Source organism: Polyangiaceae bacterium (assembly GCA_020633235.1).
Lineage (GTDB): Bacteria > Myxococcota_A > Polyangia > Polyangiales > Polyangiaceae > JACKEA01.
This window is the reverse complement of record JACKEA010000002.1, coordinates 516,388-631,730: the sequence shown is the minus strand read 5'-3', so window position 1 is coordinate 631,730 and position 115,343 is coordinate 516,388. Positions and strand designations below refer to the sequence as shown.

At 68.8% G+C, this 115,343-nt stretch carries 90 protein-coding genes (2 of these 90 only partly in view); 50 read left to right on the top strand and 40 right to left on the bottom strand.

What is annotated here, in order from left to right; all coding sequences use genetic code 11:
• The 3 genes from H6717_13295 to H6717_13285 all read right to left on the bottom strand — a co-directional run.
• On the bottom strand, positions 1–2,987 hold the 5' portion of the coding sequence (locus H6717_13295) for a translocation/assembly module TamB domain-containing protein (protein MCB9577992.1). 1,594 nt of this gene lie to the left of the window's left edge; the window shows 2,987 of its 4,581 coding nt (coding positions 1–2,987); its start codon is at positions 2,985–2,987; its stop codon lies off the left edge, out of view.
• 38 nt (positions 2,988–3,025) lie between these two features.
• Entirely contained in the window at positions 3,026–5,089 is a 2,064-nt protein-coding gene (locus tag H6717_13290; protein MCB9577991.1) for a BamA/TamA family outer membrane protein, read from the bottom strand.
• Positions 5,090–5,182: 93 nt separating this feature from the next.
• Positions 5,183–5,881: a hypothetical protein gene (locus H6717_13285; protein MCB9577990.1), complete on the bottom strand. Its 699-nt coding sequence runs from the start codon at positions 5,879–5,881 to the stop codon at positions 5,183–5,185.
• A gap of 175 nt (positions 5,882–6,056) precedes the next feature.
• Between H6717_13285 and H6717_13280 the strand changes: the two genes are divergently transcribed.
• The 3 genes from H6717_13280 to H6717_13270 all read left to right on the top strand — a co-directional run bounded on the left by H6717_13280 (position 6,057) and on the right by H6717_13270 (position 8,801).
• Positions 6,057–6,749: a metallophosphoesterase gene (locus H6717_13280; protein MCB9577989.1), complete on the top strand. Its 693-nt coding sequence runs from the start codon at positions 6,057–6,059 to the stop codon at positions 6,747–6,749.
• Positions 6,733–7,353, top strand: coding sequence for a hypothetical protein (locus H6717_13275; GenBank protein MCB9577988.1), 621 nt, complete (start codon positions 6,733–6,735; stop codon positions 7,351–7,353). Before H6717_13280 ends, H6717_13275 begins: the two co-directional genes overlap by 17 nt.
• A gap of 470 nt (positions 7,354–7,823) precedes the next feature.
• Entirely contained in the window at positions 7,824–8,801 is a 978-nt protein-coding gene (locus tag H6717_13270) for a diguanylate cyclase (protein MCB9577987.1), read from the top strand.
• 1,426 nt (positions 8,802–10,227) lie between these two features.
• On the opposite strand, the gene H6717_13265 is transcribed toward H6717_13270, so the two are convergent.
• On the bottom strand, positions 10,228–11,517 hold the full coding sequence (locus tag H6717_13265; protein MCB9577986.1) for a hypothetical protein: 1,290 nt from the start codon (positions 11,515–11,517) through the stop codon (positions 10,228–10,230).
• A gap of 48 nt (positions 11,518–11,565) precedes the next feature.
• Here H6717_13265 and H6717_13260 point away from each other — a divergent pair, with 48 nt between their 5' ends.
• From H6717_13260 to H6717_13250, 3 genes are read left to right on the top strand one after another with little or no spacing between them, the layout of a single operon-like run.
• On the top strand, positions 11,566–12,303 hold the full coding sequence (locus H6717_13260; protein ID MCB9577985.1) for a 16S rRNA (uracil(1498)-N(3))-methyltransferase: 738 nt from the start codon (positions 11,566–11,568) through the stop codon (positions 12,301–12,303).
• 53 nt (positions 12,304–12,356) lie between these two features.
• Complete coding sequence (locus tag H6717_13255) at positions 12,357–14,411, top strand: hypothetical protein (protein ID MCB9577984.1); 2,055 nt, start codon at positions 12,357–12,359, stop codon at positions 14,409–14,411.
• A gap of 2 nt (positions 14,412–14,413) precedes the next feature.
• Positions 14,414–14,824, top strand: a complete 411-nt coding sequence (locus tag H6717_13250; protein ID MCB9577983.1) for a cobalamin B12-binding domain-containing protein — start codon at positions 14,414–14,416, stop codon at positions 14,822–14,824.
• A 65-nt stretch (positions 14,825–14,889) separates the two neighbouring features.
• On the opposite strand, the gene H6717_13245 is transcribed toward H6717_13250, so the two are convergent.
• Complete coding sequence (locus tag H6717_13245) at positions 14,890–15,099, bottom strand: hypothetical protein (protein MCB9577982.1); 210 nt, start codon at positions 15,097–15,099, stop codon at positions 14,890–14,892.
• Between the two features lie 363 nt (positions 15,100–15,462).
• Between H6717_13245 and mraZ the strand changes: the two genes are divergently transcribed.
• The 14 genes from mraZ to ftsZ all read left to right on the top strand — a co-directional run bounded on the left by mraZ (position 15,463) and on the right by ftsZ (position 32,046).
• Entirely contained in the window at positions 15,463–15,912 is a 450-nt protein-coding gene (mraZ, locus tag H6717_13240; GenBank protein MCB9577981.1) for a division/cell wall cluster transcriptional repressor MraZ, read from the top strand.
• Positions 15,909–16,829 (top strand): 16S rRNA (cytosine(1402)-N(4))-methyltransferase RsmH, encoded by a 921-nt coding sequence (rsmH, locus tag H6717_13235; protein MCB9577980.1) that lies wholly within the window; start codon positions 15,909–15,911, stop codon positions 16,827–16,829. The genes mraZ and rsmH overlap by 4 nt, the downstream gene beginning before the upstream one ends.
• Positions 16,826–17,161 (top strand): hypothetical protein, encoded by a 336-nt coding sequence (locus tag H6717_13230; protein MCB9577979.1) that lies wholly within the window; start codon positions 16,826–16,828, stop codon positions 17,159–17,161. The genes rsmH and H6717_13230 overlap by 4 nt, the downstream gene beginning before the upstream one ends.
• The gene (locus tag H6717_13225) at positions 17,158–19,236 is read left to right on the top strand and encodes a PASTA domain-containing protein (protein ID MCB9577978.1); all 2,079 of its coding nucleotides are present in this window, start codon (positions 17,158–17,160) and stop codon (positions 19,234–19,236) included. The genes H6717_13230 and H6717_13225 overlap by 4 nt, the downstream gene beginning before the upstream one ends.
• An 8-nt stretch (positions 19,237–19,244) precedes the next feature.
• Positions 19,245–20,735, top strand: coding sequence for a UDP-N-acetylmuramoyl-L-alanyl-D-glutamate--2,6-diaminopimelate ligase (locus H6717_13220; protein ID MCB9577977.1), 1,491 nt, complete (start codon positions 19,245–19,247; stop codon positions 20,733–20,735).
• Positions 20,735–22,162 carry a UDP-N-acetylmuramoyl-tripeptide--D-alanyl-D-alanine ligase gene (locus tag H6717_13215; GenBank protein MCB9577976.1) on the top strand — a complete coding sequence of 476 codons (1,428 nt, stop codon included), beginning with the start codon at positions 20,735–20,737 and terminating at the stop codon, positions 22,160–22,162. The genes H6717_13220 and H6717_13215 overlap by 1 nt, the downstream gene beginning before the upstream one ends.
• Positions 22,159–23,289, top strand: coding sequence for a phospho-N-acetylmuramoyl-pentapeptide-transferase (locus H6717_13210; protein MCB9577975.1), 1,131 nt, complete (start codon positions 22,159–22,161; stop codon positions 23,287–23,289). The genes H6717_13215 and H6717_13210 overlap by 4 nt, the downstream gene beginning before the upstream one ends.
• A gap of 20 nt (positions 23,290–23,309) precedes the next feature.
• Positions 23,310–24,590: a UDP-N-acetylmuramoyl-L-alanine--D-glutamate ligase gene (gene murD, locus H6717_13205; GenBank protein ID MCB9577974.1), complete on the top strand. Its 1,281-nt coding sequence runs from the start codon at positions 23,310–23,312 to the stop codon at positions 24,588–24,590.
• Positions 24,587–25,858 (top strand): putative lipid II flippase FtsW, encoded by a 1,272-nt coding sequence (gene ftsW / locus H6717_13200; GenBank protein ID MCB9577973.1) that lies wholly within the window; start codon positions 24,587–24,589, stop codon positions 25,856–25,858. The genes murD and ftsW overlap by 4 nt, the downstream gene beginning before the upstream one ends.
• Positions 25,855–27,003: an undecaprenyldiphospho-muramoylpentapeptide beta-N-acetylglucosaminyltransferase gene (gene murG, locus H6717_13195; protein MCB9577972.1), complete on the top strand. Its 1,149-nt coding sequence runs from the start codon at positions 25,855–25,857 to the stop codon at positions 27,001–27,003. The genes ftsW and murG overlap by 4 nt, the downstream gene beginning before the upstream one ends.
• On the top strand, positions 27,003–28,385 hold the full coding sequence (locus tag H6717_13190; GenBank protein MCB9577971.1) for a UDP-N-acetylmuramate--L-alanine ligase: 1,383 nt from the start codon (positions 27,003–27,005) through the stop codon (positions 28,383–28,385). Before murG ends, H6717_13190 begins: the two co-directional genes overlap by 1 nt.
• Positions 28,382–29,242: an FtsQ-type POTRA domain-containing protein gene (locus H6717_13185; GenBank protein MCB9577970.1), complete on the top strand. Its 861-nt coding sequence runs from the start codon at positions 28,382–28,384 to the stop codon at positions 29,240–29,242. The genes H6717_13190 and H6717_13185 overlap by 4 nt, the downstream gene beginning before the upstream one ends.
• A 115-nt stretch (positions 29,243–29,357) precedes the next feature.
• Complete coding sequence (ftsA, locus tag H6717_13180) at positions 29,358–30,626, top strand: cell division protein FtsA (protein MCB9577969.1); 1,269 nt, start codon at positions 29,358–29,360, stop codon at positions 30,624–30,626.
• A 142-nt stretch (positions 30,627–30,768) separates the two neighbouring features.
• Positions 30,769–32,046: a cell division protein FtsZ gene (gene ftsZ / locus H6717_13175; GenBank protein MCB9577968.1), complete on the top strand. Its 1,278-nt coding sequence runs from the start codon at positions 30,769–30,771 to the stop codon at positions 32,044–32,046.
• 216 nt (positions 32,047–32,262) lie between these two features.
• On the opposite strand, the gene H6717_13170 is transcribed toward ftsZ, so the two are convergent.
• A complete protein-coding gene (locus H6717_13170; protein ID MCB9577967.1) occupies positions 32,263–32,625 on the bottom strand; it encodes a VOC family protein in 363 nt (120 codons plus the stop codon).
• Between the two features lie 76 nt (positions 32,626–32,701).
• Positions 32,702–33,154 (bottom strand): CBS domain-containing protein, encoded by a 453-nt coding sequence (locus H6717_13165; GenBank protein MCB9577966.1) that lies wholly within the window; start codon positions 33,152–33,154, stop codon positions 32,702–32,704.
• Positions 33,155–33,473: 319 nt separating this feature from the next.
• Here H6717_13165 and H6717_13160 point away from each other — a divergent pair, with 319 nt between their 5' ends.
• Entirely contained in the window at positions 33,474–34,256 is a 783-nt protein-coding gene (locus H6717_13160; protein ID MCB9577965.1) for a phosphatase PAP2 family protein, read from the top strand.
• 67 nt (positions 34,257–34,323) lie between these two features.
• On the opposite strand, the gene H6717_13155 is transcribed toward H6717_13160, so the two are convergent.
• A complete protein-coding gene (locus H6717_13155; GenBank protein ID MCB9577964.1) occupies positions 34,324–34,695 on the bottom strand; it encodes a hypothetical protein in 372 nt (123 codons plus the stop codon).
• A gap of 45 nt (positions 34,696–34,740) precedes the next feature.
• Positions 34,741–36,495, bottom strand: coding sequence for an aminotransferase class V-fold PLP-dependent enzyme (locus H6717_13150; protein ID MCB9577963.1), 1,755 nt, complete (start codon positions 36,493–36,495; stop codon positions 34,741–34,743).
• A 169-nt stretch (positions 36,496–36,664) separates the two neighbouring features.
• Here H6717_13150 and H6717_13145 point away from each other — a divergent pair, with 169 nt between their 5' ends.
• Complete coding sequence (locus H6717_13145; GenBank protein MCB9577962.1) at positions 36,665–37,474, top strand: hypothetical protein; 810 nt, start codon at positions 36,665–36,667, stop codon at positions 37,472–37,474.
• Positions 37,467–38,030: a hypothetical protein gene (locus H6717_13140; GenBank protein ID MCB9577961.1), complete on the top strand. Its 564-nt coding sequence runs from the start codon at positions 37,467–37,469 to the stop codon at positions 38,028–38,030. The genes H6717_13145 and H6717_13140 overlap by 8 nt, the downstream gene beginning before the upstream one ends.
• Here the strand turns inward: H6717_13140 and H6717_13135 are convergent.
• Together H6717_13135 and H6717_13130 are read right to left on the bottom strand one after the other, a co-directional pair.
• Entirely contained in the window at positions 38,027–38,923 is an 897-nt protein-coding gene (locus H6717_13135; protein ID MCB9577960.1) for a DNA-3-methyladenine glycosylase 2 family protein, read from the bottom strand. The genes H6717_13140 and H6717_13135 overlap by 4 nt on opposite strands.
• A gap of 1 nt (position 38,924) precedes the next feature.
• A complete protein-coding gene (locus H6717_13130; protein MCB9577959.1) occupies positions 38,925–39,935 on the bottom strand; it encodes a hypothetical protein in 1,011 nt (336 codons plus the stop codon).
• A 163-nt stretch (positions 39,936–40,098) separates the two neighbouring features.
• Between H6717_13130 and H6717_13125 the strand changes: the two genes are divergently transcribed.
• Both H6717_13125 and H6717_13120 read left to right on the top strand, forming a co-directional pair.
• The gene (locus H6717_13125) at positions 40,099–40,974 is read left to right on the top strand and encodes a polyphosphate kinase 2 family protein (GenBank protein MCB9577958.1); all 876 of its coding nucleotides are present in this window, start codon (positions 40,099–40,101) and stop codon (positions 40,972–40,974) included.
• Positions 40,975–41,047: 73 nt separating this feature from the next.
• Positions 41,048–41,929, top strand: coding sequence for an autotransporter domain-containing protein (locus H6717_13120; GenBank protein ID MCB9577957.1), 882 nt, complete (start codon positions 41,048–41,050; stop codon positions 41,927–41,929).
• 43 nt (positions 41,930–41,972) lie between these two features.
• On the opposite strand, the gene ggt is transcribed toward H6717_13120, so the two are convergent.
• Entirely contained in the window at positions 41,973–43,763 is a 1,791-nt protein-coding gene (ggt, locus tag H6717_13115; protein ID MCB9577956.1) for a gamma-glutamyltransferase, read from the bottom strand.
• Positions 43,751–44,566 (bottom strand): DUF4013 domain-containing protein, encoded by an 816-nt coding sequence (locus H6717_13110; GenBank protein MCB9577955.1) that lies wholly within the window; start codon positions 44,564–44,566, stop codon positions 43,751–43,753. The genes ggt and H6717_13110 overlap by 13 nt, the downstream gene beginning before the upstream one ends.
• A gap of 83 nt (positions 44,567–44,649) precedes the next feature.
• On the opposite strand from H6717_13110, the gene moaB reads away from it, so the two are divergent.
• Entirely contained in the window at positions 44,650–45,171 is a 522-nt protein-coding gene (gene moaB, locus H6717_13105) for a molybdenum cofactor biosynthesis protein B (GenBank protein ID MCB9577954.1), read from the top strand.
• Positions 45,172–46,367: 1,196 nt separating this feature from the next.
• Positions 46,368–46,688, top strand: coding sequence for a four helix bundle protein (locus H6717_13100; GenBank protein MCB9577953.1), 321 nt, complete (start codon positions 46,368–46,370; stop codon positions 46,686–46,688).
• A gap of 341 nt (positions 46,689–47,029) precedes the next feature.
• On the opposite strand, the gene H6717_13095 is transcribed toward H6717_13100, so the two are convergent.
• Positions 47,030–48,004 (bottom strand): glycosyltransferase family 4 protein, encoded by a 975-nt coding sequence (locus tag H6717_13095; GenBank protein ID MCB9577952.1) that lies wholly within the window; start codon positions 48,002–48,004, stop codon positions 47,030–47,032.
• The gene (locus H6717_13090) at positions 48,001–48,354 is read right to left on the bottom strand and encodes a DUF971 domain-containing protein (GenBank protein ID MCB9577951.1); all 354 of its coding nucleotides are present in this window, start codon (positions 48,352–48,354) and stop codon (positions 48,001–48,003) included. Before H6717_13090 ends, H6717_13095 begins: the two co-directional genes overlap by 4 nt.
• A gap of 99 nt (positions 48,355–48,453) precedes the next feature.
• Between H6717_13090 and rpsU the strand changes: the two genes are divergently transcribed.
• Genes rpsU through H6717_13075 form a run of 3 tightly spaced genes read left to right on the top strand, consistent with a single transcriptional unit; the run spans position 48,454 to position 51,214 of the window.
• A complete protein-coding gene (rpsU, locus tag H6717_13085) occupies positions 48,454–48,684 on the top strand; it encodes a 30S ribosomal protein S21 (protein MCB9577950.1) in 231 nt (76 codons plus the stop codon).
• A complete protein-coding gene (locus tag H6717_13080) occupies positions 48,681–49,868 on the top strand; it encodes an aminotransferase class I/II-fold pyridoxal phosphate-dependent enzyme (protein ID MCB9577949.1) in 1,188 nt (395 codons plus the stop codon). The genes rpsU and H6717_13080 overlap by 4 nt, the downstream gene beginning before the upstream one ends.
• A gap of 41 nt (positions 49,869–49,909) precedes the next feature.
• Positions 49,910–51,214 carry a hypothetical protein gene (locus H6717_13075; GenBank protein MCB9577948.1) on the top strand — a complete coding sequence of 435 codons (1,305 nt, stop codon included), beginning with the start codon at positions 49,910–49,912 and terminating at the stop codon, positions 51,212–51,214.
• A gap of 7 nt (positions 51,215–51,221) precedes the next feature.
• Here the strand turns inward: H6717_13075 and H6717_13070 are convergent, their stop codons facing one another.
• A complete protein-coding gene (locus H6717_13070) occupies positions 51,222–52,508 on the bottom strand; it encodes a VWA domain-containing protein (protein MCB9577947.1) in 1,287 nt (428 codons plus the stop codon).
• A 105-nt stretch (positions 52,509–52,613) separates the two neighbouring features.
• Here H6717_13070 and H6717_13065 point away from each other — a divergent pair, with 105 nt between their 5' ends.
• Positions 52,614–53,021, top strand: a complete 408-nt coding sequence (locus tag H6717_13065) for an acyl-CoA thioesterase (protein ID MCB9577946.1) — start codon at positions 52,614–52,616, stop codon at positions 53,019–53,021.
• Positions 53,022–53,066: 45 nt separating this feature from the next.
• Here the strand turns inward: H6717_13065 and H6717_13060 are convergent, their stop codons facing one another.
• Complete coding sequence (locus tag H6717_13060; GenBank protein MCB9577945.1) at positions 53,067–53,780, bottom strand: hypothetical protein; 714 nt, start codon at positions 53,778–53,780, stop codon at positions 53,067–53,069.
• On the opposite strand from H6717_13060, the gene H6717_13055 reads away from it, so the two are divergent.
• Together H6717_13055 and pbpC are read left to right on the top strand one after the other, a co-directional pair.
• Positions 53,779–59,622, top strand: a complete 5,844-nt coding sequence (locus H6717_13055; protein MCB9577944.1) for an Ig-like domain-containing protein — start codon at positions 53,779–53,781, stop codon at positions 59,620–59,622. The two genes, H6717_13060 and H6717_13055, sit on opposite strands and share 2 nt — an antisense overlap.
• A complete protein-coding gene (gene pbpC / locus H6717_13050) occupies positions 59,619–62,018 on the top strand; it encodes a penicillin-binding protein 1C (GenBank protein MCB9577943.1) in 2,400 nt (799 codons plus the stop codon). Before H6717_13055 ends, pbpC begins: the two co-directional genes overlap by 4 nt.
• Positions 62,019–62,112: 94 nt before the next feature.
• Here the strand turns inward: pbpC and H6717_13045 are convergent, their stop codons facing one another.
• The 3 genes from H6717_13045 to H6717_13035 all read right to left on the bottom strand — a co-directional run bounded on the left by H6717_13045 (position 62,113) and on the right by H6717_13035 (position 72,909).
• Positions 62,113–67,530 carry a hypothetical protein gene (locus H6717_13045; GenBank protein MCB9577942.1) on the bottom strand — a complete coding sequence of 1,806 codons (5,418 nt, stop codon included), beginning with the start codon at positions 67,528–67,530 and terminating at the stop codon, positions 62,113–62,115.
• The gene (locus H6717_13040; protein MCB9577941.1) at positions 67,527–72,275 is read right to left on the bottom strand and encodes a hypothetical protein; all 4,749 of its coding nucleotides are present in this window, start codon (positions 72,273–72,275) and stop codon (positions 67,527–67,529) included. Before H6717_13040 ends, H6717_13045 begins: the two co-directional genes overlap by 4 nt.
• A 79-nt stretch (positions 72,276–72,354) precedes the next feature.
• Positions 72,355–72,909, bottom strand: coding sequence for a peptidylprolyl isomerase (locus H6717_13035; GenBank protein MCB9577940.1), 555 nt, complete (start codon positions 72,907–72,909; stop codon positions 72,355–72,357).
• Between the two features lie 89 nt (positions 72,910–72,998).
• Between H6717_13035 and H6717_13030 the strand changes: the two genes are divergently transcribed.
• From H6717_13030 to H6717_13000, 7 genes are all read left to right on the top strand, one after another.
• Positions 72,999–76,775 (top strand): zinc-ribbon domain-containing protein, encoded by a 3,777-nt coding sequence (locus H6717_13030; GenBank protein MCB9577939.1) that lies wholly within the window; start codon positions 72,999–73,001, stop codon positions 76,773–76,775.
• Between the two features lie 4 nt (positions 76,776–76,779).
• A complete protein-coding gene (locus H6717_13025) occupies positions 76,780–77,775 on the top strand; it encodes a GTP-binding protein (GenBank protein ID MCB9577938.1) in 996 nt (331 codons plus the stop codon).
• Between the two features lie 19 nt (positions 77,776–77,794).
• Positions 77,795–78,787, top strand: coding sequence for a substrate-binding domain-containing protein (locus H6717_13020; GenBank protein MCB9577937.1), 993 nt, complete (start codon positions 77,795–77,797; stop codon positions 78,785–78,787).
• Between the two features lie 4 nt (positions 78,788–78,791).
• Positions 78,792–80,273 carry a sugar ABC transporter ATP-binding protein gene (locus H6717_13015; protein ID MCB9577936.1) on the top strand — a complete coding sequence of 494 codons (1,482 nt, stop codon included), beginning with the start codon at positions 78,792–78,794 and terminating at the stop codon, positions 80,271–80,273.
• Positions 80,270–81,214 carry an ABC transporter permease gene (locus H6717_13010; GenBank protein ID MCB9577935.1) on the top strand — a complete coding sequence of 315 codons (945 nt, stop codon included), beginning with the start codon at positions 80,270–80,272 and terminating at the stop codon, positions 81,212–81,214. The genes H6717_13015 and H6717_13010 overlap by 4 nt, the downstream gene beginning before the upstream one ends.
• 83 nt (positions 81,215–81,297) lie before the next feature.
• Entirely contained in the window at positions 81,298–81,738 is a 441-nt protein-coding gene (locus H6717_13005) for a hypothetical protein (protein ID MCB9577934.1), read from the top strand.
• Complete coding sequence (locus H6717_13000) at positions 81,735–82,343, top strand: hypothetical protein (GenBank protein ID MCB9577933.1); 609 nt, start codon at positions 81,735–81,737, stop codon at positions 82,341–82,343. The genes H6717_13005 and H6717_13000 overlap by 4 nt, the downstream gene beginning before the upstream one ends.
• A gap of 161 nt (positions 82,344–82,504) precedes the next feature.
• Here H6717_13000 and H6717_12995 read toward each other — a convergent pair whose 3' ends face one another.
• Together H6717_12995 and aac(3)-IV are read right to left on the bottom strand one after the other, a co-directional pair.
• Entirely contained in the window at positions 82,505–84,394 is a 1,890-nt protein-coding gene (locus H6717_12995) for a hypothetical protein (protein MCB9577932.1), read from the bottom strand.
• Between the two features lie 2 nt (positions 84,395–84,396).
• Entirely contained in the window at positions 84,397–85,155 is a 759-nt protein-coding gene (gene aac(3)-IV, locus H6717_12990) for an AAC(3)-VI family aminoglycoside N-acetyltransferase (GenBank protein ID MCB9577931.1), read from the bottom strand.
• 36 nt (positions 85,156–85,191) lie between these two features.
• On the opposite strand from aac(3)-IV, the gene H6717_12985 reads away from it, so the two are divergent.
• Entirely contained in the window at positions 85,192–85,755 is a 564-nt protein-coding gene (locus H6717_12985) for a hypothetical protein (protein ID MCB9577930.1), read from the top strand.
• Between the two features lie 4 nt (positions 85,756–85,759).
• Here the strand turns inward: H6717_12985 and H6717_12980 are convergent, their stop codons facing one another.
• The 5 genes from H6717_12980 to H6717_12960 all read right to left on the bottom strand — a co-directional run bounded on the left by H6717_12980 (position 85,760) and on the right by H6717_12960 (position 91,879).
• On the bottom strand, positions 85,760–87,388 hold the full coding sequence (locus tag H6717_12980; protein MCB9577929.1) for an FGGY-family carbohydrate kinase: 1,629 nt from the start codon (positions 87,386–87,388) through the stop codon (positions 85,760–85,762).
• A complete protein-coding gene (locus tag H6717_12975) occupies positions 87,385–88,902 on the bottom strand; it encodes a fucose isomerase (protein ID MCB9577928.1) in 1,518 nt (505 codons plus the stop codon). Before H6717_12975 ends, H6717_12980 begins: the two co-directional genes overlap by 4 nt.
• Positions 88,899–89,867: a substrate-binding domain-containing protein gene (locus H6717_12970; protein MCB9577927.1), complete on the bottom strand. Its 969-nt coding sequence runs from the start codon at positions 89,865–89,867 to the stop codon at positions 88,899–88,901. The genes H6717_12975 and H6717_12970 overlap by 4 nt, the downstream gene beginning before the upstream one ends.
• Before the next feature lie 684 nt (positions 89,868–90,551).
• Positions 90,552–91,730: a hypothetical protein gene (locus tag H6717_12965; GenBank protein ID MCB9577926.1), complete on the bottom strand. Its 1,179-nt coding sequence runs from the start codon at positions 91,728–91,730 to the stop codon at positions 90,552–90,554.
• The gene (locus tag H6717_12960) at positions 91,727–91,879 is read right to left on the bottom strand and encodes a hypothetical protein (protein MCB9577925.1); all 153 of its coding nucleotides are present in this window, start codon (positions 91,877–91,879) and stop codon (positions 91,727–91,729) included. Before H6717_12960 ends, H6717_12965 begins: the two co-directional genes overlap by 4 nt.
• 203 nt (positions 91,880–92,082) lie before the next feature.
• Between H6717_12960 and H6717_12955 the strand changes: the two genes are divergently transcribed.
• Positions 92,083–93,048 (top strand): hypothetical protein, encoded by a 966-nt coding sequence (locus H6717_12955; GenBank protein ID MCB9577924.1) that lies wholly within the window; start codon positions 92,083–92,085, stop codon positions 93,046–93,048.
• A 1-nt stretch (position 93,049) separates the two neighbouring features.
• On the opposite strand, the gene H6717_12950 is transcribed toward H6717_12955, so the two are convergent.
• From H6717_12950 to dnaG, 6 genes are all read right to left on the bottom strand, one after another.
• Positions 93,050–94,036 carry an ABC transporter permease gene (locus H6717_12950; protein MCB9577923.1) on the bottom strand — a complete coding sequence of 329 codons (987 nt, stop codon included), beginning with the start codon at positions 94,034–94,036 and terminating at the stop codon, positions 93,050–93,052.
• Positions 94,033–95,505: a sugar ABC transporter ATP-binding protein gene (locus H6717_12945; protein MCB9577922.1), complete on the bottom strand. Its 1,473-nt coding sequence runs from the start codon at positions 95,503–95,505 to the stop codon at positions 94,033–94,035. Before H6717_12945 ends, H6717_12950 begins: the two co-directional genes overlap by 4 nt.
• 17 nt (positions 95,506–95,522) lie before the next feature.
• Positions 95,523–96,335: a mechanosensitive ion channel family protein gene (locus H6717_12940; protein ID MCB9577921.1), complete on the bottom strand. Its 813-nt coding sequence runs from the start codon at positions 96,333–96,335 to the stop codon at positions 95,523–95,525.
• A gap of 132 nt (positions 96,336–96,467) precedes the next feature.
• Positions 96,468–97,844: a cytochrome P450 gene (locus tag H6717_12935; GenBank protein MCB9577920.1), complete on the bottom strand. Its 1,377-nt coding sequence runs from the start codon at positions 97,842–97,844 to the stop codon at positions 96,468–96,470.
• 65 nt (positions 97,845–97,909) lie between these two features.
• Positions 97,910–99,916: an RNA polymerase sigma factor RpoD gene (rpoD, locus tag H6717_12930; protein ID MCB9577919.1), complete on the bottom strand. Its 2,007-nt coding sequence runs from the start codon at positions 99,914–99,916 to the stop codon at positions 97,910–97,912.
• A 110-nt stretch (positions 99,917–100,026) separates the two neighbouring features.
• Positions 100,027–101,931 carry a DNA primase gene (dnaG, locus tag H6717_12925; protein MCB9577918.1) on the bottom strand — a complete coding sequence of 635 codons (1,905 nt, stop codon included), beginning with the start codon at positions 101,929–101,931 and terminating at the stop codon, positions 100,027–100,029.
• A 193-nt stretch (positions 101,932–102,124) separates the two neighbouring features.
• Here dnaG and H6717_12920 point away from each other — a divergent pair, with 193 nt between their 5' ends.
• Entirely contained in the window at positions 102,125–103,411 is a 1,287-nt protein-coding gene (locus tag H6717_12920) for an alpha/beta hydrolase (protein ID MCB9577917.1), read from the top strand.
• Positions 103,412–103,418: 7 nt separating this feature from the next.
• On the opposite strand, the gene H6717_12915 is transcribed toward H6717_12920, so the two are convergent.
• Together H6717_12915 and H6717_12910 are read right to left on the bottom strand one after the other, a co-directional pair.
• Positions 103,419–104,027: a DUF924 domain-containing protein gene (locus H6717_12915; GenBank protein MCB9577916.1), complete on the bottom strand. Its 609-nt coding sequence runs from the start codon at positions 104,025–104,027 to the stop codon at positions 103,419–103,421.
• 43 nt (positions 104,028–104,070) lie between these two features.
• Positions 104,071–104,727 (bottom strand): DUF1361 domain-containing protein, encoded by a 657-nt coding sequence (locus H6717_12910; GenBank protein MCB9577915.1) that lies wholly within the window; start codon positions 104,725–104,727, stop codon positions 104,071–104,073.
• Positions 104,728–104,978: 251 nt separating this feature from the next.
• On the opposite strand from H6717_12910, the gene H6717_12905 reads away from it, so the two are divergent.
• Complete coding sequence (locus H6717_12905; protein MCB9577914.1) at positions 104,979–106,172, top strand: hypothetical protein; 1,194 nt, start codon at positions 104,979–104,981, stop codon at positions 106,170–106,172.
• Between the two features lies 1 nt (position 106,173).
• On the opposite strand, the gene H6717_12900 is transcribed toward H6717_12905, so the two are convergent.
• Positions 106,174–106,461 carry a hypothetical protein gene (locus H6717_12900; protein MCB9577913.1) on the bottom strand — a complete coding sequence of 96 codons (288 nt, stop codon included), beginning with the start codon at positions 106,459–106,461 and terminating at the stop codon, positions 106,174–106,176.
• Between the two features lie 48 nt (positions 106,462–106,509).
• Positions 106,510–106,917: a hypothetical protein gene (locus tag H6717_12895; protein ID MCB9577912.1), complete on the bottom strand. Its 408-nt coding sequence runs from the start codon at positions 106,915–106,917 to the stop codon at positions 106,510–106,512.
• 165 nt (positions 106,918–107,082) lie between these two features.
• On the opposite strand from H6717_12895, the gene H6717_12890 reads away from it, so the two are divergent.
• Genes H6717_12890 through H6717_12880 form a run of 3 tightly spaced genes read left to right on the top strand, consistent with a single transcriptional unit; the run spans position 107,083 to position 108,743 of the window.
• On the top strand, positions 107,083–107,991 hold the full coding sequence (locus H6717_12890) for a carboxypeptidase regulatory-like domain-containing protein (GenBank protein ID MCB9577911.1): 909 nt from the start codon (positions 107,083–107,085) through the stop codon (positions 107,989–107,991).
• On the top strand, positions 107,988–108,431 hold the full coding sequence (locus H6717_12885; GenBank protein ID MCB9577910.1) for a hypothetical protein: 444 nt from the start codon (positions 107,988–107,990) through the stop codon (positions 108,429–108,431). The genes H6717_12890 and H6717_12885 overlap by 4 nt, the downstream gene beginning before the upstream one ends.
• Positions 108,432–108,458: 27 nt before the next feature.
• Positions 108,459–108,743, top strand: coding sequence for a hypothetical protein (locus H6717_12880; protein ID MCB9577909.1), 285 nt, complete (start codon positions 108,459–108,461; stop codon positions 108,741–108,743).
• Between the two features lie 85 nt (positions 108,744–108,828).
• Here H6717_12880 and H6717_12875 read toward each other — a convergent pair whose 3' ends face one another.
• The gene (locus H6717_12875; GenBank protein ID MCB9577908.1) at positions 108,829–109,599 is read right to left on the bottom strand and encodes a carbohydrate-binding family 9-like protein; all 771 of its coding nucleotides are present in this window, start codon (positions 109,597–109,599) and stop codon (positions 108,829–108,831) included.
• A 141-nt stretch (positions 109,600–109,740) separates the two neighbouring features.
• On the opposite strand from H6717_12875, the gene H6717_12870 reads away from it, so the two are divergent.
• The 3 genes from H6717_12870 to H6717_12860 all read left to right on the top strand — a co-directional run bounded on the left by H6717_12870 (position 109,741) and on the right by H6717_12860 (position 113,676).
• Positions 109,741–111,999 (top strand): isopeptide-forming domain-containing fimbrial protein, encoded by a 2,259-nt coding sequence (locus tag H6717_12870; protein MCB9577907.1) that lies wholly within the window; start codon positions 109,741–109,743, stop codon positions 111,997–111,999.
• Between the two features lie 120 nt (positions 112,000–112,119).
• Positions 112,120–112,518, top strand: a complete 399-nt coding sequence (locus tag H6717_12865; protein MCB9577906.1) for a DUF814 domain-containing protein — start codon at positions 112,120–112,122, stop codon at positions 112,516–112,518.
• A 9-nt stretch (positions 112,519–112,527) separates the two neighbouring features.
• On the top strand, positions 112,528–113,676 hold the full coding sequence (locus tag H6717_12860; protein MCB9577905.1) for a hypothetical protein: 1,149 nt from the start codon (positions 112,528–112,530) through the stop codon (positions 113,674–113,676).
• On the opposite strand, the gene H6717_12855 is transcribed toward H6717_12860, so the two are convergent.
• Positions 113,666–115,207, bottom strand: coding sequence for a M81 family metallopeptidase (locus H6717_12855; GenBank protein ID MCB9577904.1), 1,542 nt, complete (start codon positions 115,205–115,207; stop codon positions 113,666–113,668). The genes H6717_12860 and H6717_12855 overlap by 11 nt on opposite strands.
• Positions 115,204–115,343, bottom strand: partial view of a TetR/AcrR family transcriptional regulator gene (locus H6717_12850; GenBank protein MCB9577903.1) — the 3' portion only. Its footprint extends 460 nt past the window's final position; 140 of the gene's 600 nt are visible here — the last part of the coding sequence; its start codon lies off the right edge, out of view; its stop codon occupies positions 115,204–115,206. Before H6717_12850 ends, H6717_12855 begins: the two co-directional genes overlap by 4 nt.

Sequence of the window (115,343 nt, the reverse complement as noted above, 5' to 3'; positions counted from 1 at the left end):
CGCTGAATGGCGAGGGTGCCGGTGAGGGTGCCGCCGACGTGGCTGTCGGCCAACGGCGGGATCACGCCCAGCGGCGTGCGCTCGAAGATGAGCTGCGCGCCACCGTTCCAGGAGCCGCTGCCCCACGGCGCTTCGCCCTTGGTCAGGAGCCAGGCGACGCGCGAACGACCTTGGCTGAGCTCCGCGGTGCCGGCGAAGCGGCCGCTCTTGGGCTCGTACTGTCCGGTGCCGTGGATGCTGACGGGCAGCGCCAGGCGACTCGAGGTGCTGGACAGGTCCGTGAGGTCCACGGTGGTGCCCAGGCGAGGATCGAGGGGTGTGCCGTTGAAGGAAATCTTGCCGCCCACGGTCCCCGAAACGCCCTTGGGCCGGATGAACTCCGGCAGCGCGGCGAGGGAGCGGTCCGGCACGCTGAGCACGGCGACGATGGGTGTGCTCTTCAAGAAATCGAGGATCTTCTTCGGCGCCTTGATGATGGCGGGCAGATCCAGGTGCACGCTACCGGAGGCCATGGCCAACTGCCCGCCCTCGTCGGTCGCGATCAGCGTGGCGCTGGAGTCTCCCGTTTCTCCCAGGATGCCGGTGCTGGCCTGCAGATCGATGCCTTCGATCTTGATCGGCTCACCTTCGCCGGGCTCTCCCGGAGACACGGTGACGGCCAGGTCCTTGGTGCCGGCCAGCGCGCCCACGTTGGGGATGGCGTCGGGCTCGCTGCGCTCCACCCGCAAGCGGCCGAAGGCCTTGCCGCGGACTTCTTCCACGTGGGCTTCGGGCGGTAGCAGGTAGGTGAGCAACGCGAGATCGATCTCGTTCATCTGGATCTCGCCCAGGCCGGTGATCTCGCGCCAGCTCTTCTCGTCCACGGCGTGGCCGCCGAGCTCCGCCTCCCAGGCGGCACCGAAGGCGCCGATGTCCTGGACCAGCGCCGAGGCCGAACCCTGGAAGTGGCGGTCGTCGAGATCCGCGTTCACGCGCAGCGAGATCCCGCTCAGGGAGGCGATGGATCCGTTGCCCAACGCCAGCATCACGCGGCCGCGGGACTCGCGCTTGGTGGCGACCACGTCGGCGTCCACCACCAGCTTGCCGCCGAGGGTGCCCCGCGGCAGGCCGAGGGCACGGGCGATGCGATCCAGATCCAGCCCTTCGCCCTTGGCTTTCACCTCCACGTGGTCCGGACGTACCAGCACCGAGCCACTCAGGTTGCCGCCGGCACCGGCCAGCTTGAGGTCCTGGATGAACACCTCCTGCTTGCCGAGATCCAGCCGGGCGATCTTGCCGCTGAGCGCCGCGCCTTCGCGCTCGACCTCCAGCTTCAGGTTGTCGACCCGCGGCGACTTCTTGCCCACGTCCACCGTGGCGGAGGCGTTGACGTTGGGGCCGTAGCTGTCGGTGAGCTCGGCGGTGACCTTGGGGCGGAGCACGTTGCCGTGGGCCGTGGCCTTCACGCGATCGAAGGACAAACCGCTGGCGGCCAGCCGCGACCCACTGAGCCGTGCATCGATGCTGAGCTTGTCGGGCTGGGTGAGGGGGCCCTTGGCGTGGCCGCTGACCTGGCCTTTGCCCAAGTGCACGTCCTGTACGTCGAGGCCGCTGACGTCCGCGGTGAGGCTGGCGTCCAGCTGGTTCTTCTCGATGCGCGCCTTGACGCGCATGTCCACCGTGCCGCGGGCGCCGGTGAGCTCGCGCACCCGTGGTGCCTTCTGCAGGGCGAAGGTCCGGGCGTGGGCGTCCACGTCCACCGCGCCGTCGGGGTGCACCGTGAAGTCCACCTTGAGGGGCATGCCCTCTTCGTGGGCGGTGGCTTTGCCCTCGAAGCCCTTTTCGTTGAAGGTGCCGTTCACGTCCACCGCCGGCACGTCGTAGCCGGCGATGTGCGTGGCGGCGGTGGTACCGTTCACGTCCACCACCACTTGGCCCTTCTTGTTCCAGACGGAGATCGCCGAGTCGACGTCCACCTTGGTCTTCGGCAGGTTGGGCCACAGCGCGCGCAGATCCACGCTGCGGCCTTCCACGTCCAGGTTCACGCCGACGTTGCCGGACAAGCGCAGCGGCCCGCTGGCGGCGATGCGGGTATCGCCGATCTCGAAGCGGGAGCTGGTCTGCAGGTTGGGCAGCGCGCCGGAGGCCTCCACGTGCGCGGTGACCGGCTGCTTGAGGGGGTAGTCCACCCACAGGCCGCGGACGTCCTCGGGGTTCGCCCGCGGCAGGTCCAGCGTCGCCGAGATCTCGTCGCCCTTCACGTACAGGAACGCGCCCGCGCTGAGGTTGCCGAAGAATCCGTCGAAGGAGGTCCACACCGCACCCGGCGCGCGGATGTGGATGTCACCCGTACCGGTGGCGTCCGTCCCGCCCAGGCCGCGCACCACCATGCCGTAGCGCTTCACGTCGATGGCGGCGCCCTTGGGCGTTCCGAGCACCGAGCCGCGCACGTTGGAGAGCTGCACCTCCATGGTGGGCAGCTCCGCCACGCGTCCGCGGGCGTACACGCGGCCGATCTCCACCTCCGGCAGCCAGGCTCGGATGTAACGACTGGGGCCGCTGGGGGTGCTGGGCGCCGTCGGCGCGGAGGGGACCGGCGTGAACGCCGCGGCGATGGTGGGGATGCCGGTCTTGGCGTCGGGGATCACGAACACCTCGGCGCGCTCCGCGCGCACGTGGCGCACCACCAGGGTGACCTTGCTCTCGCCGAACAAGTACTTGTCCGCGAGCTCGATGGCGTCGACCTTGATCTTGAGATCGCTCAGCACCAGCACCGTGGCGCCGTTCGGGTCCTGTACTCGCAGATCCGTGGCGATCACGCCGTACGGGCTCAGGTGCTCCACGCCGCCCACGGTGATGGTGCCGGAGAACGCCGACGATAGCTCGCGCGTGAGCAGGGCGGCGGTGAGGCGGCGCGCCGCCGGTGTGTTGGCGTGCAGTACGCCGCCGGCGACCAGCGCGGCGAGGAGAACTGCGGTCAGGCCCAACGCCTGGGAGAGACGAATCACCCAGGCGAGCGTGCTTCGGACCCAACCGCGGGCGGCCATCAGAAGGCTTCCCCCAAAGCGATGTGGATGGCCATGGGCAACCCGAACACGGTCCCCGGATCGCCTTCCTGGCGCTGGATGTCGAGCTCACCGATCTGCTGCAATGCAGGCACGCGGTAACCGATGTCGAGGCGAACGGGGCCCACGGGAGTGAGATAGCGCACGCCTGGACCGACTGACACGTGGGGCACCGTGAAACGAATTTGTCCCACATTTCGTGTGACGTCGCTGGCGTCGACAAAAGTCGCCCCCGTGAAGTCCCCAGCGATGGGGAAACGCACTTCCAGGGAGGCTTCCCACAGCGTGAGCCCGCCCAGCGGCCGGATGCAGGCGCTCGGAAGATCGTCCACCGTGACGGGGGTGCCGTCGCTCTTGAGGCGGTCCAGGGAGCAATCTTGCCCCGTTGGCACCAAGAAGCCGACGGGCCCGTGGGGACCCACACCGCGGAACGGGTAGCCGCGGTTGGAGTTCGGTCCGCCGGAGTAGAAAGCGCGGAACAGGAGCTTGTGCTGATCGCGGATGACCGCCGGCGCCGTCGGGTCCTGCCGCGCCGCGGGGTTCGACGGATCCAGCGTCTCGCCGTAGTTCGAAGGGAACAAGAACCCCGTCGTCATGCGCGTGGCCAGCACGACCTTCTTGTTGCGGGTCAGGGCCTTGTACAGCCGCACCTCCGGCCGAACGCGCACGTCCGACACCGTGCCGCCGAACACGAAGCCCGCGACCTGCAGCGAGTTGGAGACGTACACGCCGTTGTGCGGCGTGATGCGATCGTCACGAAAGTCCAGGATCGCGAACAGCTCCGGGAAGCTCACGCGCACGACGTCGAGGCCGTCGGGCTTGTCTCCCTGGTAGGTGAAGGGGAAGTTCGCCTGCCAGTTGTAGGAGGGCGTCACGAACAAGTGATGGGAGAAGAACGCGCGCTCCACGCCGACGGAGGTCTTGACCTCGTTGTAGCCGATGATGCGCTCCTTCTCGGGATCCGCGCCGTCCGGCAGCGGATACAAGAGGGGATAGATGCTGTAGTCCCCCGCCACGAAGCCGGTGGTGCGTCCTTCGAGGAAAGAGGGTTGCCGAAGCTCGGCGTGAATGCGGTTCTCCGGCAAGAGCCGGGTGGGCGCGTCGAAGCGGCCGATGCGCGTCGGGAAATAGGTGACGCCGGGACGTGCGTCGATGGAGAAGCGGCGCATGTCGCCCAGGAAGTTCCGGTGCTCCCAGCCGACGCGCAGGTGGTTCGACAGGCGCAGCACGTCGAAGCGGGCGCCGCCGCCCAGCCGCACGGTGCGCAGCGCGCTCTCCCGCACCACCACCCGCACCGGCACCACGTGGCTCTCCGGGCGCGACTTGTCTTCACGGATCTCCACGCTGGAGAACACGCCCAGGCTCATCAAGGCTTCCTGTGCGTCCACCAGCTCCTGCCGGGAGTAACGGCGCCCCTCGCGGATGTCCAAGTTCGCGATCACCGGGCGCTGGGGGATGCTCTCTAGCCCCACGATGTCCACTTTGCCGTAGCGGGCTTCCTCGCCGGGATCCACGTGGAACGAGACCTGTGCACTGTGCGTGGCCAGGTTCACCTTGGCGTGATGAGTGACCTTGGCGAAGGCGTAGCCCGCGTCCCCCAGGGTGTTCACGATGGCTTTGGACGTGCGCTCGAAGGCGGCTTCGTCGAAGCGTTCCCCCGCGCGCATGGTGACGGCTTTCAGCACCTGCGCGCCGATCTCCACCGGCAGCTTCTCGGCGCCGTTGACGTCCACCACGCCCTGGATCAGCACCGGCTCTCCCTGGAACACCCGGATCTGCACCTTCACGTGGTGCTCGTCGACGCGGATGATTCGCGCGGCCGTGACTTTCGCCTCGTAGTAGCCGCGGGCGCGGTAGTAGCGCTCCACGCGCTCGAGGTCGCGCGCCAGCACGTTCTCGTCGAACACCTGGTAGTCGAAGAAGACGCCGTCCCAGATGCCGAGAAAGCGCGACGAGTCGGCGGTCGCCAGACCGTCGAGCAGCTCGTCTTCGTCCACGTCCGTCGCGCCCTCCAGCTCGACGTCGGAGATCACGTCGCGCCGCACCGGGTACGCCTCTTTGAGGCATCCCGTTGCGAAGAGCGCCAGGCTAGCTAGCGCGAACGCGTGGAAAGCGCGGCGACCACGCACCGCGCTCCGTCACTTCTTCATGCCCGGAAGCGTTGCCGGCTCGGCAGGCTTTTCGAGGTAGTTGATCTCGTCGTAGGTCAGAAGACCCATGATGGGGTCGGCTTCCGTGCCGGTGGAAGACTTCACGAAGGTGGTGGAGTAGTCGCCCTTCACCGTCACCTTGGCGCCCTTTACTGGCAGTGGATTCGGGATCTTCACTGCCCAGAAGGTGTCCATGTGCGGCTCGGCGTCCTCCTTCTTGTCGTACTCTTCGATGGCGTCGTAGATCTGCGCGAAGTTCGAGGCCCAACCCATCACCTTGATGCAGTCGCTCTCGGGGGCATCCTTGGTGTCGCCAATCCAGAACGCAGGCACCGGGGGGTTGCAGCCTTCGGGGTCCGCCTTGCCGCCCTTGTGAACGGCGCACTCGGGGGCGTCTCCCAGGTTGGTCTTGGTGATGTAGCCGGTGATGGAGAGCTTCTTGCCGGCCACTTCCTTGTGCCGCACCCGGCTCCGGAGCGAGTAGCTGGCGCCCCACACGGTGTAGGCGTCGCCCGCCTTCAGGGGCTTCTGGGGCACGTTGGGAACCGGGGGCAGGTTCGCCTTCACGCCGCTGGGGCTGGGCTTCGGCTCGTACTTGACCTCTTCCTCACCGCAGCCGGTCGCACCCAGGCACAGCAGGGCAGCCAGCGTGGAAGCACAGATGGGGCGGGCGCACTTGGGCAGCATTCGGAGCCTCCTCGATTCCAATGGTTCTGGACGGGTATCATGGCCCCTCTAGCGGCCGCAAGACCGCTTTAACGCTGGGCTTTCCGTCGCGTCCCCGGGATTTTTCCGCTGCTCTCGGAGCCGGCCCGGGGTTCGCCGAATTGACACGTGGTTTCGCGGTGTTACAAACCTGCGCGTGGCGCGCACCGTGATCGTTGGAGATATCCACGGCTGCGCCCCCGAGCTCGATTCGCTGCTCGATCGGCTGGCCTTCAGCGACGGGGATCGGCTGGTGGCGGTGGGGGACTTGGTGGCGCGGGGGCCGGACACCTCCGCGGTGCTTGCCACCCTGCGGCGCGTGGGGGCGCGCAGCGTGGTGGGCAACCACGATCAGCGCCTGCTGGACGCACGGGCCGCCCGGGCCCAGGGCGAGCGTGGGCCTCGGCTGTCCCCCGCCCATGAGCGGGTGATGGCGCGCCTCTCGGAGCAAGACTGGGAGGACCTCGCCGCCTTGCCGCTGTCCCTGGAGTTACCGGAGCACGACGCCGCGGTGGTCCACGCTGGGCTCGTGCCAGGGATTCCTCTCGAGCAACAGGATCCGTGGGTGCTGCTCCACGTACGCACTCTTCGTCCCGACGGCACCCCGAGCGATCGCCGGGATGCGCAGCTGTGGGGAGAGGTGTACGCGGGTCCGACCCACGTGGCCTTCGGACACAACGCCATCGACGGCCTGCAGCTGCACCCCTACGCCACGGGCCTCGATACGGGTTGCGTGTACGGCGGCAAGCTCTCCGCGCTGGTGCTCGATGCGGGCGAGCCGGTGCCGCCCGCCGCGAAGCGCCACATCGTGAGCGTCGACGCGCGCAAAGAGTATGTCCCCCTCAAGTGAGCTGCGCATGCTGTCGCACCCCGTGCCCGTCCCCGCGGGAGCCATCGAGAAGGGACGCTGCGTGGAACCGGGTTTCTTCGAGGTGAGCTTTCGCTGCGAGCAGCAGAGCATCGAGGAGCTCCGCGCCACGTATGCCGCGTGGGTGACGATGGACGGTTGGCAGGAGCGCCGTGGGTCGAGCCAAGGCGCTGCCGGCTGGTCCCTGTTCGTGCACAAGCAGGGGACCGAGCTGACCATTCACGGTTACGTGTCACCGAAGCCTCACGACCCACCGCCCATGCTGTACCTGTGTGCCGAGCGCGAGAGCGAGCTGCCGCCATCGGATCCCTCGCAGCCGGTGAGCGCGTTCGGCGTGGTGGTGCCGCTGCCGCCGCGCCTCGCTCCGGGCCGCGTGCGCGCGACGCCGGATCGCCAAGAGCACGACTTCGCGATCGCCGACGTCGGCGGCGTGCGCGAGCACTTCGTCACCTGGGCTCCGCGCGCAGGCTTCGCCCTCGTGGACGAGATCGACAGCGACGGCGCGACCACGCTGCTGTTTCGCGGCGGGGAACGCGACGTGAAGGTGAGCTTCGGTCGGACGCTGAGCGTCGTGATCACGCGCTGAAGCACGGGCCGCGGTGATACGCCGAGCGTCGAGATCACGCGCTGAAGCTCGAGCCGCGGTGATACGCCGAGCGTCGTGATCACGCGCTGAAGCACGAGCCGCGGTGATACGCCGAGCGTCGAGATCACGCGCTGAAGCACGAGCCGCGGTGATACGCCGAGCGTCGAGATCACGCGCTGAAGCTCGGGCCGCGGTGATACGCCGAGCGACGTGATCACGCGCTGAAGCTCGGGCTTCATGGGCTTGTCGGGACGCCGCGGAAACGCCGCTTCGCGCGGTTCCGCGCTGTACCGACACCCATGCTCATGCTGTGAGCGGGACACCCACACGGGCACTTCGTCGCGAACCTGCGTTCGTGCTCATTTGCGCAGGCCGCGCGCTGGCGCTGGGCGCTGACGCAAGGGATGCGGCGGAGCCATGCGAAATGCCCAGCCTGAGCGGGCACGCGCCTTGCTGCTCACGGTGACGTGATGGTTCCCAAGCGCCCCGACGACCGCGCCGCCAGCGGCGGAGAGCGGGGGCTTCGCCGCACGACGACCATCCGCATCCATTCACCTCCGCGACCGGTGGCGACGGTCGATGACGATCTCGTTCCGCGCTCCGATGTTCCGCTGCGTGACCGCTACTTGCTGACGGTGCTCGCCGGAGCGCAGCTGGGCGAGGTCCACCGCGTGGTGCCCGAAGGCGTCGTGCTCGGGCGCAGCGACACTTCGGACCTGCCGCTGTCGGATCCCGGTCTTTCGTGGTCCCACGCCAAAGTCACGCAACGCGAGGACGGCATCTACATCGAGGATCTGGGCAGCACCAACGGGACCTACGTCCGGGGCGAGCGCATCACCGAGCCCACGCGGCTCGCGGATGGCGACCGCATTCGTCTCGGCGGGCAGACGATGCTGAAGCTCACCCTCGCCGACGAGCTGGAGGAGCGCGCCGCACATCGGCTGTACGAGTCCGTGGTGCGGGATCCGCTCACCGGAGTGCACAATCGGCGCTACTTCGAGGAGCGCCTGGAGGCGGAGGTCGCCTTCGCGCTGCGCCACGGCAGCTCCCTCGCCGTGCTGTTCGTGGACGTGGATCACTTCAAGCAGGTGAACGACAAGTTCGGGCACAACGTGGGGGACGCCGTGTTGCGCATCCTCGCGATGTCCATCGAGCGCGTGCTGCGGCCCGGCGACTTGTTGGCGCGCTTCGGCGGCGAGGAGTTCGTGATCGTGGCGCGCAGCATCGGCACCCGCAACGGCGAGATCCTGGCGGAGCGCATTCGGCGCACCATCGCCGACCTCACGCTGCCGCTCGACGGAGAGCTCACCCTCACCGTGAGCATTGGCGTCGCCGCCATCGACGCGGGTCGCGGCGCGCGGGACGGCGCCGCTCTGATCGCCGCTGCGGACGCCGCGATGTATCGGGCGAAGGAGCACGGACGGAACCGCACGTCCGTGGCGCCCTGAGCGGCGCGCGTGCCCGGCGTCCGTCCGTCCGCCCGACCGTGGCGCCCTGAGCGGCGCGGCTCTGAGCGGCGCGGCTCTGAGCGCCGCTGCGGACGCCGCAATGTATCGGGCGAAGGAGCACGGACGGAACCGCCCGTCCGTGGCGCCCCGAGCGGCGCGCGTGCCCGGGGTCCGTCCGGCGTCCGTCCGTCCGACCATCGTTCCGCCCGTCCGCTCGTCCGCCCGTCCGCCGACGCTGCGGCCGTCGGCTCGCGGTCGCAAAAAATTCGTTCGGAGCCGAACGGATTTCCGCGCGGGCGATCGCCCTCGCGCGCTCCGAGGAAGTCGTTCGGCCCCGAACGGATTTTCGCGCGGGCGATCCCCGTGTCGCGCTCCGAGGAAATTGTTCGGAACCGAACGGTCATCTGCACGCTGCGTCGTCGTGTCGCGCTCTCCGGTCCCGCTCCGAGGAAATCGTTCGGAACTGAACGGTCATCTGCACGCTGCGGTCGTCGCGTCGCGGTCGCAGGAAATCGTTCGGAACCGAACGGATTTTCGCGCGGGCGAACCCCCTGTCGCGCTCCGAGGAAATCGTTCGGAACCGAACGGTCATCTGCACGCTTGCGGTCGTCGCGTCGCGGTCGCAGGAAATCGTTCGGAACCGAACGGATTTCCGCGCGGGCGATTCCCCCGTCGCGCTTCGCAAGATCGTTCGGAGTCGAACGGATTTTGGCGCGGGCGAACCCCCTGTCGCGCTTCGCAAGATCGTTCGGAGTCGAACGGATTTTGGCGCGGGCGATCCCCGTGTCGCGCGCCGAGAAGATCGTTCGGAACCGCGCTCCGAAAAAGTCGTTCGGAATCGAACGGATTTCCGCGCGGGCGAACCCCCTGTCGCGCTTCGCAAGATCGTTCGGAGTCGAACGGATTTTGGCGCGGGCGATCCGCTGTTGCCGGTCGGGACCAACCGCCCATCGTCTCGCACGAGTGGGAAGCCTCCATGCCGATCGAAGCCAGGGCTCGGTGGCTCTGGCGGTGAACGAACAGTAGCGCCGAGAGCCGGTGTCTTGGCAACGGCCTGCAAGCACCCTGTCGCGGGCCGCCGCGGAACCTCGGGTCGCGGAATTCGGACGGGCATCGCGCCGCACCAACAAAAGAACACTCGGCAACCGATGCGTGAGGAGCCCCGGGAAACGGAAGGGCTGCTTCTCGTTCGTCATCTGGGCGAGGAGACGGAAGGGAAACGGAAGGGCTGCGTCTCGCTCGTCCTCTGCGCGAGGAGACGGAAGGGCTGCGTCTCGTTCGTCATCTGGGCGAGGAGACGGAAGGGAAACGGAAGGGCTGCGTCTCGTTCGTCATCTGGGCGAGGAGACGGAAGGGCTGCGTCTCGTTCGTCATCTGGGCGAGGAGACGGAAGGGAAACGGAAGGGCTGCTTCTCAAACGGCAGAGCTACTTTTCGTTCGTCATCCAGCGCAGGCCGCGTAGGGCGTGGCAGCCGTCGCCGACCAGGTCGAGAGCGCTCTGCTTCCGCTGCCGGCGGATGGCGTCGAGGCGTTGGAATACGCCGCCCTGATCCAGCTCGGCGACGACGGTGACGACGTCCCCGGCGGCTTGGCCGAGGGTGGTGAGGATGCGCTTGCCGCCTTCGGTGTCGGCGTTCACCAGGCCGAGGCGTCGGGCGAGGGCGAAGGTCTCCACCAGGTGACCGAAGAACTTGAGCTCCTGGATGCGGAGGATCAGGCCTTGTTCGGGGTGCTTTTGCAGCAGGTCTTTTAGGGCGGCGCGTTCGGCTTCGTAGCGGAACAGGAGCACGCCCAGCTGCGCCTGCACGCGGTGGGTGTCGAGGTAGGTGTGGGCGCGGAGCACGGCTTGTACCAGGTGCAACCCGCCGCAGCTGTGGCCGTAGATGCCGGTCTTTTCCGTCTTGGCCTTGCGCAGCGGAGAGCCCGGCGCGAAGGCATGTTCCGCGTCTCCGGCGTACTCCACGCACACGCGTTGATCCTTCTCGAGCCGATCGAGAGCGGCGCGGGCCAGCCGTGCGGTGAAGGAAGCGCCGGCGTCGCCCTGTTGGTCGGGTGCGAGCACGGAAGCGCCGGCGTCGCCCTGCTGGTCGGGTGCGAGCACGGAGGCGCCAGCGTCGCCCTGCTGCTCGTCGGCGAGCACGAGAGCGCCGAGCAGCCACGCGGCTTGATGCCACTGAGCGTCGGTTTCGGGGAGCGTCGCGCTCGCGCGCAGATCCGCCAGCAAGCGAGCGAGGGTGACGGTCTTGCCGTCGGAGGTGCGCAGCTCGCGATCGAGGGGCACGCCGACCTCGAGCAGCGTCTTCACCTGAAGCGCGCGGTGCGGCTCCACCAATTGGTCGCCCTTCTTCGCGGGGAAGCCGTAGTGCCCGTCCGTGAGCTCGGCGTAGCTCGCGATCACGTCTACGGCTTTCTGGCCGTCGGTGGTCTCGAAGTCCTTTCCGAAGGCCACCAGACCGTGGGCCAAGCCCCAGGGGTTTTGCGGATCTCCGGCGGGCGTCTTCAGCGCACGGGAGAGCGTTGCGATGGTGCGTTCGATCTCGGCGGGGGTTGCAGCGCGGGGCGGCGCCGGCTTCGCGCTCACGCTCGCGCTCACGCTCACGCTCGCGCTGGGCGCTGGGGTGGGCGCCGGGCTGCGATCCCGCGTGGCCTCGATGTAGACGCCGGCGGCAGCGGCGCTGACGAGGAGGGCCGTGAGTCCCTTGTTGCGATCGTTCACCGATGCGTCTGCTACCACCACCCCGAGGACGTGTTAAGAGCCGAGGCCGTGGCCCGAGTGATCCGCGTCGCGGTGGAAGATCTCGCCGAGGGCGAGCGCACGTTGCCGGAAGCGGCGTCGCGCTACCTGGTGCGCGTGCACCGCGTCGGCGAGGGGGCGCCCTTCGTCGCCTTCGATCCCTCGGCACGGGTCGAGGCGGATGCCACGGTGCTCGACGCCCACAAGCAGCGGGTACGCTGCAGGGTAGGCCCGCTGCGTCCGGCGAGCGCCCTCGCCTCAGCGAAGGTCACGCTCTTGTGGGGGCTCGGCAAGGGCGACAAGATCGATCACGTGATTCGCGACGCGACCGCCCTCGGCGTGGAGCGGCTCGTGGTGGTCAGCACCGAGCGCAGCGTGCCGCGGCTCGGCGAGCGGGCGCGGGAGCGGAGCGACCGCTGGCAGCAGATCGCGCTGGATGCGGCGCGGCAGTCCGGGCGCGGTGACGTGCCGGAGCTGTCGCCACCGGCGGCGCTGGAGCAGGCCCTGGCGGAGACGGGCGCGCCGCGGCGCATCGTGCTGGTGCCCGAGGCGGAGCTGGCGCTGGCGCAAGCGCTCGCCGACTGGCACCCCGGTGAGCCCCTCGCGGCGCTGATCGGTCCCGAGGGTGGCCTCACCCAAGAGGAGATCGAGCAAGCGGTGGCGGCGGGCTTCGTTCCCGTTCGCTTCGGCCCCTTCGTGCTTCGCACCGAAACCGCCGCGACGGCGCTCTTGGGGGCGCTACTCGCCTTCGCGGAGCCTCGACGCTAGCGGCGCGACCGGCCTTGCCGGCGCTCGGCCCAGTAGTGGTAGGCTCGCGCCCCATGCGACGCAGGATCGGCATTTTCGTCGGGCTCTTCGCCGCGAGCCTGTCGCTCACTGCTCACGCGGCGTTGACGGACTCCGAAAAGGCGCAGATCGCCGGCTTCGTGCGGGACGCGGAAGTGGCGGATGCGGGGCGCGTGCGCGCCCTGGTGGCGCGACCGGATCTGAGCGAAGCGGAAGCTGCCGCGCCGCTGGTTTCGGCTTACGGCCCCGTGGAGTTCGACGCCCGGCGCGCGAAGTTCACCCGCGAGCTGTTGTTCGGCGCGGGGTCGGATGCCGCGCGTTCCACGCTGGCGCCCGCGGTCACCCGCGCGCTCCTCGGTCGTGCCAACGCCCGCATCCGCGCGCTCCCCGCGGGGGACAATCCGGGCTGGAGCAGCGGCGCCGTGCAGGCGGCGGAGGAGCTGGTGCGCTTGCACGCCTTCGTTGCCGACGCCATCGCGAACGCCGGCAAGCCGCCGGCAGATGGACACGACGCCAGCGCCGGCATTCGCGACGACGCGCTGAAGAGCGCTGCCGAGGCGTACCACGCGCATCTGGACGCCCACGCCACCTGGCTGAAGCCCAGCGCTGCGGCGACCGGCGCTTGGGTGCGCGTTCGCGCGCAGGTGGAGCTCACCACCGCGGCGCTCGCGCGGGGCGTGATTCCGCGTCACGAGGTGAGCGCGTGGCTCGGCTTCGACGACGCACGCCGCGCGCTGTTCGAGCGCCACGGTGTGCTGGTGGAGGACGGCGGCGCGCCGGCCGGCGCGGAGCTGTCGCTTCTTTTGTCGTGGCTCGATGGCCAGCCCCTCGCCGCCAAAGATCTGGATCTGTTGCTCGTGGCCAAGGCGCCCAGCGCGGGCCTGGAAGCACGCGGGCAGGTGGCGCGGGCGGGCGTGATGCTCGGCAGCGGAGCTGCCGAGGACGCGCTGTGGCCAAAGGACGTGGAGCCCGCCAAGCCCGACGCCGCCGCCGCGGAGCTCGCTTACGCCGTGGCTTGGCAGGCGACCCGCGCGGCCTTCGCCAAGAACCCCGCGCTCCGGAGTCTCGCGCAGAAGGTGGCGGCTCGCGCCGCGCGCGCGGGAGCCGACGGATACCTGTCGCGGGATCTCGTGGACAGCGTGCTGCGCCCCGTGGGAGCGGAGCTGCCCGGCGCCCAGGGGGCGAGCGCGGAGCAGCTGACGGCTCACGCAGTGCGTCTTCTTCTTGTCGATGCGGCGCGGGCCACGAGCGTTGCCCTGGTGCGGTCCGTTCGCGGCCATGACGAGCCCCTGGCGGCCCTCACCGTCGCGCTGAGCGTCCTTGCCACCCGTGACGGCAAGGTGGAGTCCCTAGCGCTGGGTCAGACCCAGGCGAACGGCAAGGTGGAGCCGCTGTCGCTCTCGGGCGTGACCGTGAGCGGCGGCGTCGTGACCGGCTTCGAGCTGAACAAGTCCAAGATCGCCATCGAGCTCGCGACCGACGGACGCGTCGTCAAGGTCACGCGAGACGGCAAGCCGCCGACGCTTTCGTCGATCCCGATGGCGCGACTGGTGCCGGAAACCGCCGACGCCTTCACCGTGCGCGGCGTGCGCTTCGAGAAGCTGAGCGGCGCGCCCCGCGGGCTCTCGGTGGACGACGGCCGCTTGCTGCTGGCGGCGGCGGAGAAATCCGGCGGCTTCGACGCCGTGGCCGGTGGCAAGGACGTGAAGGACGCGAGCATTCGCGCGAAGCTCACTTTGAGCGGCGCGGGCGGCGGGCTTTTGGTGCGGGCACAGCCGGGCAGCGCCAGCTATGACGCCATCGCGCTGCTGCTCTCGGCGGAGCCGCGGCAGGCGCTGCTGGTGCTGGTGGACGGCAAGGGCCGCGCCATCGAGCTTTCGCCCGCCGTCGAGCTCGCCAAGAAGGGCGCGGAGCACGCCGTCAGCCTCGCGGTGCGCGGTCAGGCCGTCACGGCGACGGTGGACGGAAAGAAGATCACGGCGAAGCTCGAGCGCGCCGCGGGGACCGGCAAGGTCGGCCTGGCGGTGCGCGCGGGCGGCCGCATCGAGGCCCGGGACATCTCGAGCCCCAGCCTCACGCGAGGTAAGTGAACATGAGCGGAGACAGGCGCGTACGCATCTTGGTGGCCAAGCCCGGTTTGGACGGACACGACCGCGGCGCGAAGGTGGTGGCGCGCGCCCTGCGCGACGCGGGCTTCGAGGTCGTGTACACGGGGCTGCACCAGACGCCGGAGATGATCGCGTCGGCGGCGATCCAGGAAGACGTGGACGCCGTCGGGCTGTCGATCATGAGCGGCGCCCACAACACGCTATTCCCCGCCGTCATCGAGGCGCTGCGCGCGAAGGGCGCGGACGACATCGACGTGTTCGGCGGCGGCATCGTTCCCGAGAGCGACATCGAGCGGCTGCAGGCCGCCGGCGTGCGCAAGGTGTTCCGCCCGGGAACGACCCTCGCGGAGATCGTCGAGTGGGTGAACGCGAACGTGACGCCCCGCGCGTTGTGAGCTCGTAGCCGAGCGCGCCGTCCGCAGCGCGGGGTTCCGCGGCGGACCGACATGCTTCGGAAAGATCAGGCGGCGCGGCGTAGGGCGCGATCCCGGATCGGGATGGTGCCCAGGGCCTGCGCTACGGCCACGGGGTCCGGCTGGGCGGCGCTGCCGAGGGGCGTGGAGTCGACGATCTCTGGCGCAGTGCGTCGAGCGGCCGGCTGCAGCCTCACGGTACCCACGAACAACAGGACGGAGATGGCGGCGGGGAACAGAGCGAGGAGGAGGAGCATCGTGACGTCCATGTCCGGGAGGCTTCGCAACCTACGTGCCGTGCCGGAACCGGCAGGACTCTAGGAAAGACCGAGGCTTTTGGACAAGCCCTGTGTCCTTTCGAACGCCGGCCGTGGGGCGTGAGACACACCTCCGGAGGCTACCGGCCTATTGGCCGAATGTGGGCGACCTGTGGATAAGGTGTTGCACGAAATGCTGAACGCCTGCCCATGTGGGCAAATGAGCGCACTTAGGTGCGCGGAATTACAACGAAAGCAGCTGGCCGACTTGTTGACAGGAAGGCCGCCGGCCCTCTAGGTTCGCGGACAGTCAGTGGGAAAAGGTGGGGCAGAGTGTCGGCTCTGCCCAAACGGTGGCAGAAGATGTTTCGCGGGCAGTTCGTGCACTCGATCGACGCCAAAGGGCGCGTCAGCCTGCCCGCGCGCTTTCGCGACACGCTCATCGGCGACGGCGACGCGCGCTTGGTGCTCACGCCGGCGCTGTTCGAGCCGTGCTTGCACCTCTACCCCATGCGCGCCTGGGAGGAGCTCGAGCAAAAGATCAGCGAGCTACCGAGCTTCGATCAGAACGTCGTTCGCTTTCGTCGCCTGTACGTCTCCGCGGCGATCGAGTGCGAGCTCGACAAGGCGGGACGCGTGCTCGTACCGCCCACACTTCGCGACAAGGCCGCGCTCGCCAAGGACGTGTTGTGGGCGGGCATGGGTCGCACCGTCGAGCTGTGGTCGAAGGAACGCTGGGATGCGGAGCTGTCCATGAGCCCCGAGCAAGAGCAAGCGTTCAAGCAGGCCGTCATGGAGCAGATCAGGATATGACCATCGTGGCAGCGTCCTTCGAAGAGCACCCCAGCTACGAGCACGTGACGGTGATGCCGCACGAGGTGCTGACGGCGCTGGCGCCGGAGCGCGGCGGTGTGTACCTCGATCTCACGGCGGGAGGCGGCGGTCATTCTGCGGTGATCCTGGCGGCGAGCGCGACGGCGCGGGTCGTCGCCTTCGATCGGGATCCGGCAGCCGTGCAGGCCGCCACGGAACGCCTCGCGGAGTTCGGCGAGCGCGCCCTGGTGGTGCACGGCTCTTTCTCGGACGTGGAGAGCTGGCTCGCCCACGCGGACCTGGGTCCCGTGCGCGGGCTGCTCGCGGATCTCGGCGTGAGCTCGCACCAGCTGACGGACGCGAGCCGCGGCATGAGCTTCCGCGGCGAGGGACCCCTCGACATGCGCATGAACCCGACGGCTGGGGAGACCGCCCTCGAGCTGGTCGAGCGCTTGAACGCCGACGACCTGGCGGACGTAATCTACCAGTACGGCGAAGAGCGTCGTTCGCGACGCATCGCTCGCTGCATCAAACAGGCGGCGGACGCGGGCGAGCTGTCGAGCACGCTCGACCTGCGGCGCGCGGTGGTTCGCGCGGTGGGGCCGCGGCGCGTCGGCGGCATCGATCCCGCGACGCGAACGTTCCAAGCACTGAGGATCGCCGTGAACGACGAGCTGGCACAGCTCGAGGGGCTGCTCGCCTTGGCGCCGCGGGTGCTTTCGCCGGGCGGCGTCGCCGTGTTCATCAGCTTCCATTCGCTCGAAGATCGAATGGTCAAGCGAGCGTTTCGCGATCGGGAGGTCTGGCAGCGGCTGAGCACCAAGCCGCAGGTGGCGAGCGACGAAGAGCAGGCGCAAAACCCCCGCTCTCGCAGCGCCAAGCTCCGGGCTGCACGCCGGGTGGAGGAAGCGTCGTGAGGGACAAGAACCCGTTCCTGCTGCTCTGGACCCTGGCGGTGCTCGCCGCCACGTCGGCCTTCGTGCTGTATCTGGGCCTGAGGGTGCGTTCCGTGGAGCTCGGCTACGATCTCGGGCGGGCGCACGCCCGCGTGGCTCGCCTGCGTGAGGTGAAACGCGTGATGGAGCTGGAGCTCGCCAGCCACAAGACCCCAGAGCGCGTGGACCTGGTGGCCCGCACGCTGCTCGGCATGAGCGAGCCGACACCGGACCGGATCCTGCCCGCGGGGCAGGCGCCGACGGTGGAGCCGACGGAGAACGAGGATCCCAACGCGCCGGAGCCGAACCCGTGAGAAGCCTGGAGACACCGCGCGGGCGCTACATCCGGCTGCGCATGGGCATCTTGTGCGGGCTGCTCGCCTTCGGCCTGGGCCTGGTGGTGAGCGCCGGCTGGGACCTGATGGTGAAGGACGGCCCGGCCTGGCGTGAGCTGGCGGAAAAGCAGCGGCAGCGCCGCCTGCACGTGGTGCCGAAGCGCGGCACCATCTACGACCGCAACGGCAGCGCCTTGGCGGTGAGCGTGGAGGTGCCCAGCGTGAGCCTCGACTCCGTCGAGCTCTTGCGCGGCGTGGCGCCGCAGAAGATCCCGGTCGTCGCTCGCGATGCGGCCAACCGCATCGCCAAGGCTTTGAGCTTGGACCCCGCGGTGGTGGAGCGAAAGATCCTGGCCAAGCGCCGCTTCTCCTGGCTCAAGCGTCGAATCACCGCCGAAGAAGCCGAGGCCATCCGCCGCATGTCGTCCAGCAAGGTGATGGGCGACGATCGCGTTCGCGGCTTGATGGTGGAGGGCGAGGGCAAGCGCTACTACCCGCGGCGCGAGATCGCCGGCCCCTTGCTCGGCTTCGTGGCCCCGGACGGTGAAGGCAAGGACGGCTTCGAATACAGCATGAACACGGAGCTGAAGGGCCACGTGGAGCAGCTCCGCGGCCTGCGTGACCGCTCCGGTCGCCTGTTGTTCTCGGACGGAGTCCAAGACGAACAAGCTCTCGCCGGTCACAACATTCACCTGACCATCGATCAGGGGATCCAGTACACCGCGGAGCGCGAGCTGGCGCAGGCGGCGCGCACCTTCGAGGCCGACGGCGGTTCGGTGATCGTGGTGGACCCCTACACCGGCGAGATCCTCGCGATGGCCAGCTGGCCCGGCTACAACCCCAACGACTACGGCGAGAGCGAGCCCGCCGAGCGGCGCGACCGCGGTCTCTCCGACGCGTTCGAGCCCGGCTCCACCATGAAGATCTTCACGCTGTCCGCGGGCATGGCCTCGGGCGCGATCCAACCGGACCAGAAGCTCTACTGCGAGAAGGGGCAGATGGCGGTCGACAACGTCGTGATCCGCGACACGCACCCTGCCGGCTGGATGACGATCGCCCAAATCCTCGCGGTGTCTTCCAACATCTGCGCCGCCAAGGTGGGCTTGGCGATGGGCGGCAACAAGCTGTACGACGCGCTCTTGCGTTTCGGCTTCGGTCAGGAGCCGAATCTGCCCTTGCCGGGTGAGTCTTCGGGCACGCTGCGTCCTCGCGGGCGCCCTTGGGTGCAGGTGGAGACGGCGGCGGCGTCCTTCGGTCAGGGCATCAGCGTGACCAACGTGCAGCTCGCCATGGCCGCGGCGGCGCTCGCCAACGGCGGCGAGCTGATGGAGCCCATCATCGTCAAGAAGGTGACCACCGCCACCGGCGAGGTCGTGCGGGAAGCCGCACCGCGGGTTCGGCGTCGCGTGGTTCCGCGGCGGGTGGCCAGCGCCCTCGCCGAGATGATGATCGGCGTGACGGAGGGCGAGGGCACGGGCACCGAAGCCGCCATCGACGGCTACCAGGTGGCCGGCAAGACGGCGACGGCGCAAAAGATCGATCCAGCGACGGGCCGTTACTCCCTGGACCGCTACGTCGCGTCCTTCGTGGGCTTCGTTCCCGCGAAGAAGCCGGTGGTGGCCATCAGCGTGATGGTGGACGAGCCGATGGTGGAGCACGCCGGCGGTGCCGTGGCCGCGCCGATCTTCCGCAACGTGGCGCGCATGGCGCTCAAGTACAAGGGACTCACGCCCCAGGGCACGGACCACGTGGACGTGGCCTCGCTGTCGACCAAGGCGGATCCCGCGAACGCGACCTACGAGCTCTTGCGTCAGGCCAAGGGCGAGAAGCCGCCGGTGCAGGAGAAGGTTGCGGGAGGGCCCGTGGGCTCCGGCCGCGTGCGGTTGCCGGACATGACCGGCTGGCCCGTGCGCGAAGCGGTGCGCCAAGCGATCGAGCTGGGCGTGACGCCCAAGGTGGTGGGGACCGGGCTCTTGGCGAAGCAGACGCCGGGGCCGGGAGGCGTGGTGGACAAAGGGGCGAGCGTCGTTCTGGTTTTCGAGCCGGCCACATGAGTGTCGTCGTGAGAGAAGAAAAGAGCCCCCCGCACGGCCTCACCCTCGGTGAGCTCGTGCGCGCGCTCGCGCGCTTCGAGCCCCAGGTCGTGGGCAGCGATGCCGTGCGCCTGCTCGACGTGCGCCACGACTCGCGGGCGGTGAGCTCCGGCGATCTGTTCGTGGCCCGCGGTCGCGGCGCGGGTTTCATCCACCAAGCGGTGGAGCAGGGGGCCGCGGCGGTGATGATCGAGCAAGGTCAGCCGCTGCCCGACGTCGGCGTGCCGGTCCTCTCGGTGAGCGACGTCCGCCTGGCGCTGAGCTTCGCTGCGGAAGCAGTGTGGGAGCGACCCACGCAGCGCATCGGCGTGGTGGGAATTACCGGGACCAACGGCAAGACCACGTCTTCGTATCTGGTGCAGCACGCCATCCAGAGCGCCGGCGGCCGTGCGGCCCGCCTCGGCACCTTGGGCTTCGCTTTCGAGGGCCAAGAGGACACGGCGTCGCTGACCACGCCGGAGGGCGACGAGGTCTCGCGCCGGGCGGCGGCGGTGGCGCGCGCGGGTGGCACGCACATGGTGATGGAGGCTTCCAGCCACGCGCTGACTCTGGGTCGCGTGGAGGCGGTGCACTTTCGCGTCGCGGCCTTTACCAACCTGACGCAAGACCACCTGGACTTCCACGGCACCATGGACGCTTACGCGCAGGCGAAGCTCCGGCTGTTCACCGAGCTTCTCCCCGAGGCCAGCGTGGTGAACGTGGACGACGCTTTCGGTCAGGAGATCCTGCGCCGGGCGTCGGGGCGAGTGCTGGCGGTGGGACGCGGGGGGCACGACGTGACGCCGCTCGGCGTGAGCGTGGACGCCCGCGGGCTCCACGGTCGCATCCGCGTGCTCGACCGCGAGGTGACGCTCGAGAGTCGCCTGGTCGGCGAGCACAACCTGGACAACGTGCTGCTGTCGCTCGGCATCGTCGCGGCGTTGGGGCTGGACGTAGACGCTGCCGCGGCGGGGTTTGCCGGCGCGCCGGAGGTGCCCGGGCGTCTCGAGCGCTGCGACGCTCCCGAGGACGACGTGCTGGTGGTCGTGGACTACGCCCACACGCCGGACGCGTTGGAGCGTGCGCTGCGAGCCGTGCGCAGCCTGGGCAGTGGCCAGGTGATGTGCGTGTTCGGCTGCGGCGGCGACCGCGATCCCGACAAGCGACCGAAGATGGGCGACGCCGTGGGACGACTGGCTAGCCGCGCGGTGATCACCAACGACAATCCGCGCTCGGAGGAGCCCGCGGTCATCGCTCGGGCCATCGAGGCCGGGCTTCGCCCGCATGGCATCGACTACGAGGTGGAGCTGAATCGCGCGGCGGCCATCGAGCGTGCCGTGCTCGCGGCTGCGCCGGGGGACGTGATCCTGATCGCCGGCAAGGGGCACGAGCCGTATCAGATCATCGGTGCCACGCGCCGCGACTTCGACGACCGCGTCGAAGCCAAGCGCGCGCTGGCGTTGCGGCGGGGGGCTGGCTGATGGCGACGCCCATCCCCGACAACCGCGCGGAGCTGTCCTTGGCGGACGTGCTCACCGCCACCGGTGGCGAGCTCTTGTCCGGTGATCGGGGCGCCGTGGTGCGGGGCGTCACCACCGACACTCGGGGTGACGTGAAGGGCAAGCTGTTCGTGGCCCTCGCCGGCGAGAGCTTCGACGGTCACGAGTTCGTGGCGCGGGCGGTGCGAGCCGGCGCCACGGCGGCGCTGGTGAGCCGCGACTTCGAGGTGCTGGGCGACGTGGCCGTGGTGCGGGTGGCGGACACGCTCACCGCCCTGGGCGACCTTGCCGGCTTTCATCGTCGCCGCTGGGGTGGCCAGGTGGTGGCGGTCGCGGGCTCCGCGGGCAAGACCACCACGCGGAGCGCCATCAGCGCCGCGCTGGGCGCCATCCTGGGCGCCGCCTTGCACCGCACGGCGGGCAACCTGAACAACCTCGTGGGCGTCCCCATGGTGCTGCTCGGTCTCGAGCCGCAGCACCGCGTGGCCGTGCTCGAGATCGGCACCAATGCTCGCGGCGAGGTCGCGCGGCTGGCCGAGATCGCCGATCCGGACGTGGGCGTGCTGACGCTGGTGGGCATGGAGCACTCCGAGGGCATCGGCGATCTCGACGCCATCGAGGCCGAAGAGGGCGACCTGCTGCGGGCGCTCTCCTCGCAGGCGGTGGCCGTGGGCAACGGTGATGACGAGCGCGTTCGGCGACAGTTGGAAGCAAGCCCGGCGGGCCGGCGTGTGACCTACGGCAGCGCCGGTGCGGACTACCGCCTGGTACGCCGCGAGACCGACGACGAGCTCGGCACGCAGCTCACGGTCGCACGCCCCTCGGGGGATCAGGTCACGCTCACCACGCGACTCGTGGGGCTGCCCGGAGCGCTCGCCGCGATGGCCGCGGTCGCGGTGGCGGATGCCGTGCTCGAAGCGCCCGCCGACCCGGAGCTGCTTCGGACGGGCCTTGCGGGTCAGGACGTCGGGGAGCGCGGTCGGCTCACGCCCGTGGCCTTGGCGAACGGCACCTTGGTGCTGGACGACAGCTACAACGCGAACCCGCCGAGCGTGCTGTCTGCCGCGAGCGTCGCTCAGGAGATCGCCGAGCGCCGCGGCGCTCGGCTGGTGCTGGTGGTGGGCGAGATGCGTGAGCTCGGCGCGATGAGCGAGCGCGAGCACCGCGCGGTGGGCGCGGCCTTGGCCGAGCGCCGGGCGGCGGCGCTGGTCGCCGTGGAAGGCGACGCACGGTTGTACGTCGAGCCCGCGCGGTCCGCCGGCATGGACGCGGAGTTCGCCACCGACGCGGAAGCCGCGGTGCCGTTGGTGCTGTCGCGAGTTCGCCCCGGAGACGTGGTCCTGGTGAAGGCTTCCCGCGGCGTGCGCGCCGAGCGCATCGTGGCGGCGCTGGAAGGGGGCGCGACATGATCTACGAGCTGCTCTACCCCCTGAGCACGAAGTTCGGCTGGGCCAGCTCCCTCAACGTCCTTCGCTACACGCCCTTCCGCGCCATCATGGCCACCCTCACGGCCATGGTGCTGTGCTTCTTCTTGGCGCCCTGGTTCATCCGCACGCTGCAAACGAAGCAGATCGGCCAGGTGGTTCGGGACGAAGGCCCCGAGTCCCACAAGGTGAAGGCGGGCACGCCGACCATGGGCGGCGCGTTGATCCTGTTGGCGGTGCTGGTCCCCACGGCGCTGTGGGCGGACATGCACAACGTGTTCGTGATCGCGACGGCTGCCGTCACCGCCGGCTACGGTGCCATCGGCTACCTGGACGACCGCCTGAAGATCCAAGGTGAGAACACCAAGGGACTCGCCGGGCGCTACAAGATCATCGGCCAGGTGGTGATTGGCGGCGCGGCCCTCGGCTATCTGTTCTTGGCCACCGAGAAGCTGCCGGCGGGATGGCTCGCGATGCGAGGGCGTCTCAGCATTCCCTTCATCGCCTTCGACAAGCACCCGGTGGAGCTGCCGCTGTGGCTGTACGCGCTGTTCGCCCTGTTCGTGGTCGTGGCCATGAGCAACGCGGTGAACCTCACCGACGGCCTCGACGGTCTCGCCATCGGCCCGGTGATGATCAACGCCGGCGCCTACATGGTGTGGGCGTACATCGCCGGCTCGGTGCTGTTCGGCAAGCCGCTCGCCGACTACCTGGACATCGCCGGCATTCCGGAGATGACCGAGCTCAGCATCTTTGGTGCCGCGGTGATCGGCGCCGGCATCGGCTTCCTCTGGTACAACACCTATCCCGCGCAAGTGTTCATGGGGGACGTGGGTTCGCTGTCCCTGGGCGGCGGTCTCGGCATGATGGCCGTGCTCACGAAAAACGAGCTCTTGAGCGTGCTGCTCGGCGGCGTCTTCGTGCTGGAGGCGGTCAGCGTCGTCACCCAGGTGGTGAGCTTCAAGCTGTTCGGTCGCCGGGTGTTCTTGATGGCGCCCATCCACCACCACTTCGAGAAGAAGGGCTGGCCGGAGCCGCGCATCATCGTTCGCTTCTGGATCGTCTCGATCCTCCTCGCTTTGGTCTCTCTGTCCTCCCTGAAGGTGCGGTGATGGATCTGGCGGGCAAGCGCGTGTTGGTCGTGGGACTGGGCAAGAGCGGCGTAGCCGCGGCGCGGCTGTGCCTCGCCCGTGGCGCGCGGGTGAGCGGGACGGACCGCGCCAGCGCCGAGCAGCTCTCGCCCGAGGCGCGGGGTCTGGGGATCCCCATCACGCCCCACGAGAGCACGGACTTCCGGGGCCAGGATCTGATCGTGGTCTCCCCGGGCGTCCCAGCCATGCCCGAGCTCGACGCCACCGGGGCGGAGGTCATCGGCGAGCTGGAGCTGGCCGCCCGCTTCGTGACTCGACCCATCGTCTGCATCGGTGGCACCAACGGCAAGAGCACCGTCACCAGCTTGGTGCGGGACATCTTCGTGGCTGCCGGGCTTCGCGTGTTCGCCGGCGCCAACCTGGGGACGCCGTCCGCGGAGGCGGCGGACGGGGACTGGGACGTGGTGGTGTTCGAGGCCTCCAGCTTCCAGCTGGAGCGCGTCTCCGAGTTTCATCCGCGGGTCAGCGTGCTCCTGAACGTGAGCGAGGATCACCTGGACCGTTACGCGTCCTTTCAGGCGTATGCCGACGCCAAGGGCAATGCCTTCACGAGGCAGACGCTGAACGACTTCGCCGTCGTTCCCGAAGCAGACGCCGCCTGTCGGCAGCAGGCCGAGCGCGGAGAGGCGCGTGTTCTCACCTTCGGCGCGGCGGGCGACTACGCCGTGAACGAGCGCAGTGTGGCGGAGCGCGCCACAGGCGAGGTGTTTTCCCTCGGCGCGCTGCGACTCCACGGTCGTCACAACCTGGACAACGCCGCGGCAGCGATCGCCGCCAGCCGAGCCCTGGGCGTCTCACCCGACTCCGTGGCCAAGGGCCTCGCGGCCTTCGAGCCCTTGCCTCACCGCATGGCGCTGGTGGCGGACGTGAAGGGCGTGCGCTTCTACGACGACTCCAAGGCCACCAACGTGGGGGCGGCGGTGACGGCGCTCCGCGGCTTGAGTGAGACGCGGGGCGTGCTGATCGCCGGGGGGCGCGACAAGCTCGGCTCCTATGAGCCGTTGGTGAGCGCGCTCGCCGAGAAGGGCCGCGCGGTGGTGGTGATCGGCGAGGCGGCGGAGCGCATCGCGGCGGCGGTGGGCGACACTCTTCCGGTGCATCGAGCGGCGACCATGAAGGACGCCGTGCGGCAGGCCAGCGAGCTCGCCCAGGAGGGCGACGCCGTGCTGCTCAGCCCGGCCTGCAGCAGCTACGACATGTTCAAGAGCTACTCCGACCGCGGCGATGCGTTCGTGCGTGCCGTCCACGAGGTGTCCGCATGAATCGACTGAAGACCCTTTGGGCTCCGCTGCGCCGCACCGGCGGCGTGGATCCGGTGTTGGCGGCCTTGGTGATCGCGCTGATCGGCTTCGGCGTGGTGATGGTCTACAGCGCCAGCGTGATCGAGGCCACGGTCGTGTTCCGCGATCCGCAGTACTTCCTCAAGCGTCAGGCGATCTACGGCGGCCTCGGCTTGGTCGTCATCTGGATCGTCTCGCGCATCGACTACCACCGCATTCGCCCGCTGACGTATCCGGTGCTCGGAGCGGTAGTGCTGCTGATGGTGCTGTCGGTCATCGGCTTCGGGCACACGGGCGGCGGTGCGGCGCGCTGGCTCAAGCTCGGCCCCGTGAACATTCAGCCGTCCGAGGCAGCCAAGCTGGCGTTGGTGTTGTGGCTCGCCTACTCCCTCGAGAAGAAGAAGGAGAAGGTAAAGAGCTTCTCCATCGGCATGCTGCCGCATCTCATCACCGCCGGCGGCCTGATGCTCCTGTGCCTGAAGCAACCGGACTTCGGCGGCGCGGTGGTGCTGTTGTTCCTCACCTTCACGCTGCTGTTCGTGGCGGGGGCGCGCCTCGGCTACCTCCTGGGCGTCGCCATCATCGGCGCCGGCGCCGCGGCTTGGCTGGTGCGGTTCACCTCCTATCGCTGGGAGCGAATGCTCGCCTGGTTCAACATGGCCGAGCATCGACAGGACCTCGCCTATCAGCCGTTCCAGTCGGTGATGAGCTTCGGCAGCGGTCAGGTCACCGGGCTCGGGCTGGGTAAGGGGCTGCAGGTCTTGTACCTGCCGGAAGCGCATACGGACTTCGTCAGCGCCATCATCGGCGAGGAGCTCGGCTTTCTCGGCATCCTCGCGCTGTGCGCCGTGTATCTGTTGATCGTCGCGCGGGGCGTGAAGGTCGCCTTGGAGGCGGAGGACGACTACGGCTCCTACGTCGCTTTCGGAATCAGCGTGCTGTTCGGCGCGCAAGCGCTGGTGAACATGGCGGTGGCCATGGCCATGCTGCCTACCAAGGGGCTGACGCTGCCCTTCGTGAGCTACGGCGGCTCCTCGCTGCTGGTGAGCGCGGGAGCGATGGGCATCTTGCTCAACATTTCGCGGCCGCGCGTGGGTGCCGCTCAGAACGTGCGTGCAGAAGAGCGCGGACCCAAGGCCGAGGCCAGCGCCGTTCTGGTGAGCGAGGCGGCGTTCTCGTCTTCGGAACCGAAGGACGACAAGAAGAAGAAGCGTGCGCCGCGAGGCGCGCCGGCGGAGGCGGCATCGTGAGCACGATCCTCTTCGCGGGTGGGGGCACCGGCGGACACGTGTACCCGATGATCGCCGTCGCCGACGCGCTACGGGTGATCGCTCCGGACGTGCACGTGGTGTTCGTGGGCACCGAGCGCGGAATGGAAGTCCGCGCCGTGCCGGCGCGGGGGTACGAGCTCGAGCTGGTGCGTGTGCTGCCCATCCGCGGCGGCGGGCTGCGGGGCGCCGTTGCCGGCGCGCTGCGCGCCGCGGGCTCCATTCCGGAGTCGCGGAAGCTCGTGGCGCGTCATCAGCCGCGCGCCGTGCTGAGCATCGGCGGCTACGCCGCGGGGCCGGTGTCGCTGACGGCGCGCGCGCTGGGCGTGCCCCTGGCGTTGATGGAGCCCAACAGTGTGATCGGCCTCTCCAATCGCTTGCTCGCGCCGCTGGTGCATCGGGCGTACACGGCCTTCGCGGGCGCCGAGTCGCACTTTCGCCGCGGCGCCGTGCTGCGTGCCGGGGTTCCCATTCGCGACGGCTTCGCGCCGCGTCCCTACGCTCGAGAAAAGGGCGTACTGCGCGTGCTGGTCCTGGGCGGCAGTCAGGGCGCTCGGGCGCTGAACGCGGCCGTCCCGGAGGCGCTGGGCCGCGCTCGCACCGGCGTGCGTGTCGTGCATCAGTGCGGTCGCGCCGAGGCGGACGTCGTGCGCGAGCGTTACGCGGCGCTCGGGGCCGGGCCGGTGGCCGAGGTGGTTCCGTTCATCGACGACATGCCCGCGGCCATTGGCGCCGCGGATCTGGTGATCGGCCGGTCCGGCGCCAGCGCCGTGTCGGAAATCTGCGCCATCGGACGACCGAGCTTGCTGGTGCCCTATCCCTACGCGGCGGGGGATCACCAGCGCGTGAACGCCGAGTCCCTGGTGGAAGACGGCGCCGCGGTCTGCGTCGCCAACGCCGACGCCAGCCCCGAGCGACTGGCCCACGAGATCGATCGTCTGGCCGCGACGGAAGGACTCCTGGAAGCGATGGCGGACAAGGCCCGTCGGCGCGGCAAGCCCGACGCCGCGGCCCACGTGGCTCGGGATTTGTTGGCGCTCGCGGGGATTCGCACCGGGGAGACGCATCGCGAGTCGAATCGGGAGCCTCCGAAGGACGGCTCCTCTCTGCGGGAGGCGACGCTCTGATGTTCCGCGGACGCGTGCGCCATGTGCACTTCGTGGGAGTCGGCGGCATCGGCATGAGCGGGCTGGCCGAGATCTTGCGAACGCTCGAGTTCGACGTATCGGGCTCGGATCTGCGCGAAGGCGAGAACACCCGCCGTCTCAAGCGCCTCGGCGTGCGTATCGACGTCGGCCATCGGGCGGAGAACGTCCAGGGCGCGGACGTGGTCGTGTACTCCAGCGCGATCTCGCCGCAGAATCCGGAGATGCTCGAGGCGAACGCCTTGGGCATGCCGGTCATCACGCGGGCGGAGATGCTCGCGGAGCTGATGCGCGTGAAGTACGGCGTCGGCATTGCCGGCTCTCATGGCAAGACCACGACCACGTCCTTGGTGGCCACCGTGCTGCGAGCCGCGGGCTTCGACCCCACGGTGGTGGTCGGGGGCCGCATGGAAGCCTTGGGCAGCAACGCGCGGCTCGGGGAGGGGGACATGCTGGTGGCCGAGGCGGACGAGAGCGACGGCAGCTTCTTGCGGCTGACGCCCACCATCGCCGTCGTCACCAACATCGATCCCGAGCACCTCGACTTCTACGGCAGCCACGACGTGCTCAAGGACGCCTTCGTGGAGTTCATCGAGAAGGTGCCGTTCTACGGCCTGGCCGTGCTGTGCCTGGATCACCCGGACGTGCAGGAGCTGCTGCCCCGGGTGCGACGCCGCCACGTCACCTACGGCCTGTCGCCGCAAGCGGACTACCACGCCCGTGCGGTGAAGAGCGCCGGCGTGGTCACGCACTTCGTGGCCTACGGCCGCGGCCAGACCCTGGGGGAGTTCTCGATCCGAATGCCGGGTCAGCACAACGTGCAGAACTGCCTGGCGGCCATCGCCGTTGCCGACGAGCTCGAGGTGCCGCTGGACGTGATGAAGGACGCGCTGGCGACCTTCCACGGCGTCGCGCGGCGGTTCTCCATCGTGGCGGTGGAGAACGGCGTCACCCTGGTGGACGACTACGGCCACCACCCGGCGGAGATCCGCGCCACGCTGGAGGCCGCGCGACGTGCTTTCGACGGCCGCGTGATCGTCGCGTTTCAGCCGCACCGTTACTCGCGAACGCAGCATCTGTTCGACGAGTTTTCGCTGGCCTTCAACGGTGCGGACGAGCTCGTCCTCACGGACATCTACCCCGCCGGGGAAGCCCCCATCGAAGGCATCACGGCCGAGCACCTGGCCAAGAGCATTTCGGAGCACGGCCACCACTCCGTGGAGTTCATCGCCGACAAGTCCGCCGTGGCGCGGCGCCTCGCGGAGCTTTCGAGCCCCGGCGACGTGGTGATCGCCCTCGGCGCCGGCGACATCAATCGCGTTCTAGAGGACGTGAAGCAGCACATCACGGGAGGGACTCCATGAAGCAGAAGCCTCGACACGGCGCTCACGTTTCGGCCCCGGCCGAAGAGCCCTTCGTTCCCGGTCAGAGCGAGCCGCCGAAGCACGGCGGCGAGCCCGGTTTCTTTCGAGCGCTGTGGTCCCTCACCAAGCTGGGAGCCGGCATTTTGTTGGTGATCGCGGTCTCCGGCGCCGTGGCCTGGGGAGCGCACCGCTACGCCCTCACCACGCCGCGCTTCGCCATCAAGAAGCTCGATGTCGAGGGTAGCCGACGGCTCACCGACGAGCAGGTGGCGACGCTGGCCGGCGTGAAGCCCGGCGACAACATCTTCAAGCTCGACACCGCCGCGGCGGAGCGTCGCGTCCTGGAAGATCCGTGGATCAAGGAAGTGAAGATCGCGCGGGAGCTCCCGAGCACGCTCAAGGTGGAGCTGTCCGAGCGCGAGGCCACGGCGATCGCCGCCATCGGCGACCAGATGTACCTGGTGACCCGCGGCGGGGAGCCGTTCAAGCGCCTGGAAGAGGGCGACCCCTTCGACCTCCCCGTCGTCACCGGCGTCTCCGGGGAGGAGCTGGCGCGGGACCGCAAGCGCGAGGTGGAGCACATCGGGATTGCCCTGGAGATCCTGCGCCAGTGGGAGCGCATCACCGTGAGCAAGACGTACCCCGCTCAGGAGGTCCATCTGACGGACGGAGGGGACGCCGTGCTCACCGCGGGCAAGAGCGCGATCACGATGCATCTGGGCAAAGGACCCTGGCGCAAGAAGATGCTGATGGCGGAGCGGGTGATCGGCCGCCTGGCCCACAAGGGGCGGGTACCGGGCATCATTTTCTTGGACAGCGAAGCGCATCCCGAGCGGGTGGTGGTGAGGATGCGATGAGCCCGGAAACGCACGTGAAAATTTGGCCCCGAAATCGGGTGCATGGCAGCGTCGAGACCACTTCGGCCGTACCCCCCGAGGGGTCCCCCAAGCGGCCAGGAGGAGCCACTCAACGATGACTCGCCACGCCCTCGAAAATCCGGAGATCATCGTCGGTCTCGACCTCGGGACCACCAAGGTTTCGGCCGTGGTGGGCGAGGTGGACTCCGACGGGATCACCATCCTCGGTGTCGGGAACGTCCCGTGCCGCGGCCTGCGCAAAGGCGTGGTCAGCAACATCGAGTGGACGGTGCGGTCCATTCGCGAGGCGATCGACGCGGCGCAGACCATGGCCGGCGTGGAGATCCGCACGGTGTACGCCGGCGTCGCCGGAAGCCACATCCGCAGCCTTCACTCCGACGGCGTGTGCGCCATCAGCGGCCGCGAGGTGACCCAGATGGATCTCGAGCGCGTGCTCGAGGGCGCCCGCGCCATTCCGGTGGACGCCGACCGCATGATCCTCCACGCGCTGCCGCGGGAGTACGTGGTCGACAATCAGGACGGCATTCGCGATCCCATCGGCATGAGCGGCGTGCGCCTGCAGGCCCGCGTCAACCTGGTGACCGCGGCCACCAGCCCGATCCAGAACGTGGTTCGCTGCGTGGAGCGCTGCGGACTCTCCGTGGCGGACGTGGTGCTCGAGCCGCTGGCCAGCGCGGACGCCGTGCTCAGCGAGGACGAAAAGGAAATCGGCGTGGCCGTCATCGACATCGGCGGCGGCACCACGGACCTGATGCTGTACGCGGACGGCGGCATCGCGCACACCAGCGTGATCCCGGCGGGCGGCAACAACATCACCAGCGACGTGGCGGCCGGGCTCCGCACGCCCATGGCGGAGGCCGAGCGCCTGAAGCGAAACTACGGCTGCGCGCTGGGGCGCATGATCTCCGACGACGAAGAGATCGAGGTGCCGGGCGTCGGCGGCCACGCGCCGCGCCGGGTCGCCCGCCGGCTGCTGTCCGACATCATCGAGCCGCGCGTGGAAGAGATCTTCAGCGAGGCCCGCCGCCGCATCGAGGAGACGGGTCTCTTGGAGCAGGTGAGCTCCGGCTGCGTGCTGACCGGCGGCGCGGCGCTGATGGAAGGCATGATCGAGTGCGCGGAAGAAGTGCTCGGCATGCCGGTGCGTCTGGGCTTCCCCATCGGGGTGAAGGGCATCGTGCAGCTGGTGCAGGGCCCGCAGTACGCGACCGGCGTGGGCCTGGTGCGCTACGGCGCGCAGCACCTGGCGGACGCCTACGCGCGTGGCGAGCACGTGGCTCCCGCGCCGGTGGTGGCCGAGGTGGACGAGGGCAGCGCCCCTCGCAAGAGCGGATTCTGGAGCTGGCTTCGGGCAGCGTTCTGAGGCGAGCTCGCAGGAGTTTGAAGAGACCAACGGAGTAACGAAGAGAGTCCAATCGGTCCCACTCAGGGGAAGAGGCAGCCCCGGGACTGATGGCACGAGACAACGGAATGCGGCGTAGCCGTACCCGGGAGGAAGGCGAACAATGAGTTTCTCGATCGAATTTGCCGACGAGACCCAGACGTATCAGGCCAAGATCAAGGTCGTAGGTGTGGGTGGTTCTGGCGGCAATGCCATCAACACGATGATCCACTTCGGCTTGGAGGGCGTGGAGTTCATCACCGTGAACACCGACGCGCAGGCGCTCAACGCCAACGCCGCCGCGGTGAAGATCCCCATCGGGGGCAGCGTCACCCGCGGCCTCGGTGCTGGCGCCGACCCCGAGCGCGGCCGCAAGGCGGCGCTCGAGGACGTGACCCGGCTGAAGGAAGCCATCTCCGGTGCCGACATGGTGTTCGTGACCGCCGGCATGGGTGGCGGCACGGGGACCGGAGCCGCGCCGGTCATCGCTCAGCTCGCTCGGGAAGAGGGCGCGCTCACGGTGGGCGTAGTGACCAAGCCCTTCATCTTCGAGGGACGCCAGCGTTCCCGGCGCGCCGATCAGGGCCTGTCGATGCTCGCGGAGCACGTCGACACGCTCATCACCATCCCCAACGAGAAGCTGATGACGTTGGCGGACGACGAGCTCACCTTCGTGGACGCCTTCCGCAAGGCCGACGAGGTCCTGTACCAAGCCGTCCGCGGCATCAGTGATCTCATCACGCTGGACGGCATCGTCAACGTCGACTTCGCCGACGTGCGCACGGTCATGGCCTGCATGGGCCGCGCGCTGATGGGCACCGGCTGCGCCAAGGGCGAAGGCCGCGCGCGGTTGGCCGCCGAGCACGCCATCACCTCGCCGTTGCTCGACAACATCAGCGTGGAGGGCGCCACTGGCGTGCTCATCAACGTGGTGGGCGGGCCCGACATGAAGATGCGCGAGATCCAGGAAGCGGCTTCGCTGATCCAGGAGCAGGCGCACGAGGACGCCAACATCATCTTCGGCGCGAGCATCGACGAGACCATGGGCGACGCCATCAAGGTCACCGTCATCGCCACGGGCTTCGAGGCCTTGGGCGAGGAGATCCCGGTGGAGGTCCCCCGCGAGGCGCCCCGCACCGTGCCGCAGGGCACGCGTCGCGACGCTCTGCGCGAGGGTTTCGCCAGCGCGCCGCCGTCTCGCGCCGCCCTCACCAGCAAGAGCCCGGAGCGCGAGAGCGCGCCGGCCTACTCCACGCGTCGCCCGGCGGCTCTGGCCGCCAGTCTGCAAGCGGGAGCCAACTCCTCCGCGCTGCCGGCCGTCCGCGACCGCATCACCTTCCCCTCCAGCCTCGACCACGACGATTGGGACACTCCGGCGTTCCAACGACGCGGTTCTGGCTGAGCCATTAGAGACTTCCTCCGAGCCTCCGTTGGTATGTTGAGAGCCCCTCCTCCTCGCAAGAGGGGGAGGGGTTCGATTTATTGTCGGTCCGCCGCGGAAACTCGCGCGCGTCCGATCACGCTCGCATTTCCACATCCGTGAGCCGTCGTCGTCAGGACGTGAGCAACGTCAGTGGCTCAGGGGTTGCGCGTTGGCAGGTGCGTTCCCGCCCTTGGCTCACTGCGGGCGACCAAACCACCAGTCGTTGCCAAAGGCGTCCTTCACCCCGGCGCGCCGCTCGCCGTCCGTCGTGTCCGCCGGAGCCATGGTCGACGTCGCGCCCGCCTGGAGAGCGCGCGCGTGCCACGCATCGGGATCGTCGACGTACAGAAACAGCATGGCGCTCGTGCGACGGCTGGCGCCGCCCACCATCAGCATCGAGTCACCGACCCGTAACTCCACGTGGACGCCGCCGCCGCTGCCACGCGCGCGCAGCGTCTCCTCCGCGCCGAGGGCGTGCCGCATGAACGCGAGCAGACCGTCGAGGTCGTCGGTGACGAGATACGGGGTGACGGTGGAAAACCCGTTGCGAATGGTCATGCCACCGTCAGCTTAAGACGGCTATCGCGGGTCGCAACGGTTGCGGCGCTGGGCGGGCGCTGCGCAAGACTCGCCGTCAGCTCGGACGGGGACTGACGATGCCGGCGAAGGTACGGCTCAGCGCCGGGCTTTCCAGTGCCATCGCCAACGTCCTTTCCTGCGAGTGGCGCGCGAGATCACCCAGCGTCACGATGCCGACCAGCTCGTCACCGTAGCCGACGACGGGAATGCGGCGCAGCTGCGCGTTCCGCATCATGGTCTCCACCTCCGACACCGACGTATCCGGCGTACAGGTGACGATGTCTCGGCTCATGGCCATGGCGACGTCCACGTCGGCCAGCCGGACACCCTGGGTGTAGGCCGCCATGCACGCGTCCCGGTCCGTGATCATCGCGATGGCACGGCCTTCCGCGTCGACGACCACGATGGATCCGACGTCGTGATCCCACATCAGCTTCGCCGCGTGCGCCAAGGTGTCCTCCGGCGTGCACGTGTGAACGTGATGGGTCATCAGGCTCTTCACTTTCATCGTTGCCTCCTGCTGAGCGCTCTCAGCAATTCTCGATCCACGTGCGCCCTTGCCCGGGCGTCAGCGCTCGTCGTGGCGAAACGACCCGAGCACTGGACGCCGCACAGCGCATTTCTGCCGCTTTCGTTTCGGAACGTGACTTGCTGAAGACGACTTCGTGCCCTTTTTACGTGTGTCATTCGGTGCCCTCGTTGCTGCGCTCGTGCTCACCAGCCCAGCCGGCGCCGTCGAGAAAGTCCATCCTGACCGTGCCAAGTCCGTCCCTCCCGAGCTCGGCTCCATTCCCCCCGAGCCCCACCACGAAGGTGGAGAGGACGTCGTGCCCGCGTCACCGCTCACCCCCGTGGTTCCCGAGCCGGAAGCGCCCCCCAAGCGCGCGTATCAGCTGTACTGGCAGCTCGACGTACCACTGCTCGTGAGCGCTGGAGTGCTGTCCCTGGGTCGCAGCTTCCGTACGGCGAAGGGCTCGGCGCCCGCGTACTGCACGACCACACCCGAAGGCTGTGACAAGAGCGACCTCGCCGCTTGGGACCGCCCGTACGCGGGCACCTACGAGCCGCGTTGGAACACCGTGAGCGACCTGGGCGCGGGTGTGCTGCTCGTCGCGCCCATCCCCCTGCTCAGCGCGGACGAAGGCTTTCTCAGTGCGCTCAACGACTCGGTCGTCGTCTACGAGTCCACCGTCACCGCCGTCGCGCTCTCGGCCCTGGCCACCCTCAGCACCAGCCGCGCTCGCCCCTTCGTGTACGGAACCTCGGCACCGGAAAGCGTGCGCAAGAGCCCGGACGGTGCGCTCTCGTTCATCAGCGGCCACACCACGGCGTCCTTTGCTCTGTCCACGTCGTTGTTCTGGACGGTGGAGCGGCGTCACCACGGCTCCGCTTACACCTGGGCCGTGTTCGGCGTGGGCACCGCCGTCGCCACCACCGTCGGCATCTCCCGCGTCAAGGCGGGCAAGCACTTCCCGAGCGACGTGGTGGCCGGCGCGCTGGTGGGCGCGTCCATTGGTACCTTGATCCCCGCGCTCCACGACACGCCCGTCCGCGTGACGCCGGAGGTCGACAAAGAGCGAGCGTCCTTGTCGCTTTCTGGGATCTTCTGATTGTCGGTCCGGCGCGGAAGCTCCGTTTCCGCGCCGCACCAACACCAAAATGGAAACAGGCGGCGGGCTACTTCTTGCGCAGGCCGAGACCGGCGACCACCAACCCGGCCAGACCGAACACGCCGCTGACGGGCCCGAAGATCATCATCCGGCGCATGGCGGCGCGCTGCACGATGCGCACGCCGAGCTCGCGGGCCATGGGGGAGAGGCGTGAGTCCGAGGCCCAACGATCGGCGACGGTGGCGTACTGATACGCGTTCATCGCGAACACGGAGCCGACGCCGAGGGAGATCAGCAGCAGGAACCCGCCGCCCAGGATCATGAAGATGTTGCGCTTCGGCTGCCGCGCGGGGGCCGCCATGCCGGCGGGGGCGGCTGCGTACTGCTGCTGCGGGGCGGGCGCATACTGCTGCTGCTGGGGGGCGGGGTACTGGTTCATCGCGCCGCTATACGCCCTTCGCAGGCCGACTCTTCCCGCTTTCTCTCAGCGGACGTGGAGCGGATTCTTGCGGGGCTCGTTGGGCGCCTCGCCCGACAGCTCCGCGGCCACCTCGGCCGGCAGCGGGAACCAGCGCAAGTGCTCGAAATCCGGAGACAACGGCGTGTCCTCCAGGGTGAGGTCGCGGACCTGGTCCGCGGCGCCGTCGAACAGCTTCTGCGCTTCCGTCAGGTAGCCGTCGAGGGCCCACTCCGGTTCCGTGGCGTGGCGCGAGCGGTATTCCATCTTGCCACCCTGGTAGCTCACGTCCGTCAGCCGCAACGGCGGCTCCGGCCGACCCTGACGGTGGCGCCACTTGCCGGTGGCGCGATCGAAGCTGTACAGCGGCAACAGCTTGTAGCCCTCCTTCGCCACCATGTGCACCGCGCGCAGCACGAACTGGAACACGCTCTCCGACAGGAAGTAGTTGAAGTTCACTCGCACCCAGCCGGGCTTGATCCCTTCACAGCCGAGCACGATCTCGCGTTCGAACTCCCGGCTGGTCTCGAGATCGATGCCCAGCAAACGGTGGCCGTAGGGGCCTGCACAGGAACAACCGGCCCGCGCCTGGATGCCGAATAGATCGTTCAGCAGCGCGGCGACGTAGTCGTGGTGCAAGTACCCGGTGCCGTGGCGCACCACGAAGGACACGATCGAAAGGCGCCACAGTTTGTTGTTGCCGAGGATCTCCAAGTGCTCGTTCTCGGACCAACTCTGGATGGCGCGATCGATGAAGTCCTTCTCGTGGGCGCGGATGGCGTCGTGGCCCACGGCATCCTTGAGCTGGAACACGAGACCCGCGCGGATGGCGCCGACGATGTCCGGCGTGCCGCCCTCTTCGCGCACCTCGGGGTCGTCCAGATAGCGGTGCTCCTTGGGATTGACGTAGGCGACGGTGCCGCCGCCCGGCAGCGAGGGCACGCGGTTTCGGAACAGCTTCTTCTTGGCCACCAGCACGCCGGGGGTGCCGGGCCCACCGATGAACTTGTGCGGCGAGAGGAAGACGGCGTCCTTGTACACGAGGTGGCCGTCGGGCCCCTCGTCCTGCATGTTCATCTCGATCTTCACGTAGGGCCCGGCCGCCGCGAAGTCCCAGAAGGACAGCGCGCCGTGGGCGTGCAGCAAGCGGGCGATGCCGCGGGTGTCGGAGCCGATGCCGGTCACGTTGGAAGCGGCGGAGAAGCTCCCGATCTTGAGCGGACGATCCCCGTAGCGGGACAGCTCGCGCTCGAGGATGTCGAGGTCGATGCGACCATCGGAATCCTCCGGAATGGTGACCAGCTCCGCGATCGATTCGCGCCAGGGCAGCTCGTTGGAGTGATGCTCGTAAGGGCCGATGAACACCACCGGGCGCTCTTCCGGCGGGATCTGCTCCAGCAGCCGGTAGCGATCGTCGAGCTCCCGGGGCAGCCGCAGGTTCATCACGTCGATCAGCTTGTTGATCGCGCTGGTGGCTCCGGAGCCGCAGAAGATGACCACGTCCCGCTCGTCCCCGCCCACGGAGCGCCGGATGATCTCCCGCGCGTCCTCGCGAAAGCGCGTGGTCTGCAGCCCCGTGCCGCTGGATTCGGTATGGGTGTTGGCATACCGCGGTAACACCTCGTTGCGAATGAAGTCCTCGATGAAGGACAGCGATCGCCCGGACGCGGTGTAGTCGGCGTAGGTCACGCGGCGCGGTCCGAAGGGACCGTCCAGCACTTGGTCGTCTCCGATGATCGAAGTGCGGATGGTCTCGATCAAACGCTCGGCAGAAGCAGTCATGATACGCTCACGAGCGTAGCGCGTCTGGCACCGGGTTTGCACTCCGTGGCGGCCCGACACCGGAGGCCAGAGGGATGCAGCGAGACCAGGAGAAACGCTCGATGATCGCGCGCAAAACGCGCTGTGGCGGAAACCGCACAGGCTGTCACCAAAGTCAGGGGCATTGCTCGTGAGCTGGGCTCTGCTCCTGACCTTGGCGGCGCCCACCTCGGCGCCACCGCCGCCCGATGGGCCAGCGGTGGATGCTGCGCCGACCGCGACGACGGCCGCGCCGCCAGCACCCGCTCCTGCTCCAACTCCGCCGCCGGCTGCTGCGCCGCCGGCTGCTGCGCCGCCGCCTGCCTACGGCTACGGCCAGCCACCGCCCGGTTACTACCCGGCGCCCGCCTACGGTCCCTATCCGGCGCCTCGCGATCCGGGGCCGGCCCCCGCAGCGCCGCGGGCGAAGGAGCCGCGGGAACCGATGCAGTGGTTGGTGCGTCTCGACATCGGTCTCGGCGGTTCGGCGGGCAGCGAGCAGAAGGATCTGATCGAGGCCGACGGCTACTCCATCGGCACCATGTTCTATCTCGGAGGCAGCTTCGACTACCTGCCGTCGCCCTTCCTCGGCGTGGGCGCCTTCGGCGGCTACGCGGACGGTGGCTCCACCCCGGACCAGGGAGGACCGGAGCTCAACGTCGAAGACTTCTACGCCGGCGGCGAGGTCCCCCTGGTGCTCGCGGGAGACGCGCCCATCGTGGGTGTGATTGCGCCGCGCTTGGGCATCGGTTGGGGCTCTCTCGACTTCGCCGGCGGAGGGTCTTCCAAGTCGCAATCCGGCTTCTTGTGGGGCGGTGCGGCGTCCCTGTTGTTCCCCGACGCGCACGTTGGGATGAGCCTCGTGCTGCTCCGCTGTCGGGTGGATCCGCCCGGGGACGTCGGGCGGCGCTACGATCTAGGCGGTACTTTCTTCACCTTCACGGGAGTGTTCAATGGCTAGCCTTCGCGGCCGTTTGGCCATCCTCACCCTGGGGCTCGCGGCCGCCGGAGCCTGCTCTTCGAACGTGGAGAGTCAGACCCGGCTGCTCGACGACGCCTGTGGCGGCGGCGAGTGCGAGACCAGCGGCGCCGCCCAGCAGGTCACGGGCCTCACCGGTGACAGCATCGGCTATCAGCTGGGGCCGGGCCCGGCCAAGCTCGACATTCCGCTGCCCACCTTCAGCGATCCGACGCAGGACTCCTTCGACGCGGAGGTGCTGGCGGAAGGTCACGGCACCCTCCATGCGCGCCTGCTGCGGGAGGACTGCACGAACGGCAGCTGCACCCGCACCGTGATCGACGAACGGACCACCATCGTGCCCCGGAGCTACGACTGGGTGCGCGTCGGCACCTTCGTGCCGGATGCTTCGATCAACGGAGGCGGGACCTTCGACGGCTTCGTGGTGGAGCTCGAGATCGACGCCGCGGCCTCCGGCACCTCGCTGGACGTGGCGGACATCCGGTACGACACCTTCGACGCCATCCGCTGCAGCACCTACGCCCCCGGCCGGCGTTAGCGGTGCCAGCTTCGGAGCCGGCGTCGCGGGCCGAAGCGCGGCGCCGGGCGACCGCCCACTTCCAGCAGCCGTTGCGCGCGGCCGCGATGTCCGGCGTAGGGCGCCAGCAGGGCGAGCATCTGCGCGTCGTCGCCGCGGGGCTCGCCGGTGAGGTTCACCGCCACCAGGTGCGGCAGATTGTAGTCGCCGACGGAGAGCGCGTCGGCGTCACCCAGGGCGACCCGGGCGATCTCCGCGCTGGTCCACGGCCCCACGCCGGGAAAGCGTTCCAGATACGCCCGCGCGTCGCGCAACCCGAGGGCCTCGAGCTCCCGCGCGCGCGCCGCGAGGCGCCGGAGGGTCTCGCTCCGGCGACGCTCGACCCCGAAGCGGGACAGCTCGAAATAGGGTAGCTCGGCGATCACCTCCGCCGCCGGCGGGAGCAGCATCGGCCGCGGGCCGGGGCTGGGCTCCGACCACGCGCGACAGATCCCGACGTAGGCGGCCAGGGCCTCCTTTCCGGCGACCTTCTGCTCGAGGACCGCGAGCAGGGTGGCGTGCCACACGGCGTGGGTCTTCACGATGCGCGCGCCCGGATGGCGCCGATGGATCTCGGCGAGGACGCCCGTCGGGTGGAAGCCCGTGATGTCGTCGCTGGCGCCGATGATCTCCGGCGCCAGCTCCAGCGCCTGCTCGGCCCCCGGCCCCCAAGCTTCCGCCGACACGCCGCCGTCGTCCGCGGCGAGTCGCAGCGTCGCGGCGCCGCTCGGCGTGCGCAGCGTGCGCCACCAACTGCCGTCGGGGTCTCTGCCGGTACAAGGGTCCGACCCGCGCCGCCAGAGCTGATCCAGCGTGTGGTCGAGGCTGACGGGAAGCGGCGGCTCGATGCGCCGCGTCCCGTGCTCCCGCGCCATGTCAGCTCTTGCTGGGCGTACAGGTGGAGACGCCGGCGCCCACCACGGCCTGGGGCACGCTGCCGACCACCTTCAGCGTGCCGTCCGTCGGTCGGTAGCGGGTGATGGTGGTCTTGCCGTTCAACGGCGCCGTGAAGATGTAGAAGTCCCCGCCCCAATAGGCGAAGGCGAAGGCGCTGGCGTCGCCCTGCACCGAGACCGGCACCACGTCGAGGATGGCGCCGGTGTGCTTGTCGATGCTCACCACCGAGCCACCGCCGGTGCTGTTCGAGTCCACGAAGTAGCCGTACAGACTGCCGTCGTCGGAGCTGGTGAGCTCCATGCGGTCGCCCGGCGCCGCTATGAAGGGGCCGACGAAATCGAGGCCGTAGGTCGTCAGGTCGATGCTGCCGAGACCGTTGACCTGATTCGCCGGTTGACTGCCGGCTGCCACGTACAGCGTCTCTCCCATGCCGTCGTCGTCCAGCGCGAAGCCCATTCCGAACAGGCCGAAGCCCTGCTGGCCCGGGACGAACTCGGTGGCCACGCAGGCGGCCGTCTCCACGCTGGCGGCGTACAGCTGCCCGGGTGGGTTCGAGCCCGTGGGCGACAGCGGCCGATGCAGGATGTAGGCGATGCCCGAGCGGCTCACGCCCATGGAGAACGGCGAGCCGTTGGTGGGGCAGTCGAGCTTGCCCACGTTGAACAGCGTGCCCTTGCTCGGATCGTAGCGATAGAGTGTCGACTCCTCCGTCACCAGGTACACGAACAGGGCGTTGGGATCGCAGGGCGCGAGGCCGTCGAACTTCACGTCCTTGAACACGACGTTGCCGTCGCCGTCGTCGGCGTCCGCGGCGTCCTGATCCTCGGAGGCATCCACCGGGGGCACGCTGTGATCGAAGCCCGCGTCCTGCCCGGTGCTGGCGTCCGCGGAGGCGCGATCGGGCAACCCGGTTCGAGAGCCGCACGCCATGGGGAGCGCGATGCCGAGGGCCGCGAGGGCGATCCAGGCTGCCTGTTCCAACCGGCGCATGCCTTGCCGGTCGCACTCTCCCGAATCGGCGTCAAGCACACGCCCCGAGAGCTTCCCCGAGCAGCTGAATGTCGGTGCGGCGCGCTGGCTCCGCGCCGCGGCCGACCTTCGCCTGCAAAGCGAAGGATTGTGAGTCGCGGGGCGGCTCAGTACTGTGACCCGCATGGCGAAGCACGAACCCGTGGAAAGCCCGTACCTGGTGCCCTTCGACGGCAGCTTTCGGGTGGACAAGGCCAAGACCCAGCCGCCCAAGAGCATGGCGGACAAGCACCAGAACAAGAAGCAGCTGAAGAAACAGATCAAGCAGATGCGGGAGCTGCAACAGCAGCTCTACGCGCACGATCGCTACTCTCTCTTGCTCGTGTTCCAGGCCATGGACGCGGCCGGCAAGGACGGCACCATCCGCGCGGTGATGAGCGGCGTGAACCCCGCCGGGTGCCAGGTGTACAGCTTCAAGAAGCCGTCGGAAGAAGCCCTGGATCACGACTTCATGTGGCGCATCTACCGCGCCCTTCCCGAGCGCGGGCGCATCGGCATCTTCAACCGTAGCCACTACGAAGAGGTGCTCGTGGTGCGCGTGCACCCGGAGTTCCTCCGCTATCAGAAGCTGCCCGAGCCGATCGACGAGAAGAAGCTGTGGAAGCAGCGCTACGACTCCATTCGCTCGATCGAGAAGCACTGGGTCGACAACGGCACCCGCGTGCTGAAGTTCTGGCTCAACGTATCTCGGGACGAGCAGCGTCAGCGGTTTCTGGATCGCATCGACGATCCGGAAGCCAACTGGAAGTTTTCCGCGACGGACGTGGAAGAGCGCAAGCACTGGGACGCGTACATGGATGCCTACGAGGAGGCCCTCAACCAGACGAGCCGGCCGTGGGCGCCGTGGTACTCGATCCCGGCGGACGACAAGCCCTTCATGCGACGCGTGGTGGCGGACATCGTCGTGCGCACGCTCAAGAGCATGGGGCTCAAGTACCCCAGCGTGACGGCGGACGAGCGGAAGAAGCTGCTCGAACGGCGCGCGGAGCTCTTGGAGTGAGCCCGCGTCCCAGCCATCGTCATTGACCCCCGGAGCGGATTCGGGAGAGCCTCCCGTCTCAAAGGCGGTTCAGATGCGCAAGCTAGGTTTGGTTTCGTTGCTGGGCATCGGCGTGACGTTGACGATCACTTCGGCAGCAAGCGCGCAAGGCGAGCCTGCGCCTGCCGAGCCAACGGCCGCTCCCTCTGCAGCTCCTCCGGAGGCCGCTCCGCCGCCGGTCCCGCCGCCACCGCCGCCACCGCCGCCGCCCGCGGGGACGGCGCAGCCCGGCTATCCGGCGCAGCCCGGTTATCCGGCGCAGCCCGGTTATCCGGCGCAGCCCGGCGCCTATCCTCCTCCGCAGCAGCCGGCGTACTACGCGCCGCCCCCGGCGCCACCGCCTCCGCCTCCGGAGGGCGTGCACGAGCACGATGGGTTCTATCTGCGCCTCGCCCTCGGATACGCGCACCTGAATCTCGAGTCGACGCTCACGGAAACCAACCAAGATGAAAAGATCAAGGGCAACGGTGCCGTGTTTCAGCTCGCGATCGGCGGGACTCCGGCGCCGGGGCTCGTGATCGGTGGCATGCTGCTCGGGCACGCGTTTGCCGAACCGGACGTGGAGATCAACGGCGTGAGCCGGAGCACGAGCAACACCACCGTGAACGTGAGCTCCGTGGGTCCCTTCATTCAGTACTACTTCGATCCGACGAGCGGGTTCTACCTCCAAGGCTACGTCGGATACGCCTCGGGCAATTCCCAATACGACTCTGGCGGGACCACCTACCAGAGCGAGAGCGCCACGGGGCCTGCCTTCGGCATCGGTCTGGGGTACGACTTCTGGATCTCCGATCAATGGAGCATCGGCCCCGAGTTTCGCTTCCTCTACGCCAGCCTCAAGTACTCGGGCAGCGGTCCGGACGAAGAAGACAAGGTCTACATTCCGACGCTTTCCATCGCCGGCACGCTGCACTGAGAGCGGGCTCGCGCCGCCCCGACATCCAGATGAGCCTCGAGGCTCAGGGAGTCTTCGTTTCCGAAGGGCCGAGGGCCAGGCCGCCTTCTCGCGGGTCGGCGTAGCCAAAGGCAGCGCCGTCGGCGAGGACGATGTCGTTGGCGTCGCCCATCGGGATGCGTTTCTTGCTGAGGGTGTGACCGCGGCGCACGAGGTCGTCGAGCACCGCCTTGGGCGGCGGGCGTTGGCGCTCGTAGCGCGCTTCGTCGGGAACGAAACCGTGGTGCACGCGGGGGGCGTTCACGGCGCGGTCGAGCGTCATGCCGGCGTCCACCAAGTTCATGAGCACCTGGGCGACGGTGCTGGGAATGGTGTCGCCACCGGGGGAGCCGAGCACCGCGACGAGCTCTTGGTCGCGGAACAGGAGCGTGGGCGCCATGGAGCTCACGGTGCGGGCGCCGCCCTTGGGGAGGTTGTCGCCCGCGGTGCCGAAGGAGGCGACGGAATTGTTGAGCACCACGCCGGTGCCGGCGGGCATGATCTTGGCGCCGAAGCCCGCGGAGAGCGTGGTGGTGAGGCTGACGGCGTTGCCGTCTGCGTCCACCACCGACAGGTGCGTGGTGTGCTCGAGCTCGCGCATGGCGGCGGCGAAGCGTGGATCGATCTCCGAGGAGGGCGTGGCGTGCTCTGGATCGATCGGGTGCGCTGAGAGGAGCGCGGCGCCGTTCTCCCACAGGGCGATACGGCGCGCGAGCTCGCCCGGCGGAAGGCGTTCGGGATCCACCACGGCGAAGCGCCGCGCGGCCTGCGCGCGCCGGCTGGCCTCCAGGAACAGATGCAGATCGAGGGCGGAGCCGCGGGCGTTCTGCCAGGCTTTCAGAGCGGCGCGCTGGCTCAGGATCATGGCCAGCGTGGGGCCTCCGGCGGAGGGCGGCGGCATCGTCTCCACCGTGAGACCGCGGTACGAAAAGCGCAGCGGCGTGCGCTCGATGGCGCGGTACTCCGAGAGGTCCGACGCGTGCCACAGGGCGTTCTTGCCCAGGCCGGCGATGAGCCTCTTGGCGGTCTCGCCCTGATAGAAGCCGTCGCGACCCTGCTCCGCGATGCGGCGCAGCGTCTTGGCCAGATCGGGGCGGCGCAGGCGCGTGCCCGCTTTCTTCGGATCTTTGCCGTCGCCGAACACCGCCCGGAGCGGAGGGTTCCTTTTAATCGATGGCCAGCTCCAGCGAATGGTGAGGCCCTCGCGGTGGCCGATGCGGTGGCCCTTCTCCGCCAGCTCGATGGCGGGGGCGAGGACGTCCTCGCGCGAGAGCTTCCCGAAGCGATCGTGAGCCAGCTCGAGGCCGGCGACGGTGCCCGGAATGCCGGCGGCGTCGGGACCGATGGCATCGTGGGCGATCATCTGATCGAAGCGCTCTCGCGTGAGCGCTTCGGGCGCGGTCTCTCGGAAGTCGATGGCGACGGTGGGCTGGCCCACGCGGTGAACCAACATGAAGCCGCCGCCGCCGATGTTGCCGGCGCTGGGGTGGGTGACGGCCAGGGCGTAGGCCACGGCCACGGCGGCGTCCACGGCGTTGCCGCCCGCTTCCAAGATGCGCACGCCGGCGCGGGTGGCTTGGCTTTCCACGCTGACCACGACGCCGCGCTCGGAGCGCACCGTGTTGCCGCCGCCATGCACGACGGGCAGCGGTGGCTTCGGTGCGGGAGGAGTGAGCGACGCCGAAGGCGGCGCCGAGGCCGTGACCGGCGGCGCGCTCGACGGCGGCGGTGTGGCTTCACCGTGGCCGCTGGCCGAGCGCGTGCACGCAGCGGCGAGGGCGGCGACGACGAAGAGCCCGCGCTTCAGCCCGCCCACGCCCCCTGCGCCTGGGCTCGAGCTTCCGACGGCAAGAGCTGCGCCGGCTTCACGGGGATCGGCTCGCCGCCGCGGGCGAGGTAATCGTCGTAGATCATGAAGCGCAGCCGCATCGCTGCGATCTGCAGCACGATCGCCGCGGGGTAGATGCCGACGTAGCAGAGCATCATGCCCAAGAGCACGATGCCCACGGCCACGAACATGAACGCGAAGTTCTTGATCATCACCCGCCAGAAGGTGGCCTTGCCGTAGGCGAACACCTTGCCCATGCTCAGGGCTTCGCTGAAATTCTCCGTGAGCTCCGCGCGGGTTTGGGCGGCGTTTACGAAGGCGCTGACGCCGAGCATCACCATCAAGGCGATCAAGCCGAGCAGGCCGCCGACGGCGATGCCGATGGCGGGCTCGTCCGTGGCGGCGATCACGCCGGCGGTGCCAACGGCCGCCAGGGCGATGAAGCCATACACGATGATCAGCACCGGGATGGTCATCACGATCTGCACCAGGAACACCGTCAGCCCGCGCCGGAGGTACTCACCGAAATCCGAGAAGTCGATGTACGGGATGGGCTGGGGGTGACGTCGCACCAGGCGCTGCTGGGCCTCGCAAAACCAGCCGGCCATGGCGATGGGGCCGGCGATCGGGATGACCATGAAGATCACCGCGAACATCACGTTGTGCTTCCACTCCGGGTCCTCGAACACCGCCTTGACGGCGTCGATCACGCTGACGCCGCGGCTCGAGCCAGGGCCTGGGGCATACCCTACGTCTTGGGCCGGAGCCTCGGCCTGCCAGGGAGGTTGCATCGGCGCGATGGTAGCAAATCCGCCACCTCCGGCCGCTCGGGAAATCGGTTGCCTGCGTCCTGGCCTGCTCTAATGTGACCCCCATGCCGTCGGACCGCACGTTCATCCCGCTCAGCATCGCCGTTCTCACCGTCAGTGACACTCGGACGCTGGAGACGGACACCAGCGGTGGCACCTTGGTGGAAGCGCTCGAAGGGGCGGGGCACGTCGTGGCCAGTCGCGCGTTGCTCCCCGACGACGTCGACAAGCTCCGCGCGCAGCTCGTGGAGTGGATCGAAGATCCGAACATCGCGGTCGTGATCGCAACGGGAGGTACCGGCATCACCGCGCGGGACGTGACGCCGGAAGCGCTTGCGCCCCTCGTCACCAAGCCGATCCCCGGATTTGGCGAGCTGTTCCGCTACCTCTCGTATGCGGACATCGGCGCGTCCACCATTCAGTCCCGGGCCGAAGCCGCGCTGTGCAAGACGACCTTGGTGTTCACGTTGCCCGGCTCCACCAAGGCCGTGCGGCTCGGCCTCGACAAGATCATCTTGCCGCAGCTCGACGCTCGCACGGAGCCGTGCAGTTTTGCCGAGCTCTTGCCGAGGGTAGTCGCCGGCTGAACGTCGATTTTTGTTTTGGGGTTGGGACGGCGCGATGCCCGTCGCGTCGTTGCGGGGGCGGATGCGGGTGCGGATGCGGATGCGGGTGCGAACCGCGGATGCGGATGCGGGCGGTAGGTAGGCGCGGAACAGGCTCAGAACGCCGCGCCGCCGCGGGAGACGACGCCACGCGCTTGCAGCAGGTACACGTGGTACTGGCTGCTCAGGATGTTGGCGGAGAAGGGATCCGCGCTGTGGCTCATGCGCGAGCGGGGGGCACAATGCTCGGGGGGGGCGCTGGGGAACGGCGCTTTGTGCGAGGTGGATGTTCGCGTCGCTTCGAGGCGCGGGCGATTGGACAGGGGGCTTCGCTCAGGGCTGTCCGAGCCTACCGGGGAGGGACACGCCGGTGAGGGTGGGACCCTCGCGCAGTGGCGCGGGCGGAGAACCCGGAGAGCACAATGCTCAGAATCTACTCGGACGTGTTCGCGTGGTTGGATGGCGCGTTGTGCGAGGTGGATGTCCGCGTCGTCGCTTCGAGGCGCGGGCGATTGGACAGGCGGCGTCCAGGCCAAGCCGCTCGCCGGTGGCTGCTGACGCAGCCACCGGCGCGACTCGGCGGCGTCGCGCAGTGGGGCGGGCGGAGAAGCGGAGAGAGCAATGCCAGGTGGCATGCTGGACTGGCTGAACGCAGCCAGCCTGCCATCCCGCGCATCGAACGACCCCGCCTGCGACTCGCCGGCATGAGGGTCGGGACACCGCCTCGCGCAGTGATGGCGCGGGCAACAAGAACGCGCCAGTACACCATTGCGCTGGGCAGATGCGCAGAATCTACTCGGACGTGTTCGCGCCGCCGCTGGATGGCGCGTTCGTGCGAAGATGAATGTCATCGCGTCGATTCTCAGGAGGCGCGCAAGGGGCGGACGAGGTGGGGCTCAAACGCAAGGGGGGAGCGGAGCGGGAGCTCGGGCGGGGGGCAGGGACGCCGGGGAACAGTGTGGTTCGGCGCGTTGTGCTGAATGTTCGCGTCGCTTCGAGGCGCGGCGTGGACAGGCCGGCGTGCTCGGCGGCGTCCAGGCCAAGCCGGCTTCGCCGGTGGCTGCTGACGCAGCCAGCCTGGACCCCGCCTGCGACTCGCCGGTGAGGGTGGGACACCCCTCGCGCAGCGGGCGCGGGCGGAGAACCCGGAGAGAGCAATGCTCAGAATCTACTCGGACATGCTGGACTGGCTCGAAGAGCTCGCAAGGCTCATCCCGCGCATCGAACGACACGATCCCGATCTCGCGCGGCAGCTTCGGCGGGCATCGCGCTCGGTCGTGCTCAACACCGCCGAAGGCATGGATGCGCGCGGCCGCAACAAGAGCGCCAAGTACACCATTGCGCTGGGCGAGATGCGCGAAAGCTACGCGGCGCTCGAGGTCAGCGTCCGGCTTCGGTACCTGCCGCCGCTGGAGCCTGGCTTCGAGGATCGCTCGCAGAAGATCATCGGCACGTTGCATCGTCTTGCGCACTCTCGGGCGCGCGACGATGCGAGATGAACGGCTGCCAAGGGGCGACCGTGCGGGGCGCGCCGTCGAGGTGCGCCCCGCTCAAACGCGGGAGCGGGAGCGGGAGCGGGAGCGGGAGCGGGAGCGGGAGCGGGAGCGGGAGCGGGAGGGAGCAGGAGCGGGAGCAGGAGCGGGAGCAGGAGGGAGCAGGGAGCAGGGGCAGGAGCGGGAGCAGGAGCAGGAGCAGGAGCAGGAGCGGGAGCGGGAGCGGGAGCAGGGGGCGGGAGCGGGGGCGACGAGAGCTGTCGCGTTCGGAGGCTGGTGCCCACGCGCGGCTGAGCTACGACTACGCAATCCACGACGCGGCGGGCGCGTTGTGAGTTGCTGAGCGGTTAACGGACGAGCCAGAGGTCGGGGTCGGTTTCGGCCCAGCCGGAGAGATCGCCGGCGGGGGTGGCCACGACGGGAGTGCCCAGAGCGCGGGCTTCGCGGATCACGCTGGGCGCGCCTTCCAGACGCGAGGCGCTGAGCACGACGTCCGCAGCGGCGAGCCAGGTGAGGGCCGCGGAGCGAGGCAGACGGCCGAGGAGCTCGGCGCCGGGGAAGGCTTCGGCCAGGCGCTCGTGCTCCGGGCCGTCGCCCAGGACGATGACACGGGCATCGGGCACCAGGGTTGCCGCGCTCAGGGCGACGTCCACGCGCTTGTCGCCCACCAGCCGGGCGGCGATCACCAGCACACGCTCGTGGGCTTCGAGCCCCAGCTCGAAGCGGGCTTGGTCGTGGGTCGGAGCGCCGTCGAGGCTCAGGGCGCAGGGCTCGACGCGACTGTGGCGCGCGAGGTCGAAGGTCGTGTGCGCGTCGAGCACGTGCAGCAGCTCTCGTGAGACGAAGCGGAACGTCGCCTTGCGGCGGATCAGCGACGCCAGCACGTGCTCGCGAAACGCCGCCGGCGCTCGGCACAAGAGCCGCGCGTCCGTGCCGTGCACTACGACCTCGATGGGAGCGCTGCCCGCGATGGCAATGGGCCAACCCGCGGGGACGAGCCAGTGGGCCACGATGCGATCGATCCCCGAGAGATCTGCGAGCACGCGCCGGGCCTCGAGGACGAAGCGCGTGGCGCCCAGCGTGCGCAGGGGACGCTCGCGAAGGCGCGCCACGGCGCCGGGCCAACCGAAGGCCCCCGCGTCGGGCAGCTCGATCAGGGTGAGGGGACCGCGGTGTGACCGCGGCGGACCAACACCCTGAGGACAGATCACGGTCACGTCGTGACCTTCCTCCGCGAGCTCCAGTGCCTCCGCCTCCACGAAATGCCCCGCCGGATCCTCCGGCGACGAGGGAAACGATGTGGAGACGATGGCGACCTTCATTTGCGGGGCAATTCGCCCAGCTCTCGCAGGCCGTCGGTGCCGTGCTCCTCGAGCAGCTCGCCCAGGGTCCGGAGGTAGCGGAAGGAGTAGATGCCGCTCGAATGACTGTCGCCCCAGGTCAGGCCCAGGGCGTAGTTGCCGACCTGGGTGATATCCCGCAGCTCCTCGTTGTTGCCGGCTTGGAACACGATCGCCCCGCCATGCCCCTGGCACCCCGCGCAGGGGCAATAGCCTCGCAAAATACCGTTGGGATACGTGTAGTTGCGACCGTCACCAAAGGTGAGGGTGACGTCTTTGGCGCCGTGGGGGGCGCGCACGGCGGTGAGCTGGGTGCGAGGGTCCGGAGCCATCTGCCGCGGGTACAATGGGGGCGGCCGAGGGCGCTGTAAAGCGGGGGCCGAGAAACGGGCTTGCCAGGCGCGGTCTGCTCTGTCATATCCAGCCCCCCCGTGAGCAATCCCAGCGAAGCAGTTCAGTGTAAGCCTCTCGAGGTCCAGGTCGGAGACAAGGGCATCGAGCGGGCCATCAAGCACCTCAAGCGCAAGATGGCGGCGGAGGGCATCCTCCGTGAGCTCAAGCGCCGCCGGCACTACATGAAGCCGTCCGTGAAGCGGCGCAAGAAGATGAGCGAGGCCGCTCGTCGCCGCCGCAAGCGCCAAAAGACCGATCAGGCGCCCTGAGCCGAGTGGCTCGCAAGAAGCCCGGTCTGTCGACGCTCAGCGTTCATGCGTCTGAGCGTCGTGACGCGTCCGGCGCTCTGGATTGTCCGCTGGTCCTCTCCAGCGCCTTCGCCTTCGAGTCGGCGGAGGTCGCTGCCGCCGCCTTTCGCGGCGAGAACGAGCACCTGATCTACGGCCGTTGGGGGAACCCCACCGTCAGTGAGCTCGAGGCGCGCGTCGCCGCCCTCGAAGAAGCAGAAGCCGGCGCTGCCACTGCCAGCGGGATGGCAGCGGTGTCCGGCGCGATCCTGTCGCTGGCCAAAGCAGGGGACCACGTGGTGGCTCCCTTGGCTTGTTATGGCGAGACGGCGCGCCTACTCCGGGAGCGGCTACCAGAGCTCGGCATCGAGACGACCTTCGTCGATGCCACCAGCGTGGCGGCCTACCGCAGCGCGTGTCGTCCCGAGACGCGCGTGCTGTACGTCGAGACGCCCGCGAACCCGAACCTCGCGATCACCGACATCGAAGCCGTGGTCGCTCTCGCCCGCGAGCGCGGCGCGCTGGTGGTGGCGGACAACACCTTCGCGACGCCCTACTGCCAGACGCCGCTGGCGCTGGGAGTGGATCTCGTCGTCCACTCCCTCACCAAGGCGCTGGGCGGACATGGGGACGCCATCGGCGGCGTGGTCGTGGGCAGCGCCGAGCGCGTGGCCCGGGTGCGCGAGCTCACGCTCAAGAGCTTCGGCAGCGTGCTGTCTCCCTTCAACGCGTTTCTGGTCGCCCGCGGCCTCAGCACCTTTGCCTTGCGACAAGAGCGGGCTTGCGCGTCGGCCGCGCGCATCGCCGACGCGCTGAGCCATCGTTCCGGAGTAGCCCGCGTGCACTACCCGGGGCTCGAGAGCCATCCCGGGCACGACGTGGCTCGGCGACAGATGCGCGCCTTCGGCAGCCTGTTGTCCTTCGAGCTGACCGGCGGCGTGGACGCCGGCCGCCGGGTCCTGGACCGAGTCCAGCTCATCAGCCACGCCGTGAGCCTGGGGGACGTGCGCTCGCTGATCACCCATCCGGCGTCCACCACCGCTGCCAGCGTTCCCGCGGACGTGCGGCGGGCCGCCGGCATCGGGGACGGGCTGATTCGCCTCAGCGTGGGCATCGAGGACGCGGACGACCTCCTCGCCGACCTGGAAGCCGCTCTCGCGAGCTGAAATCTGGGCCAGTTACCGACACATCGGTACGGTCGGGGCCCATGTCCGTCGCCTCTGCCCAAGTGGAGCCGCGCGAGCTGCCGAAGCCGCCGGTTCGCATCCGAACCCTGCTCCTCGTGGCTCTGGTCTTCGGTACGGGCTACTGGCTCTACCCGCGAGCCATCGCTGCCTGGACGCTGCATTCTCGAGCGACGGCGCTGGCGGACTACGCGCTGTGCATGGTGGGCCCCACCGGACCCTCGCTGCTCCGGGACAACCCCAGCGAGTTCCGCGTGTTGGTTCGACGGCGGCTGATCTCGACGCCCGCCGCAGAGCGGCCGTTCTCCGACTGCGCCAAGGCGGCGCGGGAGCTCACCGGGTCCTCCGAGGTGGAGCAGGCGCATCGCACGCCGGCGTGGAGCTTCGTGGAGTACGGCGGCGCGGCCGCGGATCGCGCCGCCGCAGGCGGAAGAAACGAAGCCTCTCTGGACGACCTGCGGGTGACGACGCGCCCCTTGGCGCTGATGGCCAAGGAAGCATGGCCGTTCATTCGCGGGGGCTACACGCGCCTGGTGCGGCCGTCGCTCGGTGCACACGAGGCGGTGCACCCGGTGGAGCTGCCGCGCCCCAACGTCGGACGCGGACTACCGGCGTGGCGCGCTTGGTACCGCTCCGTGCAGAAGTCCGAGAGCGGCCCGCTGATGCTGGCCGTGGGCGCCGGGGCGAACCTGAGCGTGTACAAGAGCGCGGACGGCGGAATCAATTGGTCCCCCGCGCCGCTGAGCGGCGCCGCCGGCTTTGCCGGGCGCTGCTCCGAGGGTGAGCACACCTACACCTTCGCTCTCGACGACGACGGCAAGACCGTGATGGTCGGCTTCGAGGGTCCCGACGGCCCGCCGAGCCACACGCCACTGGCCAAGGCCCAGGCGCAGATCGTGGGCGTGGGCTGTGACGACCGTGCGGTGGCTGCGGCGCTGAAGGTGGAGTCGAGCCCCGAGGTCGCGCTGCGCATCTGCAAGTTCCGCAGCGGCTGCCGCACCGTGCCGCTGCCGACGTTCGGGGGACCGACGGCGCGGCCCCGCTTTCCCCTCGACGTGGCGCGCCTCGACGGCGTGACCATCGTGGCGGTACCCATGCACGACGTCGTGCGGGTCACGTCGTCGCGGGACGACGGCCGTACCTGGACGCCCTACAGCGTGGCCTTCGACCGCGCCGCGCACTCCGAGGTGCGGGTGGACGTGCCGATCCCGGACCGCCTCTTGGTGGTCGGCCAGCGCGTGCTGCTGTACGGCGGCGCGCCCAAGCCGAGCCAGACGTACTCGCTGTTGTTCTCGGACGACGCCGGCGCGAGCTGGCGCACCGAGTAGCCGCGGCTCAGGAGCCGAGGCAGCCGAGCAGGATGTCGATCTTCGCCTGCGAGTCGCTCTGCACCGCGGTGCAGGTGGAGGCACACAGGTTGATGGTCGTGGGCGAAAGGTTGTTGTCGTAGTACCAGCCGCCGCTCGGACCGCACTGACCCTGATCCGAGACCTTGGTGATGGGCTGCGGCGCGCCGCCACCGCCCGGCGTGTACTGCACGTTGACCTTGTCCGGATCCACCACGCCGCCTTCGGCCTTGGGCACGTTGTACTGACAGCCGATGGCGGACTGCTGAATGGCCTGAAGCGCAGCGATGAAGGCCAGCGGATCGCCGTTGCCCACGTTGTAGTAGTGGCAGGGCCCGGCCCCGCTGCAGTAGTTCGTGTGGGCCTGGGCACCGCCGGCGGTGGCGATGGTTTCCAGGGTGGAGAACGTCGCGCCGGTCATGCCGATCACGAAGGTGCGGATGCCGGTGGCGTTGTAGTGGGCTTGGACCAAGCCGCCGAGGTACGCGGCGCCGCTGTTGCAGCCGTTGGGCGCGCCGTCCGTGATCAGCACGCCGATCATCACGCGACCGGGTTGCACGTTCTTGCCGGTGTAGTCGACGAGACCGCGAATGCCTGCTTCCGTGGGCGTATTGCTGCCGCTGGCGGGCTGGGCGTTGAGGCTGTTCTGGAACGCCGTGATGTTGTTCGGAAGGATCGAGAGCGGCACCGCCGGGGTCGCGCAGGTGCCGCCGTTGGTGGAGCAGGAATACCCCGTGATGGGGAAGTACTGCAGCGCGACGCCCATGCCGACGGAGCTCGGCGCGTTGAAGAAGCCGTTCAGCGCGTTGATCGCGTAGCACCACTTCGACGCCGTGGTGTCGCCGATGTTGCAGTCGGGCGCCATGCTGCCGGATTGGTCGAGCATGATGTACATGTCGAGGGCCACCGGTTCCGCTTGCGCCGTGGTGGCCGCGCAGGCCGAGTCTTGCGTCACTCCGCCATCGCTGCCGACGGGGCCGTCGTAGGTGAAGGTGACGTCCGGAATGCCGGCATCCTCGATGCCGCCGGTCCCGCCCCCGGTGCCCGCGGAGTTGCCGCTGCCGCCGGCTCCCGCGGCGTTCCCCGCGCCGCCGGTGTTGCCGCCGGACGCGCCGCCGCTGCCGGAAGCGTTGCCGCTGCCGCCGGTGTTCGCCCCCGCGGCGCCCCCGCCCGCGCTCGAGCCGCCGCCGCCCCCGCTGCTGCCCGACGATCCGCAGCCGTAGAAGAACGATCCCGCGATAGCCAAGCAAGCCACACTCAACAAAGCTCTGCGCATGGTGGAAAGTGTCGAGCAAAACGGAACTTTGCGCAAGCGCTGCGCGAGCCCGACGCGTGTGCTGCCGTGTGGGTTCAGGTCGCAGACTCAGGTAGGATCCGCGCGATGATCACGTACCGCCGGCAGGTGCATTTTCATGAGGTCGACGCTGCGGGACTGGTGTTCTTTCCGCACTTCCTGACCTGGGCCCACGAAGCCATGGAGCAGCTGTTCGCCACGTTGGAGGGCGGGTACTCGGGGCTCATCGGCGTTCGCCGTATCGGCCTGCCCGCGGTGCGAGTGGAGAGCGAGTTCTCCGCACCGGTGCGCTTCGGCGACACCGTGGCGGTGGAGGCTTCCGTGGCGCGCCTCGGCAATCGCAGCCTGGAGCTCCGCTATCGCTTTCTTCGCGAGAGCGACGGCGTGCTGGCCGCGGAGGTGCGGCACACCGTGGTGAGCACGGACCTGACGCAAGTGAAGAGCACCGAGATGCCAAAGGACGTGCGCGCCGTGGCCGAGACGCACTTGGAGTGACGTGCGCGACGGGCATCGCGCCGCACCAACATCCAAACGAAAAGATCAGAAGCTGCGCTGGGCGATGGACGACAGGCTCGCGCGGACCCAGCTCTCCCGCGAGCCGGGACCCGTGACGGGGTCCACGTCCGCAGCCAGCAGCGTGAGAGCGCGCACCTGCACGCGAGCGCGGGCGAGCTCCGCGCCGGCGTCGGAGCGCTTCTCGAGCTCGGCCACCACGCCGCGCCACACGGCCAGCGCGGCGCCCCAGGCTCGGCCCTCCACGTACCAACGACCGAGCCGCTCGCGACGGGAGATGTCGTCGGGGGCGAGATCGACCGCGACCTGCAGGTCGTCGAAGGCCTGCCGCTCGTTGTTGAGCTTCTTCTCGAGCAGCGCGCGCCGTTCGAAGGCCAGCGCGCGGCCGTCCCGCACGCGCGTGGCCAAGGTGTAGACGCGGAGCGCTTCGTTCAGATCGCCGACGGCCTCTCGTAGCGTACCCAGGCCCAAGTACGCCGGGCCGAAGCCGGGATCCATGCGCACGGCTTCGGTGTACAGGCGCAGGGCGTTGCCCGTGTCGCCCACCCGCCAGCGGGCCTCGGCGCGGGAGGTGAGCTCGCGCGCGGCGGAGGTGGCCCACGACTCGTGGTGCGCCGGTGGCTTCGGGAGCTGCTTGGGCGGCGGAGGGGTGGCGGGCACGTCGTCGAAGCGCGCGCTCGGCTGGGCGAGGGCTGACCCCGTCAGGGTCAGCGCGAACAGCCAGATCCGGAGCGGGCGCATGCCGTCGGGTGGAATAGCACAGGCCGACCGTTGTGGCCGGAGGCCCGCAGGGCGCGGCAAGCGGCCCACACAGCAGCGATCATCGCTCGAAATACAGCGTGTTGCGCTCGCGGCACGGCCATTGCTGACTGCCGCGCGGAGGTCTGTCTTGAGTCGAACCCGAGGAAATCCGCGAGCACGTCTGCGATGGGTCGCGTTGGTACTGCTCGGCGCGCTGTCCGCCTGCATTCGTGGAGGCAGCACCATGCCGGCGGTCTCGCCCCAGGGCACCTTGGGGCTGGGCGCGGAGGACGCCCGAGGCAAGAGCGACGGACCATTTCGTGTGGTGTATTCAGGGCCCGAAGGGGAGGCGTCGGCGGGCAGCGAGATCAGCCTCGTGTTCAGCCGAGCGCTGCGGGAGCTGTCCCTGGCCGGCGACGAAGCGCCGCCGCCGGTGAAGCTCACGCCGGACGTGCCCGGACGCTGGCAATGGGTCGGGACGCGCGCCTTGGTGTTCGTGGCGGCCGGGGGCCACTTGCCGGGGGCGACGCGCATCTCCGTGGAGGTGCCCGGCTCCACGAAGGCGCTGGACGGTTCGCCGCTGGGCAAGCCGTATCGCTTCGCCTTCACCACGCCGCGACCTCGCGTCGTGCGCTCTTCGCCTTGGGATGGCGCCAACGGGCTCGAGCCCAAGACCACGGTGGAGCTTCGCTTCAACCAGCCGATCGATCCCGAAGCGCTCCGTCGTGTGACGCACGTGTCCGCGGTGCGTGGCGTGCAGTCGGCGCCCATCGCTTTCTCCGTGCGCCACAAGGACCCTCAGAAGACCAAGCTCCTCGAGCTCGTGCCCACGTCGCCGTTGCCGATCCACAGCGAGATACGCGTCGAGATCGAAAAGGGGCTCACCAGTCAGGAAGGGCCGCTATCCGCGGACAACGCCTACCAGCTCCGCTTTCACACCTATGGGCCCCTGGTGGTGGACAGACTGTCGTGCGATCGCGACACGCCCCACAAGGACTGCGCCCCAGGCGGATCCATCGGTCTCAGCCTGTCGAATCCGGTCAAGATCAAGAGCCTTCGCGCGGCCATCCGCGTGTCGCCGCCGGTGCCGCTGCGCTGGGACTCCTGGCGCGAAGACGACGACCTCACCTCCTACGTGGATCTCGTCGGCCCCTTCAAGCCGGGGCGGAGCTACACCATCAGCGTCGCGCCGACCATCGTGGACAATCACGGCCAGCGCATGGCGAAGCCGTTCAGCCAAACGGAGCGCATCGACGACCTGTGGCCCACGGTGGAGGTCGGCGTAGAGGGCGACGTGCTCGAGCCCAAATTGATGCGGCCGATCACCGTCGGCTCGGTGAACGTCAAGAGCTACGAGCTGGTCTCGCGGGCCGTGACGCCCAAAGAGGTGTTGGAGCTCGGTACGCTCTCCAGCTCCGAGAAGCAGTTCGACGCCCTGGCGAAGTCGGGCGTACGGACGGTCCAGCCACAGGGGGCGACGAATCGTCTCGTGTCGCGACCCGTGGACACGGGCAAGCTCTTGGGCTCCACGCACCGGGGCGCCGTGGCCATCGGCGTGCGCTACCAGCAGCGCAAGGACACGAAGCGAACCCGGGTGGAGCACGAAGTTCGTGTCGTGCAGGTGACGGATCTCGCTCTCACGGCGAAGCTCTCGCGCCACGGGTCCGTGGTCTGGGTCACGCGGCTCTCCAATGGAGCACCGGTGCCGAAGGCGGAGGTGCGCGTCCTTCGGCGCGGCAAGCCCGACGCCACGGTGATGGCGGACGACCTCGGCATCGCGCAGATCCCCGAGAGCGTGCTGTCGCCTCGCTTCTACGACTCGGGGGATCGCGACGCCCTGCTGGTGGCCAAGAGCGGCGACGATTGGGCCTATCGCATGGCGTCCGACTACCTGTCGCCCTGGCGCCTGGACGTGCCCACGGATCTCTCCGGCGATGAGCGAGCCCTGGGTCTGATCTTCACCGAGCGGGGCATCTATCGCCCCGGCGACCAGGTGATGGTGAAGGGCATCGTTCGCATGGAAACGGCGACCGGCAACGGCATCCCGAGCGGCAAGAGGCTGACCCTCACGCTGCAGAGCCCGGACGGTGAGTCGCTGGGCAAGCAGGCGCTGACGACCAGCCGCTTCGGCACCTTCGATGCCAAGGTGCGGGTGCCCAAGAGCGGCGCCCTGGGCAGCTACCAGCTGCGAGTGGAAGGGCTGGGGGAGCAGGCCATGGGCCAATACTTCGAGGTCCAGGAGTACCGCCCGGTGGAGTTCAAGGTGGGCGTCGACAGCGATCGGCCGGAGTACGTGCGCGGACAGAGCGCGAAGTGGACGGTGCACGGCGACTACCTGTTCGGAGCCCCGATGGCCAAGGCCGCCGCCCGGGCCACCGTCACCCGGGCTTCGACCTGGTTCTCACCCGCGGACAGCGAGGGCTACTCGACCCGGGACGACGTCTACTACGCGGACCTCGACGACGAGAGCATGAGCTCCGCCATGCTGGAGGACAAGCGCGGCACCCTGGACGAAAAGGGCACGCTGTCTCTGGCCGCGGATCTCGCGATGCCCGGACAACGAAACACCGAGATCGTCACCGTGGACGCCGAGGTGACGGACGTGTCGCGGCAGACGGTGGCGGGCAGCACCGCGGCGCTGGTGCATCCTGCGAGCTTCTACCTCGGCGTGCAGGACCTCCCGGATTACTTCGTGGACGCCCCCGGGAACGTGAAGGCCTCCATCGTGGCCCTCACGCCCAAGGGTGGTCGCGTCGCAGGCAAGAAGGTCCACGTGGATCTGGTGCGGCGTCGTTGGACGGTCGCTCGACAGGACGCCGGCGGCGGGCGGGTGCACTCCGTGAGCAAGCCGGTGGACACGGTGATGGGAGGGTGTGACGTGGTCACGGGGCAAAAGCCGGTGGCGTGCAGCATCGCCGTGCCGGAGGGCGGCTACTTCTTCCTCCACGCCAAGGGCAAGGACGAGCGTGGCAACCCCGTGAGCGCGTCGCAGTCGTTCTTCGGCATCGGCGCGGGCGGCGCGAGCTGGCGGGACGACGATCGCCGGAAGCTCGAGCTGGCGCTGAACAAGAAGGAGTACCACGTCGGGGATCAGGCCCGCGTGCTGGTCAAGAACCCGTTCCCCAATGCCGATGCGTTGGTCACGGTGGAGCGCGCCGGCGTGTACCACACGAAGCGGGTCAAGCTCAGCGGCCCCACGCCCACGGTGACGGTTCCGGTGACGGACGAGCTGCGGCCCAACGCGTTCGTGTCCGTGCACCTCGTGCGCGGACGGACTGGCGGCGCTCCGGCGCGAGGCAAGGCCGACGTGGGGGCGCCGGACTTCCGCGTGGGTTACGCGGAGCTGTCCATCGATCCCGAGGCGCGACGGCTGACGGTGGACGTCACGCCGGACAAGACCGAGCTTCGGCCGGGGCAGACGGTGAACGTGGGCGTGCGCGTGCGCGACGCAGCCGGCAAGCCGAAGTCCGCGGAGGTCACGCTGTACGCGGTGGACGAAGGCGTGCTGTCTCTCATCGGCTACAAGACGCCGGATCCGTTGCCCGTGTTCACCGCGCCGCGGCCGCTGCAGGTGGCCACCGTGGAGTCCCGCGATTCCCTCGCCAAGCTCGGCCTCGGAGAGCTCGGCAGCGCCTTGGGGCTGGACAAGGGCCTCGACGGCGGCGACGGCGGGGAAGGCAGCTCGGTGCGTCGCGACTTCCGTCAGAGCGCGTACTTCAACCCCAAGCTGGTGACCGGTACCGACGGCACGGCTCGGGTCTCCTTCAAGATCCCCGAGAGCCTGACCACCTATCGCCTGATGGCCGTCGCCACTTCCACGGACGATCGCTACGGCTTCGGCGATTCCCGGGTGGTGACGAGCAAGAAGCTCATGGCACGCCCCGCGTTGCCGCGCTTCGTGCGCACGGGAGACGCCTTCGAAGCGGGAGTGGTCGTCAGCGCCAAGCACTTCGGCCCGGCGGAGGTCACGGTCAACGCCAACGTGACGGGCTTGGAGCTGGGTGGTCCCGGCAGTCAGACGATCCAGCTCGAGCGCGACGAGTCTCGCGAGGTGCGCTTCCCGATGCGCGCCAAGACGTCGGGCGACGCCAAGCTCTCGTTCATGGTCAGCGGCGGTGGCCAGCGGGACGCCGTGGAGGTGCGCCGCAGCGTCAGCGTGCCGACGGTGATGGAGTCCGTTGCGCTGTACGGCAAGACGGACAAGGCCGCCGGGGAGAAGCTCGGAGATCTGCGCGCCATGCGCACGGACGTGGGCGATCTCACGCTCACCGTCGCTTCCAGCGCGTTGGTCGGTCTGGAGGGCGGCGTGGATCAGCTGGTGGAGTACCCCTACGGCTGCACCGAACAGCTCTCGAGCCGCTTGATGCCGCTCTTGCCGCTCCGGGATCTGGCCAAGGACTTCTCCATCCCGTTGCCCAAGAACGTGGACGGCGTGGTGGAAAAGACCGTGGCAGAGCTGGTCGCGCGCCAGAAGGGCGATGGCGGGTTCGGCATGTGGCCGGACTCTCCGGAGAGCTCGCCCTGGATCAGTGCCTACGCCTTGTGGACGTTGCATCAGGCCAAGGGTCGAGGGGCTGTCGTTCCGCCGCGGGTACTCGAGCGGGGCACGAGCTACGTTCGGAGCTACCTTGCGCGGCTTCGGGACGACCCGTTGTATCTGTCGACGGCGGCCTTCGTGGTGGACGTGCTGGCGGAGACGGGGGCGCCCGACGTCGGTTACATGGGGCGGCTGTTCGAGCGACGCAAGGAGCTGCCGATGTTCGCTCAGGCGCTGCTGCTGCACGCCCTCAGCATCAGCAAACAGAAGGCGGAGCTGATCGATCCGCTGGTAAGGGAGCTGGAAGGCAGCCTGTTCATCGAAGCCAACGCCGCCTACGTGAAGGAGAACCTCGGCGACGAGTACGCCGTGCTGATGGACTCTCCGGCGCGGAGCAGCGCGCTCGTGTTGCGCGCGCTGGTGGCGGCACGACCGTCGCACCCGCTGGCTGCGGAGCTCGCCCGGGGGCTGCTGCTGTCGCGTCGCGGTGGCACCTGGCGGTCGACTCAGGAGACGGCTTTCGCGCTCCTCGCCTTGGACGCCTACCGCAAGGCTCAAGAGAAGGTCGTGCCCGACTACGACGCCAAGGTGTGGCTCTCCGGTAAGGAGCTGCTCTCCACCACTATGAAGGGCCGCTCGGTCTTCGCCGAACGCCAGGTGATCGGCGCCGGCAAGGTGGCGGGCTCCGGCGGCGGCCTGCTGGTGTTCCAGAAGGAAGGCGCGGGCACGCTGTTCTACGAGGCTCGCCTGCGCTACGCGCGGCGCACGCTGCCGGCGCGGCCGCTGGATCGCGGGTTCTACATCCAGAAGACGCTGCGGCCGGTGTCGCCGGAGGGCTTGCCGGACGCGATGTCGACGATTCCGGAGGTCGGCGCCACGCGCTTCCCGGCGGGCTCCTTGGTGCTGGCGGATCTGGTGATCGTGACCCCCACGCCGCGACAGTACGTGGTGGTGGAGGATCCGCTGCCCGCGGGCCTCGAAGCCGTGAACTCCCAGTTGTCGACCACGGCGGCGTGGCTGAACGTACCCGGCTCCGAGAGCAGCGAGCAGTGCTGGGAGTGCGACGAGCAGGACGACGAGCTGGCGCACGGGACGGCGTTCCTCGACAGCTGGTACCGACGCGAGCTCAGAGACGACCGCGTGCTGTTCTTCGTCGATCACATGCCTGCGGGCATGTACCACTACCGCTACCTGGCGCGGGCCACGACGCCTGGGCGCTTCGTGCTGCCGCCGGCCAAGGCCGAGGAGATGTACACGCCGGAAGTTTTCGGCCGCACCGGTGCGCTGTCGGTGGAGGTGAAGTGAGGCTCTCCGAGCGCAAGCGACGCATCCTGCGCGTGCTCCTGGCGCTGCTCGTGGCACCGGTGAGCTGGCTCGTGGTGGCGGCGGCGCTGACGCCGCTGCCGCCGGACCTCGTCCGGACGCCGCAGGCGGGGAGCGTGGGCGTGCGGGTGCTCGACCGCGACGGTCGGCTGATCCGCCAGCTGCGGGCAGCGGACGGCGTGCGGGCCTTGCCGGTGCACCTTTCCGAGCTGCCGCCGGCGGTGCCCAACGCGTTGATCGCGGCAGAGGACGCCCGCTTTCGCTACCACCCGGGCATCGATCCGATTGCCATCGCGCGGGCGACGGGACAGCTCCTCTTGCACCGTCGCATCGTGAGCGGGGCGAGCACCATCACGCAGCAGCTGGCGCGGACGGCGTTCGACCGACCGCGGACCCTCGGCGGCAAGCTGCGCGAGATGGCGCTGGCGGTTCGCATCGACTGGAGCCTCGACAAGGACCGTATCCTCGAGGAGTACCTGAGCCGGGTGGAGTTCGGCCCGGGTCTGCGAGGTATCGAGGCCGCGAGTCGGCACTACTTCGACAAGCCGGCGTCCAGCTTGGGGCTGGCGGAGGCGGCCACCCTGGTGGCCATGGTGCGCGGCCCCGTGCTCTACGATCCCGAGCGCGGCACAGAACGCGTCCGGCGGCGTCGGGACCGCATCTTGGAGCGGATGGTGGACGCCGGCCTCGCGACGCGAGACGAGGCCGAGCGCGCCAAGGCGGAACCGGTGCGGCTGCAGCCCCGCTTTGCCGAGGGCGGCGCCGAGCACCTGGTGAGCGCGATTTCCCAAGGCAAGCTCGAGCCCGAGCTGTCCCGTCAGGGTGTGCTCTCGTCGGTACGAACCACGCTGGATTCTCGACTGCAGCACGAGGTCGAGACGCTGACCTACGAGACCGTGCGGCGAATGAAGGAGCACGACGCGAGCGCCGCAGCGGTGCTGGTGGTCGACAACGCCAGCGGGGAAGTCCTCGCCTACGTCGGCTCGCCGAGCTTCTTCGACGACGCCGCCGAAGGGCAGAACGACGGTACACACGCGCTCCGGCAACCGGGCTCCACGTTGAAGCCCTTCCTGTACGCGGCGGCCATGGAGCGGCGGGGGATGACGGCGGCGACGCTGCTCGCCGACGTGGAGCTGCACCTGGCGACGCCGGCAGGGGACTACGCGCCGAACAACTACGATGGGCGCTTTCACGGGCCGGTGCGCCTGCGCGAGGCACTGGCGAGCTCGCTGAACGTGCCCGCGGTGGCCACCGCGGCGGACATCGGTCCCGAGCGCGTGCTGTCCATGCTGCGCGGCTTCGGCCTCGACTCCCTCGATGCGAGCGCAGAGCACTACGGCGCTGCCATTGCGCTGGGCGATGGCGAAGTGCGGCTCGCGGATCTGGCGCGGGCCTACAGCGCCCTGGCGCGGGGCGGCGTGCTCGTGCCGCTGCGCTACGTGAGCCGTGCGACGTTCGCCGACGGTCGCAGCGTGCAGCTGCAGAAACGTGACGAGCGCCGCGTGGTGCGGCCGGAAACCGCCGCGCTCCTCAGCGACGTGCTCTCGGATCCCCACGCCCGGGCTGCCGCCTTCGGGCGTGGCAACGCGCTGGAGCTGCCCTTCGCCGTGGCCGCGAAGACCGGCACCAGCAAGGGCTATCGGGACAACCTCACCGTCGGGTTCACCCACGAGGTGACGGTCGCGGTGTGGGTCGGGAACTTCGATGGCTCACCGATGGTGCACACCAGCGGTGTGACCGGCGCGGGTCCGTTGTTTCACGACGTGATGGTGGCGGCCATGCGCGGGCGTGAGCCTGCGCCGCTGGTGGATGGCGAGGGTCTGGTGGACGTCACGGTGTGCCCGCTGAGCGGAATGCTACCGGGACCAAACTGTCCGCATCGTCATCACGAGCGCTTCGTGCGCGGCACCGAGCCCCACGAGAGCTGCAGCTTCCACGTGCGTCGCTGGGTGGATCGAAGCGACGGCCTGCTGTCCGCCGGGAGCTGCGCCGGGGCCGAAGAGCGCGTGTTCGAGAGCTACCCCGCGCGGTTTTTGCCCTGGGCTCGCGCCGCTGGGCGGCCGTTGGCTCCGACGAACGCTTCGCCGCGCTGCCCCGCGGCGAAGCCGGTGGAGTCCGACGTGGCCGTGGCCTATCCCTACGCCGGAGCGCGCTTCGTGCTGGATGGCGGCCTCACGTCTCGCGCCCAGGCGATCGTGTTGTCCGCCCGCGTGTCATCGGAACGCTCCACGGTGCGCTTCGTGGTGGACGGGCGAAGCCTCGCCGTGGTCGGCGCGCCGTATCGCACCGTGTGGCCGCTCACCCGCGGCGAGCACAGCGTCCGTGTGGAGACGCTCGACGGACGCCGCAGCGAGCCGGTGAGCTTCGTCGTGGATTGAGGTTTCCGCGGCGCCCCGACAAAACTCTCTTGCTGCTCCATGGGCAGAAGAATGTTGGTGCGGCGCGAGCCCCGTCGCGGCCAGCGCGCGCGGGTCAGCCCGCGACGCCGAGACGACGGCGCGCTTCGGCGTATTGCTCGCTCACGCTGAATACGGCGAGGTCCCGCGCCTCGGGATTGCGCACGATCCACTTGAGGCGCTCGACGCCATCGCCGGGCGGTCCTTCGTCGTGGCCCGAAGCCAGAGCCACTGCGGCGAGTGCGACGTTCGGATCCCCAGTGACCAACAGCGCGGTGCGGTTGCCCCACTGGTTGATGGCGGTCCCGAGCTGACTCGCGCGGTTGCCGATGGAGCCGATGACCTCCAACGCCAGCACCGGAACGTCGTCGTCCAGCCGGCGCGTGATGGCGGAGCGCAGTCGCTGCTGCGCGTCGGCGAGCTTCTTGGCGTCCACGTTGGGCGGCGACCAGTTGGTGGCGAACACGCTCAAGTAGCCTGCCATCACCGGCCACAGATCGATGGGCGCGGTGCGCGCCAAGGTGCACGCTACGCCCTGGATGATCTTGAGCGCGCGAACCACCAGGAAGTTTCGCACGGCCTCGTCGCCCGCTTCCAGCAACTCGGTGCCGAACACCAGGCGCGCGGGCAGGGTGGATAGCGGTAGGACGTTCTTGCCCACCGCGGGGGAGGAGTACACCTCGAGGCCGTTGATGCCGAAGCGCTGCGCCAGCTGTTGGAGCTGGCCCACGAAGCCCTGCGCCTCTTGGGGCAGGGGAGTGGCGCGCAGCGTACGTAGGTCCACGGCGTAGGCGGCGTCCAGAGCGTCGCCGCTCTTCTTCAACAGCGCACGGAGCGGGAGCGTGAGCAGATCCGGGGCGAGCAGCTCGTCCAGCCGCGGGTCGGCGGCGCTCGGCCCCGCGCCCGTGATCTCGGTCTCGCGGCCTTCCAGGGCATCCAGCGTGGCATGCGCGATGGCCGCGGCGTCGGTGCCGCCGCGGAGCTCGGCCACGGTGGCCAGCGCCGCGAACAAGCCAGAGTCGAAACGGCCCGTCGACAGCGCGCGGCGCGCGTCGTTGGCGGAGCGATCGAGCAGCACGTTGAGGGCGGTCGTCTCGCCGTGGCGTTGGTAGAACTCCGCCAGCGCGCGAAGCACGATGCCGTCTTGTGGCCAGGTCTTGCGCGCGCGGTCGAGCGTGGTCTCGGCCTTGCGGCGATCCTGCGCCAGCTCCTCGAACACCTTGGCCAGGACCAAGGTTCGATCGCGCTTGTCCTCCGGGCTGCCCGCCTGGTTCACCAGCTCGGTCTGCATCTGGATGCTCTTGGCCGTGTCTCCTAGCCGGCCGTACACGAACACCAGGCGCTCCACGGCGCCCACGTCGTTCGGGTGGCGCTTGAGGATCTCCTTGTAGGCGAGCTCGGCGCGCTCCGGATTCGGCAGCTCGGTTTCGTACAGGTTGCCGAGCTTGCGGTAGATTTCGACTTGGCGATCCGCGTCCGTGGCGGAGCGGGCCAGGCGGATCCACGCCTGCTCGGCGCCTTCCCAGTCTCCTTCTGCGACCGACAGCTCCGCGAAGGCGTCCAGCGCTTCCACGTGATCGGGGTTGGCGTCCAGGGCCGCGGACAAGGCCATCTTGGCGGCGTCGCGATCGCCGACCTCGGCCAAGGCCCGGCCCCGAGTGACCTCCAGGGAAACGCGCTCTTCGGGGTCGTCGGTCTGGTCCAGCCGGCGCTCGAGGAGCTCGGCGAGCTTTTCGCGGTCGTCGCGGGCGATGTACAGGTCGCGCAGGCGCTCGAACACGTCCGCGTGGCGCAGATCCAGATCGGCGGCGTGCTCGAGACACACTAGCGCGCGGTCGCCGCCTTCGCCGTGGTCGAGCCACAGTACGGCGGCGGAGTACCACGCGGTCACGCGATGCGCGTCCACGGAGCTGGCGGCCGCCACGGCTTCCATGGCTTCCGCGGCCCGCGCATGCTCCCCGGACTTTTCCAGCACCTCCGCTTGGGTGGACAGCGCGATCAGGTGCTCCGGCATCAGCTCCACGGCGCGATCCAGCAGCTCCTTCGCTTCGCTGACCTTGCCGAGGCGCGTCGCGGCCTCGCTGGCCCGGAGCGCCAGGGTGGCGGCGTCGATGGCTCGGCTGGCGCGCTCACTGAGGTGAGCGTCGGCTTCGTAGCTCGCGGCGTCGTCGCCGGACTGACGTGCCAGGGCGGATTGCGCCCGCAAGGCCCACAGCGGCGGCGGCTCTTGCTTTGCCGCGAGGGTCACCATTTCGCGAGCGCCGTTCACGTCGCCGCTCCCGCGTCGCCCCCGCATCGCGAACAGGGCGTGCGCTTGCGCCTCGCTGCGATCGAGCAGTCCGGCGAGAGATGCCGCCACCGGCTCGAGCTCCTCCGCGCGGCCGCTGCCGACGTAGCCGTGCTCGAGGCGGCGTAGCGAGGGGAGGTAACCCGGCTCGCTCTCCAAGATGGCGGTGTCCCACAGCATGGCGCTGGACTCGCCGCGCGCGCGGTCCAGGCTGCCCAAGCGCTCGTACAGCTCGCGACGCAGCTGGACGTCTTCTTCTTCGCGGGCTCGAGTGAGCAGCGTGTCCGCCAGCGCGGCGGCGCCGGGACCCGAGGCCGCCAGACGTTCGGCCGTGATCTTCACCAGCTCGCCGCCCAGGCTCGCGGCCTCGTGGGCGGCTCGCGCTGCCGCCTCGATGTCGCCCGCCTTTTCGTACTCCAGAGCCGCGTCCAAGAGCAGCCCCGCGCGATCGGTCTCCGCCGCGGTTTGGGCGACTTCTTCGCGCCAAGCGCCGCGATCGCTCCCGCTGCCGGGGGACATCCGTTCGCACAGCTCGCGAAGGCCGACGTCTCCCGGGCGGGCCGTCAGGGCCTCCTCCAGCAGCGACACGGCCAGCGTCGTGTCGCCGTCCGCCACCAGCAGCGCTTCCCGCACGTTGTCGAGGGCGCGTTCGATGGGATCCGTCGTTCCGTCCCGACGAGCGCGCAGCCACTCGACCACGCCGCCGGCGTCGCCTCGGGCGCGAGCGCGCACCTCGCCTTGGATTTGAGCGAAGGGCAGCTTCGGATCGGCTTCCGCGGCGCGCTCGATGAGCGCTGCCGCGGCGGGATCCTCGCCCAGACGCAGTGCTGCTTCCGTGAGCAGGAGACTCGAATGGGCGGGTTCGGGGATCGCTTCCGCGAGCGCGGTGAGCAGCTCTGCCGCTCCCGGCGGTGGGGCCTGCGCGACGAGCGCGCGAACCGACGCCTCGTGGGTCGGGTCCGCTCCCAGCACTGCTGCATAGCGACGGCCGGCGTCGTCCAGGTCGCCACCGAGCTCGGAGATCAGCGCTGCGGCGGCGTTTCGATCCCTCCGCTCCTCGGGACTTTCGTCTCCAGGCCACTCCGCGATGGCACTCGCCACGCGGGCTGCGTTCTTGTCTCGCAAGCTCAGCTCCAGCGCGGTGAGCTTGGCGAGGGGCTCGTCGGGATGGGTCTTGGCGTAGGACTCCAACGCTGACGGGAGCAGGGTGGGATCGGCGCTGGCGGCGAGCTGAGCGATGGCGGCGCGGCCAAGCCCCACCTCCGCACGCTCCGGGTCAGCCCCCGAGCTGGGAACCGTGGGCATCGCGGCGGGGGCCGCGGCACTGGCCGCCGCGTCGCTCAAGGCAGCGAGCCGCGGATTGTCGGCGAGACCCTGGAGCAGAGGCGCCAGGGCTTCACGGCCGCCGCCCGTGAGCGCCGCCAGGGCGACCCGGTCTGCGGCGGTAAACGCTTCGTCGTCGGAACCGAGGGCGGACTGCACGGCGGCCGCGTCGTTGTGCTCCAAGGCGCGCGCCGCCAAGGCGCGGCGGGCGGCCGTGCTGGGCGCCGTGCTCAGCAGCCGATCGAGCGTACGGATGGCTTCGGCGCGAGTCTCTGACGCCGGCGCGAGCAGCGCTGCCGCGAGCCAGCGCGCCGCGCGATCGAGGCCATGCACCTCCGCGAGATCTCGGATCGCGTGTCCCGCTGCCGCGCGATCGCCGCTGCTCAGGGCGCGGCGCGCATCCTCGAAGGAGACTGCAGGAATCGGCGTGGCCAGCTCTGCGCTGCCTCCGCGAAGGCGGACCAGATTGGCGACAGCGGTGTCGAGGGTCTCGATCCCGGAGTCCTTGAGCTTGGGGGCTTCCGCCGAGGCTGCCAGGGCCCGGACCACCTTGGCCACCGGTGCTCGCGCGTCCGAGGGAGCGAGGCGGGCGAGCACGTCGAGCTTGCGCTCGGAGCTGGCCTGGTCTCCGAGGCCGAGGCGATGCACTTCCGCAGCCAGGTACGCGGCATGAGCGCGTCCCTCGTTGCTGGGTGCGGAGCGTGTCTCGGTCTCCAAGCTGGCGGCGACGGCTTTCCAGTCGCCCTCTGCGGCCGCCAGTAGGCGGGCTTGGCGCGCCGCGATCGCGGACGACGGCTGTTGAGTCGCGGCTTGAGTCGCCACTCGGCGCGCGCGCTCGAGGTCGCCGCTCATGGCCCACAGCTCGCTGGCAATCACCAACGCGCGGCTCTTGCTGTCCGCGTCGGGGCGAGCGATGGCCTCTCTCTCCATCAACTCCGCCCGCGCTCGGAACATCTCCAACGCGCCGCGGTCGTGGAGGTGCGCTGCGGCGGGGCGCTCATCCCCGGGCAGGGTTGCGGCGGGGGCCACCGGTCGCACCTCGTCGTCCTGGCCGCCGAGCAGATCGTCGATGCTGTCGGACTCTGGCTCGGCGATGGCCGGCGGTGTCCCCACCTCGGTGTCCCGCGAGACCTCGGAGCCCACCTCGGTATCGCGAGTGATGCGCACGGCGGCGATGTCCGTGTCACGAACCACCGGCGTGGGCGGGGCGACCTCTTCGAACTCGTCGGCGTCGAGCTGGTCGTAATCCGCATCCGGAGTGGAAGGGAGGGAAGCCGCGAGGTGGCTGGCGTCCACGCCATGGGGCGGCGTGGCGCGGGCATCGAGGGGCGGCGCATCCGCCTTGATCTCGAGCTCTTCCAGATCGAACGAGTCGTCGCGGAAGGGCAGCTCTTCTGCTGCCGGGGGCAGCGCGGGGCTCATGGCCGGAGGGAACGGCTCGCGCGGTGGTGGTCCGGGCCGATTGACGGCGGGGGGCTCTGCCGTCGCTTCCGGCCGCGGGATGCGCGGCGGTGGCGGCCGCGGCGGTGCAGCCCGCGGCAGCGGTGGCGGTTTGACGCTCTCGGCGATGTCGTCGAGGAGCTCGTCGACGTCCGCCTGCGCCTTGTTCGCCTCTTCCGCGGCGGCCGAAAGCTCGTTGGCGGACGCGATCACGGTGACCTCGTCTTCGGGGAAGTCGCGCTCGTCCGGCACGTGGAGCGGTGGTCCGGGCGGCGGGGCGCTCTCCCCGCGCGGCTCGTCGTCGGCGAGCAGCGAATCGAGGAGTGCATCAGGCTCGAAGTCGAGCCCGCCGAGCTCCTCGCCGATGCTGCGGGCGCTGCCGCTCCTGCCGGCACCACTGGCGTGGGGATTCGGCTTCGGCTTGGGATCGTCTGCGTCGCTCATCGAACACCCATGCCCAGCTTCTCCCGCAAAGAGAGATAAGTGGGCGACAGCACGAAGCCCAACAAGCGGGCCGCGCGCGCCTGTGCCTCCATCGAAGCCCCCAGGCGGCCTCGGGGGATGTCCCCGCCGCTCAGGACGTAGGACACGTCTCCCGCCGCGATGGCCGCCAGACGGTCGAGGCTCGACGTTGCCGCACGTACCCACGCCAATGGATCCTGTCCCGAGTGGGCGACGGCCGTGGCCAGCTCCGGCAGCACCTTCTTGACCCGCCGCGGCATCTCCTTGGTGAGCACCCGTTGGAACTCCCCGAGCATCGCGTATTGGGGCGACGGCACGTCGATGCCCACCACGCGACAGGCGGCCACCACCAGCGCAGCCACGTCGGTGGGGTCCCGGTGTCGCAGGATGGTGACGCCCCGGCGCAGGGCGAACAGCTCGCGGGCCACTGCTTGGCGGTGGGCCGCGGACAGCGGTGCGTTCACCTCCGCGCCGATCACGACGGCGGGGGTCTCGCTGGCGACGCCGGCGATGAGCATCGGATCCTTCCCGCCCACGTAGAGATCGAAGTCGCCCACTCCCAGGGCACCCGCCCAGGCGGCGATCTCGTTGCGAACCGGGAGCCCCGCGCGAGGATCGACGCGCTGCTTGCGTCCCACGCCGAACGCTTCCAGGCCCGGCCCGAGCGCTTCCGCGAAGGTCGTGGCCAGCGCCCGCATCAAGCTCGGAACGGGCCCGCGATCTTCCGGATCACACAGCTCCGGCAACGCGGTCTCGTCGATGGCCATCTGCGGTACCCGGGCGACGCGCTGGTCGAGCACTGCCAGCTCGCGATCGATCTCCGGCGAGCCTTCCCCCAGGGTCACGAGGGCGCCCAGGGCAGCCTGACGCACCCGTGGAAGATCGAGGCGCGCGGCGATGCGAGCGAGGCGATCCACGCGTTCGGGATCCATCGGCTCTTGCACCAACTTGCCCACGATGGTGTCGCGGCCGCGGGAGAGCAGCGCGTTCGAGACGTCTGGCGGGAACACGCCGCTCAGCACCAGGTCCAACGCCTCGCCGTCATCCGGCGACTCCTCCAGCAGGCGCTCGACCGCGGAGAGGGCACGCTCGGGATGTCCCTGACGGTCGCGGTGGATCGCCACGGCCAAGCGCGCGGCCTCGGTCCGCCCGGAAGAGCTCTCGCGCTCGTTCATGAGCTGTTCCAGCACCTGGGTGGCTTGCTCCCAGGCGCCGAGCTTGGCGGCCGAGCGAGCGAGGCGCTCGCGCACGGGCAGGGTCGACAGTCCGCTCTTGTACAGGGACTCGAGCACCGTGAGCGCCTTCTCTGGGTCGTTCAGCTTGTTCTCGAAGATGTCCACGGCGGCGACGCCGCTCATCAAGCGTTGCTTGGCGGGGGCCTCTTCCAGGGTGGAAAGCCGCCCGAGCTTCTCGGCAGCGGCGCCGAGCTTGCCCGACGTGAGGTAGATCTCCCCGGACAGGGCCAAAGCGCCGACGTGATCCGGCTCCAACATCGTGACGTTCTCGAGAGCGGCCAACGCACCGTCGCGGTCCCCGGCGCCGCGCAGCACGCGGGCGCGTTCCCAGAACAGCTTGGCGATCTCTTCGGGATCTTCCGCGACGTCCAAGCGCTTCGCGATCAGCTCCAACAAACGCTTGCCGTCCTTGCGGGCGCGGACGATGCGGAACAGCTTGTCGAAGGCCACGAAGCGACCCACATCGCGCTCGACGGCGCGAGACAGCGCGAACTCGCCGCGCTGAACGTCGTCGAGCTCGTCGATCAAGATCAGCGCGGCGTGCTCCCACAGCTCGGCGCCCAAGTGGTCGTCGCTGATGGCGTCGCCCAACGCCGCGCTGGCCTCTGCCACCGTTGCTCGGTCCTTGGCTTCTTCCGCCGCGGCGCGCAGGCCCTCCCAGCCGATGAGCTCGTCGGGGTACGCCTCCACCACCGCTCGAAACGCGCTGGTGGCGGCTTCGATGTCACCCGAAGCCAGGCAGTTGTAGCCGTACAGCGCGCGCACCAGGGAAGAGGATTCCTCCCCCAAGCTGCTCTGGGCGGCCGCCAGCGCGTGCGCGCGGCGGCGAGGATCCGCACCCGGCGGGGCCAGCTCCAGGTTGGTGAGGCGCGAGAGCTCGTCGGTGGTCGGTAACAGCGGCGTGCTCTCGTCCCCGGCCAAGCGACTCACGATTGCGGCGCTGCAGGCGAGGGCGCTGTCGGCCGTGGGGATGCGTGTGGCCACTGCGCGACGGGCCTCCACCTCGGCGTCGCGATCTTCCAACGCGATGGTGCTCGCGAGCCACTCGAGGGCAGCGGGCGGACTGGCGTCGGCTTCGGTCCAGCGCCGAGCGCTCTCGCTGGTGGACATCGGCTCCGGCGCCGTGCCGGCCGGGGTCGCCGAGAGCCCGAGCACGTGCTCCGACGCGCGAGCAATCGCCGCCGCGGTGCCCCCCAGCTCGGCGATGGCGTCCAAGGCTTGCTCGGCAGCGGTGGGGTCGGCGTCTTCGGGAGTCCACAGTGCTTGCGCCAAGAGCGCCGCGCGACCGATCTCGTCGTTGGCGTCCTTCAGCTGCTCGAGGGCGTCCGCGGCTTCGTTCGGGTTGCCGTCCTTGCCCGCTTCGAGGGCGAAGCGTTCCAGGGCGAGGGCAGCCGGATCGGCGTCTTCTGCGGCGGCCTCCAGGGCGCGCCGGCGCGCGTCGATGGAGTTGGGCTCGGCCGCTCGGAGGGCCCAGGACAAGAGCGCGCTGCCCGCCGCGGGGGCGTTGGCACTGGCCGCGTTGAAGCTCTCCACGGCTCGACTGCGATCGCCGCTCTGCCAGAAGGCGATCCCGGCCTCGAGCTGGAGCGCTGCTGCCAGCTCCGTGTCCGCCGTTGCCAGCGCACAGGCCGAGAGGACCTCGGCGGCCTTCGCTTCTTCGCCAGCGAGGCGAGCCAGCGAGGCGAGCGCTGCGGCCACCACGAGGTCGGAGGCGTCCTCTTCGTGGAGGGCGGACAGCTCCTCCACCGCGCTCTGCCGGTCGTCCGCTCCGAGCGCCCGCAGCGCCCGCAACAGGCGCAGCGCTCGCCCAGCGAAGGGATCGGTTTCGAGCTTGGCGAGCTCGCCGAGGGCCGTGCGCCCTTCTTCGCTGGAGGCGCCGTCCAGCAAAGGGAGCGCGAAGCTTCGGAGCACGTTGCCCAGCCACGCGCCGCCGGCGCTCTCCGCGAGGGACGCCAAGGCCTGCGTTCCGCTCGGCAGCTCCTTGCGACCCAAGCGACTGCGAGCCAGCTCGAACCACAGGCTCGCTTGCTCCGACTCGGTGGCCCCCGCGGCAAGCAGGCGGCGCGTCGAGTCCTCGAACCATGCCGCGTCGCCGATCAGGGCGCTCAACATGCGGGACACTCGGGCCAGCGTTCCTGGCTCCGTGCCGTACATGCCCGCCTGCGACAGCGCGGCCTTCGCGCCGGCGACGTCGCCGGCGCGCCGCGCCCAGGCGTCGGAGGCAGCGAGGAAGAAGCGAGCCTTGCCCTCGTCGCTCTCGAGCTGCTCCGCGGTTGCCTCCAGCGTGCTCGCCAATGCTTGCGGGTCGTGGCCACCGGAGAGCAGATCCAGTGCCAGGGCGCGAGCCGGAATGCTGCCCGCGTCTTCGACCAGGGCCTTGTTCACGGCGTCCAGTGCTCCGGGACCGTCGCCTTGCTCCGCGGCCCACTCGGCGACGCGCAGCCACAGCGCGGCGGCCATGGCGCCCTTCGAGCCTTGTTCCAGTGCGCCCCGCGCCAGAGTCGCGGTCGCTTCCGTGTTGCCTTGTGCTTGCGCCAGCGCAATCTGCGCCCGTCCGAAGGCGGGCTCGGTCGGCAACAGCTCCGTGGCGCGCGCGAGCGACGCACTGGCCGCCACGATGTCCCCGCGGCGACGATGCGCGTCACTGGCGCGCAGCAGGGCTTCGGCAGCGTGCGCCTTGCTACGGGCCGAGCGTGGAACGCCCAAGGCGTCGCCGGTGCTCTCGTCCTCCATGGCGCGGGTGATGAGCGTCGCGCGCGCTTCCAGCGCCTGCGCCGCGACGTCGTTCTTGCCCAGACGTCGAGCGACCTCCTCGAGACTCGCGAGGCACACGTAGGTGGCTTCGCTCTTTTGCTCCAGTGCTGCCTGGATGGATCCAATGGCGGCTTCGTCGTCGCCGAGCTCCAGCTGCAGCCGCCCGAGATCCAGCAGCAAGAGCGCCTGCCAGGTTGGGTGCTGGCACAGACGTGCCCGCGCAGCGAGACACTTGGCTCGAAGGGACTCGTCACTCAGCGTGCCGGCCACCACCTCGAGGGCCAACCACGCGCCGCCGTCGTCCGGCTTCTCGTCCACGGCTTCTTCGAGCAGCGCACGTGCGGTGTCGATGTCCTGCTCTTCGCCAATCACGAAGGCTGCGCGCTCGGCCAGGGCACGCGCGCGCTCCTCGGCGCCGTCGGCCACGGCCACCAAGCGTTCGAGGAGCTTGCCCAGGTTCTTCTGCGAGCTGCGGCGCTGGAGGATCGCGATCAGTCGCTCGAGGGGCTCGCTGAACTCCGGCTCCGCGTTGATGGACGCCAAATAGTCTCGAGCAGCGCCCGACTCGTCGCTCGCGAGCTCTTCGAGCACGGCGATCTCGTGCAGCAGCACGGCCTGTGCGGTGGGGGAGTCGTTGCCCTCCAGCTCTTCACGAAGCCGGGCAATCGATGCGCCGGTCACGTTGGGGTCGGGAGGGATCGACGTGGCGGCGTTCGGCGGGCTGGAAGTCCTCGTCATTCGCTTCTGCGATCGCGGCGCGTATTCGACAGTACAATAGGTCGACCCGCTCAGAAATCGCGAGTGATATCCGCCATGATCACTCGTTTCTGATGACCACCCAGTAACCTCGCGGGGTATCCAGCGGCTCCGGGTACACTTTACCCTTCGCCAGCGTGAAAACCGCGTACTCGAGCTTTGGCTCGAGGACCCCTCGGGGCACCACGCCAATGTCCTTGGTCGAGCCGCGATCGCCCTTTTTTACGGCCTTTGCGAAGTCGTCCTTGGCCTCTTCCAAGGTGGCCTCGGCGAGCTTCTTGGCTTCTTCCTTGCTGCGAGCGCTGTCGGGCGCGAACTGTGCGCCAGCGTAGGTGAACAGAATCACGCCGATGTGCACGTCCTTGGGGGCCGAGGCGGGCAGCGCCGAAGCACCCGCATCACCCTCGTCCACGACATCTGTTTCGGTATCGAGGGAGATTTCCGGTCCAGCATCCTCCGTTTGGGGCTCCTCCACGGTCGGCGGCGGCTCCGCGGCGGCCGACGCCGAAGGTGCCGCGTGAGCGGCCTCCCGCGCCGGCGCACCGACCTTGAGCGCCAAAGCGACGAGCGCCACCGCGAATACGAACCCCAGCAGGACCGACGTCCACCGCTGCATGCCCGCTCGGCTAGCACGAATGAGGCCGGAGCGGCCTCAGAAACCGCGACACGGGCGCGGGTCTCCTGCTAAGACTGGCGCAGGATCCGATGTTCAAGGTCGAGTGTCCCGGCTGCCAGGCCCCCTACCAGGTCGACGAGCGCCGCGTCCCCTCCAGCGGCCTCAAGATGCGCTGCCCCAAGTGCGGCACGTCGTTCCAGGTCGACCCTCCGCAGGATCCGCGCGCCACCGGACCGAGCCCGGTGCTGGGCGCTGCATTGGGAGGGGCTGCTTCCGCGCCGCCCCGACCCAAGCCTCCAGCAGCCCACAAGGCCACCATGCTCGGAGTCGGCACGGGTGGGCCACCGCGCCCCGCACCTCCGCGCCCCGGGGGGCCACCACCTGCACCACCTCGGCACATGCCCGCCGGACCGCCCGTCATTCCCAGCGGGGATCTGGAGCTCGACGACATCGATCTGCCCAGCGTCGGTGCGAGCCATGCAGACTTGCCTGCACCCGTCGGAACCAAGCCCAAGCCCTTGGGCGCGACAGCGCCGCTCGAGGAGCTCGCCGACTTCGGTGATCTCGGCGTGGAGCTTCCGGGCGACGAGGCGGATCTGCCGGCGCCCGTCGCCGCCGCACCAGCGAGCTTCGAAGCAGAGGAGCTCGATCTTCCGGTGGTCGGAGGACGACCCCCACAGCCGGAGCTCGATAGCGGGCTCGATCTGCCCGCGCCCCGCCAGCCTCTCGACATGGACCTCCCCAGTGTGGGGCGAGGTGGCTTCGGGGAAGTGGATCTGCCTTCCCCTGGAGGACCGCCCCAAGGGGGAGGATTCGGAGAAATCGATCTGCCCACGGGCCACGCCGGGCTTCCCGCCGTTCCAGACGTGGGGTTGCCTTCGCCAGGGGGCGCCGGTCTGCCTTCCCCCGGTGGCGCGGGACTACCGACCCCTGGCGGAGTCGGGCTGCCGACGGCCGGAGGCGCTGGCTTGCCAACAGCCGGAGGCCCTGGCCTGCCAACAGCCGGCGGACCCGGATTACCGTCGCCCGGAGGCGCTGGTTTGCCCACCGCGGGCGGGGCCGGCTTGCCCACCGCTGGTGGCCCTGGCCTGCCAACCCCCGGAGGCGCGGGTCTGCCGTCCCCGGGCGGACCGGGTTGGCCGGCAGCGTCGGAGGCGGGCTGGCCGGTGGCCGCCGGCGGTGGTGCCGACGAGCTCGAGCTGCCTCTCACCGGCGAGGACCCCAACGCCGCGATCGTTCGCCAAGCCGGAGGCGGCACCGCGTTCGGTGAGGTGAACCTGGAGGGGGGAGATACCGGTGGGGTCCTCGAGGCAGAGGTACCCACGGCGCCGGACGACATGGAGTTCGGCGCCATCCCGCAGGAGACGTCGGCTCCGGAGCACATGCAGCCGGTTCCCATCGCACCGCAGCCGATGCCGCTGCCCGGTGCGACCCCGGCCAAGAAGCGCCGCGTCGGACTTCGCGCTGCCGCCGCCATCGTCGTCGTGCTCGCTCTCGGGGGCGCCGCTCTGGCACTGGTTCCATCGGTGGGCCCCTTCGGTGCCTATTGGATTGCCGACAAGCTGCAGAGCGGCGAGCACAAGTCCCTGATCGCCAAGACCCTGAGCGAGGTGCACGGCGATCTCGGCAAGGACACCTACCCCTCCGCGAAACACGCTCTCGAGGTCGTCGACAAGGCGCGGGCCAGCGCCAAGCGGCTCAAGTCGATGGCCGCCTACTCCGCGTACGTGATCGAGCTCGGACAGCTGCGTTTTGGCGCCGACGCCGAGCTCGACGCGCGAGCGAAGGTGCTGCTCGACGAGCTCAAGGAGGAGCAAGACGTAGAGTTCCTGCCCCTCGCCCGAGCCGCGCAGGCCGCGGCCGAAGGTCAGCTGCCGCGGGCTCGCCAGCTCACGCAATCTCTCGAGAGCAAAGCGCCCCGAGACATCGACGTGCTGGTGCTGCGGGGGGAGCTCGAGCTCTTGGCCAAGGATCCGAAAGCCGCAGAGACGGCGTGGATGGCTGCCGAAGAGGTCGAGAAGAGCGCGCGGACGGCGTTCGGTCTGGCGCGGGCGAAGCAAGCGATGGGCGCGGGCGAAGACGCGAAGAAGCTCGCGCGCACTGCGCTCGAGCGCAGCCCCGCTCACGTGGGTGCCAAGACCCTGCTCGCGCGACAGATGTGGAAGACCGAGCGCAAGGAGGTGGAAGCCACCAAGCTGCTCGAAGAGGTGACGAGCAAGAAGGCGGACGCCAGTCCGGAAGAGCTGGTGGGGGCCGAGACCTTGCTCGGCGACATTCACCTGTCGCGCTCGCGCATCTCTCACGCCGAAGCGGCTTATGCGGAAGCGCTCAAGATCGATCCCAAGGCCAGCGGGGCCCTCGCGGGTCTGGGCGATGCGCTGTATCGCGCGGGCCGCTACTCCGAGGCCTTGGCGCGCTTCGAGGCGGGGGTGCAGGCCGATCCCGATGACATCGCCGCGAAGGTCGGCGTGGCCAAGGCCACGCTGGCGCTGGAGCGGCTGCAGGACGCCCGCGCCGCGATCAAGAAGCTGCGCGAGACGCATCCGAAGTCGATGCTGGTCGCCTACTGGTTCGGCAAGATCGAAGAGGCAAGCGGCGATCGCAAGACCGCCGAGGCCGCGTATCGGGACGCCATCAAGATCGGGGGCAAGGACCCCGACGCCGTGGTCGCCTACGTTGGTTTGGCGCTGTTGCTCGGCCAGCAAGGTCGAACCGAGGAAGCGCAGAAGGTGCTGGCGGACGCTCGCGACCAGCTCCCGGACTCTCCGGCGATTCACATCGCGCTCGGCGAGTTGGCGCAGTCGCAAGGCCGCTACGACGCCGCAGTGTCGGAGTTCCGAGAAGCGCTGAAGCTCGACCCGGGCGACGTCGGCGCCAAGTTCCGCCTGGGTGCGGCGTTGCGTCGCGATCGCAAATTCGAGGAAGCCACCAAGGTCTTCGACGAGGTCGCCAAGGTGGACCGGGACTATCCCGGATTGGCCCTGGAGCGCGGGCTCCTGTACGAGGCTTCGGGGCGCACCGACGAGGCACTGAAGGCCTACGAGAGCGCGCTGGCGAAGGCTCCCAACGACCCGGATCTGATGCTGCGGGTGGGATGTGGCAAGACCGTGTCCGGCCGCGCCGCGGAAGCGGTGAAGCTCCTGGGCAAGGTGCTCGAGAAACGTCCGAACTCCGCGGAGACGCACCACTGCTTGGGGCGCGCCTTGTTGGTGGAGGGAAAGAACCTGGCCGAGGCGCTCAAGAACCTCCAGCGCGCAGCGGATCTGGATCCCAACCGTGCCGAGTACTTCCTGTACGTCGGTTGGGCCGCCAACGAAGCGGGCCGGCTGGGCGTGGCCGAGACGGCGCTCCGTAAGGCGCTCGATCTGGACCAGGGGCTGGCGGACGCCTACTGGCAGCGCGGCGTGCTCCGGGCTCGTGAAGGCGCCGTGAAGGACGCCGTCAAGGATCTGCAGAAAGCCCTCGAGCTACGCCCCAGTCGCTTCGAGGCCCATGCTGCTCTGGCCGACGCCTACAACCAGCTCAGCCGCGAGGACGACGCCATGAGCGAGTGGCAAAAGGCGTTGTCGGAGAGCCCGAACAACGCCACCTGGCGCTATCGCTACGGCAAGCTGCTGGTCGACAACCGGCGCACCAACGAAGCGCAGGAGCAGCTCGACAAGGCGGTGGAGCTCGGGGACGCGATGGATCCCAAGCCGGACTGGATCTACGAGGCGCACTACCAGCTGGCGCGGGCGCTCGGCCCGCGCAAGGAAGCCATCAAGCACTGGGAGGCCTTTCTGCGCGGCGGCCCCAAAGACTCGCCGTATCGCGTGGACGCCAAGAAGGCGCTCGCGCAGCTCGGGAGGCCGTGGGACGGGGATTGAGCCCGTGTCGGTCCCGTTCACGCTGCTTTCCGGCTTTCTCGGCTCCGGCAAGACCACGCTGCTCAACCGGATCTTGAAAGAAGATCACGGCGAGCGGATCGCCGTGATGGTGAACGACTTCGGCGACGTTAACATCGACGCGTCGCTGATCGTGGAATCGAGTGCCACGCGGGTGACCCTCGAAAACGGCTGCATCTGCTGCACCATCCGCGACGACCTGATGAACAGCGTGCAAGAGCTCCTGAAGCTGCCCGAGCCGCCGGATCGCGTCGTGGTGGAGATGAGCGGAATCGCCGAGCCCGGCGCGGTGCTGCGCACCTTCGCGCTGATGGAAAAGAGCTGGCCCCTGCACCTGGACGGAGTCGTTGCGGTGGTAGATGCCGAGCACTTCCCAGCGGAAGGCGAGCCGCACCACGTGCTGGCCCGGGAACAGATGGCCCTCGCGGATCTCGTGGTCGTCAACAAGGTCGATCTGGTGACCGCGGCAGAACGCGAGCGGCTCTTCGCAGAGCTCGCTCGCTGGGTGCCTCACGCCCGCATCGTCCCTGCGTCTTACGCCGAAGTTCCGCTCGAGGTCGTGCTCGGTATCGGGCGTGCGGCCGGCGACGCGGACGAAGCCGCGCCCCACGCGCCCCACGGCTTTTCTACGTTCACCTTTCGCGAGTCAGCGCCTCTCGCGTTGGACAAGCTGCGGACCGTGTTCACCGAGCTGCCTCCCACGGTGTATCGCGCCAAGGGCTTCGTGCAGCTGGCCGACAAGCCCGAAGCCCGTGCCGTGCTCCAGGTCGTGGGTCGCCGCGCGCGGCTCTCTCTTGGGGAGCCGTGGCGCGAGGGCGAGGCGAGAGAAAGCGTGATCGTGCTCATCGGTGAGGAGGGCGCCATGGACCCGAGCGAGCTTTCGGCGACGCTCCGCTCGACGCTGGCCGACTCCGCCGTGAGATCGCCCCTTTTGGGGGCCATCGAGTGGATCCGCAGCCGATTCCCCCGGCCGAGACGCTGACCGGTGTATCCTGCCCGCGATGTGTAGGGGCAAAAAGTGGCTCGGGATCTGGCTCATCACCCTGCTCTTGGTGGTCGCCTGCAAGAAGGAATCGCACGACACCGGCAAGCTGCGCATCGCGGTGATCCCCAAAGGCACCACCCACGAATATTGGAAGGCCGTTCATGCCGGCGCCGAGAAGGCCGCCAAAGAGCTCGACGTGGAAGTGATCTGGAAGGGGCCCCTGAAGGAAGACGACCTCAAGAGCCAGATCGATCTGGTGCAGACCTTCACGGCCCAAGGCGTGGGCGGCATCGTGCTCGCCCCCTTGAACGACAAGGCCTTGGTCGCGTCGGTGAAGGGCGCTCAGAACGCCAAGATCCCCGTCGTGATCTTCGACTCCGCGCTGTCCGGAGGAAGTCCGGTGAGCTTCGTGGCCACGGACAACCGCGCCGCCGGCGGTCTCGCCGGTGAGCGCATGGCAAAGCTCCTGGGCGACAAGGGCAAGGTGGTGGTGCTCCGCTATCAAGAAGGCTCTGCGAGCACCCACGAGCGCGAAGAGGGCTTCTTGGAAGCGGTGAAGAAGCACCCCGGGCTCGAGGTGGTGAGCGACAATCAATACGGCGGTGCCACCACGGAGACGGCGTTTTCCGCGAGCGAGAGCCTGCTCTTGGCGCGCAACGCCGAGAGCGGCGGTGTGGACGGCGTCTTCTGCCCCAACGAGTCCACGACCTTCGGCATGCTGCTCGCCCTCCAGAAGGCGAAGCTGACCGGCAAGATCCATTTCATCGGCTTCGACGCGTCGGACAAGCTGGTGGCCGGCGTGAAGTCGGGATCCATCGATGGTCTCGTGCTGCAGGATCCTTTCAAGATGGGCTACACCGCGGTGAAGACGCTGGTGGAGCACAAGAAGGGACAGAAGGTCGCCGAGCGCATCGACACGGGCGCCACGCTGGTCGACAAGGCCAACATGGACAAGCCCGAGATCGTGCGCCTGTTGAAGCCAGACCTCGAAAAGTGGCTCGGGAAATAGCCCGATGGGGATCGTCCTTTCGGGTGTCGAAAGGGCCTTTGGCTCCACGCGGGCTCTCGCCGGAGTGAGCCTCGAGGCAGAGCCGGGGCGCGTTCACGCCGTCCTCGGTGAAAACGGCGCGGGCAAGAGCACTCTGATGAAGATCCTGGCCGGGGCCCTGCTGCCCGACGCCGGCAGCATGCAGCTCTCCGGAAAGCCCTACGCGCCGTCGAGCCCACAACAGGCTCGTGAACGCGGCGTCGCCATCGTGTACCAGGAGCTTTCGGTCTGTCCCCACCTCACCGTGGCGGAGAACGTGCTCCTCGGCATGGAGCCAACGCGCGGTCCGCTCATCGACCTGAGCCGCGCTCGCCAACGGGTGGAGGCCGTCCTTAAGCCTCTGAGCGGTGGTCGCGCCATCGCCGCGGACGCGTTGGTCGGCGAGCTGCCCTTGGCGGCGCAGCAGCTGGTGGAGATCGCTCGGGCCCTGGCGCTTCCCGACGCCAAGCTCTTGATCCTGGACGAGCCCACCAGCAGCCTCACCGGAGACGACGTCGAGCGGTTGTTCTCCGCCCTGCGCCGCCTGGCGGAACAAGGGCTCACCATCCTCTACATCTCGCACTTCTTGGACGAGGTGCGGCGACTCGCCGATGACTTCACCGTGCTTCGAGATGGCCGCACGGTGGCCGGGGGGCGCGTGGAGGACTCGGACAACGACACCTGGGTCGCCCAGATGGCGGGCCGCGCGGTGGAGAAGCGCGCGCGCCGGAGCGAGCGAAGGCCCGGGGACGTCGTGCTCTCGGTGCACGAGCTTTCGGGGGCGGCGTTGCCCCGCGGCGCGAGCTTCGAGCTTCGGCGCGGCGAGATCCTCGGAATCGCCGGGCTGGTGGGCTCGGGGCGCACGGAGCTCCTGCGCGCGCTGTTCGGCCTCGACCCCGTCCGTTCGGGTCGCATCACCGTGGGCGGGACCAGAGGCAGCGCGGGCCCCGCACAGCGCCTGCGGCAAGGCGTCGGCATGCTCAGTGAGGATCGCAAGAACGAAGGCCTCGCTACCGCGCTCTCGGTGGCCGAAAACCTCACCCTTTCCAAGCTCACGCCGTTTCGCCGGCGTGGGCTCCTGTCCCCCGCTGCCCAGCGCAGCGCTGCAGAGCGCTGGGCCAAGGAGCTCGGCATCGTGCTTTCGGACGTTGGCCAAGCCGTCGGTGAGCTGTCCGGCGGCAATCAGCAGAAGGTCGCCATCGCACGCTTGCTCCACCACGACGTGGACGTGCTCTTGCTGGACGAGCCCACTCGCGGCATCGACGTGAACGCCCGCGCTCAAGTCCACGGTCTGATCGAAGAGCTTGCCGCGCGCGGCAAGGCCGTGCTCCTGGTGAGTAGCGCTCTGCCGGAGCTACTCGAGCTCTGCGATCGCGTTGCCGTCATGCACCGCGGCCAGCTGGGGCCCGCGCGACCGGTGGCGGAGCTCTCGGAGGAGAGTCTGCTCGCGGAGGCGACGGGCGTATGAAGGATCTCCTGCGTCGACCGTGGTTCGGACCTCTGGTGGCGCTCGTCCTGGTGTACGCGCTGTTCGCCGTCGCCAGCCCGGATACCTTCGCGCGCCCGGAAAACCTCGCCACCATGCTGCGTCAGACGGTGGTCGTGGCCATCGCCAGCGTGGGCATGACTTACGTGATCGTCGCAGGCGGTATCGACCTTTCCGTCGGCTCTCTGGTGGCGCTCACCACGGTAGTGGTCGCCAAGGTCCTCGCCGGCGGCGCTTCCCCCCTCGTCGCCGTCGCCGCGGGGGTCGCCCTGGCTACCGTCGCGGGCGTCGTCAACGGCACGTTGGTGGCGAAGCTCGGCATCACGCCGTTCATCGTGACGTTGGGCACCATGAGCGCGTTGCGCGGCGCCGCCAAGGGTATCGCCAACGAGCAGAAGATCGACGTGCAGTCCGCCGGCCTCGACACCCTGATGGCACCCACGAGCTCCGTGTGGCTGCCCCCCGCGGGGGTGTGGGTCGCGGCGGTCACCGCCCTCTTGTTCGCCGGCATGCTGCGCTACACGGTGTTCGGTCGCCACGTCGTCGCCATCGGCTCCAACGAAGAAACGGCGCGCTTGTGCGGCATTCGCGTGCCTCGAGTCACCATCTGGGTGTACGCCCTCGCGGGTGCCCTCGCCGGTCTCGCCGGGTTGATGGAGTTCTCGACGCTCACCGTGGGGGATCCCACGGACTCCATCGGTCTCGAGCTGGAAGTGATCGCCGCCGTCGTGATCGGCGGCGGCTCCCTCGCGGGTGGTCAAGGATCCATCGCCGGCGCCCTCGTGGGTGCTCTGTTGATGACGACCATAAAGACCGGTTCCACGCACGTCGGCTTGCCCAACTGGGTCCAGGAAATCCTCACCGGCGCCATCATCGTGCTGGCGGTCGCCATCGACCGCCTCCGTCGCCGCAGCTCCCGTTAGCGTTTGAATGTTGGTTCGGCGCGAACCCCGTCGCGGGCGGGCAGCGCTGCACGGCAGTGCCAGAACGGATATGCTGCCCAGCCATGCGCCGACTCACTCCTGCTCTGCTCCTCTGTGCGCTCCTCGTTGCTCCGCTCACCGCCCAGGCGGACGTCGGCCCGCCGCCGAAGTGCGAGGAGGGCTACCACGACGAGTATCACGAGGGGCATCACTGCGTGAAAGACGGGACGCACTACTCCGAGTCCGACCCCCCGCCGGACGAAGACCCGACGCTTGCGCCGAGCTCGAGCGCCGCCCCCAGCGCAGCGCCGCCGGCCAAACCGGAAGCGACGAACGCTGCCGCGGCCCCGCCGCCGCCCGCGGCCAACCCCACGGAGCAACCCGCGCCCACGCCGCAGAGTCACGCCTGCGCTTGCACCGCGACCGGTCGTGACGCGGACGCCTCGCCGCTCGGCGTGCTGCTGGCCGCAGCGTTTGCTCTCGCCGCCGCGGCGCGCCGCCGCGCGACGAGATCGGAACCATGAAGTACAAGGACCGGGAGCGCATCATCGAACGACTGCCGTACGAATGCCGCGTGGGCTACGTGGCGTTCTGCGTTCAACGGTGCATCGACGAAGCGCGCCGCCACGCCGCGGCGCGGGAGGAGCTCCAACGGCTGCCACTGCTCTCGGAGGGCCTCGACATGCTTTGGGCGCGCGCCGAAAGGGGCGTCGAGCCGAACCCCGCGCGAGTGGACGCCATTCGCGCTCACTTGCGGGATTACACGGCAGCCGACCCCGACCAAGAGAACGAGATCTTCAACCACGACGTCACCCTGGTGAAGGCAGCGGGCGAGCTCCTCGGAGGTCTGCTGCTGCTCGAGGACCCCGCGGCGCTCGACGCTTACGACATCGCTGCGGCTCTGGAGGGCCCCGAGAACGCGGTTTCTCTGATCTACGTCGATTGGCAGAGCGCAGGGGACGCGGAGGTCGGCGTGATCGACGCGGCGTTGAAGCGGCTCGACAAATCGAAGGCCAAGCCCTTCTCACGCGAGTGCTTCGCCGGCATCCGCGACTGGGAGCGAGGCGACGTGAAGGCGGAATACGCGGAAGGACGCCTCACGGGCACGGACGTCGACGAGGAAGACTGAGTCGAGATCACCTTTCCGTACGACTCGCGGAACGCCGCGCGACGATATCGTGAACGCCCGCATGCGGAGGTTCCGCGGCGGGCCAACATGAGGGCTACGATCCTGTCGCTGCGGCGCGAATCCCGTCACGAACGCCGCTAGCGCCTCGCCGTGAGCTCCGGTCAGAGCTGGGCGAGGCGTTCGAGGTAGGCGTCCGCCAGCTGCGCGCCGGTCGGCGTGGGCGCCGCGCCTTTGTCGGGGCGCAGGCCCTCGCGCACGCGTGGATGCGCCAGCCGCTCGCGCAGCGGAGCGAGCAGCCGCTCGGACGGCACCAGATCGATGAGCGGCATGAGGCGCCCGATGCAGCGATCGTCGTGTGGGTTGCGGAAGTAGTGGGCCGACTTCTGGTAAACGACGTCTTCGCGGAGATCGGTCGGCAGGTGCGGGAGCACCTCGCGAGCGATCTCCGGTGGGGAGACGGGAGCAAAGGGGCGAAGCTCCGGCGTCCAGGGGTGACCGCTGGCCACGAGGATGCCGCTGATGACGTACTCCTGGGCGTCGCTGGCGCCCATCACGGTGGCTTCGGGGCCGCCACCTTCCCAGATTGTCGCGAGCGCCCGAGCGTGCGAAATGGCCCACTCGACACCGGCCTTGCCAATGCGCTTGCCCAACGCGAAGAGCTCTTCTTCGGTGGCGTCCACGTCGGAGATCCCGTAGCCGTTGAGGGAAACCTCGCTGAGCGCTTCGGCGAGCTCGAGCGGAGTGAGCGCGGCCTCGACGAACTTCGGCAGTTGGCGATCGCCGTTCGCGATCTCTTCCCGCCACGCCTTCCACAGCGGCAGCTTCGCCTTGCCGTAGGAAACGATCTTCTCCAGCGGGCCCGGTGGATCGATGCCCAGCCAGCGACGTCGGTCTCGCCCCGACTCCGGGATGCCCCAGTTGCCTGCCGAAAGCCGAATGCCGTCGCGTCGGGCCAAGAGCTCGGCGCACGCGCGCTGGAGTGGGCTCAGGCGCTCTACCAGCACGACCTCGCTCTGCTCGAAGTCGTCCCGGAATCCGCCTAGCCGAATCAGGCTCTCCGCAGCCCTCTCGAGGCGCTCAGCATTTGTTTGTTGGAGCGGCGCGGAAACGGCCCGCACGAGCGCGAGCTTCGTCGCGGCCGGCGCGTCTCCGAAGCGTTGCGCCAGCGGCTGCAGCAGATGGCCGTTGAACCACGGGAATCGGTCGAAGCTCTGGGCATCGAACAGAGGACCGAGATCCGCTTCGGGGACCGTACCGGCGGTGAACATCTCCGCGAGGGCCACGGCCGCGCGTTCCAGCGCATCGAGCTTCAGGCCGCGCACCACGCTCGCGCTGTCGGCATCGGCGAGGCAGCGCGCGAACAGGTAGCTCGCCCGGGCGGCCCGGGGCGAAAGCAGGGATTCGTCGGCAGTGGCGGCCTCGAGCGCCTCGGGAACGTAGGGCAGCACCAACGCCGCGGCGGCCGCCACCTCCGTCCGTTCGCTCGACAGGGCAGCGAGGACGAGATCGGGGGCTTCGGAAACGACGCGTCGAGTGCTGGCGCCGAGGCGCGCGTCCGGTGCCGCGCGAAAGCGTCCGCTGCCCACGGCGTCGGCGCTGCCTCCGGCGACCACGTCGGCGAGCAAGCGCCCTGCGAGCTCGCCGCCCTCGTCTCCGCTGGCCAGTGCGCTCAGCAAGAGCTCGGCCGCCGCGGGGCTGGCAGAGAACCACTTGTTGGTGTCGAACAGCTCGGAGGACAGGGCTTTGAAGGCGTCCGCGCGCTCCTCCGGACCGCCCGTGAGAGCGCGCACCAAGCGGGGGACGTACTTGGCGTTCTCCGAGTAGGTCCGGAGCCGCGAGAAGTCCGCCTTGGCGGCCTTCTTGCGAGGAGCCTTGGCGGGCACGGGCTTCTTCTTGGGCGGCGCCTTGGCGGGTGCGGGCTTCTTCTTGGGCGGCGCCTTGGCGGGTGCGGGCTTGTCCTTGGGTGGCTCCTTCGCAGGCACCTTCTTCCGTTTGCTGGGCGCCTTCTTGGGTGCGGGTTTCTTCTTCGTCGGCGTCTTCTTGGCAGCCATGCTCACTCCCTCGCGCTCTGTCGCGCTCTGTCGCACTCCTCGCAGCCGGCGGCGGCAGGATGCAAAAATACCATGGAATCGGCCGCGAGCGCTTCGAGCGCCACGCGCACCACGTCCCGCGAGCGCATCAGGCGTGCGGTGGCGCTGCCAAGGCGCCCCTCGCGTTGCAGGCTCGCGGCGCGGAGCCAGTCGTCCGCCAGCGCGAAGCGCTCGCAGCAGTGATCGTTCTCCAAGTAGTCGATGCGTTTCGCCACGCCGCCATCGAGCACGGTGCAGTGGTGCGGAACGCCGTAGGGCACCTTCGCGATGAGCTCGGCGAGGTGCAGCGTGGTGTTCGCGTCGTGCCCCGGCCCGAGCAGTAACACCTGGCCGTCGTGGTCGTGCACACGGCCCACGGGGCTCGCGGGAACGTGGGGCGGCAGCGGCAAGCCGTCGCGCAGGATCGCCTCGGCGGCCGGACCCGCGGCGGCGAAGGCGAAGGCGTGGTTGCTGCGGCGCACACCGGGGAGGCGCCAGAAGACGTCGGCCGTCACGCCCAGATCCGGCGCGGCGGGGGTGCTCCTGGGATCGAACGGCGTGTCGTCGTCAGCGCCCCAAGACGGCATCACCAGCGTGCCGTCGGGACCGAGGGCTTCGCGGAGCGCGGAGACAAGGCCCGTTGGCCCATTTTCCACGGGCCGCACGGCACGAAACGAGATGTGCGCGAGGAGCACGCCGCCCGGCGCGACGCCGAGCGCGAGGAGCTCTTCCGATAGCGTCACGCAGGCAGCCTAACCTAGCCGTGCTACGAACGATCCATGGCCATCGACGCACTCGCTTTGCTCAAAGGTCGCGATCTGCCCCTGCCGTCCGAGCTCGTCGTCGAGACGCTCGAGGACGGCGTGCTCATTCGCACGCAACAACGCTTCGGCGCCGAGCCGGAAGACATCGGGGCGGCGTTGGTTCAGCTCCTCGGCGACGCGCTGGACCCGCACGACGATCCCCGCGGGGTGTTCTTGGTCCCCGACGTGGCCAAGCCGCGCGCTCGAACCTACGAGGGCGTGATCGAAGAGATCGGCGAGGCGGGGGAGTGGGCGCCGATAGCGAGCGCGGGTCCACAAGCGGCGCCCGACCTCGCGAACATGATGGGACAAGTGATGGGCGCTTTGGGCGGCGACACCATCAACGAGATGATGCAAGCGCTGGCCAGCGGCGACAGCGCGGCGCTGGCGGCGATGCAGGGCAAGGTCGCCGCCGCCTTCGGCGGTCAGGACGCCCTCGAAGCGTTCGGCAAGCAGATGCTCGACGCCGTCGGGACCGAGGACGACGAGCTTGCCGAGCTCGTCCCGACGGCGGACGACAAACCCAAAGCCGACGAGTGACGCGTCACTGCATCATCGCGCGGTAGGCGAGCTGGTGCTCCCACAGCGCGAGGAACACGCGGTGCTTCTTGTCGTGGTAGCGGGCGACCTCTCCCGCCGTGGGCGCAATGGTGCTGCCCGGCGCGGTCATGGCGCCCATCGCCGCCACTACTGACGGGTGCGCGCCGGCGGCGACCGCGCCGAGGATCGCCGAGCCCACCAGCACGGCTTCGGGCTCCCGAGGCAGCGCGATGGGGCGTCCCGTCACGTCGGCGTGCTCGCGCACGAACACCGGGTTCTTGCTGTCGCCGCCGCAGGCGAACAGCGTTTCGATGCGATAGCCCTCGGTTTCCAGGGCCGCGAGGATATGGCGGGTGCCGTGGGCGATGGCTTGGATCGTCGCCAGGTACAGGAGCGCCAGACTCTCCACGCTGTCCGTGAGCCTCAGGCCGCTCACCATGCCCTTGAGGGTCGGATCCGCTCGGGGTGAGCGATTGCCGTGGAAGTCCGGCAGCACGTGGAGCTCCGCCGTGAGGGCGGCGGGGAAGGGGGCCGGCATGCCGTCGAGGACGTCGTTCAAGAGCGCGTACACGCTGGTGCCCTCCGCTTCCGCGCGCTGGCGGAGCTCGGCCCCGCGGGCGTGAGAGAAGATCACGTGGTCGATGAGGGCGCCGGTCGCCGACTGTCCTCCCTCGGTGAGCCACATGCCGGGTACCATGGCCGAGAAGTAGGGGCCCCACACACCCGGCACGAAGCGCGGCGCCTTGCTCACCGCCATGTGGCAGCTGGAAGTTCCGCCAATCAGTGCCAGGCGGCGCTCGAGCTCGTCTTCCGTGGGTGCCTTGCCGTCGAGCGGAATGCCGATCAGGCCGAGGCCGCCGGCGTGGGCATCGATGATGCTGACGCCCACCGGCGTGCCGGGGGCAAGGCCGAGCTCTTCCGCAGCCGCCGCGGTGAGCGCCCCGGCGCGCTCGCCCATGGGCCGCACGCGCCGGCCGATGCGCGCGTGCTCGCTCTCGGCGAGGTCTGCGAGGCCGATCTGGGCGAAGAAATCGTCCGACCAGCGCCCTCCGTCCTGCCCCAGGTAGGTCCACTTGCAGACCGTGGTGCACAGCGAGCGGACGTCCTCGCCGGTGGCGCGGTAGACCAAAAAATCAGGAAGGTCCAAGAAGCGTGCAGCGCGGCGGAAGCTCTCCGGGAGGTGCTTCTTGAGCCACGCGAGCTTGGGCATTTGCATCTCCGGAGAGATGACGCCGCCCACGTAGTCGAGCACCTCGTGGCCCGTGGCGTTGATGGCCTCGGCTTCGGCGATGGCGCGGTGATCCATCCACACGATCACGTTCTGCTCGGCCTTGCCGCTGGGGCTCACGCTGACCGGGCGGTCTTCGGCGTCGAGCAGCACGAGGGAGCAGGTGGCGTCGAAACCGATGCCCACCACGTCCTTCGCCTCGATGCCGGCTTCCGCTAGAGCGGTGCGGACGGCGCGCCCGGCCGCGCGCCAGATGTCGTCCGACGATTGCTCGACGAAGTCCTCTCGTGGTCGCCAGATCTGGATCTCTTCCACACCCACGCCCAGGCGCCGGCCCTTCAGGTCGAAGAGCCCGGCGCGCACGCTGCCGGTGCCCACGTCTATCCCGAGCGCCGCCTGGGTCATGCGACCCCGAGGGTGCGCACCGAGAACCCGAGCTCCTGGCTCAGCGCGACCATCTCGCCGAACACGTCACCGTAGGCCACGGCAACGTGATTGGATTGGTAGTGGGCCATGAGCGTGTCGCGCCCCACACCGAGATCCGCGGCCATGAACGGCCACTGCCGCGTGGTGCCCTCCCACCACGCATCACGCTTCTCCGGTGGCAGCTTCACGACCTCGCCCTTGCCCACGTCCATCCACAGGCGTCCGCCGCTGATGTAGGCGCGGGCCCAGGTGATGGCGCCGGGCAAGCTCTCGCCGGCGAAGGTGCCGCCGGGGGTGGGGAAGTAGAGCGCCGGCTGACGGTAGCTGTGGGCGCCCATCAAGGTCTCGGGATCGTGGTTGAAGGCGTAGGCGCCGCAGGATCCGGAGTTCAACAGCACCCACAAGAAGCGGCCGTCGTGCTCGGCGCCCCAGCGCACGTCGTGGAACATCACGGCTTGGTGCAGGCCCTTGTCCTTCAGCAGCCGCTTGAGCATCTCCATGGGCACCACGTTCCCCTGGTCCGCCTCGGTGGCGCAGGCGATGGTGTCGCCGTTGGATTCCGGCCGGCACGCGCTGTTGAACAGGCCTTCCGCCAGATCCGAGGGCGGACGCAGTGGGATGAGCCCCAGCTGGTACTGCCAGCCGATGCAGTCTGCGCCGTACTCCTCGACCAGATCCTTGACCACGAGATAGTCCCGGAGCTGCTCCTTGCTGCTGTGCTCGTCGAAGTCCTTCGCATCCCCCTCGCCCCAGTGAAAGACGAGCCCACGATCCTTGACGAAGGCGAGAGCGTCGGCGATGCGCCGTTCGCTGATGCCGCGCCCACGATCGATGATCCACGCCTGATCGATCTTGTGCTCGGCGAAACCGTGGGGCGAAAGGAGCCGGGGTCCAAAGTAGCCGTTGATCATGCCCATGGAGGTGTCTCCCAGCATCAAGATCAGCGGCCGGCGCTGCTTCATGCCGGAGAGCACGCGCAATGCTCGCGTTCGCGCCTCTGTGCTCACCACGGCGGAGCGCTGGATGCCGTCCGTGGCGTAGGCGATGGCCCCGCTGGACAGCCACTCGTCCAGCCGTTCCATGAACGTGGCGTCCTTCGTCCAGTCCGGAGCGTCGGTCCAGATGCGAGAATGCTTGCGCCCCAGGCTCTCGAGGCAGGCACCGGTGTTGAGCAGCCCGACGAGGCCCGGCCACTGGCCGCTGAAGTTGCTGGCCATGAGCAGGGGATTGTCCTTGCCGACCACGCCGTCCGTAGTGTTGGGTCCGTACACCCAGTGCACGAACACGCCGACGATGGGATCGTCCACCGGCGAGAGCTTTTCGATCGCCTGGTGCGGCTTGTCGATGAAGCCCGGCACGCGATAGGGCGTGCGGCCGAGCTTCTTCAGTGCTGCCTCCAGCTGCACCGTGGCAGCCTCGATGCTCGGGATGGCCAGCTCATTGGGCTTCGCCCGACCATCGCCGGGCCAATACACGCAGACTTTCTTGTTCATTTCAGCTCCTCCCCTCCGCGCGCCACGCTCTCTTTGGTGGTGCGCCGAGTACCGAGCACGATCTTCTTCGCGACCTTTTCACCCCGAACCAGCTTCAACGCGACGTCGATGGCCTCCGCTCCACCCGTAGGATACTGGAACGTCGCATCCAAGATGCCTTCGCGCACGTAGCGCACGCCCTCGTGGGGCAAGGCGTCGATGCCCACGAAGCGCATCTCTTTCTCGCGCCCCGCGGCCTTGGCCGCCAGATAGGCGCCGTGGGCTCCAGGATCGTTGTGGGCGTACACCAGATCGATCTTCTTCTGCGTGGACAGGGCGGAGTCCATTTCCTTGCGGGCGTTGGGCTCGAGCCATGCCATGTCCGCCGTGAACACGATCTCGAGCCCCGGGTTCTTCTCGCGCTCGAGGCCTGCGAGAAAGCCCTTGTGGCGATCCTGTCCCGGGGTGGAGGTCATCAGCCCCTCGAGCTCGACGATCTTGCCGGTGCCGTTCAGCGTTTTCCGCACCCACTCCCCGGCGGCGCGGCCGATCTTCACGTTGTCCGCGCCGATGAAGGTCGTGTAGGCGTCCCCCAACACGGCCCGGTCCAGCACGATCACTGGAATGCCGCTGTCGAACACCCGTGCCACCGGCTTGGTCAGCGGCGCTGCTTCCTTCGGCGAGATGATGAGCACGTCTACGTGCTCCGCCGCGAGCTCCTCCACCTGCGCGCGCTGTCGCAGGGAGTCGTTCTGCGCGTCCTTCATCACCAGCCGCACGCTCGGGTGCGCCTTGGCCGCCCTCTCGATGTCCGCGTTCATCTGCACGCGCCAGGGCTCCCCCAGGTTGCACTGGCTCATGCCGATCACGATCGCCGAGCTCTTCTTCGGCGAGTCTTCCCCCGGCGGCGGCGCGCTCTTGTCCTTGCAGCCGGAAAGGGCGCAAAGCGCCACGCAGACGACCCCGAGCTTTCGCCCCGCGAGCATGGCGCGAGCATAGCGCACCGCCCGCTTCATGGAATTATTGTTGGTCCGCCGCGGAACCACCGCACGCGGGACGACGCTCCAACGAGTGCTATTCTCCTTCGATGGGGAGGCACGCCTGGAAGCGACTATCCTCCGTTCTTCTCGTCGCCGCGTTTTGGGCTGGCTTGGGCGGTTGTGGCTCGGATTGCTCCACAGGCACCACGTGTCGCTCTCTCGACGTGATTCGCTGGTGTCTGGCAACCCAGGGTGCGTGCACGATGGAGTGGGTCGTGAGTGGGTGCGCGGAGGGGTTGCCGTGCTCGCACGTATACTTCCCGGCGCAACAGGTGTGGTTGGGCTATCAGCCCCCGCCGCAGCGCCTTACCGTGGACTTGACGAAGTTGCCGGCGAACGCCGTCGCGATGGGACGCTTGGGGGTATCCGTGCACTCGGGCGCGCCGCTGCATTTGGCTCCGATACAGATCTCCTTCTTGGGAGCTCAGCCGACGTGCACCACGGATGCTCAGGAGTTGATGCTGACCCTCAATTGCGACCGGCCTTCCGACACGACGGCAGTAGTGATCCAGCGAGACGCCGGATCGCCTGGCGATATCTTCGAGGCGCTCGACGTGTATGTCCGTGTTTCCGAATCAAAGTGCACGCAGCGCACGACCGTCTGCGGTAGGTGAGCACTCCGAAGATAGCTTACTCCTGCGATGGGAGCGCGAGCCTTCCCGTGGCCGAGGCGCGCGCGGCGGCTTCGGCCCAGGTCGTGGCCTCCGGGGCGCCGCGCACGAGGTCGACCTGGACGCAGCAGCACTGAGCCGGGAGCGGGACCTCGCCGAGCGTGTGGGTGCGGACGACGCGCGCACTCGTCTCCGGCCTTGCCAGCTCCACTACGTGCCAGTAGTCGTCGCGGAGCCGGGCGAGCGTTGGAGCGACCTTCGCCAGCGGGGCCCGAGGGTCGACGAGCACCACGGCGGGTGGCGGCAGCCGCGCGCCGCCGCCGCTGTGGCGGGCGCGCTCGTCACGAAGGGCCCTGGGGTCGCGCGACGAGCGGCCGTCGATCAGCACGTTGTCGGGCTGGATCTCGATGACGGGTCTCGGTCGCGCCAGCCGGCAGGCGCTGCAGTTGGAGTCGCCCGCGGCGGTTGCGCCGGGAAAGGAGCAGGCGATGCGACCGAGCTCTCGCTCGGGCAGAGGTTGGGAGCCATCGAGCCCGCGGCTTCGGGTGGCAGCGAAGCTCAGCGCTCCCAGCACGAAAACGGCGCCGGCGCTCAGCCAGCGGAGGCGCGAGACTGCGGCGATGCGGCGGGCGGTGAAGGCCAGGGCGACGGTGCCCACGATCGCAGAGATCACGATCGCGATCTCGAGCTTGGAGGTGAGGGCTACCGTGCCGAGCACGACGTCGCGGAGGCAGGGCGAGGCCGCCGCGCACTCGACCTCGTGGTACGCGAGATCGATGCGACGCAAGAGGCCGTAGCCGAGCACGCCGCTGACCACGGCCACGCACGCCGGCAGCACGGTGCCGCCGCGCCGCTGGTTCGCGAGCCGCGCCAGGGCCAGCACTCCCGACAGCACCGCCACCAAGGTCACGACCAGCGCCAACAGCGTGTGACCGACTTCGGCCCGTTCCCGTGCCGAGCGCAAGCCGTGCTCGGCGAGCGCCTGCTGCTGCGCGCCGAGCAGCGTCGAGAGGGCCACGCCCAGCGCGCCGACCGAGCTCACCCCGAGGACGACGGCCGAGATGGCGCGCAGGCGCTTCGGGCTCGCCAGGATCAGCACGAGCCCCGCTACGAGGCCCACCGCCAGGGCCGCGAGCGCTGCCGTTCCCCAGGCCTGCCTCGAGGCGCTGGCGATGCTCTGGCACAGGTGCCCGATCATGGTCCGCCCACCCACGCCTCGAGGGAGCCGAGGAACGCCTGGTAGCCGGCGAGGTTCAGGGCCGCGAGCGCCAGGAGCGTGACACCCCACAGAAGGAGAGCGGCCCAGAGGATTCGAGTCGTGGTCGACTCAGCTTCGGGTTTGGACATGCGCGCTCAGAAGATGATCTCGAGCGAGACTTGATACTCTGCGTCGTCTCCGGTCAACGTCCGGGTGAGGAGGCTGTAGGGGCGGATGCAAGGCAGAACTGTGCAGCTGCCCGGCGGACCGCGCGGTTTCCGCGGCGGACCAACAAACAAGACCAAAAGAGCTTTCTTTGGAGTCCTGCCATCTTGCACCATGCGTTCGGGCCATGAAGCGTAAGAACCTGATCCGTGGGCTCGCTTGGGTCGGGGGTGTGGTCGTCGTGCTTTCGGTGGCGGTCGGCGGAGTCCTCGGCGTGCTGCTGTATCCGTGGCTCGCGCTGCCGGACGAGCCCGAGAGCGTGATCGCGACGCGCTGGCAGAAGGCGGAGGCGATGGCACGAGTGCCCGAGCCCAGCGGCGACGACCGGCTGCTGCTCGAGGCGGCGGAAGCCATGCGCGGCTTCGACCCACCACGGGCGACCAAAGGTGACGTGCCCTACTTGGGGCGGGATCAGCTCACGAAGCCGCAAGAGACGGCGCTCGACTCGCTGTCACGTTGGTTCCAAGCGGGCGCGCACTACGTTCCGCCGGAGTGCCTCGGACGTGGGCGGCGGGAGAACGCCGCGCTGCCGAGCTTTCGCTTGGGACAGGCCGCGCTGTACACGGCTCACGACGCGGAGGATCTGCCGCAAGTGGAAGCGGTGTTGGCCCTCGCCCAGCAGCAGCGCCAGGTCGGCAGGCTGGTGGACATGGCCATCGGCTTTTCGCTGGCGGACACGGCGGCGCGCTGGAGCAAGGAGCGCAGCGTAGCGTTTCCCCCACGTTTCGAGCGCTATCGGCCGAAGGTGGCGGAGATCCGTGGCGGCATCGCCCGGGACGTCGTCTGCATCCACGGCATGATGACCGGTGGTACGCCGCCGATGTCGCTGGCCCCCGGGCACGGCAGTGGACCTCCCTTGGGCATCGTGCGCATGAAGCGGGAGCGCTTGGTGTACGAGCAGACGCACGGTCGGCTCCTGGAGTTTGCCGAGGGCACGGGCAACGACTGGAAGAAGATGGCAGCGGAGTACGAACGCGTGGCCAGCGATCATCCGAAGAGCGTGTTGCTCGAAGCCATCGGCTTCTATGGGCCGGTGATCGAGAAGGCGGGGCAGAACACGGAGCACTACGACACGCTGGTGCCGAAGCCTTGAGCTAGCCGGCGCTGCCGCCCATGCGGCGCTGGAACAACACGGCCGCGATGATGATCACGCCGGTGAGCATCAAGCGCGCTTCCGTGCTGTAGGCGTTCAAGCTCAGGATCTTCTGCAGGTAGCCGAGGGTGAGGGCGCCCACCAGCGTGAGCCCCACGCCGCCGCGCCCTCCTGCCAGGCTAGTGCCGCCCAGCACCACCATGGCGATGGCGTCGAGCTCGTATCCCATGCCGGTCTCGGGATCGCCTTGGGTTTCCTGCGCGGCTTGGCAAATGCCGGCGATGGCCGAGCACAGCCCCGCGAACGCGTAGGCGAACACCAACGTCGCGCGGACCGGCACGCCGGACAGCCGCGCCGCTTCGTAGCTGCCGCCCACCGCGTACAGGTAGCGACCCACGCGGAGCCGCCGGAGCACGATCCACGTGATCAGTGCGACGCCGAGGAAGATCAGCGTGACGATGGACAGGTTTCCGCCCAGCACGCGGTGATCGATGGCGTCGAAGATCTTCGGCTGGGGCACCGTGACGAAGTCCCCGGCGGCGTTTTCGAACGCGCTGGTGATCTTCTGCCCACCGGAGAGCAGCTTGGCGAGGCCGCGGGCGAAGACCATCATCGCCAGCGTCACGATGAACGCCTGGATGCGCGGCAGCGCCACCAGCACGCCGCTCACCACGCCGGCAGCAAGACCGATGGCCAACACCGTGAGGATGGCCACCGGCGCGGAGACCCCCAGGGGCATGGTGAGGAGCGCGAAGCTCACGGCGGCGAGGGCCAGCACGCTGCCGACGGACAGGTCGATGCCCGCCGAGACGATCACCACCGTCATGCCGCAGGCCAAGATGCCGTGCACGCTGATTTCCCGCAGCGTGGCGCGGTGCGCGTCCCACACGAAGAACGCGCCGCCGCCGTTGAAGGCCGCGCCCAAGAGCAGCACGCTCACCAGCGGTATCAGGGCGCGCAACCACGGGCGTGAAAGGAGTCCGCTCACGCTGCCCCCACGAGGGAAGCGAGCAGCCGTGCTCGGTCGAGCTCCGAGCCGTCCAGCGTGGCAGTGACGTGCCCGCGGCGCACCGACATCACCCGATCACAAACGGAAATGAGCTCGTCCAGGTCCGAGCTGCGGAGCAACACGCTGACGCCCCGCTCGGCGAGCTCGCGGATGAGCCCGTGGATCTCGCTGCGAGCGCCGATGTCGATGCCGCGCGTGGGGTCGTCCAGCAAGAGCACGCGCGGCTCGCACGCGAGGCAGCGCATCAGCGCGAGCTTCTGCTGATTGCCGCCGGAGAGCTGTTCGCCGCGTGCGTGAAGCGAAGGCGCCGAGAGGGACACGCGTTTCGACAAGCGCTGCACGTCCTCGAGATCGCCTCGGGAATGGATCCAGCCGAACATGCTTTTGTTGGTGCGGCGCGAGAGCGTCGCGTTGTCGACCACGCTGCCCGTCAGGATCACGCTCGCGCTACGGTCGCTCGGCACCAGCGCCACCCCCTGCGCCAGGGCCTCGCGCGGCGATTTCGGCGCGTACGGCGCGCCGGCGAGCAACACGCGACCGTGCGGCGGCCCAGCGCTGCCGAACACGGCGTGGAGCAGCGCGCTCGCCCGCGAGCCCGCGAGCCCGGCGAGCCCGAGGACCTCGCCGGCTCCGAGCTCGAACGACACGCCGTCCGGGTCGGCGGGGTGCAGCTGCAGCCGTTCGACGGACAGCAGCGGCGCGCGGGCGCCGCGCGCCTTTCGCGGCCCATTCGTCGCGAGCTCGCGGCCCACCATGGAACGCACCAGCTCCCTCGGCGTCAGCTCCGCGGCGCGCTCCGTGCGCACGTGCGCTCCGTCACGCAGCACGCTGATGCGATCGGCGACGCGGTAAACCTCCTCCATGCGGTGCGATATGAAAATCACCGTGGTCCCGGCGTCGCGCACGCGCATCACGTGGGAGAAAAGTCGCTCTGCCTCCGGCTCGGTGAGCGCGCTGGTCGGCTCGTCCAGGATCAACACGCGCGCGTCCTCCGACAGCGCGCGGGCAATTTCCAGGAGCTGACGATCCGACAGCGGCAGGCTCTCCACGGCGGCGTCCACGTCCACGTCCAGGTCGAGCGCCGAGCACACCCGTCGCGCGTGCTCGCGGCGCCGGCTCATCCCGACGCTGGGTTGGCCGAGGAGCAAGTTGTCCGCCACGCTCAGCGAACCGACCAGGGACAGCTCCTGGTGGATGGTCGCGATGCCGGCGCGGACGGCCTGCCGCGGCGAAGAGAATCGCACCGACGCGCCGTCCAGCAGCAGCTCACCCTTCCAGTCGCCGATGGCGCCCGACAGGATCTTGATCAACGTGGTCTTGCCGGCGCCGTTCTCTCCGGCCAGAACGTGCACCTCTCCGGCGTCGATCGACAAGCTCACGCCGGTGAGAGCGCGAGTCGGCCCGAAGGACTTCGCGACATTTCGAAGCTCGAGCCGGGGCGCTTTCACGCCCCGGAGCATAGCGCTCAGGCAGACAGCTTGTGCACCGCCACTTGCTCTTTCGGTGCTGGATACGCGGCCTCGGCGCCGACGTTGCGAATCACCTGGTTGGTGGCGAAGTAGACCTGCCAATAGTGATCCGTGTGGGTGTATGGCCTGACCGCGAGTACGGGGCCGGACAGCGTGAAGCGCAAGATCTCCACGTCGGGCGCGGGCTCCGTGCACACGTTGGGGATCTCGGCGAGCTTGGCTTTCAGTCGTTCTACGGCGTCTGCGGGGTTTACCGTGAAGTCGAGCTGGGCCTCGATGTCGACGCGGCGATATGGGTTCGCCGAGAAGTTCTGGATCGTGTCGCCCAGGACCTTGCCGTTGCCGACGTAGGTTTCGATGTTGTCCGGGGTGTCGACGATGGTTACGAAGAGGCCGATCTCCTTGACCGTTCCGGTGACCCCACCGATGGTCACGAAGTCACCCACCTTGATGGGACGCAGCACCACCAGAAAGACTCCACCGGCGAAATTGGCGAGCAGCCCGCTCCACGCCATGCCGATGGCCACGCCGGCGGCGGCGAAGAGCGCTGCGAAGGTCGTCGTCTCGATGCCGAAGTAGCCGAGAATGGCGACGACGAGCACGATGTTGAGCAAGACGGAGAGCAGATTGCCCAGATAGCGCTGAACCGTGGCATCCATCTGGCGCGCGGTCAGTGCGCGCCTGAGTAGGGACACGGCGAAGGCGATGAGCCAGCGCCCGAACATGTACGCGACAATCGCGAACAGCAGCTTCAGCGCGATCTCGATCCCCTTGGTTTGCAGCGTTGCGAGCAGAGGTCCCGTGTTCATGACTGGTCTCCTGTGGTTCGACGCCGCCTCAGCAGGTTCCGTGCCAAGCCCGTTGCTCGACGAACAGCTCAAATTGCCCAGAGGCGACTGTCGGCTCCAGCCTGCAGTCGTCGCCTCGGGTCCACCGAGGGCTCAGCGCACGATGGATCGCAATCGCATGGGCATGCCGTGCTCGGGCGTGAGGGTGACCCTTGGCTTGAGGGCCACCCGATGCCCCGGCACCAGCGCCGGCCGAAAGCGTTGGAACAGCGTGGCCAGGATCAGCCGAGCCTCGAGCATGGCGAACACCTTGCCGATGCAGGTGCGCGGACCCGCGCCGAAGGGAACGTACGCGGCGCGGGGTAGGGCGGCCTTCGCTTCCGGTGCGAACCGTTCGGGGCGGAAGCTCAGGGGCTCGGGATACCAGCGCGGATCGCGGTGCGTGAGCAGTACCCAAATCACGAGCTCGCTGCCCCGCGGCACTCGATACTCGCCCACCGTCACGTCTTCGGCGGCTCGGCGCGCGATGACGTACACCGGTGGGTACAGACGCATCGCTTCTTCGATCACTTGCTCGGTGTAGGGCAGGCGATCGAGATCTTCGTAGCTCGGGCTGCGTCCCCCGAGCACCTCGGACAGCTCACGGCCGAGGCGCGCTGCCACCTCCGGGTGCTGCGACAGGAGGTACCAGGTCCAGGTCAGCGCCTGGGCGGTGGTCTCGTGTCCCGCCAAGAACAGGGTCACCAGCTCGTCGCGCACCTCCCGTTCGGTGAGGCCGGTGCCGGCGTCGTCTTGGGCGGAAAGCAGGCGATCGAGCAGGTCGTCGTGGTCGCCGAGGCCGCGCCCGCGGCGCGCGCGGATCATTCCGTAGATGATGCGGTCGAGGCTCTCTATGGCGCCCCGGAGCCGCCTCCGCCCCGGGGAGGGGAACCAAGCCGGAAGCAGATCCGGTCGCGTGACGGAGTCCTGCAGCGTGGCCATGGCCTCGGCCACCTCACTGGCCTCCTGGCCTGCGTCGTGGCTGAACAGCGCGCGGCACACCACGTCGAGGGTCAGCGTCATCATCTCGTGACCCATGTCCACCGTGGCACCGTCGTGCCAGCGCTCGGCCAGGGCCTCCGTCGCCTGGGTCATGAGCGAGCAGTAGCCGACCAAACGCGCGTGCTGAAACGCCGGTTGGATCATGCGGCGGTGGCGGCGCCAAGCATCGCCGTCGCTGGTGAGGAGGCCGCCGCCCAACACGCGGGACAGGCGCTCCAGAGCGTCGTGTTGCTTGGTGAAGGACGACGCCTGCTCGACCAACACGCGATACACGTGATCCGGGTGGCGCAGCACGTACAGCCCATCCGGCTTGCCGGGCACGTAGTAGATGTCGCCGTGGCGCTCGAAGCGCTCGCTCACCACGCCCACGCTGTCGCTCAAGAACCGGTAGCCGGTCCACAGCTTGGCGAGCAAGCCGCCTTGTGTCGGGCCGGGAGGTGTCTGCTCGCTCACCGGGTGAACGGTCGCGATGCGAGGGGAAGCTGTCAAGCGGGCCACAAAACGAAAACGGCGCGGACGAGGCCGCGCCGCTTTCGTCACCAGCCGGCGGTCGGCTAGTTGTCGATGAAGCTCTTGAGCTGCTTGCTGCGGCTCGGATGCCGCAGCTTCCGCAGCGCCTTGGCTTCGATCTGACGGATGCGCTCGCGGGTGACCTCGAAGTCCTGGCCTACCTCTTCGAGAGTGTGGTCGCTCTTTTCCCCGATGCCGAAGCGCATGCGCAGCACCTTCTCTTCGCGTGGGGTGAGCGTCTTCAGGACCTTTCGGGTCTGTTCCGAGAGGTTCATGTTGATGACCGCGTCCGCCGGGCTGATCACGCTCTTGTCCTCGATGAAGTCGCCCAGGTGGCTGTCTTCCTCTTCGCCGATGGGCGTCTCGAGGCTGATGGGCTCCTTGGCAATCTTCAAGACCTTGCGCACCTTGTCGAGCGGGAGCTCCATCTTCTCGGCGATCTCTTCCGGAGTGGGCTCACGGCCGAACTCCTGCACCAGATAGCGGGAGGTGCGGATCAGCTTGTTGATGGTCTCGATCATGTGCACCGGGATGCGGATGGTGCGGGCCTGGTCCGCGATGGCGCGGGTGATGGCCTGACGAATCCACCAGGTGGCGTAGGTCGAGAACTTGTAGCCGCGCTTGTACTCGAACTTGTCGACGGCCTTCATCAGGCCGATGTTGCCCTCCTGGATCAGGTCCAGGAACTGCAGGCCGCGGTTCGTGTACTTCTTGGCGATGCTGACCACCAGGCGCAGGTTGGCTTCCACCAGCTCCGCCTTGGCCTTCTCCGCCTTGCGCTCCCCGGCCTGGATGGCGTCGTAGGTCTTGAGCAGCTCGGGCACGTCGACCTTGAGCTCCTCCTCGACCTTCTTCACGCCCTTTTGCGCGCTCTTCAGCGCCTGATCCATGTCGTCCAGGTCGCCGTGGTCGACACCCAGCTTGCGGGCCAAGGCACGCTCCGCCTGCGGATCGTCCTTCACCTCGCGCAGCATCTTCTTGAGCTCGCTCTTGCTGGCGCCGGTCTGCTTCTCGAGCTCCAGCGCGCGGGACTGCGCGCGCTGGACCTTCTCGATCATGCTCTTGAGCTTGCGCACGATCTTGTCGATCGTCTTCTTGTTCAGGCGCATCTCCTGGAGCGTTTCCACGAGCTGGTTCTTGTTGCCGTCCAGGTCCTTGTCGATGGCCTTGCGCCGCGGCTCTTGAGCGCCCTTGCGCTCCTCGAGCAGGTCCTGGTTCTTCTTGTCGATGCGCTTCACGCGATCGATGAGACGAATGATGCGACGGTCCGCTTCTTCCTCGTCGAACTCGTGCTCTTCGTCCTCCGCGTCGCGCACGATGTCCTTCACGCGGATCTTGTGCGCGCGGAGCTTCTCGCCGATGTCGATGATCTCGCGCACGGCGATGGGGCTGTTGAGGATGGCGGCGAGGACCTCGTTCTCGCCCTCCTCGATGCGTTTGGCGATCTCCACTTCGCCCTCGCGGGTGAGCAGCGCCACGCTGCCCATCTTCCGCAGGTACATGCGCACCGGGTCGTTCGACTTGTAGTAGTCGTCGTCCGAGGCCTTGGCGGGAGTGGAGGGGGTCGCCGGGGCCGGGGTTGGCGCCTCGGCGGCGTCCTCGTCCTTGCCGTTGGATTTGCCGTTCGCGCCGTCCTCCCGGGCCATGCGGCCGCTCGGGATCTTCAAGTTGGCGGACTCGTCCACCACCTCGATGTCGGCGTCGTCCAGAGCAGAGAGGACGTCGTCCATCTGATCCGGACCGATGTCCTCACCCGGCAGCGCTTCGTGCACGTCGTCGTAGGTGAGGAAGCCCTTCGACTTGCCCAAGGTGATGAGCTGGTCGACGTTCTCTTTCTTCGCCTTCCCGTTCGCCTTGCTGGCGCCGTTGGCCTTGTTGGAAGCGGCGCCGTTCGCCTTCTTGTTCTTGACCGGCGGCTTGGCTTCCTTCTTGGGCGCGGCCGCCTTCTTGGGCGCTTCCTTCACGGCTGCCTTCGCCGACGCCTTGATGGCGACCTTGCTCGTCGATGCACCGTTCACCTTCTTGGTGGCGCTGGCCTTCGGCTTGGCGATCGCGGTTGTCTTCGCTTTCGCTGCCGGCTTGGCCTTGGCCTTCGAAGCAGTGGCCTTCTTCGGCGCGGTGGACTTGGTCCGCTTGGTCGACGCTTTCTTTGCTCCCACTGTTACCTCTCTTCGAGCCCGCGGCGCTCCCGTGCACGCCGCATCTGTTCACGCAGCAGAGCGTCCTCTGCTTCGACATCGCCGCTTGCCGCAGCCCGCTGAAGCTCCGCGACCACTTCCGTGCTCTGTCGCTTCAGCTCGAGTCGCTTCAACTTCTCGACGTTCTCCAAAAGCTCTTTTTTCGCGTCCTCGAGCCGCTCGTGCCGCGGGGCGGTGAGCCGCGCGGCCGCGAATGGATGGATCGAAGGCGAGAGCTTCGCAAGGACTTGTTCAGGGTTTGGGATCCCGCGGCCATCCCACGCCTGACGCAGCGCGGCAATTGCGGCTGCGGCATCCCCGTCGACGCGCTCGACCCCGGCCACGACTTCCTCTGTAGCGAAAAGCTCCGGGTAGTCCAGTAAAGCGCCGAGAATCTCCAGGCCAATCTCCTCTTCGCGATTGCGGGAGCGGGCCCGGGAGGGGTCCTGCGGACGGCGCTCGGGGGTGCCGCCGCTGGGGCGCAGGGCGTCGAGCACGCTCTGACGCAACGCCCGGAAAGTACGGGCATCTGCCCCGCCGAGGCGCTGTGCGATGCGGTCCGCGTGCTGTTCCGCCATGGCGCGAACGGTGGGATCGTCCTCCGAAGCGAGCAGCTCCGTCACCTCGCGAATGCGCGCCGCCCGGCCTCGGGCATCCGTCGCCGAAAAGCTCGCGTCCATGGCCGTGTCGATCAGGTACTCCAGGAGGCCTCGGGCCGCGCCGATGACCCGGCGCGCCGCTTCTGCGCCGTGCTCTCGCACCAGCTGGTCCGGATCCGCGCCCTCCGGCAGCGTGGCGACCTTGCCGTTCAAACCCGCCTCGCGGCAGGGCTCCCGACCCGCCTCGGCCGCGTGCCGGCCTGCCGCGTCGCCGTCGAACAGCAGCACCACCGTGGGCGTGAAGCGTTTGATCTGCTTTGCCTGCTCCGGCGTGAAGGCGGTGCCCAGGGGCGCGACCACGTTCTTCAGGCCATGGGCGTGCAGCGTGACGACGTCGAAGTTGCCTTCCACCAGCACGCATTCGCCGTCTGCGCGCAGCGCCTGACGCGCTTGATACAGCCCGAACACCACCTCGCGCTTCTTGTAGATGGGGGACTCGGGGGAGTTCACGTACTTCGGCGGTGGATCCCCGCGGCTGCTGGAGAGCGGTTCGATGCGCAGGGTGCGCAGCTCTTCCTCACTGGGCTCCGGCAGCGTACGGCCCGAGAAGCCGATCACGCGCCCTTGCAGATCGACCACTGCGAACATCAAACGATGACGGAAGCGATCGTAGTGTCCGGCGCCGCTCTTGCGTGGCGCCAACAGGCCGACACTCTCGGCGGCGCGATGACTGATCCCGATGTCCCGCAGGTGATCGCCGAGCTGGCTCCAGCCGTAGGGCGCATAGCCGATGCGAAACGCCTGCAGTGCATCGGCCACCGTGTCCGTCGGCGCCTCGGGGTTCAGCCCGCGCCGTTCGAGCTCCGCCAGGGCGTGTCCGGCCAGGGGATGCTCGGCGAGCATCTTCTCGAAGAAGGCCGCCGCGGTGGCGTTCGCGTCGAACAGCTCTTGTTGCCGGCGGCGCGCTTCGTCCCGCCGCAGCCGGTCGCCATCCGAAGCCGTCTCCACGACCTCGATGCCGGCGCGGTCCGCCAGCCGCCGTACCGCCTCTATGAAGGAGAGCCCCTCGGTCTCCATCACGAATTTGAAGGCGTCCCCCGAGGCCCCGCAGCCGAAGCAGTGGTAGAAACCGCGCTCCTCGTTCACGTGAAAGCTCGGCGTCTTCTCCTTGTGGAACGGACACAGACCTACGTGGCTACGGCCCCGCTGGACGAGCTTCACGGCCTCGCCCACGAGCGACACGATACCGGTCTGCTCACGGACGCGGTCGATGGTTTCCTGCCCGATCACGATCGCGTAGGCATACCGCAAATCGGCGCCACGCCAAGCTCGGGTTTTCCAAACAACCTCGCGAGGTTGGCACCTCACTTGCAGGTTCCGTGGCCGTACCATCCAGGCGTCATTCACAATTCCCGGCGCGGTGGATGCCAGCGCGAAGAAATCGCCTGATATCGGTTCCTCTTCGCGCTAGAGCAGCGCCGCGATGTACCGATTCCTCCTACTCGCCGCTGCGCTCGTGCTCGTTGGTTGCGGGAGTAACGACGACGCAGCGCCGAGTGCCGGGGGCAGCGCGGGCGCGTCGGGCGCTGGCGGCTCGAGTGGAGCTTCCGGCTCGAGCGGAGCTTCCGGTTCCAGCGGAGCCGCGGGCGACGAGGCCATCGTCGAGGCCATTTTGGACGGCAGCGTGAGCGCCGAGACCGGGCTGATCGACGTCAGTCATTCCGCCGGCCTGCCCGTCGCCACCCCCGAGGGATTTTTGTTTGTGCGGCGCGACGACGGCGCCGGTCCGTACTCCCTGGCCGGCGACATGAACGACTGGCAGCCGGCGGCCATGACCCAAGCAGCCGGCGTGTATTGGATCGAGGTGCAGATCGCCGACCCGGACGGCGTGAAGTACAAGTTCGTCGACGGCCAAGGCACCTTCGCTGCGGATCCGCTGGCGCGCCGCTACGGCTGGGACGAGTTCGGCGAGTTCTCGTTGGTCGCCGCCAGCGCGCCGCATCGCGAGCGCTGGTCGTCCGTCAGCGGCGATGGGCTCGCACCGCGCACGGTGCGGGCGTGGGTGCCGACGGCGCATCCGTCGCACCACCTCTACGTGCACGACGGCCAGAACCTGTTCGAGCCCGACGCTCCCTTCGGCGGATGGGAGCTGGACCAGACGGTGGGCAGCGACACGCTCGTGATCGGCATCGACAACGGTGGCGTGGCGCGCATGGACGAGTACACCCACGTGCCCGATGACATCGGCAGCGGACCGATAGGCGGCGAGGGTGACGCCACCGCGGACTTCGTCGAGAACGCGGTCCGACCGCTGGTGGAAGCGCGCTACGGCGTTCCCGACAAGGTGGGCGTGATGGGCTCGTCCCTGGGCGGGCTCATCGCTTTCCACGAGGTGCTGCGCTACCCCGATCGCTACGACTTCGCGGCCTCCCTTTCCGGCACCTTCGGTTGGGGCAGCATCGGGCTCCACAACGAGACCTTGATCGAGCGCTTCGCTGCGGCTCAAAAGCCGAGCACGCTCCTGTACCTCGATTCCGGGGGGGGTCCGGGCTCCGGCTGCGTCGACAGCGACCAAGACGGCATCTTGGACGACACGCCGGATGCCGCCGACAACTACTGCGAGACGGTGCAGCTGCGGGACGTGCTGCTCTCCGCCGGCTACGAGAACGAAAAGACGCTGTGGCACTGGTGGGAGCCGAACGCTGCCCACAACGAAGCGGCCTGGGCCGCCCGCGCTTTCCGACCGGTTCAGATCTTCGAAGCGCTGTGAGCGGCGCTCAGAAGGAGGAGCCGGGCTGGGTGAGGAACAGGCTCTCTTCCGGAGTGCTGGTGCGGTCGAGCACTTGGTTGCGGTGCGGGAAGCGAGCAAAGCGCGCGATGATGTCGCGGTGCTTCCCTGCGAACTCCGCGCCCTGAGCGAACAGCTCTCGCAGGGCAGGGGAGCCGGCGTTCGCCGCGAGCTTGTCGAACTCGGCGATGCAGCGCTCTTGCAGCGCCAGATCTTCCGCGTGCATCAGCGGCATCACCAGGAAGTAACGGAGCATCGGCGGCAGCTCCTCGAGCGCGCCGCCGTCGATGCCTTCGAGGGCCAGGCGCTGCGCCCGCTCGTCGGCCTCGAAGGCCCGGCTGCTGTCGCGGTGGATGTTGCGCGAGAACTGATCGATGAGGATGATCAGCGCGGCTCGACCGCGCGGCGTCTTCGCCCAGTCGTCGAGCTGTCCCTGCGCCGCGCGCTCGCGCAGTGCGCCAAAGCGCTCGCGGATCTCTTGGTCGAGCTCCGGGTCCTTGCGCCAGAAGCGCGCGAAGCGCTCCTTCGGAAGGCTGCCGTCCGGCAGCGGCTCACCAATCCAGAAATCGATCACCTCTTCGATGTCGCTGTTGCCCATCCGTCGAGCACTATGGCGGACGACGGAGGACGCCGTCAAACCTTCAGGGCGCGGTCGGCCGCGTGCGGAACGCGCCGTACACCACCAGCATCAAAGAGCCGAACAGCGCTGCAACGACGAAGGTCCGAAATTGCTCGGCCGGATTGAGCAGCGGGGAGGCGAGGGTGCGAGCGAGATCGAGTGGATCGAGCAGGACGTCCCAGGAGTTCTTGCGCAAGAAGCGTCCGAGGTAGATACCGTAACCGGTGAGGCTGGAGACGCCGGCGACGAACAGCCAGCCTGCGGCGCGACCGGCGCTGCGCTCCACTTCGGAATGGACGGCGCCGAGAGAAGTGACGGCACACAAGAGCCCCGCCCAAGCGAAGGACGTGAGCATGCCCACGTCGTACCAGACCGGGACGGGCGGCCGGGAGCGCAGGTGAACGAAGTCCGTCACCAGGTACGGTGCGTTGGGGAAGAACACCAGCCACACCGGGAGCAGGAGCCAGCGCCACTCGCTCTTCACGCTGGTGGCGAAGAAGCTCACGGACCAGGGGATGAACGCCAGGATCAGATTCCAGGCGAGGAACGCGAAGGCGTGGCTTCGGACGTGGACCATGCGTCCTGCGAGCAGCGCGATGGCCAGGGCGGCGGAGGCCCCTACCGCAAGCAGCTGATGCCGACGTGCGGCGGTGAGCAGCGTGTCGAGTCGTTCCTTCATCCCGCAGCCGAGTACGCCACGACGACGATCGCCATTCCATGACGCTCGGGCCGCCCCGCGAAGACTTCACCAGGGCTGCACGCGCTCTGCACGGTGGCGAACCGCGAAGACTCGCGGCGGACCCACAAAAATGATCGAGACCCATCACCGCTGGAGAAAATTCTCAGTAAGATCCGACGACTACGGCTTTGAACTACCTTTCATGACAATGTCGCTTGCTGCCGTACATTATCTCACTTAGTGAACCACACATGGCGAACCGCATCCTCTTCGCATTGGGCTTGGTGTTGGCGCTCTCGGGATGCGGGGCGGATCCCGCGCCGGCTCCCGTGGACAGCGAAGCGCCGGGACCCGACACCGCGGAGCAGGTGGACGACGGCAAGGCGGACAGCGTGGAGCTGCGCGTTCGCACCGGCGTCACCACGCTTTGGGTTCGCAAGCTGGCCACTGTGGACGCAGGCCCGGCGGGACCGCGGGTCACGATCCACGCCCGCACCAGTCGGAATCTCGCTTCCGCGTTCTCGTGGGTGCCGGACGACGCCTTCGGCACCACCAACGTGGTGAGCGCCCGGAAGCTCGAGGTGGTGCTCGACGAGGGACACGAGATCAACACGCTGCTGTCCGGCATGCCCATCCTGGTGAACATCGACACCACCACGGGCAGCCCCAACCACTACACCGCGCGCTTTCAGCTGGTGCCGCGGCTCGGATCCTTTCACGGCTCGAGCGCGCTCCACCCGAGCACCGTGGTGCGACCGGTGTACGTTCGCGACGAGCAGAATCCGCTCCGCTACCGCGGTCACGTCCGAGGCGACGACGCGCTTTCGGCGCTGTCGGTCTCCGGAGCCGTGAGCGTGAATCCCGTCAGCACGACCGAGGTCGACTTCGACTGGACCTACGAGAGCTTGATGGCGGCGGGCTTCCCCGCGGGCAACACCATCACGCTAGCTGCCGAGCCTCTGGAGAAGCACGCGGAGCTCGAGCTCAAGGTGCTTTCGCTGTCCATGACCACGTTGGACCCGTACTCCGTGTGGCCGGATCCCGAGTGCCAGGCCGAGGTTTCCCAGTGTATCGCCGCCACCGCCGGGGCCGATCTCGGCGACTGCGGCAGCTACCGCGAGGTGCAGGTGTGCGGCGCTCAGGCGGCGCCTTCGGCGAACGTATTCGCTCAGGATTTGTCGACGCACCTGGTCGACTGGTACGCGGCCCACGGCGCCGACGTGGCCGCCATGGGGGGCAACTCCCTCGCGCAGGCACAAGCCGCCGTGAGCGCCTCGAAGGTGAGCGAGCTCACCGATCCCGAAGACGACCCCTACGCCCACGACTTTGCGACCACGGTGGTGTTCTCGCACCCGGACGTGGTGTTCCCCGGCTCCGACAGCGTTTGGTTCGGCGCCTACGATCGTCAGAGCGGTGCGCTGCTCGAGGTCTACGACTTCAACTGACTCAGGGCGCGTTCGCTGCGTCCAGGAGCAGCTGCCGGAGCTCCGCGTAGTTCGTGGGATCCGCGAGGTCGTGCAGCGTCAGGTTGTACACGCCGACCTTGGTGCTCTGGGGCCCCACGATCACGACGTCACGATAGGTGACCTGCCACTGGGTCCACACGTCCTCGGCGGCGACGTCTTGCAGCCAGGGGATGTCGCGCCCCGCGGTGATGGATCCGTTGCCGCTCTCCAGGCCGATGCCGTTCACCCCGAGGACGTGGATCTCGAGAGCGGTGGTCTCGGCGTTCACGTCCGTCTGCAGCTGGTCCAGGTAGCCAAACTGGCTACTACAGTAGCTTCAGGTCGAGTGCCCGAAGTACCAGGCGGAGATCTGCCCCTTGAACAGCCCGGGAGAGATCGTCTGTTGGTAGCTCGCCGAGGTCGGGTTCTCGTCGACGAGGGAGAAGTCCGGAACTGGCCCCGCCGGGGCATCCAGATCCGCATCCGCCAGCGCATCCGGGGTCGCGTCGAGCGTGGCGTCGATGCCGGAGTCCGCGCCGGCGTCGTTCGCGTCGGCCGCTGCATCCACCGCGCTGCCCGCGCTACCGCTGCTTCCACCGGTGCTCGCACCCCCTCCGCCGGAGTCGATCGCGCCGCTGCCCGCAGCCGCCAGGGGCGAGCTCCGGAGCGGCTCGTCCTCGCCGCACGCCGAGGCCAGCGCCAGGAACGTGGCCCCAAAGATCAGCGCGCCGCGCAGCGTCATCATGCTCCAAGGGTTTTCCGCCGCTCGCCTCGAGTCAAGCGCAGGCTTCTTTTGTCGCTGCGGCGCGAGCCACGACCCGGCCGCGGGTCATGCGCCGTACAGGCCTCCTGCGGGGTTGTGGGGCGCCCACGTGTCACCCGTCAAGGAAAGAAGCTGTAAGCTTCCATGATGCGGATCATCGAGGTCATCGTCGCGGGCGCGCTGTGCGTCGCGTGCAGCTCGTCGGAGGCCGACGCGTCGGGGAGCGGCGGGGCCGGCGGCGCGGGAGGTCAGGGGGGCGCTGCGGCGTGTGACGGCGATCCATCGCCGGCGGCGCGCTGCATCGACTCCGTCTCGGGCCGCGTGGTGGACGCGTCGGGGGCCGGCGTGCCTTCGCTCTCGGTCAGCGTGTGCGGCGGTATTTGCTACTACGGCGAGAGCGACGCGAACGGCGCGTTCACCGTGTCCGTAGCTGCGCGCTTGGACCCCGCGGCCTACTCCACGCTGCCCCACGGTCGCCCGAACCGCACGAGCTTCTACTTCGCGTTGCCCTCCGCCGCGAGCGGCAGCGTGCCCGTCGGCGATCTGCTCGTCCTCGATCTGCCCGCCACGGGTCCCGCCCTCGTCGTCAAGAGCGACAAGGCGGGGGCTCCGGCGCAGACGGTGAGCTCGGGCGGCGTCACGCTGGAGGTGCCCGACGGCGTCAGCGTGAAAATCGACGTGGAGGACATCGAGCTCGGCGACGTCGGCAAGATGTTCCGCGCCCTGCGCATTCCCGACGCGCACATGGCTGCCTTCGCCGACCCGGCGCTCGGTCTCGCTGCGCTGTACCAGCTCACGCCGTTCGAGGCCGCGATGCGCGACGCATCGAACGCGTCCACCGAGGTGCGGCTCTCGTTCGACAACGTCGGCTTGGCCGCCGGCACCCCCGTGGAGATCTTGGGCTTGGGCAGCTATCTGTTTCCCGAGTGGGTGCCGGCCGGACAGTTTCAGGTGGTGGCCACCGGCGCCGTCAGCGCGGATGGTTCCCGCATCGAGATGGATCCGGGCGAGGGCGTCGGGTACCTTACCTGGGTAGGGATCAGGGAGAAGTCATGAAGCGTCGAAAGCTCGCCGTCGTCAGTGTGCTCAGCGGAGCCGTGTTTGCCTTCGTCCTCGCCTGCGGCTCGGATGACTCCGGCGGTAGTGTCGCGACCGGCGGCGCTGCCGGCGCCGTTTCCGGTGGCAGCGGCGGCACGCTCACGGGCGGCACGGGCGGGACGCTCACCGGTGGCAGCGGCGGGACGCTCACCGGAGGAGCCGCGGGCGTTGCGGGCGTGGCCGGGGTTGCCGGCACCGGAGGCATCGCCGCGGAGTACCCCGCCGGTCCCTACGGCAACGAGGTGGGGGACACCATCGCGAACCTCGCTTGGGAGGGCTACGTGAACGACACCGGCGCGGTGTCGAGCGACACGCTGCCCTACGTGGACTACGGCACGGACGCCATGCGCAAGAGCGGCAAGGCGTACGGCTTGATACACATATCCGCATCCACTTGACCCGGTTGTAAGCAGGCAGCCCAGGTCTTGGGTGCGAACGGTCAAGCGGCTATCGAGGCAGGCGGCATCGTCGTGGACGTGCTCTACTCCGGGGACTTGGTTTCCTGGATCAAGGCGGAGGACTTGCACGTCACGGTGGTGAAACCGAAGGACGGGCAGACGCTCACTGAGCTGGTGAGCCGCGAGTGGAGCTACATCGTCGATCTGAAGACGATGAAGATCGTGTGGAAGGGCTTCGGCAGCTACGGCGGCACCTCTCCCCAGAGCATGAACACCGCGCTCACCGAGCTGCACGGATTCTTGGGCAAGTGATGGCGCGAGGTTTTGCGCCGCACCGACATCAAGAGCCACCGGTCGTGCGCGGCGTCAGGGTGGTTCCGCGGCGTAGCGACAAGAATCAGTGAAACAGGAGTTTCCCGAAGCGTTCCGCCTTGTGGAAGTTGCCCTTGCCCAGGATCGGTGACCAGGCGAGGGCGTCGCTCTGGCCGTCACGGAAGCTGTACAGGTTCGCGCGCCACACGTCGTCCCGGCGAGGTGGAACCGGGACTCGCGCGTTCGTGATGCTCTTCCACGGCAGCGCGATCTCCACCACCCAGTCGGCGTCGTTCTCTTGAGTGGCGCGTGTGATGGCGCTCTTCCAGTCCTGATGTCCGAAGCGCTTGTGCGCGTCGTCGGGACCGCCACTGATGGGTTTGTTGTAGTCGTCGAAGCGCGTGTCCCACACCGCGCCATGCACGTCGACTTGTAGCTCGTAGTAGTCGCGGTTGTCCTTCGGATCACCGGGCTGCAACATGAGCTCGACGCCGCTCGCCTTGGCCCACACGTGAGGGTCCACCGTTTCGGGATCGAAGGGCGACTCGGGATCCTTGTCCCACACGGTGATGGCGACGAACAGGTGCTCTTCGCTCCACAACATGCGCGCCGTGGCGTTCACCTTGGAGCGTTTGTTCGGCTCCCCATTGCCCGGGCTCACGAAGGGCCCGGTGCTGGCGGCGCTCTTCCACGCGGCTTCGTCGATGATGCCGTCGATGCTGATCGCGTCGTCGTCCACGCGCTTCACGACGAGCTCGGGGAGGGTGCCGTCCGCCCGGCTCACGAAGGGTTCGTCCGGGCCCGGCTTGTCACAGCCCCCCAACGCCATCGCCAGCAGCAGCCATCCAGCTCTCATGCCCCAAGGTGCTACCACGCCGCTAAATAAGTTCAACGATATTGGGCATTTGTATGTTGGCTCGGCGCGGCTACGACAATTTCCGCCCGGGGGCCAAATTTTCTGTAGTCAGATGTAGGTACAAGTAGTAAAAGTGGGCACATGGTCCTACGGCACACCCGCTTCGTCTTGGGCGCTTCGACTCTTGGTCTTTTGGGTTCCATCGCCACGGCCTCTTCCGCGGCGCCTCCCACGCTTCGCCATCAGGCGGACCAGCAGGGAGACGTCGTGGTGTTCGGCAACACCCTGGCCGTGGATTGCTCCGCTGACGTTCCGGCTCCGCCGAGCAGCACCACCACGACCTGCAGTACGCAGGCCAACGTGGCGGACACGGCGCCGGATCTGTTTTGGCGCGACAATGACGCCAACGCCACCATCACCGCCGACAAGGCGCGCTCGAGCGCGACGCTGGTGATGCCCTCCGGCGCGAAGGTGACCTACGCGCGCCTGTACTGGGGCGCGCTCAAGGTCGGCAACACTGCGGACACTTCGGTGATCCTCGACTGGCTCGGCGGGCCGCAGACCACGGTGACCGCCGACGACTCCTGGGTGATCGACTACGGCTTCTCGAGCCACCCGGACTGGTACTACTACCAATCCACGGGCGACGTGACGAACTACGTCGCGCAGTGGGGCGCGGGAGACTTCCGCATCAGCGACGTCGACGCCTTGGCCCTGCCCGGCATGGACGTGGACCGCGCCTTCTCGGCTTGGACCCTGGTGGTGTTCTACGAGAAGCCGGGCGACGAGCTCAGGAACCTCGCGCTGTTCGACGGCTTCACTTCCGTGGATCCGGGCTTCCCCGGTCAGGAAAAGGCGGAGGTCACCCTCAGCGGCTTCTTGGTGCCCAACGGCTTCACCGCCAAGATGACGGCCTTCACTTACGAAGGCGACAAGGTCTACACGGGCGACTTCTTCACCTTCAATGGTCAGAAGCTGTCGGACGCGGAGAACCCGCAAGACAACTTTTTCAACAGCTCTCGCAGCTACTTGGGCTCCGCCGTCAGCGGTAGCGCCGACGTGCCCAAGCTGAGCGGCAAGGCCGGCACCATGGCGGGCTACGACCTCGACACCGCCAACGTGAGCCAGCTCGTCACCGCGGGCGACACCAGCGCCAAGGTCGGTGCCGAGAGCAGCCTGGATATCTTCTTGCTCGGCGGCTTCGTCACCAGCATCACCAACAAGAGCCCCGACTTCCCCGACTTCGAGAAGACGGCGAAGGACCTGAACGGCGGCGCTTTGGTGGTGGGTGACGAGATCGAGTACACGCTCACGGCCAAGAACACCGGGAACGACGTCGCGATTCAGACCGTGCTCACGGACGTGGTCGACCCCGGGCTCGAGTTCGTGCCCGGCAGCATCGAGATCACCGCCGGCGGCGCGACTGGCGTGAAGACCGACGCGAAGGACTCGGACGAGGCGGACTACGACGCCACCAGCAAGACCATCACCGTGCACCTCGGCACCGGCGCTACCGGTTCCGCTGGCGGCAAGGTGACCATTGGCACCACGGTGACGGTGAAGTTCCACGCCAAGGTCAAGGCGCTCACCGGCAGCATTCCGAACCAAGGCGAGATCAAGGCCTCCGGTGAGGCCGGCGGCGGTCAGAAGAGCTGGCTGTCGGACGGCGATCCCGTCACCCCGGGCTCGCAGCCCACGATCGTGACGATTCAGGAGTGCAACACCGACGCGGACTGCCCCGCGGAGAAGCCGCACTGCGACGCCACGACCAAGACCTGCCAGCCCTGCGCTTCGGACGCGGACTGCACCGATCCGAACTTCCCCGCCTGTCAGCCGGACGGCCACTGCGGTGAGTGCTCGGAGACCAACAAGACCAAGTGCAGCGCCGAGAAACCCGCTTGCAACACGTACACCGGCACCTGCAACCTCTGCACCCCGGAGGATCCCAGCAAGTGCGCGAACGACCCGAACGGGCCGGTGTGCCGCACGGCGCAGGACAACTCGAACTTCTGCGGTTGCGAAAAGGACAGCGACTGCGGCAACCAGACGAGCGGCAAGGTCTGTGACCTCAACGGCACCCAGACCTGCACCGACGGTTGTCGCGGCGTGGACGGCAACGGCTGCCCCGATGGCTTGGAGTGCACCAGCAAGGACTCGAGCATCGGTCAGTGCGTGCCGGTCGGCAGCGGCACCGGCGGCCAAGGCGGCCAGGGTGGCCTGCCGGGGACGGGCGGCGTCAAGAATGGCGCCCAGGATTCGGGGGACGACGGCGGCTGCGGCTGTCGCGTGCCCTCCGGCGCAGGCGGGCGTTCCGCCGGTGCCTTCGGACTTCTGCTCGGCTTGGGTTTGCTCGTTCTCCGTCGCAGGAGGACCGGCGCCGAGGGGCCGAGCAGCCTCTGAACGCGCTCGAATCAGCGCCGGTGGTCACCCCGCGCCCCCTTGGGGTGACCGCCGGCGCGGAGCGCACTCCCGAAGCCGCCGCAAGGCGGCTTCGGGTTTTTGTGGTTATCCTCCGCCGCCATGTCGAGTCGTGGGCGTCCCTATCGCAGCGTGACCATCGACGGCTTCGAGGTGCTCGTGGGGCGCGGAGCGCGCGAGAACGACGAGCTCACGTTTCACGTCGCGCGCCCCAATGACGTTTGGATGCACGTCGGCGGGGGCACGCCGGGGAGCCACGTCGTGATTCGCAACCCAGAGCGCGAAGCGGTGCCGCGGGAGGTGCTGGAGCGCGCGGCGGCCCTCGCGGCCTGGTACTCCAAGGCGCGCGGCGCCCCCAAGGTGGAAGTGCACGTGTGCCGCGCCGCCGACGTATCCAAGCCCCGCGGCGCCAAGCCCGGCTTGGTGCAGATCAAGCGTTTCGAGCGCATCAAGGTGAGACCGGATCGCCTCTTCGCCGCCGACGAAGACGATGAGGTGTAGACTGACCGAGTGCGACCATCGGTCACCGTCGGCGTCGCGCTCGCGCTCCTGTCCTGCTCCCTGAATGGTCGGGGCAGCCACGAGGGCCCATTTCCACAAGACGGTGGAGACAGCGGCGGCGTGGACGCGGGCGGCAGTGGCGGATTTCCGGGCAGCGACGCCGCCGTCCTGCTGCCCTACGCCTACCGGCGGCGGCTTCACGTGGAGGCTTCGAACGGACAACTGCCGACGGGGCTCACGGTGTCCTTCGAGCTGGATCACGCGGCGTTGGTCGCCGCCGGGAAATGCGCAGCAGATGGCCACGACCTGCGCGTTCTTCGTCGCGAGAGCGGCAAGCTGGTGGAGGTCACGCGGGTGCTCGCCCTGGGCGCTTCTTGGGCGTCCGCGACCACGCGCATCGAGTTCTCGCTGCTGGCGGACGTGACCACGCCCACGGACGACAGCTACTACGTGTACTACGGCGACAACGAAGCCGGGATGGCGGACGAAGATCGCTCCCACGTGTACCTGGTGTGGGACGATTTCGAGGACGGCACGCTGGATCCCCACTGGAAGCTGTCGCAGATCGGCGGCGCCGTCGGCCTTCTCAACCAAGACGCCGGCAAGCTGCACATCGAAGCCCTGGGCGACGACATCGGAGGTACGTCCGACGAGCTCGTGCTGGTGAGTCGAGAGGTGAGCGGCGACTTCGTGGCGGACTGCCGCGTGGCTGCCAGCGGCGGTGCCCTGGGCGCGGACGCCAAGGTCGGTGGCGTGATGGTGCGGCAGTCCCTCGACGCCGGATCGCAGCAGCGGATCGCGGCGCCGATGAACGGAGCTGCGGCGTTCACCAACGCGTATCGGGTCGCACCGGGCGGCGATACGGCTCAGGACACGGTGCCCGGGCCGAATCCGATCCCGGCGTTCGCGCGCGTCACGCGGCTGGGACAGAGCTCCCGCGCGTGGCGCTCCGCGGACGGCGAGAGCTGGGAGGAAATCGGCACGGCCATGACCTTCACGGGACTCTCGGATCCCGTGCGCGTCGGCGTCCCGCTCGCCAATCGAGACACCAAATCCCTGGGCTGGGTGGACGTCGACTGGTTTCGCGTTCGCCGCTGGGTCGAGCCGGCGCCCAGTGTGACGCTGGACGCCGAGGAGCCGGGGCCCTTCAGCCGCTGATGCCGCGGAGGGCCAGGTCGTGCTCCCGCCAGCTCGAGAGGCGCGTGCCCGGATGGGTAGGGACGCGATAGTTGCGCTCAGCGACGTGATCGAAGCTCGTCGCCCCCGCGCTCTTCACCGGCAGGTGGGAGGGCGAGATCGTCAGATAGAACATGCGGTAGTGAAAGAAGTTCTTCTGCACGATGACATCGGCCCGGCGAGGATCTACGCCGAGCTCTCGCCAGAACTTGGGGTGGATGGGCAGGGGCGGGCGCTCGGAGATGGCCACCTGAAGGCGACCGATCTCGAGCCGCACCGTCTTGCCGAAGTCCGCGTCCTGTTTGGCGCGCACGGTCGCCGTGAGCTCCACGGAGGGTTGGCCGTAGCCCGGCGTGCCGCTCAGGGTGACGACGACCTCTTCGCCCACGTCGCGATCCCAAACCGCGGCCACGGCTCCGGGATCGTGCACCGGCACCAGCGCCGATAGATCCGGACCTTCCGCCACCAGCTCGCGGACGAAGTGAGTGTTGCCGCCGGGGGCGCCGGCACCGACGATGTCGTCTACGTCCACCAGCGTCACCGGCCCCAGTCGCCGCCATGGGCTCCTCCGCGTCTCTTTCAGCGCATCCGGCAAGGAACGGAACTTGGGCGGAAGCACGTCCCGCTCCGCCCAGGCCAGCTCCGCGAGCTGGTCCGCGAGACGCTCGGCCAGGGCGGCGTCGCCGTCCGTACACACGTGCACGGCCCAGCCGAGATCCGGAGCCGAGGTGTAGGGATGCACCATGAACAGGCTTGCGCTGAGCACCTTGGCGTCGCGCTCCATGCGTCGCATTGCGCGGAACACCTTTCGCATTGGCGCCAGGAAATCGATGGTAGTGCCGCCGCCCAGCACCATCGGCAGCTTGCGCCAGGCGTGCACCGGAGCCACCTGGCCCCGCAACGCACGGATCAATCGATTGCCCGCCCGGAACCCGGTGGGCGCCAGGTCCCAGTGGGGATTGGTGCGGTACGCCACCAGCACGTCCACCGGATCGACCAACCCGGGGGAGAGGTTCGCGTGCAGATCGTAGCTGACGGCGATCTTGGTCCGAGTGCCCACGAGATCTCGCACGCGACGGAGCAAGACCGCCTCCGGCGCCTGCTTCAAGCCGTGGACCTCCATGGAGCCGTGCAGTGCGAGATACACGCCGTCCATTGGCAGCGCCGCTTCGATCTCCGACAGCAGCTGGCTCGCGAGCCCTTCGAAGCACTCCTCGGTGAGCGGACCGCCGGGCACGGCCAGGTGGGACGACAGGGGGATCGTCGTCACGCCGCCCGCGGCCCGCGCGGCCTGCACGAATCCCGTCAGCTCCGCGTGGGGCATGTAACCCGCGAGCTCCGCCCCCGACAGCGACGCGGCCCGCGCCAGGGCCGCGCCCTCGAGGCTGTGCATGCGCTCGAAGTCCTGGCGCGTGGTCGACAGCGGCGAGAACGCGTTGGCCTCGTGGAAGATGCGGCCGTAGCCGATGCGCAGCGGTTGATGGCCGCGGCCCAGACGTCGAGAGAACTTCATGATGCCTCCGGGTTCCTCTTGAGCGGCGCGAGCACGCGCTGCCACAGAAATTCGTGAATCGGTGTCAGGTCGACCTGCGTCATGACCCGTTGCACCATCAAGCCGTCGATGACCGAACGCACCAGGTTCACCAGTG

Excerpts from the sequence above, each read along its gene's own strand:
- H6717_13065 (MCB9577946.1), top strand. The coding sequence starts at position 52,614 with ATGATCACGTACCGCCGGCAGGTGCATTTTCATGAGGTCGACGCTGCG.
- ftsW (MCB9577973.1), top strand. The coding sequence starts at position 24,587 with ATGAATCGACTGAAGACCCTTTGGGCTCCGCTGCGCCGCACCGGCGGC.
- H6717_12865 (MCB9577906.1), top strand. The coding sequence starts at position 112,120 with ATGTCGAGTCGTGGGCGTCCCTATCGCAGCGTGACCATCGACGGCTTC.
- H6717_13155 (MCB9577964.1), bottom strand. The coding sequence starts at position 34,695 with ATGAACCAGTACCCCGCCCCCCAGCAGCAGCAGTATGCGCCCGCCCCG.
- H6717_12855 (MCB9577904.1), bottom strand. The coding sequence starts at position 115,207 with ATGAAGTTCTCTCGACGTCTGGGCCGCGGCCATCAACCGCTGCGCATC.
- H6717_13035 (MCB9577940.1), bottom strand. The coding sequence starts at position 72,909 with ATGCAGCGGTGGACGTCGGTCCTGCTGGGGTTCGTATTCGCGGTGGCG.
- H6717_13250 (MCB9577983.1), top strand. The coding sequence starts at position 14,414 with ATGAGCGGAGACAGGCGCGTACGCATCTTGGTGGCCAAGCCCGGTTTG.
- H6717_12905 (MCB9577914.1), top strand. The coding sequence starts at position 104,979 with ATGGCGAACCGCATCCTCTTCGCATTGGGCTTGGTGTTGGCGCTCTCG.
- mraZ (MCB9577981.1), top strand. The coding sequence starts at position 15,463 with ATGTTTCGCGGGCAGTTCGTGCACTCGATCGACGCCAAAGGGCGCGTC.
- H6717_13100 (MCB9577953.1), top strand. The coding sequence starts at position 46,368 with ATGCTGGACTGGCTCGAAGAGCTCGCAAGGCTCATCCCGCGCATCGAA.
- ftsA (MCB9577969.1), top strand. The coding sequence starts at position 29,358 with ATGACTCGCCACGCCCTCGAAAATCCGGAGATCATCGTCGGTCTCGAC.
- H6717_13010 (MCB9577935.1), top strand. The coding sequence starts at position 80,270 with ATGAAGGATCTCCTGCGTCGACCGTGGTTCGGACCTCTGGTGGCGCTC.
- H6717_13185 (MCB9577970.1), top strand. The coding sequence starts at position 28,382 with ATGAAGCAGAAGCCTCGACACGGCGCTCACGTTTCGGCCCCGGCCGAA.
- H6717_13045 (MCB9577942.1), bottom strand. The coding sequence starts at position 67,530 with ATGAGCGACGCAGACGATCCCAAGCCGAAGCCGAATCCCCACGCCAGT.
- H6717_13190 (MCB9577971.1), top strand. The coding sequence starts at position 27,003 with ATGTTCCGCGGACGCGTGCGCCATGTGCACTTCGTGGGAGTCGGCGGC.
- H6717_12985 (MCB9577930.1), top strand. The coding sequence starts at position 85,192 with ATGGCCATCGACGCACTCGCTTTGCTCAAAGGTCGCGATCTGCCCCTG.
- H6717_12910 (MCB9577915.1), bottom strand. The coding sequence starts at position 104,727 with ATGAAGGAACGACTCGACACGCTGCTCACCGCCGCACGTCGGCATCAG.
- H6717_13020 (MCB9577937.1), top strand. The coding sequence starts at position 77,795 with ATGTGTAGGGGCAAAAAGTGGCTCGGGATCTGGCTCATCACCCTGCTC.
- H6717_13060 (MCB9577945.1), bottom strand. The coding sequence starts at position 53,780 with ATGCGCCCGCTCCGGATCTGGCTGTTCGCGCTGACCCTGACGGGGTCA.
- H6717_13130 (MCB9577959.1), bottom strand. The coding sequence starts at position 39,935 with ATGCGCCGGTTGGAACAGGCAGCCTGGATCGCCCTCGCGGCCCTCGGC.
- ftsZ (MCB9577968.1), top strand. The coding sequence starts at position 30,769 with ATGAGTTTCTCGATCGAATTTGCCGACGAGACCCAGACGTATCAGGCC.
- H6717_13170 (MCB9577967.1), bottom strand. The coding sequence starts at position 32,625 with ATGACCATTCGCAACGGGTTTTCCACCGTCACCCCGTATCTCGTCACC.
- H6717_13140 (MCB9577961.1), top strand. The coding sequence starts at position 37,467 with ATGGCTAGCCTTCGCGGCCGTTTGGCCATCCTCACCCTGGGGCTCGCG.
- H6717_13030 (MCB9577939.1), top strand. The coding sequence starts at position 72,999 with ATGTTCAAGGTCGAGTGTCCCGGCTGCCAGGCCCCCTACCAGGTCGAC.
- H6717_13070 (MCB9577947.1), bottom strand. The coding sequence starts at position 52,508 with ATGCGCAGAGCTTTGTTGAGTGTGGCTTGCTTGGCTATCGCGGGATCG.
- H6717_13015 (MCB9577936.1), top strand. The coding sequence starts at position 78,792 with ATGGGGATCGTCCTTTCGGGTGTCGAAAGGGCCTTTGGCTCCACGCGG.
- H6717_12885 (MCB9577910.1), top strand. The coding sequence starts at position 107,988 with ATGAAGCGTCGAAAGCTCGCCGTCGTCAGTGTGCTCAGCGGAGCCGTG.
- H6717_13245 (MCB9577982.1), bottom strand. The coding sequence starts at position 15,099 with ATGCTCCTCCTCCTCGCTCTGTTCCCCGCCGCCATCTCCGTCCTGTTG.
- H6717_12975 (MCB9577928.1), bottom strand. The coding sequence starts at position 88,902 with ATGAACAAGAAAGTCTGCGTGTATTGGCCCGGCGATGGTCGGGCGAAG.
- H6717_12940 (MCB9577921.1), bottom strand. The coding sequence starts at position 96,335 with ATGAACACGGGACCTCTGCTCGCAACGCTGCAAACCAAGGGGATCGAG.
- H6717_13090 (MCB9577951.1), bottom strand. The coding sequence starts at position 48,354 with ATGGCTCCGGACCCTCGCACCCAGCTCACCGCCGTGCGCGCCCCCCAC.
- H6717_13000 (MCB9577933.1), top strand. The coding sequence starts at position 81,735 with ATGAAGTACAAGGACCGGGAGCGCATCATCGAACGACTGCCGTACGAA.
- H6717_13285 (MCB9577990.1), bottom strand. The coding sequence starts at position 5,881 with ATGCTGCCCAAGTGCGCCCGCCCCATCTGTGCTTCCACGCTGGCTGCC.
- H6717_12995 (MCB9577932.1), bottom strand. The coding sequence starts at position 84,394 with ATGGCTGCCAAGAAGACGCCGACGAAGAAGAAACCCGCACCCAAGAAG.
- H6717_13110 (MCB9577955.1), bottom strand. The coding sequence starts at position 44,566 with ATGCAACCTCCCTGGCAGGCCGAGGCTCCGGCCCAAGACGTAGGGTAT.
- H6717_12980 (MCB9577929.1), bottom strand. The coding sequence starts at position 87,388 with ATGACCCAGGCGGCGCTCGGGATAGACGTGGGCACCGGCAGCGTGCGC.
- H6717_12970 (MCB9577927.1), bottom strand. The coding sequence starts at position 89,867 with ATGCTCGCGGGGCGAAAGCTCGGGGTCGTCTGCGTGGCGCTTTGCGCC.
- H6717_13075 (MCB9577948.1), top strand. The coding sequence starts at position 49,910 with ATGTCCGTCGCCTCTGCCCAAGTGGAGCCGCGCGAGCTGCCGAAGCCG.
- H6717_13215 (MCB9577976.1), top strand. The coding sequence starts at position 20,735 with ATGGCGACGCCCATCCCCGACAACCGCGCGGAGCTGTCCTTGGCGGAC.
- H6717_12875 (MCB9577908.1), bottom strand. The coding sequence starts at position 109,599 with ATGAGAGCTGGATGGCTGCTGCTGGCGATGGCGTTGGGGGGCTGTGAC.
- H6717_12870 (MCB9577907.1), top strand. The coding sequence starts at position 109,741 with ATGGTCCTACGGCACACCCGCTTCGTCTTGGGCGCTTCGACTCTTGGT.
- H6717_13270 (MCB9577987.1), top strand. The coding sequence starts at position 7,824 with ATGGTTCCCAAGCGCCCCGACGACCGCGCCGCCAGCGGCGGAGAGCGG.
- H6717_13255 (MCB9577984.1), top strand. The coding sequence starts at position 12,357 with ATGCGACGCAGGATCGGCATTTTCGTCGGGCTCTTCGCCGCGAGCCTG.
- H6717_12920 (MCB9577917.1), top strand. The coding sequence starts at position 102,125 with ATGTACCGATTCCTCCTACTCGCCGCTGCGCTCGTGCTCGTTGGTTGC.
- H6717_12955 (MCB9577924.1), top strand. The coding sequence starts at position 92,083 with ATGAAGCGTAAGAACCTGATCCGTGGGCTCGCTTGGGTCGGGGGTGTG.
- H6717_13095 (MCB9577952.1), bottom strand. The coding sequence starts at position 48,004 with ATGAAGGTCGCCATCGTCTCCACATCGTTTCCCTCGTCGCCGGAGGAT.
- H6717_12960 (MCB9577925.1), bottom strand. The coding sequence starts at position 91,879 with ATGTCCAAACCCGAAGCTGAGTCGACCACGACTCGAATCCTCTGGGCC.
- H6717_12915 (MCB9577916.1), bottom strand. The coding sequence starts at position 104,027 with ATGGGCAACAGCGACATCGAAGAGGTGATCGATTTCTGGATTGGTGAG.
- H6717_12890 (MCB9577911.1), top strand. The coding sequence starts at position 107,083 with ATGCGGATCATCGAGGTCATCGTCGCGGGCGCGCTGTGCGTCGCGTGC.
- H6717_13005 (MCB9577934.1), top strand. The coding sequence starts at position 81,298 with ATGCGCCGACTCACTCCTGCTCTGCTCCTCTGTGCGCTCCTCGTTGCT.
- H6717_13210 (MCB9577975.1), top strand. The coding sequence starts at position 22,159 with ATGATCTACGAGCTGCTCTACCCCCTGAGCACGAAGTTCGGCTGGGCC.
- H6717_13040 (MCB9577941.1), bottom strand. The coding sequence starts at position 72,275 with ATGACGAGGACTTCCAGCCCGCCGAACGCCGCCACGTCGATCCCTCCC.
- H6717_13275 (MCB9577988.1), top strand. The coding sequence starts at position 6,733 with ATGTCCCCCTCAAGTGAGCTGCGCATGCTGTCGCACCCCGTGCCCGTC.
- H6717_13055 (MCB9577944.1), top strand. The coding sequence starts at position 53,779 with ATGCCGTCGGGTGGAATAGCACAGGCCGACCGTTGTGGCCGGAGGCCC.
- H6717_13165 (MCB9577966.1), bottom strand. The coding sequence starts at position 33,154 with ATGAAAGTGAAGAGCCTGATGACCCATCACGTTCACACGTGCACGCCG.
- rsmH (MCB9577980.1), top strand. The coding sequence starts at position 15,909 with ATGACCATCGTGGCAGCGTCCTTCGAAGAGCACCCCAGCTACGAGCAC.
- H6717_13150 (MCB9577963.1), bottom strand. The coding sequence starts at position 36,495 with ATGACTGCTTCTGCCGAGCGTTTGATCGAGACCATCCGCACTTCGATC.
- H6717_13135 (MCB9577960.1), bottom strand. The coding sequence starts at position 38,923 with ATGGCGCGGGAGCACGGGACGCGGCGCATCGAGCCGCCGCTTCCCGTC.
- H6717_13120 (MCB9577957.1), top strand. The coding sequence starts at position 41,048 with ATGCGCAAGCTAGGTTTGGTTTCGTTGCTGGGCATCGGCGTGACGTTG.
- H6717_12895 (MCB9577912.1), bottom strand. The coding sequence starts at position 106,917 with ATGATGACGCTGCGCGGCGCGCTGATCTTTGGGGCCACGTTCCTGGCG.
- H6717_13125 (MCB9577958.1), top strand. The coding sequence starts at position 40,099 with ATGGCGAAGCACGAACCCGTGGAAAGCCCGTACCTGGTGCCCTTCGAC.
- H6717_12965 (MCB9577926.1), bottom strand. The coding sequence starts at position 91,730 with ATGATCGGGCACCTGTGCCAGAGCATCGCCAGCGCCTCGAGGCAGGCC.
- moaB (MCB9577954.1), top strand. The coding sequence starts at position 44,650 with ATGCCGTCGGACCGCACGTTCATCCCGCTCAGCATCGCCGTTCTCACC.